This is a genomic window from Allokutzneria multivorans (assembly GCF_039537405.1).
Taxonomy (GTDB): Bacteria; Actinomycetota; Actinomycetes; order Mycobacteriales; family Pseudonocardiaceae; genus Allokutzneria; species Allokutzneria multivorans.
Window position 1 is genome coordinate 226,367 of sequence record NZ_BAABAL010000006.1, and the last position, 113,288, is coordinate 339,654.

Genomic DNA, 113,288 nt, shown 5'->3' on the forward strand with positions numbered 1-113,288 from the left:
AGCCCTCCGGCAGGACGCCGCGCGGCGGCACCTGGTCGGTGAGGCGGACCTTGATCTGCGCCTGCAGGTCGATCACACCGCGGTCGAAGGCCATGATGGCCTCGGCCGGGGAGGTGAACGCGCGACCCTCGCCCTTGGCGGTCTCCACACCCTTGGTCAGGTGGTAGAGGCCGGTGACCATGTCCAGACGCGGCATCGCCAGCGGCCGCCCGGAGGCGGGCGAGAGGATGTTGTTGCTGGACAGCATCAGGATGCGGGCCTCGGCCTGCGCCTCGGCGGACAGCGGCAGGTGGACCGCCATCTGGTCACCGTCGAAGTCGGCGTTGAACGCCTCGCAGACCAGCGGGTGCAGCTGGATCGCCTTGCCCTCGACCAGCTGGGGCTCGAAGGCCTGGATGCCCAGGCGGTGCAGCGTCGGCGCGCGGTTGAGCAGCACCGGGTGCTCGGTGATGACCTCTTCGAGCACGTCCCACACGGCGGGGCGCGAGCGCTCCACCATCCGCTTGGCGGACTTGATGTTCTGCGCGTGGTTGAGGTCGACGAGCCGCTTCATCACGAAGGGCTTGAACAGCTCCAGCGCCATCTGCTTGGGCAGACCGCACTGGTGCAGCTTCAGCTGCGGGCCGACGACGATGACCGAACGGCCGGAGTAGTCGACGCGCTTGCCGAGCAGGTTCTGGCGGAACCGGCCCTGCTTGCCCTTGAGGAGGTCGGAGAGCGACTTCAGCGGGCGGTTGCCCGGCCCGGTGACCGGGCGACCGCGGCGGCCGTTGTCGAACAGCGCGTCGACGGCCTCCTGCAGCATCCGCTTCTCGTTGTTGACGATGATCTCGGGCGCGCCGAGGTCGATCAGTCGCTTGAGGCGGTTGTTGCGGTTGATCACGCGGCGGTACAGGTCGTTCAGGTCGGAGGTGGCGAAGCGGCCACCGTCGAGCTGGACCATCGGGCGCAGGTCCGGCGGGATGACCGGAACGCAGTCCAGCACCATGCCCTGCGGGTTGTTGCGGGTGGCCTGGAACGCCGCGACGACCTTGAGGCGCTTGAGCGCGCGGAGCTTCTTCTGCCCCTTGCCCGAGCGGATGGTCTCGCGGAGGTTCTCGCCCTCGGCGTCGACGTCGAAGTTGGCGAGCAGCTTCTGGATCGACTCCGCGCCCATGGCGCCGGTGAAGTACTCGCCGTAGCGGTCGATCAGCTCGCGGTAGAGCATCTCGTCGGCGATCAGCTGCTGCGGAGCCAGCTTGACGAAGGTGTCCCAGATCTCGTCGAGGCGGTCGATCTCCCGCTGCGCGCGGTCGCGCAGCTGGCGCATCTCGCGCTCGCCGCCCTCCTTGACCTTGCGGCGGACGTCGCTCTTGGCGCCCTCGGCCTCGAGTTCGGCCAGGTCGGTCTCGAGCTTCTGGGCGCGGGCCTCGATGTCGGCGTCGCGCTTGTCCTCGACCCGCTTGCGCTCGACCTGCATCTCGTTCTCGAGCGTGGCCTGGTCGTTGTGGCGCATCTCCGTGTTCACCGTGGTGATCACGTAGGCGGCGAAGTAAATGATCTTCTCGAGGTCCTTCGGCGCCAGGTCGAGCAGGTAGCCCAACCGGCTCGGGACGCCCTTGAAGTACCAGATGTGCGTGACCGGCGCGGCCAGCTCGATGTGGCCCATCCGCTCACGGCGCACCTTGGCGCGGGTCACCTCGACGCCGCAGCGCTCACAGATGATGCCCTTGAAGCGGACACGCTTGTACTTGCCGCAGTAGCACTCCCAGTCCCGGGTCGGACCGAAGATCTTCTCGCAGAAGAGTCCGTCCTTCTCGGGCTTGAGGGTGCGGTAGTTGATGGTCTCGGGCTTCTTGACCTCGCCGAAGGACCACTGACGGATGTCGTCGGCCGTTGCGAGACCGATGCGGAGCTCGTCGAAGAAGTTGACGTCAAGCACGTCGGCTCTTCTCCCCTTTTACATTCGGGATTAGGGGCGGGTGGCTAAGCCGGGAGCGGGTGGGCGGGGTGCCCTTCCCGCTCCCGGGCAGCGAGGTCAATTCATGACGTCGTCGACGGACGGCGACTCGACCCTGGACAGGTTGATTCCGAGGTTCGCGGCTGCGCGCTCCAGGTCCTCGTCGTCGGTGTCGCGCATCTCGATGGCGGCACCGTCGCTGGAGAGCACCTCGACGTTCAGGCACAGCGACTGGAGCTCCTTGAGGAGCACCTTGAACGACTCGGGGATACCCGGCTCGGGGATGTTGTCGCCCTTGACGATGGCCTCGTAGACCTTCACGCGGCCGATCACGTCGTCGGACTTGATCGTCAGCAGCTCCTGGAGCGTGTAGGCGGCTCCGTAGGCCTGCATCGCCCAGCACTCCATCTCACCGAAGCGCTGGCCACCGAACTGGGCCTTACCGCCGAGCGGCTGCTGGGTGATCATGGAGTACGGACCGGTCGAACGGGCGTGGATCTTGTCGTCGACCAGGTGCAGCAGCTTGAGGATGTACATGTAGCCGACCGAGGTCGGGTACGGGTACGGCTCGCCGCTGCGGCCGTCGAACAGCTGCGCCTTGCCGTCGCCGCCGACCATCCGCTCGCCGTCCCGGTTGGGCTGGGTCGAGGACAGCAGGCCGGTGATCTCCTCCTCGCGAGCACCGTCGAACACCGGGGTGGCGGTGTTCGTGCCGGGGTCGACCTGGAGCAGCTCCTCGGGCATGCGCTTGGCCCAGTCCGGGTCCCCGTTGATGCTCCAGCCCTGCTGGGCGATCCACCCGAGGTGGATCTCCAGGATCTGGCCGATGTTCATACGACGGGGCACACCGTGAGTGTTCAGCACGACGTCGACGGGGGTGCCGTCGGCGAGGAACGGCATGTCCTCGACGGGGAGGATCTTGCCGATGACGCCCTTGTTGCCGTGGCGGCCTGCGAGCTTGTCGCCGTCCTGGATCTTGCGCTTCTGCGCGACGTAGACCCGGACCAGCTCGTTCACGCCGGGGGGCAGCTCGTCGTCGTCCTCGCGGCTGAAGACCCGGATGCCGATGACCTTGCCGGTCTCGCCGTGCGGGACCTTCAGCGAGGTGTCGCGCACCTCGCGGGCCTTCTCACCGAAGATGGCGCGCAGCAGGCGCTCCTCCGGGGTCAGCTCGGTCTCGCCCTTGGGCGTGACCTTGCCGACGAGGATGTCGCCGTCGCGGACCTCGGCACCGATGCGGATGATGCCGCGCTCGTCGAGGTCGGCCAGCACGTCCTCGGAGACGTTCGGGATGTCCCGGGTGATCTCCTCGGCGCCCAGCTTGGTGTCGCGGGCGTCGATCTCGTGCTCCTCGATGTGGATCGACGTGAGCACGTCGTCCTGCACCAGGCGCTGCGAGAGGACGATCGCGTCCTCGTAGTTGTGGCCTTCCCACGGCATGATCGCGACGAGCAGGTTCTTGCCCAGCGCCATCTCGCCGTCCTGCGTGCACGGGCCGTCCGCGATGACCTGGCCGACCTCGACCCGGTCACCCTCGTTCACGATGGGCTTCTGGTTGATGCAGGTGCCCTGGTTGGAACGGCGGAACTTGTGCAGCCGGTAGGTCTGGCGGGTGCCGTCGTCGGCCATCACCGTGGCGTAGTCGGCGCACAGCTCCTCGACGACACCGGCCTTCTCGGCCACCACGACGTCGCCCGCGTCGATCGCGGCGCGCAGCTCCATGCCGGTGCCGACCAGCGGGGACTCGCTGCGCAGCAGCGGGACCGCCTGGCGCTGCATGTTCGCGCCCATCAGGGCGCGGTTGGCGTCGTCGTGCTCGAGGAACGGGATCATCGCGGTCGCGACGGAGACCATCTGCCGGGGCGAGACGTCGATGTAGTCGACGCCCTGCGGCGTGACCAGGTCGACCTCGCCGCCCTTGCGGCGGATGAGGACGCGCTCCTCGGTGAAGTTGCCCGCGTCGTCGAGCACGGCGTTGGCCTGCGCGATGACGTGGCGGTCCTCCTCGTCCGCGGTCAGGTAGTCGATCTGGTCGGTGACCTGACCGTCGACGACCTTGCGGTACGGCGTCTCGATGAAGCCGAACGGGTTGACCCGCCCGAAGCACGCGAGCGAGCCGATCAGGCCGATGTTCGGGCCTTCCGGGGTCTCGATCGGGCACATGCGGCCGTAGTGCGAGGAGTGGACGTCGCGGACCTCGAAGCCCGCGCGCTCACGGGAGAGACCACCCGGGCCGAGCGCCGAGAGGCGGCGCTTGTGGGTCAGACCGTCGAGCGGGTTGGTCTGCTGCATGAACTGCGACAGCTGCGAGGTGCCGAAGAACTCCTTGATCGCCGCCACGACGGGGCGGATGTTGATCAGGGTCTGCGGCGTGATCGCCTCGACGTCCTGGGTGGTCATCCGCTCGCGGACGACGCGCTCCATCCGGGACAGACCCACGCGGATCTGGTTCTGGATGAGCTCACCGACGGTGCGCAGGCGGCGGTTGCCGAAGTGGTCGATGTCGTCGACCTCGACCGGCACCTCGACGGTGTCCTCGCCCTGGCCGACCGTCATCTTCACCTCGCCCGCGTGCAGGCGCACGAGGTACTCGATGGTGGTGACGATGTCTTCCTCGGTCAGCACGCCGGTGACGAACGGCGCGTAGGTGCCGATCTTCTTGTTCACCTTGTAGCGGCCGACCTTGGCCAGGTCGTAGCGCTTCTCCTTGAAGAACAGGTTCTCCAGGAGGGTCTGCGCGCTCTCCTTGGTCGGCGGCTCGCCGGGACGGAGCTTGCGGTAGATGTCGAGCAGGGCCTCGTCCTGGCCCGCGGTGTGGTCCTTCTCCAGCGTCTGCATGAGCGTCTCGCTGAAGCCGAACCGCTCGCGGATCGCCTCGGTCGTCCAGCCGAGCGCCTTCAGCAGCACGGTGACCGGCTGGCGGCGCTTGCGGTCGATGCGCACACCGACGGTGTCGCGCTTGTCGACGTCGAACTCGAGCCACGCGCCGCGGCTCGGGATGATCTTGACGCTGTAGACGTCCTTCTCCGTCGTCTTGTCGATCGCGTGATCGAAGTAGACGCCCGGGGACCGCACGAGCTGGGAGACCACGACCCGCTCGGTGCCGTTGATGACGAAGGTGCCCTTGTCGGTCATCCGGGGGAAGTCACCCATGAAGACCGTCTGGCTCTTGATCTCGCCAGTGGTGTGGTTGGTGAACTCCGCGGTGACGAACAACGGCGCCGCGTAGGTCATGTCCTTGTCCTTGCACTCCTCGACGGAGGCCTTGACCTCGTCGAAGCGCGGGTCGGAGAAGGACAGCGACATGGTGCCGGAGAAGTCCTCGATCGGGGAGATCTCGTTGAGGACCTCCTCGAGACCACCGGAGGGGTTCTCGTCGCCTGCGTCGATGCGGCGCTGGAACCAGGCATCGGCGCCGATGAGCCACTCGAAGGACTCGTTCTGCAGTGCGAGGAGGTCGGGAATCTCCAGGGGCTCACGAATCTTCGCGAACGAGACCCTCTTGGGCGCTCCAGGGATCCCCGCCGTGGAGTTGGTCGCAGTGGCCTTGGTCGCGCGGGAGACTGCCAAGATGCGTCCTTCCAGGGACTGTTGCCAGCTTGAGCCGGGGACGACCCATCTAGCACAGTTGTCAAGAGGTGCGGTAGTGCCCTGAGATCCTATAGCCCCGGGGTAGGGCACGGAGAAAGAGGGCAGCGCAAAGGGGCAGTCTAGCCACGCGAACGGCGACTGTCGAGTGGGACCGGCCAGAAGAACCGCCCACTGCTCAGGGACAGAGTGACCTCAACGCGACCATCCGTCAAGGTGCCACGCGTTGATCACTCCCCTGGCGCAAAGCGCTCTCACCAGCCGTAACCGGGGGAAGGGGCGATCACCGGCGAAAACGCGGGAAGAGCGAGCCCTCGCCCCCTGGCCAGGAGCGCCGGAGAAGAGTATGGCGAACGCCACACCGGCATCGCCAACCAGGGGTCTTTACAAATGGCCCAAGTCACGTCCACGTGCGCCGAACGGTCGGTCATGACCGCTCGGCGCACGGTGCGCGCACCGCTCAGCGCAGCACGATGTCGCTGATCCGCCACCGTCCGTCGACGCGCTCGGTGCTGAGCGTGACCTGGACCGGCACGTCCTCGCGGCGGCCGTCGGCGGTGCGCTCGACGTGCTGGTCGGCGAACACGAGCACCAGGGCGCGGTCGCCCTCCACCGACTTCACGCCGACCTGGCGCGTCGTCGTGGTGAGCACGATCTTCTGCTCCGGCGCGAGCTTGCGGACCTCGGCGAAGAGCGCGTCGTACTGCTCGACCGCCTTGCCGGTGAGCACGTCGCGCGCGACCCGCTCCGCCTTGCCCATGTCGGCGTAGTCCAGCGAGAACACCGACTGCACGGCCGTGGTGATCTGGCCTGCGACCTCGGTGGTGACGCCCGTGTCGACGAGGGCGCGGTTGTCCACGCCGCTCTCCGCGCGCTGGGTGGCGGCCTGCGCGGCGAACCAGACGGCGAGTGCCGCGAACACGACCGCGACCGCCGTCAGGAGCGCGGGCAGCTGCCACCAAGGGCGTTCCTGGACGGCTACTTCCAGCTCCACGTCGAGGTCCGCTTCCGGCTCGGCGTCGGCCTCCGGCTCCGGTTCGGGCGTGGGTTCGGGCTCGACGCGCTTGGCGCGCGGCTTGGGCTTCGGCGGCGATTCGATCACCGGGGGCGCGACGACCTCGACGTCCTCGATCTCGTCCTCGATCTCTTCGACGACGGGCTCGGCGGCTGGCTCGGGACGCGGGTCGGGGCGGTTCCGGCTGCCCGCGACGTGCCGCTTGCGCGGGGCCGGGGTGGGGCGGGAGCGGCGGGGCGGGGTCACGAGGCACCTCCGGCCTGCACCTTGATCGGGGCGAGCGCGTTGAGCTTCCAGCCGGTGTCGGTCCTGGTCAGCTCGGCGAGGAAGCGGAACCGAAGCGGAACGGCGGGCTGGTCGGCGAGGCTCACCATGCGCTCGACGACGCTCATCACCGTCGCCTTGCCCGCGCGGACGTCGAGCGAGGTCACGGCCGCGTCGAGCACCTTGGCGGTGGTGACCTGCTTGAGCTGCTCCAACTCCTTGCGGGCCTTGTCCTTGTCCGCGACGACGCCCTCCTGAAGCGCCCCGGTGGACGCCTCCTGCCAGCGCGCGATCATCGCGTCGAAGTTGCGGTAGTCGAGGGTGTTGAAGTTGACGATCGCCTGCTGGCCGACGGTGGAGACCTGCTCGCGCTGCTGGGCGAACTCCACCGACTCGTCACCGGAGAGCCTCAGCCACCCCACGCCGAACCAGGCCGCTGCCAGCACCGCGGCGGCGGCGAGGCCCGCGGTGATCCACAGCGCCACGCGTCGCGGCTGCTTGTCGTCCATGTCGCTCCAGGGTAGGCGGGTGGTGCGTGCTCAGCCGGGCAGGCCGAACAGCTGGCCGAGGCTGGTGGGGCCGGTGAGCCCGGTCGGTCTGAGCAGGTCGAGGAGGCTGCCGGGCTGCTGGAAGACCTGCGTCGACGGCACGCCTCCGGTACCGGTGCCCGGCACGGGCGGCGGTGTCACGGGCTTGCCCCCGTAGGGCGCGTTCTGCGCGCCGCGCACGGTGACGGGGCTGCCGGGTCCCTCCGCGCAGTACGCCTGCGTGTTGAGCGGAGCGGCACCGGTATCGCCACCGGTGCGGCGCTTGGTCTTCTCGTAGCCCTTCACGCACGCGGGCGGGTCGAAGAAGTTCAGCGCCAGACCGAAGTGCGCGGTGCCGTCGTTGGGCACGACGGTGAACGTGCCGCCGACAACCATCGGGTAGGTCACGAGCAGCTGCTCGATGCCGTCCTTGCGCGGCAGCGCCACGTTGGCCGTGGTGAGCAGGTTCGCGATCGTCTCCGACAGGCTCTGGCCGGACTCCCTGATCAGGCCGCTCGCCTGCTGCGCGGCCCCGGGCGCCGCGGTGATCAGGTTGCGCAGGTCGGGGTCGGAGGTCTTGAGCTGGTCGGCGATCAGGCGCAGGTCGCGGCTGAAGTCGGTGATCGCGGAGCCCTTGGCGACCTGCGTGTCCAGCACCGTGCGGCCGTCGCGCAGCAGCTGCAACGTCTGCGGAAGGTGGCGGACGGCGTCGCTGGTGAACGAGCGCGCGGTGTCGATGAGGCGCTGGAGGTCGGGGCCGCGCCCGTCGAAGGCGGTGCCGAGCTGGTCGACGACCGTGCGCAGCGACTCGGTCGGCACCGACGACGCGAGGCTGTCGAGGTTGCCCAGCAACGACTGCACGGGCAGCGGGGTCTTGCTCTGCTCGCGGCGGATCACCGAGCCCTCAGCGAGGAACGGGCCCTGGTCGGACTTCGGGCGCAGGTCCACGTACTGCTCGCCGACCGCCGACCGGTTGGTCACGACGGCCTCGACGTCGGTGGGGATCGGTGCGGCGGACGTGTCGATGTCCAGCTGCACCTCGACCCCGTCGGCGGTCAGGCGCAGCGGCCCGACGCGGCCGACGGCGACGCCCCGGTAGGTGACCTCGGCGTTGGTGAAGATGCCCCCTGCGTCGGCGAGCTCCATCGTCACGACGTAGCCGCGCGGCCCGAAGAGGCGGTCCAGCCCGGCGTAGCGGGCGCCCGCGTAGCTCACGCCGACCAGCGCGATCAGCACGAAGCCGATGAGCTGGAGTCTTGCCCTGCGGGTCAACATCTAGCGCCCACCCCCGAGAAGTCCACCGAGCAGGCCGCCGAGGATGCCGCCGTTGCCGGGCTGCGGCTGCTGCGACTGCGACGGGGTCGGCAGCTGCAACGGGAGCCTGGGCAGCGGGTTCGGGTCGGCCGGGCGCCCGCCGTCGAGGCCCGGGATCGGCAGCTGGATCAGCGGCTGCCGCGACCGGCCGAGGTTGTCCAGGATGTTGCCGAGGTCGAGATCGAGCTTGGCGTAGAGGTTGGTGTAGTCGCCCTTCACACCCGCGACGGCCGCGTCCGGGAACGGGAAGGTCAGCAGCAGCTCGAAGGACTTCGGCAGGTTCGAGCCCGCCTCCGCCAGCTTCTTCAGCGTGGGCGTGAGCGCCTTCAGGTCGGCGATCAGGTCGTCCTTGCTGCGCTTGACCACATCGGTGGCGACCCCGGAAAGCTTGTCGAGCCCCTTGAGCATCCCGACCAGCTGTTCGCGCTGCTCGGCTAGGACCTTCACGCCGGGCGTCAGGTCCTTCAGCGCGGTCTCGATGTTGCCGCGCTGACCGGCCAGCGTCGCGGCCAGCCGGTTCACGCCGTCCAGCGCCCTGGTGATCTCACCGCGATGCCCGTCGAGGTCCTTCACGAGCGTGTTCACGTTGCCCAGCAAGGAACGCAGCTGCGGCTCGTTGCCGGACATCGCGGCGTTGAGCTCCTTGGTGATGTCCTGGAGCTTGGCGACACCGCCGCCGTTGAGCAGCATCGACAGCGCGCCGAAGACCTCCTCGACCTCGGGGTTGCGGTTGGTGCGCTCGATCGGGATCTGCGCGCCGTTGACCAGCCTGCCGGTCTCGCGGCCCTTGGGCGGCGCGGCCAGCTCGACGAACTTCTCCCCCAGCAGGCTCGACTGGCGCAGGCGCGCGTCGGCGTTGGCCGGGAGCACGACGTCGCCGTTGACCGACACCGTGACCAGCGCGGTCCAGCCGTCCGGGGCGAGCTCGACGCCCTCCACCCGGCCGACCGGCACGTCGTTGACCTTCACGGATGCCTGCGGGACCAGGTCGAGCACGTCCCGGAACTGCACCTTCACCTGGTACGGGCGGTCGCCGAGGTCCGCGCCGCCGGGCAGCGGAACGTTGTAGAGCCCGCCGAAACCACAGCCGCTGAGGCTCAGCAACGCGGCGGCGACGAGGGCGATCCTGCGCTTCACCGGCCACCTCCCGCAGGCGGTTGGGCGGGCGTCGCCGGCGTGCCGCCGCCGGAAGACGGGGACAGCAGCGGTACCGGCAGCGACGGCGCGCGGCCCTGTTGGAGGGCCTGGATGACCTCGGCGATGCTCGGCAGCTTCGCGACGCCGTTGACCACCGGGGCGAGCTTGTCGCAGGTGTCGGCGAGCAGCTGCGGGAGCTGCTTGGGCGTGGTCTGCCTGACCAGCTTGCAGATCATCACGATCGGCGGCTCGGTCAGCTCGTTGAGGTGCGCGCGCACGTCCAACGTTCCGGACGAGCCGTTGTAGGAGTTCTGGAGATTGCCGAGCGCGAGCGGGCCGACGTCGAGCACCTCGGCGAGCGCGGCGCGCTGGTCGACGAGGACCTTGGTGATCCCGCTCAGTTTGTCCACATTGGACTTGAGCTTGTCCCTGTTGTCCTTGATGAAACCGTCGACGGCGGTGAGCGCGGAGGCCAGCTCGCGCAGCGACGCGCCCAGGTTCTGCCGTTCCTCCGCGAGGAGCTTGCTGACGTCGGCGAGCTGGTCGGTGAACCGCCGCACCTGGCCGTCGTTCGCGGACAACATCGAGGTGAACTTCTGCAGCCCGTCAACGGTGCCGAAGAGGTCCTGGCGCGAGCCGGAGAGCGTTTCCGTTGCGGCGCCGAGGTTTCTGATCGTGTCGCCGAGCTTCTGCCCGTTGCCGTCGAGGTTCCTGGCCGCGGTGTCCAGCAGGTCCGACAGGGCTCCGTTCGCGTTGGCGCCCTTGGGTCCCAACGCGGTGGTGAGCTTGTCCAGGCTGGCGTAGACCTCGTCGAGCTCGACGGGCGTCGCGGTGCGCTCGCGCGGGATCACCGCCCCGTCGCCCAGCTTGTCGCCACCGGTGTAGGCGGGCGCGAGCTGGACGTAGCGGTCGCTCACCACGGCCGGGTTGACCACGAGCGCCTGCGCGGTCGCCGGGACGTCCACGTCGTCGTCCACGAGGAAGTCGACCTTCACCACGCGGCCCTGCGGCTCGACCTTCACGATCTCGCCGACGCGGACACCGAGCACGCGGACGTCGCCGCCCGCGTAGATCCCGACTCCGGCGGAGAAGTACGCGGTGACGCGTTTCCCAGGCGCACGAAGGAAAACGAACCAGACGCCGGCGGTGATGACCAGCGCGACGACGCAGAAGAAGGCGACGAGGCGGGCAAGGTTGTCGCTGAGCTTGGCGGCGGAAGTGCTCATGGGCGGCACCCCTCCGGGTTGATCGGGCCGATCGACGGTGGGAGCAGACCGCAGATGTAGGTGTCGAACCAGCGGCCGTTGCCGAGGGTGTTGGCGAAGACGCGGACGAACGGCGCCATCAGCTGGATGCTCTTGCTCAGGCTCTCCTGGTTGCGGTCGAGCATCGTGGTGACGCGCTCCAGCTGCTCCAGCGCGGGCCGCAGCTGCGCCTTGTTGTCCGCCACCAAGCCCTTCAGCTCACCGGCGAGCTTCTGCGTTCCGGTCAACAGGTTCTTGATCGCATCACGCCGCTTTCGGATCTCCTCCAGCAGCTTGTTGCCGTCGCCGAGCAGCTTCTCGAACTCCGCGTTGCGGTCGGAGACGGTCTTGCTGATCTGGTTGGTGTTGCGCAGCAACGTGGCCAGCTGCTGGTCCCGCGTGGAGATCGTGCGCGACAGCGCGGACAGCCCGTCGAGCGCTCCCCTGACCTCACCGGGGGTGTCGCGGAAGGTGTCGGAGACGACGCGGAAGCTCTTCGCCAGCTGCTCGGTGTCGATCTCGGTGATCGTGGTGGCCAGCCCGGTGAACGCCTCGGTGACGTCGTAGGGGGCGATGGTGCGCTCGCGCGGGATCGCCTGGCCCGGCCGCTGCTCCTGCTCGCCCTGCGGGTCCAGCGAGAGGAACTTCTGCCCCAGCAAGGTCTTGATCTTGATCGCGGCGGAGGTGCGGTCGCCGACCCAGGTGTCGCTGACGCGGAAGGACACCAGCACGTGGTCGCCCTCCAGCTCGACGCCGGTGACCTTGCCGACCTTCACCCCGGCCACGCGCACCTCGTCGCCGTCGCGCAGTCCCCCGGCCTCGGAGAAGTGCGCGCGGTAGGAGGTTCCGCCGCCGATGATCGGCAGGTCGTCGGCGAAGAACGCTGCCAGCAGGCCGAGCACGATCACCAGCAGCCCGGAGGCTCCGAGGGTGACGGGGTTGCGCTCGCGGAAGGGCTTCACGGGCGGCACCTCGGCTGCGTCGGCGGCAGGACCGGCACGGCGAGCTTGCCGACCACGGGCAACGCGACCTCGCCGGAGGCCCCGCAGAGGAAGAAGTTGAACCACGAGCCGTAGGTGGCGGTGCGCGAGATCGTCTCCAGCTTGTTCGGCATGCGCTGGAGCACGCCCTCGACGACGTCGTTGCTGTCGGCCAGGTTCTTGGACACCTTGCCCAGCTCGGCGATGTCGTTGCGCAGCGGCGCCCGCGCGTCGGTCAGCAGCCCGGCGGTGGTTCCGGTGAGCTCGGCGAGCGCGCTCACCGCGGCACCGATCGGCTCACGGTCCTTGGCGAGCCCGGAAACCAACTGCTGCAAGGAGATCACGAGTCCGGACAGCTGCGTGTCACGCTGGTTCACGGTGCCGAGCACGGTGTTGAGGTTGCCGATGACGTCGCCGATCACCTTGTCCTTGCTGGCGATCGTCGACGTCAGCGAGGCCGTGTGCGCGAGCAGGCTCTGCACCGTGCCGCCCTCGCCTTGAAGCACCTGGACGATCTCGTAGGACAGCTTGTTCACGTCGGCCGGGTTGAGCGCTTGGAACAGCGGCTTGAAGCCGTTGAACAACGTGGTCAGGTCGAGTGCCGGACGCGTGCGCTCCACCGGGATGGTCGCGCCCTCGGCCAGCTCCCCCGTGCCACCGACGCCGCGCTCCAACGCGATGTAGCGCTGGCCGACGAGATTGCGGTACTTGATGGTCGCGGTGACCGACTCGGGCAGCTTCTTGCCCGTGGTGACGGTGAAGCGCACCTCGGCGAGCCTGCGGTCCACCACGCTGACCTCGCGCACCTCGCCGACCCTGACCCCCGCGACGCGCACGTCATCGCCCTCGTTGACCGAGGTGACGTCGGTGAACCTGGCGCTGTACTCCGTGGCTCCGCGCAGGTCCACGTTGGCAATCGTGATGGCCAGCAACGCCGTGGCGAGCACGGTGACGGTGGCGAAGATGACCAGCTTCGTCAGCGGTCCGGCGAGTCCCTTCACTTCAGCGTCACCTCCGCCCCCCGGAACATCGGTCCGAGCAGGATGCTGCCCCACCCCGGCACCTGCTGCGGCGACCGGCCCATCGACGGGGCCAGCAGCGCGGAGAGGTAGCGCTGCTCCGCAGGGGAGTTCGCCAGCCCAAGCTCCTGGCCGCGCGGCACCGACGACGTCGCTGACGCCGGGATGACGTTGCCGTTCTCGTCGATCTCGCCGGTGGGAAGCAGTCCGTCGCTGGCGTTGCGCGGCGGCGCGGGCGGCTTCGACCCGTCCTTCACCGGTCCCTCCGGCGGGTACTGCGGGAACGGCTCCGGCCGGGGCTGGATGTCGTAGCAGCGCGGCCCGCGCTTGTCCGCGTACTCCGGCTCGTCCTGGTTCGGCACGTACTTCCCGCGATTGGCGGTGATCTCCAGCGTGATGTGCAGGCCGGGCTCGTTGGTGCCCTGGCCGAACGCCTTGCTCAGCCTCGGTTGCAGCTCAGCGAGGCTCTTGAGCAGGCAGGGGTACTCCGGCGCGTACTTGCCCAGCAGCTCCAGCAGCGGCCTGCTCGACTTCGCGACACCGATGATGTTGTTGCGGTTGGCGGAGAGGAAGCCGCCGAGGTCCGCCGTCGCCCCGTCGACCGTGCTGTAGAGCGTCTGGAGGTTCTCGCGCTGCTCCACCACGGTCCTGCTGGTGACCGTGAGGTCCGCGAGCGCTTGGAGCAGGTCGGGTGCCGCCTTGTCGTAGACCGCGCTGACGTCGGCGAGCTTGCTGATGTCCGCCTTGAGATCCGGCAGTGCGGGGTTGAGCTGCCGCACGAGGTCGTTGAGCTCCACAAGGGACTCGCCGAGCGGCTTTCCCCTGCCCTGCAAGGCAGTCGCGAGCGATCCGAGCGTGCTCGCGAGCTTCTGCGGCTGCACCGCTTGGAGCACCGGCATGAGATTGGCCAGCACGCGCTCCAGCTCCACCGCTGAGCTGGAAGTGTCCTGCGCGATCACGTCACCGGGCGCGAGGTGATCACCACCCGCCCGCTCCGGGGGCACCAGTGCGACGTAGCGCTCACCGAAGAGCGTCTTCGGCAGCAGGCGCGCGGTGACGCCGCGCGGGATGATGCCGATCTTGTCGCGGTGCAGGGCCAGCTCCAGCTCGGCGCCGTCGCCCCGGCTGCTGACCCGCCTGACCTCGCCGACGAGGACCCCGTGCACCTTCACGTCGGACTCGGTGAGCAGCTGGTTCCCCGCGCGGTCGGTGCGCAGCGACACGACCACGTCCGAGCTGAACGCGTTGCGGTAGATCGCGACGGTCAACGTCAGGAACAGCGCGATGATCGCCAGCAGGGCCACTCCGAGCAGCCGCTGGCGGACCTTCGTGAGCGAGCCCCTCATCCGACGATCCTCACCGTCGTCGTGGTGCCCCAGATCGCCAGGCTGAGGAAGAAGTCCAGCAGCGCCGTGGTGACGATCGCCGTGCGCACGGCCCGGCCGACCGCGACGCCGACGCCCGCCGGGCCGCCGGAGGCGCGGTAGCCGTAGTAGCAGTGGGTCATGATGATCACCACGCTGAAGACCAGGACCTTCAGGAACGACCACAGCACGTCTTCCGGTGGCAGGAAGAGGTTGAAGTAGTGGTCGTAGGTGCCCGCTGACTGCCCGTAGAAGTTCACCGTGACCGTGCGCGCGGCGACGTAGGAGGTGAGCAGGCCGATCACGTACAGCGGGATCACCGCGGCGAAGCCGGCGATGATCCGCGTGGTCACCAGGTACGGCAGGCTCGGGATGCCCATGACCTCCAGCGCGTCGATCTCCTCGGAGATCCGCATCGCGCCGAGCTGCGCGGTGAACCCGGAGCCGACCGTCGCCGACAACGCCAGTCCCGCGACCAGCGGGGCGATCTCGCGGGTGTTGAAGTACGCCGAGATGAACCCGGCGAAGGCCGACGTGCCGATCTGGTTCAGCGCCGCGTAGCCCTGGAGCCCGACCACGGTGCCGGTGAACAGGGTCAGGCCGATCATCACGCCGATGGTGCCGCCGATGACCGCGAGCGCCCCGCTGCCGAAGCTCACCTCAGCCAGCAGCCGCAACGTCTCCCTGGTGTAGCGGCGCAGCGCCCTCGGCACCCACGCCAGCGCGCGCAGGTAGAACCACATCTGGTCGCCGAGCTGGTCCAGCATGGCCAGCGGCCGGTTCGCCACCCGCTTCGCGCGGTCGGAGATGGTCACGTCACATCCCCTTCGCCGGGACGAGCTGGAGGTACAGCGTCGTCAGCACGAAGTTCACGAAGAACAGCAGCAGGAACGTGATCACCACGGCCTGGTTCACCGCGTCGCCGACGCCCTTGGGGCCGCCCTTCGGGTTGAGCCCGCGATAGGCCGCGACGATGCCCGCGATGAAGCCGAAGATCACCGCCTTGAGCTCGCTGATCCACAGGTCCGGCAGCTGCGCCAAGGCCGAAAAGCTCGCCAGGTACGCGCCCGGCGTCCCATCCTGCAGGATCACGTTGAAGAAGTAGCCGCCGAGCACGCCCACCACGCTGACCATGCCGTTGAGCAGCAACGCGACCAGCATCGCGGCGAGCACCCTCGGCACGACGAGGCGCTGGATCGGCGAGACGCCGAGCACCTCCATCGCGTCGATCTCGTCGCGGATCTTGCGCGAGCCCAGGTCCGCGCAGATCGCCGAGCCGCCCGCGCCCGCGATGAGCAGCGCGGTGACGATCGGGCTGGCCTGTTGGATCACCGCGAGCACGCTCGCCGCGCCGGTGAACGACTGCGCGCCGAGCTGCCTGGTCAACGACCCCAGCTGGAGCGCGATCACCGCGCCGAACGGGATCGCGACCAGTGCCGTCGGCAGGATCGTGACGCTGGCGATGAACCAGCACTGCTGGATGAACTCGCGCACCTGGAACGGCCGCTTGAACACGGCCCTGGTGGTGTCCAGGCCCAGCGCGAACATCCGGCCGGTTTCCCGCAGCGCCCCGGCTCCGGGGAAGGACGGGCCCGCCTGGGTCATGTCCGTTCACCCCGCTCCCAGCCGATGTCCTGCGGAGCGTTGCGCGGGTACGGGGTCGGCCGCGAGTCGAACGAGGTCGGCAGCGGGATCGGCTGAGTCCGCTCCGGGGACTGCTGCGCCGGCGCGGTCGCGGCGTAGAACCCGTACCGCGCGCGCTCCTCGTCGCTGAGGCTGTCGATGATCGCCTCACGCGCGACGGGCGGCAGCGTGTGCAGGATGCTCATCACCCGCTGCTTCCTGCGCTCGGCCGCGAGCCGCACGGGCAGTCCTGGCGAGGGCTGGATCTGCGGCACGATGCCCGTTCCCCCACCGCCCTTCGGCCCGCCGAGCACGTCCACCCCGCCGTTGGCCCGCAGCTCCGCGAGCTCGGCCGCGGCCTGTGCGGCGTCCTTCTCCTCGCTCATCCCGATCGGGCCCTGCCTGCGACCGTTGAGGAACTGCTCCACGACGGGCTCCGTCGAGGTCAGCAGCACCTCGCGCGGGCCGAACATGACCAGCTCGCGGCGGAACAGCATGCCGATGTTGTCCGGGACCGTGCGCGCGGTGCCGATGTCGTGGGTGACGATCAGGAAGGTCGCGTCGATCTGCGCGTTCAGGTCGACGATCAGCTGGTTGAGGTAGGCGACGCGGACCGGGTCCAGGCCGGAGTCCGGCTCGTCGAACAGGATGATCTCCGGGTCGAGGACCAGCGCACGGGCCAGGCCGGCGCGCTTGCGCATGCCGCCGGAGATCTCACCGGGCAGCTTCTTCTCGGCCCCGATGAGGCCGACCATCTCCATCTTCTCCAGCACGATCCGCCTGACCTCGGCCTCGGTCTTGCGGGTGTGCTCGCGCAGCGGGAAGGCGATGTTGTCGAAGAGGTTCATCGACCCGAACAGCGCGCCGTCCTGGAACAGCACGCCGAAGAGCTTGCGGGTCTCGTAGAGCTTGTGCTCGGAGCAGCGGCAGATGTCGATGCCGTTGATCACGACCTTGCCGCGCTCGGGGCGCAGCAGGCCGACCAAGGACTTCAGGAACACCGACTTCCCGGTGCCTGACGGCCCCAGCAGAACGCTGATCTCCCCTGGCGGGAGGTTCAGCGTGACGTCCTGCCAGATGGTCTGTTTCCCGAAGGACTTGGACAAGCCCTCGACGACCACCTCGACGCCCATCGCACCTCCTGCTCGTCACCGCTTCCCCGGGGTGAGGGGAAACATGAAAGCAGACGCCGCGGCGATCGGCGTCACACCCGGACAACGAGCGTGTCCGCCGGAAGTTACTGCCGAGTTCGACTGGTGGTCACGGCTGAATAACGGGCGGGGAACGACAGTGGGGCAGGTCCTGCGAACAGGACCTGCCCCACTGCGGCAGTTCTCACACGCGGCTCAGGCCGCGATGATCACTTGATGGAGACGGCGGCGCCGGCGGCGACCAGCTTCTCCTTGGCGGCCTCGGCGGCCTCCTTGTTGACGCCCTCGAGGATGGGCTTCGGCGCACCCTCGACGAGCTCCTTGGCCTCCTTGAGGCCCAGGCCGGTGACGACCTCGCGGACGACCTTGATGACCTGGATCTTCTTGTCACCCGCGGAGTCGAGGATGACGTTGAACTCGGTCTGCTCCTCGGCGGCCTCGGCGCCGGCAGCGGCACCCGGGGCGGCGGCGATCGCGACCGGCGCGGCGGCGGTGACCTCGAACTTGTCCTCGAACGCCTTCACGAACTCGGAGAGCTCGAGCAGGGTCATCTCACCGAAAACGTCCAACAGCTCGTCGGTGCTGAGCTTCGCCATGGTGGCGGTTTCCTTTCCTTACGTGCGCCGTTGGTGTTGCTACGCGCGGGCGCGGAATGTGGGGGTTGGTCAGCTCTCGTCCGCAGGAGCGGCGTCGCCGGCGGCGGCGCGCTTGTCCTGCAGAGCGGCTGCCAGGCGGGCCACCTGCGAGGCCGGGGCGGCGAACAGCCCGGCGGCCTTGGTGAGGTTGCCCTTCATCGCGCCCGCCAGCTTGGCGAGCAGGACCTCACGGGAGTCGAGGTCCGCGATCTGGTTGACCTCGTCGACGGACAAGGGACGGCCATCCATGTAGCCGCCCTTGATGACAAGGGCCTTGTTGTCCTTCGCGAAGGTCCGGATCGCCTTCGCGGCGTCCACCGGCTCACCCTTGACAAAGGCGATCGCGGTGGGGCCGACGAGCAGGTCGTCCAGGCCCTCGAAGCCCGCCTCCGAGGCGGCGCGCTTGACGAGGGTGTTCTTCGCGACGGTGTACGCCACGCCGTCGCCGAGGGCGCGCCGCAGCTCGGTGAGCTGCGCCATGGAAAGCCCTCGGTACTCGGTGACGACCGCAGCCGAGCTGCCACGGAACCTGTCCGCGATCTCGGCGACGGCCTCAACCTTTCCAGGCTTTGCCATGGTCGCCTCCTCTCTGCTTCTTCGTCTCAATCCACAGCGAAGAGCGCGGACCGGGGGGTCCACGCCGGATTCAGGCTGGGAGAAACAAAGAAGCCCCGGCGCAAGGGCACGGGGCTAGCAGATCCGGCACGCGCGAGCGCACCGCGAAATCGCCTCGTCCTCCTGCGCGGGCGCCCTCCCGGGCCTTAGTCCTCACCCGCCCGAGAGCGGGAGAGACAACCAGCGGTCTTCGGTGGAACGACGATGAGCCTACGTCAAGCCCCCGCACGCACCCAAATCGGGGTCTCCAGGCCCGTCGGCTACCGGCCCTGCCCCCGCGACGGGCACGATGGACGGCAACAGGAGGTGACCGTGTCACAACCGAGCCAGCTTCCCCCGTCGTGGGAGAACCCGAGCCCGCCGAAGGGTCCCAGCGGCAAGTCAGTTCTCGCCTGGTTCACCCAGCGCCGACTGATCGGATTGAGCCTGGCGATCACATCGCTGGTGCTCTGGCCGTTCACCGAGTGGTCGTGGTGGCCCCTCGCCGGGGCACTCGCCTTCGGCTTCCTCGTCCGCATCCTGCGACTGGACCAGTTGCTCCCGGGCTGGTCGGGCATTGCGACGCTCGCCGTCGCGGCCGTGTGGCTGGTGAACATCACAACCGGCTGGAGCTGGGCCATCCTCATCGGCCTGCTCGTACTGGCCCTAGGGGTCCCCAGGCTGCCGAGGTTCGAGCTGCTGATCATCGGCGTGGTCCTCGTGGTCGTGGGAACCATCGGCGCGGTCTGGTGGCGCATAGGCGACGAGCAGGTGCGGGCAGAACAACGCGCCCAGGACTCGGCTTTCCTGCGGGTCAGCGGTCTGCCTCCGACACCCGTACGGGCACTGCGAGCACTGCTCGCCTACATCGGGAAGAACGACCCGGGCAACGGGCACCCCGAGGCACCGGGAGGTGCGTGCGGCCTGCTCTCCCCCGTCGCTCGCGCGGAGTTCGCGGCGGCGAACAACGCGCCCGACTGCACATCAGCCGTGCGCCTGCTCGCGGACAAGGTGACCGACCCACTGCGCTATCCCAAGATCATCGAGACCCAGGTGAAGACCAGGGAAACCGGGATCGCGGCCAGCCTGGACGCGTGCCAGATCTTCTGGGAGCCCCCGATGAACGGCGCGCCCGCCGGTGATCCAGGCCCACCTCTCGGCCGCCTGGAACTCCAGAAGCAGATGAACGCCGGCTGGTTGATCATGTCCTACAAGCCGACCTGCTAGCACCCTTCCTGCTCAGAACAGCGAAAAGGCGGTCGTCCCCGAGGGGGCGACCGCCTTTTCGGCGTCAGTGCGCGGGGGTCAGGCGGACACCTCGTCCGTCAGCAGCGCGCGGGTGCGGTTCGGGTCGACCGGGATGCCGGGGCCCGTGGTGGTGCTGAAGGTGACCTTCTTGATGTAGCGGCCCTTGGCGGCGGACGGCTTGGCCCGCAGGATCTCGTCGAGGGCGGCGGCGTAGTTCTCCACCAGCTTCTCGGTGTCGAAGGAGGACTTGCCGATCACCAGGTGCAGGTTGGCCTGCTTGTCGACGCGGAAGTTGATCTTTCCGCCCTTGATCTCGTTGACGGCCTTGGTCACGTCCGGGGTGACGGTGCCGGTCTTGGGGTTCGGCATCAGGCCACGCGGGCCGAGCACGCGCGCGATGCGACCGACCTTGGCCATCTGGTCCGGGGTGGCGATGGCGGCGTCGAAGTCCAGCCAGCCGCCCTGGATGCGGGCGATCAGCTCGTCCGAGCCAACGGCGTCGGCGCCGGCGGCCTCGGCCTCTGCGGCCTTGTCACCGACGGCGAAGACGATGACGCGGGCGGTCTTGCCGGTGCCGTGCGGCAGGTTCACGGTGCCGCGGACCATCTGGTCGGCCTTGCGCGGGTCGACACCGAGGCGCATGGCGACCTCGACGGTGGCGTCCATCTTGGTGGAGGTGGTCTCCTTGGCCAGGCCGACGGCCTGCAGCGGCGAGTACAGCCGCTCCTTGTCGATCTTGGTCGACGCCTCGCGGTAAGCCTTGCTGCGCTTCATGTTCTGTCCTCGGTTCTGGATCAGTTGTGGTGCGAGCCGCGCTGGCTCTCCCACGCTTTCTTGTGTGGAACGACCGGTCGAGCCGGTCAGATCTTGGAGACCTGGGTGAAGGAGAGCTCGACCGGGGTCTCCCGGCCGAAGATCGACACCAGCACCTTGAGCTTCTGCGCGTCCGGGCTGACCTCGCTGATGGTGGCGGGCAGCGTGGCGAACGGGCCGTCCATGACGGTGACGGACTCGCCGACCTCGAAGTCCACCTCGATGGTGGTCTTGGCGACGCTGGCGGCGGCCTTCTTGCCGGGCTCCGCGGCGGCCTTGTCCTTCTCCACCTGCGGGGCGAGGAACTTGAAGACCTCGTCCAGGGTCAGCGGCGAGGGCTTGGAGGTCGCGCCGACGAAGCCGGTGACGCCGGGGGTGTTGCGCACCGCGCTCCACGAGCCGTCGTTGAGCTCCATCCGGACCAGGATGTAGCCGGGCAGCACCTTGCGCTGCACCTGCTTGCGCTGGCCGTTCTTGATCTCGGTGACCTCCTCGGTCGGCACCTCGACCTGGAAGATGAAGTCCTCCATGTCGAGGGTCCCGATCCGGGTCTCGAGGTTCGCCTTGACCTTGTTCTCGTAGCCGGCGTAGGAGTGCACGACGTACCAGTCACCGGGCGCGTGGCGCAGGGCCTCGCGCAGCTCGGCGACGGGGTCCTCGACGGGCTCGTCGATGTCCGCCTCGTCCGCCGTCGACTCATCGGTGTCCGCGGTGTCCACGTCGCCGACGGGGTCGCCAGCGGAGTCCTCGCCAACCGGTTCGACGTGCTCGGAGTCACCATCGCTGGTCGCGGCGGCGTGCACCTGCTCGTCGGACAGGTCGGCCAGCTCCTGGCCGCCGTCGGTGGAGGTCACAGTCGGTCTCGCTTCCTCTCGTACGTCGCGGGCCCGACCGAAGGAGGTCCGACCGACCGGCCCGGGTTCCGGGCCGGGGCGACGACATGGTCTGTACACGCCTCGCCCGCACTGGGTTCCCTGTGCAGGTTCCCCGCAGTCCCCGCGGTGCGCCACCCGAGCGCGCCGCGCGTCCGGCGACCGGTGGGAACCGGTCCTAGCCGAACAGCCAGAGGACGCCCTGCGCGAAGGCGACGTCCAGGCCCGCGACCAGCCCCACCATGAAGGCGACGAAGACCAGCACCACGGCGGTGTAGGTCACCAGCTGCTTGCGCGTGGGCCAGATGACCTTGCGGAGTTCTGCGACGACCTCGCGGAGGAACCGGCCGAAGCGCTTGAAGGGGTTGCCCTTCTTCTGCTGCTCCTGGCGGTCGCGGGAGGGCGTCGGCTTGCCCTTGGAGTCCCCGCTCGCGGAGGCACCCTCGGACCGCTTGGCCGCACGGCGCGAAGCCGGACGCGCGGAGCCGCGGCGCTCACGCCGCGCCGCAGCGGTAACCGGACGGGAGGTGTCGTCAGACCCTTCCGACCGTTCCTGCTCGCTGCGCTCACTCACGCGAACTCCTCGCTTTGCTGACCGACTGCGTCGACGCAGGGGCGACAGGACTTGAACCTGCAACCTGCGGTTTTGGAGACCGCTGCTCTGCCAATTGAGCTACGCCCCTTCGTGATCGCCTTGGCACACCGCGACCACGTCCGAGAAGCGTACTGCACCGTCCCGCGCAGCTCGCGAGCAGGTGTCAACAACGCTTCGGCACGCCGAGTCTAGGGCACACCGGCCCCCGGACTCCAACCGGTTGCCCGTCCACGGGGTGGGCGGCGTGAAAACCGCTGACCGCCGCGTGCCACGATTCCCCCATGGCTGCCTCCGACGCACCTACCGTCACCAGCGACTCCGTCTCCCCCGCCGTCCGAAGCCGCGTGTCCGCCCGAGTGGGCGGGATCGCGGAGTCGGCCACCCTCGCCGTGGACGCCAAGGCCAAGGCACTCAAGGCCGCAGGCCGCCCCGTGATCGGCTTCGGCGCCGGTGAGCCCGACTTCCCGACGCCCGCCCCGATCGTCGAGGCCGCGGCCGCCGCGTGCGCCGAGGCGCGCAACCACCGCTACACCCCGGCCGCCGGCCTTCCCGAGCTGCGCGAGGCCGTCGCGGCGAAGACCGCGCGCGACACCGGCTACCAGGTCGCGCCCGGCCAGGTGCTGATCACCAACGGCGGCAAGCAGGCCGTCTACCAGGCCTTCGCAACGATCGTCGACCCGGGCGACGAGGTGCTGCTGCCCGCTCCGTACTGGACCACCTACCCGGAGGCGATCGGCCTCGCGGGCGGTGTCCCGGTCGAGGTCCAGTCCGACGAGACCACCGGCTACATGGTGACCGTCGAGCAGCTGGAGGCGGCGCGCACGCCGAGGACCAAGGTGCTGCTGTTCTGCTCGCCGTCCAACCCGACCGGCGCGGTCTACCCGCGCGAGCAGGTCGAGGCGATCGGCCGCTGGGCCGTCGAGCACGGGATCTGGGTCATCACCGACGAGATCTACGAGCACCTGACCTACGACGGCGTCGAGGCCGTGTCCATGCCGGTCGTGGTGCCCGAGCTGGCCGACACCTGCATCGTGGTGAACGGCGTCGCCAAGACCTACGCGATGACCGGCTGGCGGGTCGGCTGGCTGATCGGGCCTGCCGACGTGATCAAGGCCGCGTCGAACTACCAGTCGCACCTGACCTCCAACGTCTGCAACGTGGCGCAGCGCGCGGCGCTCGCGGCGGTCTCCGGTTCGCTGGACGCGGTCGCGGACATGCGCGCGGCCTTCGACCGGCGCAGGCAGACCATCGTGAAGATGCTCTCGGAGATCCCGGGTGTGAACTGCCCCACCCCCGAGGGCGCGTTCTACGTGTACCCGTCGGTGAAGGGCTTGCTGGGCAAGGAGATCCGGGGCGTGCGCGCGACCACCAGCGTCGAGCTGGCCGCGCTCGTGCTGGAGCACGCCGAGGTCGCGGTCGTGCCCGGTGAGGCCTTCGGCACGCCCGGTTACTTCCGCCTGTCCTACGCGCTCGGCGACGAGGACCTGGTGACCGGTGTGACGCGGATGGCGGAGCTGCTCCGCGAGGCCCGCTGACACCGCGGAAGCCGCTCAGAACGCCGAAAGGCCGTTCCGCTCCCCCAAGGAGCCGGAACGGCCTTTCGCTTGTCTGCGGCCGAATCAGGCCAGGCGCACGATGGCGTAGCAGCGGCCGAAGATCAGCTGCCCCTCGCACTTGGCGTAGACGTCCACCCGCGCGGTGCCGTCGTCGTTGACGAGGCCGACCTTGGCGGTGACGTCGATGGTGGTGCCGGCCTCGTCGTCGGGAACGACGACCGGGCGGCCGAAGCGGGCCTGGTAGTCGATGACCGCGGCCGGGTCGCCGACCCAGTCGGTGACGATCCTGGCGACCATGCCCATCGTCAGCAGGCCGTGCGCGATGACGCCGGGCAGCCCGGCCTCCTTGGCGCGCTTGTCGCTGTAGTGGATGAAGTTGCAGTCGCTGGAGATGCCCGAGTACCTGATCAGGTCCCTGCGGGTGACCTTGAGGGTGAGCGGCGGCAGCTGGTCGCCCTTGGCGACGTCGGCGGCGCGGCGCAGGCCGGTCGTGGTGGTGCTCACGCGTCTTTCCCTTCTGCCAGGCCGATGCCGTCGCCCCGGACGATCAGGGTGGCGACGACGGTGCCGACCTTCTCGCCCTCCTCGGTCGCGAACTCCGACCGCAGGATCAGGTAGTCGTTGCCCGCCCTGCTGGTGATGTCGTCGACGTGGGCGGTGGTGGTGAGCCGGTCCCCTGGCCGCACGGGCCGGTGCAGGACGAAGCGCTGGGCCCCGTGCACCATCCGGCTGTAGTCCAGTCCGAGGTCGGGGTCGTCGGTCACGACGTGGTGCGAGCGGGTCGCCAGCACGCTCAGGAACGTCGGCGACGCGACGGAGTCGGGGTGCCCGATCGCCTTGGCGGCCTCGGGGTCCCGGTACACGGGGTTCACGTCGCTGACGGCGTAGGCGAACTCGATGATGTTCTGCCTGCCGACCTCATAGATCCACGGCAGCCGGTACGAACGACCGACGAAAGACATGTTTAGCGCCACGGAGGTGCAGATTACCCGGTGAACGACAACTGCCCCGCACACCGGCGGGGCAGTTGGCCAAGGCTGTGAGGCAGACCGCAGTGACGCGGTCGACGGGTCAGCGGGTCTCCTTGTGAGCCCGGTGCGTCCCGCAGTTGGGGCAGAACTTCTTGACCTCGAGGCGGTCGGGGTCGTTCCGCCGGTTCTTGCGGGTGATGTAGTTGCGGTGCTTGCACTCCTCGCACGCCAACGTGATCTTGGGGCGAACGTCAGTCGCGGCCACGGCGCGCCTCTCTCTCCATCAGTACATCCCCACAAGCAGCAGGGTCTTCTCAAGTCCCAACACGAGGAGGTGACCACCGCGATGGGGGTGCAGGGGGCAAGCCCCCTGCCTGGGGTCTGGGGGCTGGGCCCCCAGTGTGATGGCGAATCAGGCCAAGTTCGCGCTTTCCGCGAACAAGGCTCAACCACCTGAGTAGCGGTGGCCGGACTTGAACCGGCGACACAGCGATTATGAGCCGCTTGCTCTACCACCTGAGCTACACCGCTTCGTACGACTCGCGCCGTACTTATTACGTGAGTAAGCCGCGCTGCCAGCTGAACTGAGCATCGCGGCTATCCTCATCGAGCCCCAAAACGGAATCGAACCGTTGACCTTCTCCTTACCATGGAGACACTCTACCGACTGAGCTATTGGGGCGAGCTGTTCTCGGTGAAGCAAGATGAACCTTACACAACCCCGGCGCAGCAACAAAATCGGGGGGGTCCCTCAGCGCACCAGGGTGAGCACCATCTCATCGTGGCGGCCCCGCGCGCGGATGGTGCGGGCCCGCAACCAGGCCTCGAAGCGGTCCTCGGCCAGCGGCCGGGAGATCAGGTAGCCCTGGGCGATGTCGCAGCCCATGCTCACGAGCTGCTCCCGCGCGGCGTCGTCCTCGACGCCCTCGGCGACCACGGTGAGGCCGAGCGAGTGCCCCAGTTCGACGATGGAGCGCACCACGGCCATGTCGCCGAGGTCGGTGCCCATGCCGAGCACGAAGCTCTTGTCGATCTTCACCTCGTCCACCGGGAGCTGACGGAGGTAGGCGAGCGAGGAGTAGCCGGTGCCGAAGTCGTCGACGGCGAGCACGACGCCGAGCGCGTGCAGCCTGCGCAGCACCGGTAGCGAGCGCTCCGGGTCGGCCATCACGCCGGACTCGGTGAGCTCGAAGGTGAGCAGCCTCGGTGGCACGTCGTGGCGGCGCAACGCGTCCGCGACGCGGTCGGGGAAGGACTCATCGGCGAGGTTGCGCACGGACAGGTTCACCGCGGCGGACAGCCGCAGTCCCCTGTCCAGCCACTGCCGCACGCGGACCAGCGAGCACTCCATGACGAAGCCGGTGAGCGCGTCCACGAGGCCGGTGGCCTCGACGGCGGGCACGAACTCGTCGGGGTCCAGCGGGCCGTACTCCGGGTGCCGCCAGCGGACCAGGGCCTCGACGCCGACGACCTCGCGGCTCGGCAGCGCGACCTTGGGCTGGTAGTGCACGGTGACCTGGCCGCTGTCCAGCGCGTGCCGGAACTGGGTGACGAGTTCGAAGCGGCGCTTGAACATCTGGCCCATCGCGGGCACGTACGCGCGGACCGAGTCATCGCCCGCCTTGGCCAGGCGCACGGCGACGTCGGCGCGCTGGATGAGGGTGTCGACGTCGAGTTCGGGCTCGCCGTCCTCGTCCGTGGTCAGCACGTAGCCGACGACGGCGCTGGCTTCGACGGTCAGCCGGTCCACCGGGTAGGGCGCCGCGACCTGGGCGCGGAGCTTGGCGGAGAGCCGGTGCGCCTCGTCGGCGTCGCAGTCGATCAGCAGGGCCGCGAACGCCCCGCCTTCGAGCCGGGCGAGCGGGACGTCGGGCCCGAACGCCTCGCGCAACCGCCTGCCCGCGGCGACGACCATGCGGTCGCCCCACGCGTGCCCGAGCGCGTCGCTGACGGTGGAGAGCACGTCGAGGTCGATGCGCAGCACGACGGAGTTCGGGTGGGTCCGCAGCCGTTCGGCGGCCGCCTCGCGGAAGCCGGGCCGGTTGAGCAGCCCGGTCAGCGGGTCGTGGTAGGCGTCGTGGCGGAGCTTGGCCAGGAGCCTGCGGTTGTCCATAGCCGTGGCGAGGTGGCTCGCGAGCGTCCTGAGCAGCCGCACGTCGGCCCGGCCGAAGCCGCGCCAGCGGCTGAGCCGGTCGTGCGCCTCCACCGCGCCGAGCAGCTGGTTGGCGCCGCGCAGCGGTACGACGAGCGCTTCGTGCGCGCCACGGCGGGCCAGCGCCTCGCGGACGTCGTCGGGGGCGTCGACCGTGCGGAAGTAGCGGACGTGCGCGCCGGGCAGTTGCAGCATCGGGTCGTCGCGCAGGCCGAGGGAGTCGTTCCGCGGGGCGTCCTCCGGCAGCGGCTCCCCCGCGACGAGGGAGCGGACTCCGGCGGGTGCGTCCGGTCGCAGGTGGAGCACCACGCGCGCGGCGTTGAGCTGCTCGCGGATGCGCTCGGCGATCTGCTGCCACTCCTCGTTGGCGCTGTCCGCGTGGACGTCGTCCGGCTCGCCGGTCGGCCTGTTCCCGGCCTGCTGGCCGGAGCGCGCGACGGTGAGGCTGACGTCGCTGAGGGCTTCGAGGTCGCGCTGTTCGCGCAGGAGGCCGGAGTAGGCGCGGTAGAGCAGGACGAGCGCGACCGAGACGAGCACCAGGAGCACCCAGCCCCAGGGGCCGCGCGTGCTGACCTCGTAGCCGACGAGCCCGACCGAGGTGTTGAGCAGGCCGACGACCAGGGTGCGCAGGCCGAGCCGCACCGCGCCGCCGATGCGCAGCTCACCACCGAGGACGTGCACCGCCGCGAGCGCGAAGGCCACGCTCACCATGGGAGATGCCACGGTGCCCGCGACCGCGCCCAGCCAGTTCGGGCCGCTGGTCACGGCCGTGGTGACCAGGTGGGCGATGCTGAAGGGGACCGCGATCTCCAGGCACATCACGCCGGCGTTGTAGACGACGTGGTCGCCGCCCCTGCGGCTGAGCTGGGCACCGAGCCCGGCGAGCAGGTGCGCTCCGAGCACGACCTCGAACGGCGCGGTGAGCAGGCCGAGCACGAGGGGGATCTCGGTGAAGGAGATGGTCCAGCCGACGGTGCGGACGTCGACGTCGATGGTCAGCTGCTCGGCGAGCAGGAACCCGAGCACCAGCAGCGGGCCGATCCAGAGCAGCTCGGGGCCGAAGTCCGCGCGCAGCCAGCTGCCGACCCCCGCCGTCGCGAGGACGCCGACGAGCAGGACGAGCCAGGAAAACCGGGCGAAGGTCCGCCCACGTGCCGCCGGATCGCCGGAGAGCCCCAGTGGTCGCGGCGCGTCCGGGGAGGACTCCGGGTCCAACGGGCGGCGACGATCGGACATCCACCCTCCTCAACGCGTTGCCGCAAACGGGCAACCCACGGTGCCTGCCGATCGTGACCGACCAGGGGCGTCTTGACTAGAGCGTCCGGAGGTCGACTTCACTCCAACAGGGGAAAGCCGCCGGGTGAATATGGACGCGGAAAGGGACCCCCACCAACCATCAGGGCCCCTTTCACCTGCGACTATACCCCTGCCGGGGTAACGATTACTCGGTCGAGTTGCCTACTCCGCCGACACAGAGTGATCACGGGATGATGTCGGCCACAGCACGTGGCGGTCACCGGCGCGGGTGTTACCCACCGGTCCGCCCGGCCGGGCGCGCGCGGCGGAGGTACACCGGGACCAACCGGACAGCTCGATCCGGAGGTCCCAGGAGGAGTCATGAGAACCGCTCGCGCGTTGTTCACCGCCGCCGTGGCGGCCGTCGCGGCGGCCACCGCCCTGTCCGCGCCCGCCTCGGCGTCCGAGGGGCAGGACAGCACCCTGGAGCTGATGCTCGTGCACGGCGACCAGGTCCGCAGGACGACGCTGACCTGCCAGCCGCACGGCGGCACCCACCCCAACGCCACCGCCGCCTGCGCGGACCTGCAGCAGGCGCACGGCAACTTCGCGAACCTCCCCGGCGCGAAGGACAAGAGCTGCACCATGGAGTACAACCCCGTGGACGTGAAGGCCCTGGGCACCTGGCGAGGCGCTCCGGTGGAGTTCAACCGGCACTTCGGCAACCCGTGCACCGTCAACGCGGCAATGGGCCCCGTCTTCCGCTTCTAGCGCCGGGATCGCTGCGCGGCGGGAGCGCCTTTCATATCCCGGGCTGCACCTTGGCGGCCGGGCCGACGTCGACCGAGTGGGTGTCGTGCCCGAAACCGGTAGCGCGCCGCTCACCGAACTGCACGTTCATCAAGCGCATGGCCTTCACGCGTTGTAGTGCCATGCGCCGGCAGTGCTCGCCAAGGTTGCGCGTTCTCGCCGCCCGCGTGATCTGCTGCGGATGCTGCCTGTAGAGCCAGGTCACGCCATCGAAGTTGTACCCGTCCGACATTTCGGAGAGCGCCGCGAACATGGCGATGTCCTCGTCGGACGGGAGGCCGATCCAGCCGCCAAGGGCCCGCAACGAGGTTGTTCGCATTGCCAGGCCAGCGCAATGAACGGGCCAGTTCCCTCCGTGCGCTTCCGCCCAGGAATTCACCTGACCTGCCGGAATCATTCCGTAAGGAAGAGCTGACTCGAAGCTCTTCCTTTCACCACTGGGCAGCAAGTCATCAGCCTGGCCCACTGCCCAGTGAATTCGATCGTCGTCGAACAGAGGGATGAGTGCGGAGAGAGCGCCCGGCAGCAGAACGTCGTCGGAATCCAGTACCTGCACCAGATCTCCGCGTGCTCGCGTGAGCGCCAGGTTGCGCGTCTCCGCGATGCTCAGTTGAGCGCCGTTCGGCTCGTACGCCGCGAACGGCACGTCGGCGAAGTGGCTTTCGAGGCAGGGGTCGGCCCCGTCCTCCTGCACCAGCCACTCGAGATCCCATCCTCCCGGGAGCTCCTGCCGGCGCACGCTGGTGATCGTCTCGCTCAGGAACGCGGCACCCGGCGCGTGGACCGCGGTGATGATCGAGATCAGTGGCACTGCCCGTTCTCCCAACGCTTCCCCGCCGTGCGGCACAGCAAAGGCCCCGTGACCAGTTTTAGCTGATCACGGGGCCTCTGTGCTGCGAGTGGCGGGTAGAGGATTCGAACCTCTGAAGCTTTCGCGACGGATTTACAGTCCGCTCCCATTGGCCGCTCGGGCAACCCGCCCCGCTCGCAGGGGAGAGCTTACATAGTGGGCGCCGGACGATCAGGAGGGGGGCCACCCGGTAGCGTCTTGGGGCGCGGGCACGTGCTCGCACGGGCGCGCACAACCCTCTGAACAGGAAGGACTTCGACGTGGCAGACCCCTCGTTCGACGTGGTGAGCAAGGTCGAGCACCAGGAGGTGGACAACGCGCTGAACCAGGCGGCCAAGGAGCTGTCCACCCGGTTCGACTTCCGGGGCACCGGCTCGGAGATCACCTGGCAGGGAGAGGAGGCCATCGCCATCCAGTCCGAGACCGAGGAGCGCTGCCTCGCCGCGATCGACGTGTTCAAGGAGAAGCTGATCAAGCGCAACATCTCGCTGAAGGCGTTCGAGGTCGGCGAGCCCGCGATCTCCGGAAAGATCTTCAAGGTCACCGGCAAGATCATCCAGGGGATCGAGGCGGACAAGGCGAAGAAGATCGCCAAGACCATCCGCGACGAGGGCCCCAAGGGCGTTCAGGCGCAGATCCAGGGCGAGCAGCTGCGGGTCACCGGCAAGAAGCGGGACCACCTGCAGGAGGTCATCGCCCTGCTGAAGAACAAGGACTTCGGCATCGCCCTTCAGTTCACGAACTACCGCTGATGAAGGGGATCGTCCTGGCCGGGGGCAGCGGCACCCGCCTGCACCCGATCACGCAGGCGGTGTCCAAGCAGCTGCTCCCGGTCTACGACAAGCCGATGATCTACTACCCGCTGTCCACGCTGATGCTGGCGGGGATCCGGGAGATCCTGATCATCTCCACGCCGACCGATCTGCCGATGTTCCAGCGGCTGCTCGGGGACGGCTCGCAGTTCGGGCTTGACCTGCGCTACGCGGAGCAGGCAGCGCCGAACGGGCTCGCCGAGGCGTTCGTGATCGGCGCGGACTTCGTCGGCGACGATCCGGTCGCGCTGGTGCTCGGTGACAACATCTTCTACGGCCAGGGCTTCTCCTCCCAGCTCCAGCAGCTGGTGGCCGACCTGGACGGCTGCGTGCTCTTCGGCTACCGGGTCAAGGACCCGCAGCGCTACGGCGTCGGCGAGGTGGACGCCGAGGGCAGGCTCGTCTCGATCGAGGAGAAGCCGGAGATCCCGAAGTCCAACAAGGCGATCACTGGCCTGTACTTCTACGACAACCAGGTCGTGGAGATCGCCAGGGGGCTCAAGCCGTCCAAGCGCGGCGAGCTGGAGATCACCGACGTCAACCAGACCTACGTCCGGCAGGGCAACGCGCGCCTGGTCGACCTGAGCCGCGGTTTCGCGTGGCTGGACACGGGCACGCACGACTCGCTGCTGCAGGCGGGGCAGTTCGTCCAGGTGCTGGAGACGCGGCAGGGCGTGCGCATCGCGTGCCTTGAGGAGATCGCGTTGCGCATGGGTTTCATCGACGCCCAGCAGTGCTTCGCGCTCGGAGAGAAGCTGGCGAAGTCCGGCTACGGCGAGTACGTCATGGAGGTCGCGCGGGCGGCGGGCGCTTCCGGCTGAGAAGTCACCAGCCGGGCGGCTGCTGCCTGCCCGCCATCTCCTCCAGCCTGCGCACCCGGTCGGCGATCGGCGGGTGGGTGGAGAACAGCCTGGACATGCCGTCGCCTGGCCGGAACGGGTTGGCGATCATCAGGTGCGACTGGGAGACCAGCCGCGGTTCCGGCGCGAGCGGGGCCAGCTGCGTGCCGATCTCCAGCTTGCGCAGCGCCGAGGCGAGCGCGAGCGGGTCGCCGGTGAGGTGCGCGCCGGTCTCGTCGGCCTGGTACTCCCTGGACCTGCTGACCGCGAGCTGCACGATGCTGGCCGCGATCGGCCCGAGCACCGCGATCAGCAGCAGCGCGATCGGGTTGGGCCGGTCCTCGTCGTCCCCGCCGCCGAAGAGGCCCGCGAACATCGCGATGTTGGCGAGGAAGGTCACGACGGTGGCCAGCGCTCCGGCGACGCAGGAGATCAGGATGTCGCGGTTGTAGACGTGGGCGAGCTCGTGCCCGAGCACCGCGCGCAGCTCGCGTTCGTCCAGCAGCTCCAGGATCCCGGTCGTGCAGCACACGGCGGCGTGCCTGGGGTTGCGGCCGGTCGCGAACGCGTTGGGCGCCTCGGTCGGGCTGATGTAGAGCCGGGGCATCGGCTGGCGCGCGGATGTGGCCAGCTCGCGGACTATGCGGTACATCGCGGGCTGTTCGGCCTGGGACACCGGGCGCGCGTGCATGGCGCGCAGCGCCAGCCGGTCGGAGCTGAAGTAGGCGTAGGCGTTCACGCCCAGCGCCACGACGAGCGCGAGCACCAGCCACCCGCCGCCGAAGAGCGCGCCGATCAGGATGATCAGCGCGCTGAGCCCGCCGAGCAGCAGCGCGGTCCTCAGCCCGTTGTAGTGCCTGTGCACGTCGCTCAACCTCCGGATGATGCGCGGTTCCGAGGGTCTGCCCGGTTGGTCGCTTTCCAGTAGAACAACGCCCGCTCCGGGACGGAAGTTCCGTCAGCGACCCGGGCGACCGCCGCGCTGGGCTGCTTCCGGGGCCGGTTCGGCGGCGGGGTCCAGCGGAGGCGGCGGAGGCACGGCGGCCACCCACTCGCCCAGCGCGGGGCGCTCGTGCACGAGTTCGGCGACCGCGCCGGAGCCGTCCAGCGCGCCGGTTCCGGGGTAGTCGAAGTCCGGCGCCCAGTGCAGTGCGTCGAAGGGGCAGACCTCCACGCAGATGCCGCAGTACAGGCACTGGCCGTAGTCGATGGCGAAGCGGTCGAGCACGTTGCGCTGCCGCGGCCTCGCGGAACCCGGCTCCTGCACCGTCTCCGTGTGCGAAGTGATGTGCAGGCACCAGTCGGGGCATTCGCGCGCGCAGATCATGCAGACGGTGCAGTTCTGTTCCAGCAGCGCGATCACGCCGCGCGTGCGGGGTGGCAGGTCGGTCACTGCTGGGGCTCCTCTCGGCGCGGTCCCCACTCGGGGCCGGGCACTCCGGGCGGGGCGAGTCGGCGGCGGCTCGGCGCGCTGGTGTCGGCTTCCCCCGGCTCCAGGCCGCCCGGCCACGGCCGCACCACCCTGGCCGCGAGCACGAAGTCCTTGCGCAGCGGGTGCCCGGCGAAGGAGTCCGGCAGCAGCAACCGCCTCGGGTCGGGGTGGCCCGCCAGCGCGATGCCGAACATCTCGGCGGCCTCGCGCTCGTGCCACGCGGCACCGGCCCACACGGACGCGACGCTGGGCAGCTCCTCGCCCGAGGGCAGCTCGGTCCGCATGAGCAGTCCCGCGCGCTCACCGGGGTGGACGACGTGCAGCGTGACCGCGTGCCGCTCCCCCACCGCTCCGGGCCTGCCCGCGTCCTCGACACCCAGCCAGTCGAACATCCGGCAGCCCAACGCGTCCTTCGCCGCGAGCGCCGCGCGGTGCCAGCTCTCCAGGGGCACGAGCGCGCGCGGGCGCCCGAACTCGACCTTGGTGGTCACACCGTCCACGGCGGAGGCGAGCGCCTCGGCGAGGCTCACGCGGGCACCTGCTCGGTGATCAGGCGGTGCAGCGCTGCCAGTCCTTCGAGCAGGGCCTCCGGCCGGGGCGGGCAGCCGGGTACCGCCACGTGGACGGGCAGCAGCTGGTCGATGCCCTTGGTGACCGCGTAGGAGTCCCAGTACGGCCCACCGGTGTTGGAGCAGGCGCCGACGGAGAGCACGTACTTCGGCTCCGGCATGGCCCGGTAGGTCTCCAGCACGGCGGGCAGCATCACGTCGGTGACCGTGCCGGAGACGACGAGCACGTGGGCGCTCTCGTCGCTGTCCACAGGGGTGACGCCGAGCCGCTCCAGCGCCGCGTCGTCCAGGCCGCGCAACGCCGCCATCACCTCGACGCCGCAGCAGGCGAGCCCGAGGTCGAGCACGGTCAGCTCGTAGCTGACGCCCCAGTCGAGGCTCAGGGGAGTTCTCACAGCGACCGAGGGTAGGACGAGCACCTTTTAGGCACCTGCTCAGGGCCAGCCTGCCGGAACCTCGGACAGTAGTCGATTGACTACTTATAGAGAGTACTCTCGGCCGGTGGGGCGATGGGTTCATTACTGAGCGGGCAATTCGACAGGAAGGCAGTCCCAGTGGCCGATCCGGGCTCTGCGTACCGGGTGAAGTTCCGAGGAATAGCAGACGAGCTGCGCGCAGCCATCCTGGCTGGCAAGTACCCCCCTGGCTCCAGGTTGCCGGGGGAGAACGACCTGATGGAGCGCTACGGCGCCGCACGGATGACCGTGCGCGCTGCGTTGGACGTGCTCAAGAACGAGGGCCTGGCGTGGTCCCGGCGCGGTTCCGGGGTCTACGTGCGGGACGACCGGCTGATCCGCAGGCTGCCGCCGCAGCGGGTCCGCAGCGACGCGCAGGACGTGTGCGCGCCGAGGTGGAAGACGGATCCGAGTTCGCTGAGCCTGACCATCGACAGCGTGGACGTGACCGAGCAGGAGACCCCCGAGCACGTCGCCAGGGTGCTCGGCGTCCCCTCACAGAGCCGGGTGTGGGTGCGCAAGCGCCGCAACCTGGTCGACGGGCGCCCGGTGATGCTCTGCGTGTCGTACTTCCCGGCCAGGCTCGCGGTGGGCACCCCGCTCACCAAGATCAACCCGGGTCCTGGCGGCGTGTACGCGCGGCTGCGGGAGCTGGGCAAGCCCGCGATGGTCTTCCGCGAGGAGATCAGGGCGCGCATGCCGCAGGGCGACGAGGTCACCGCGTTGCAGCTGGAGCCGGGCACTCCGCTGATGGTGGTGGCAAGGACCGCGCTCACCGGTAACGGCGAGCCGGTCGAACTGACGGAGATGACCATGGACGCGGGCAGCTACGTCCTGGAGTACGAGTTCCCCGCGCAGCCCTGAGCTCCCGCGCGACCGGCGGGCGGCCGGGAGGAGCGCACGGCTGCGAGTGAAACGATATCCGCCCTGATCATGGATCGGGGCCTTGGCGGCTCGCGTTGGGGCGGGCCGGGTTGGGATAATGAGGTCTTAGGGGGTCCCCGGTAGCTGGGGGACCCCCGTTCGACGTTTCGGGTGCGTGCGGGCACCGGAAGATCGGCTTTGCCGGGGCGAATGAGAAAGAACGGCCCCGAAGAATCGAGGCCGTTCCCCTCTCCCCCGGTCCGCGGCGCGAGTTCCCCCCTGCGCCGCGGACCCCGTCAGCGCAGCCGCAGCGCGTACACCTCGATCGGCGGGAGCGCGCGCACGGCCCTTGCTCGCTGGAAGAACTCGTTGCTGGTGGGCAGCCACAGCGCGACCACGACGCCGACCTGGAGGACCTGTGCGGTCATCACCGCGAAGGTGATCATCGACGGGTAGCGCGCGTCGCCGCCGGCGAACGCCGCGAGCACGGTGAACACGGCGATGGCGGTGAGCAGCACCCGCGCCCAGTTGACGCCCTTCGTCGCGAGCACGCCGAACAGCATCAGCGCCGCGCAGCAGAGCCCGTGGAACAGCGACGAGGAGTGCAGGCTGCCGTCCACGTCGGCCGCGGTGGACCTGACGAGGCGGACCAGCTCGTCCCGGTGCGCGAAGGTGAGCACCAGCGCGACGACGGTGGCCACCACCGACGCCGCGACCAGCACGAACGACACCCGTGTCGCGGTGGGCGCCGACAGCTCCGGCACGTGCGAGGACACAGAAAACTCCCAGCTTGTATATGGCTTTTCGCGGGCCGGGCGAGTAGTGAGGAATGGGATTTGCCCGGCAACCACTTGACGGGCAGTATTCAAACCATCATGAGTGAGTATTGTCCAGTCAGATAGAATAGACTTAGCGATCAGTTCGGAACGAAATGGAATCAAGTTCAGTTCAACTGGACTTCCCGCCAGTTGGCCTCACGGAAAAGGACTCGACTTGACCGCCGCCCCCGGACCGGCTCCGTTGGAGGACCGGGCACTGGACCGGCTGCTGGACTGCCCAGTGGCTCTGCTGGACGTCACCTTCGACCAGCTGCGCACCCTGCTGGTGGTGCACGAGAAGGGCTCGGCGCTGCGCGCGGCCCGGACGCTGGGGCGCGACCAGTCGAGCGTGCAGAAGCAGCTCGACACGCTCAACCGGAACTTCCAGGCGCTGTGCGGGACGGCGCTGGTGGAGAAGCGCGGGCGCGGGCAGGACTTCCTGTTCACCCCCGTCGGCAGGAGCGCGGTGGAGCTGACCAGGAAGGCGTTGGAGGGCGGCCTTGACGCGTTCCAGCAGTGGCGGCACCAGCTCGGCAGGACGCTGACGGTCGGGACGACCCGGTTCACGCTGGAGTACCTGGGGCAGGCGTGGCGGCACGTCGCCGAGGAGTTCCGGGCGAGGGAGGTCGAGCTGCGCATCGTGCACGTCCGCTCGAAGGACCTGTGGGGCAAGCTCGACACCGGCGAGCTGGACCTGGTGTGCGGCACCACGATCGTCGACCCGGCGGACAGCGGGGAGCTGGACCGCTTCGAGGTGCTGCCGTGGTGGCGGCAGAGCAGGCCGGTGGTGCTGACCAACCTCTCCGAGGAGGAGCTGCCCGGCCAGGTCGTTGACGCGAACCGGCTGCGGCGGGTGCCGATGATCCTGCCGTCGGCGGGCATGGTGAACGACTTCCTGCGCCGGTGGTACGGGCCGGAGTACCGGGCCCAGCTGACCGTGGCCGCCGAGATCGAGGAGATCCACTACGGCACGACGCTGCTGCGCTCGCGGTTGGCGCGGGGCTGCATGGTGGTCACCCAGGGCGTCGGCCACGCCGCCGTGGAGGGTCAGTTCGGCGAGTCCGTCCCGCTGCGGGTGCTCGAACTCGACGATGAGGCGCGGCCGAGGCTGCAGCAGTTCACCGGCGTGTTCGCGCGCAAGGGCGAGCGGGCGAAGCACACCGCGGACCACCCGCTGAACCTGCTGTGGGCGGCCTTCGAGAGGGAGGCTCCGTCCACCCTGGCCGACGACCCGCTCTGAGCTGGCGGACGCAGCGGTCAGCCAGCCGGTTGAAGTCGTCAGCCTCGTAGCTGACAACGTTCGCGACGCGGGTACAAGGCCTCGGACGGATTCGCACGTAGATTTTTCCGCGGACGTGTCGATTCCGGTCGACGCCGATCGACGCAGGAGTAGAAGAGCACGTCAGAGCACCCGAGGAGCATTCCATGCGCACCCTGATCTCCACCGCTTTCGTCTCCCTCGACGGCGTCATGGAGGGCCCCGGCGGCGAGCCCGGCTACCGCAACACCGGCTGGACCTTCAAGGACATCGACTTCGACCCGGCCGCCTACGCGCTCAAGGCCCAGGAGCAGGAGGAGGCCGCCGCAATGCTGCTCGGCCGCGCCAGCTACGAGGCGTTCTCCGCCGTGTGGCCCGGCATGACCACGGAGTTCCCGCGCTACAACGCGATGCCCAAGTACGTCGTGTCCAGCACCCTGCGCGAGCAGGACCTCGTCTCCAACTGGGGCGAGATCACCGTTCTCCGTTCGCTCGACGACGTCGCCGCGCTCAAGGAGACCGAGGGCGGGCCGATCATCGTCCAGGGCAGCGCCGAGCTGAACCGCAACCTCGCCGACGCCGGCCTCATCGACCGCTACCACCTGCTTGTCTTCCCCGTTCTGCTCGGCGCGGGCAAGCGGCTGTTCAGCGGCACCGACAAGGACAAGCAGAACCTCGCGCTCGTGGACAGCGAGTCCTACGGCAACGGCGTCCAGAAACTGATCTACAACGTCACCCGCTGATCACACGCGGTCGATCACGACAGAGACGTCGGGGTTGGGGTGTCTTCAAGACCACCCAACCCCCTTCTCGATCATCGTCAACTGCCTTCAACCCCAGCGGCCAAGGGTTTGTCGTCGTTGAAGACCCGCGAGAAGGGGGTTTGCGGGTCTTGAAGACCCGCGAACCCGTCCCGGCTTCCCAGACGATTCCTGAGGACTTCGTGCATCCCGTCGCGTGACTCAGCAGTGGAACTCGTGCCCGTTCGCTGGATCTCATCGACCGTGGACATCATCCGCCGGTAGGCAGCAACGCCCATGCCCTGAGTCACCGCGGCCGTCCGCTGCCACGCGCGCAACAGATCGAGCACCGGGGCCAGGTCCAGTGTGGTTGCCGCAAGTGCCATCGCTGCCTGGTACTGGCCGACGAAATCCGTGCGATCTTCGTCGATCAACGCGTCACGGATTGCGAACGGAGCCGCCTCGGGCGGCAGATCAGGCACCGGTGAACCGGGGAACGAGTCGTTCGCAGCGGTCATGTCCGCACGGTAACGACGTCCGAACGGCTCAACGCAACCCCGATTGAGTGACCTGGCGATGCGTTCGCCAAGAACCGGATGCCTAAGCAAGGAGACCCCGGCGGTGATGTCACCGGGGTCTCCTCGAGGTGGATCAGACGCGGATTTCCATGGTGCAGCACTTCGGGCCGCCGCCGGACTTGCGGAGCTCGGAGATGTCGACGTAGTGCGCGCGGAAACCACGGGCTTCGAGCGCGGTGCCGAGCGCGGTGGCCTCGACGGGCAGGACGACGTTGTAGCCGTCGGAGACGCCGTTGAGGCCGAGGCACGCGGCGTCGGCCTCGGTGGCGAGGACGGCGTCGGGGAACAGCAGCTCCAGGACGCGCTGCGAGCCGGGCGAGAACGCGGCCGGGTAGTAGGTGACGAGCGGGTTGTCGCGCGAGTCGTCGAGGACGGTGAGCGCGGTGTCGAGGTGGTAGTAGCGCGGGTCGACGAGCTTCAGCGAGACCACGGGGACGCCGAGGATCTCCTGCGCCTCGGCGTGGGCGCCGGGGTCGGTGCGGAAGCCGGTGCCGGCGAGCAGGACGCGGCCGCTCCAGGTGAAGTCGCCCTCGGCCTCGTTGATGTTGGTGGGCATGACGACGTCGCGGAAGCCGTGCTCCAGGAACCAGCGGCGGTAGAACTCGGCCTCACCGGCGCGCTCGGGGGCGCGGAAGCGGGCGCCGAGGACGCGGCCGTGCACGACGGTGCCGGAGTTGGCGGCGAAGACCATGTCGGGCAGGCCGGGCTGCGGCTCGATCTCCTCGACGACGTGGCCGAGGCTCTCGTAGGTCCGCTTCAGCTCGGCCCACTGCTCCAGGGCACGCTCGGTGCTCACCGGTTCGCTGGGGTCCATCCACGGGTTGATCGCGTACTCGACGGTGAAGAACTTCGGGGCGCACATGAGGTAGCGCCGGGTGGTGGGGGTGCGGGCGGCGGCGAGCGCGCTGGCCCCGGAGACGGGGCGGACCTCAACGGCGGACGACATGATTCGAAATCTAAGTGTCCGACAGACCATCGATCAACGCCGCATCATGCCGCGTAAACGGCAGAATGTTGCGTATGGACTCGATTGACCATCGAATCATTTCGTGCCTCGTTGCGGACGCTCGATCGAGCTACGCGGAGATCGGTTCGACCGTCGGTTTGTCGGCGCCCGCAGTGAAGCGGCGGGTGGACAAACTGCTGGACGCGGGGGTGCTGCGGGGCTTCACCGCGGTGGTGGACCCGGAGGCCCTCGGCTGGGGAACGGAGGCCTTCGTGGAGGTGCACTGCCACGGCAACATCAGGCCGGGCAGGCTCCGCGCGGGGCTGGAGCCGCTGGCCGAGGTGAAGGCCGCCTACACGGTGTCGGGCTCGGCGGACGCGATCGTGCACCTGCGGGCCGCGAGCATCCACCACATGGAAACCGCGCTGGAGCGCCTGCGGGCAGTGGACTTCATAGACCGGACCGTCTCGACCGTGGTGCTGTCCACGCTGCTGGAGCGCCCCGCCACACCGAAGGCTGGAGGCTGAGCCGTGGTGAACGTCCACATCGACGCCGCGTCGTCCGTACCGCCGTTCGAGCAGCTCCGCGCGCAGCTCGCCAGGCAGATCACCGAGCGCGCGCTGGCGGCGGGCACGCGGCTGCCGACGGTGCGCAAGCTCGCCGAGGAGCTGGGGCTCGCCGCGAACACCGTCGCGCGCGCCTACCGCGAGCTCGAAGAAGCGGAGCTGATCGAGACGCGCGGGCGCAACGGCAGCTTCGTGAGCGCGACGGGCGGGCACGGCCAGGCCGCCGTCCAGCGCGCGGCCCAGGAGTTCGCGGCCAAGGTCAGGGCGCTCGGGGTCGATCCGGAGGAAGCCGTCCGCGTCGTGCGAGCGGCCTTGGAGCGATAATCGCGCCCATGGGTGCCGAGGTGATCTTGGAGCGGCGGGGTGCCGTCGCGGTGGTGACCGTCAGCGATCCGGAGCGGCGCAACGCGCTCACACTGGACCTCTCGCAGGCGCTGGCGGACACCGTGGCCGCGTGCGAGGCGGACTCCGGCGTTGGCGCGCTCGTGGTGACCGGGGCGCCGCCCGCGTTCTGCGCGGGCGCGGACCTGACACAGCTCGGCGACTCCCGCGAGGAGGGGCTGCGGCGGATCTACCGCGGCTTCCTCGCGGTGGCGAACTGCTCGCTGCCCACGGTCGCCGCGGTGAACGGGGCCGCGGTCGGCGCCGGGCTCAACCTGGCGCTCGCCTGCGACGTCCGGGTCGCCGGGCCGAAGGCGCGCTTCGACGCGCGCTTCCTCAACCTCGGCATCCACCCGGGCGGCGGGATGACCTGGATGCTCCAGCGCCTCGCCGGACCGCAGACGGCGAAGGCGATGGTGCTCTTCGGCGAGTTCTTGGACGCCGACGCGGCGGTGCGGCACGGGCTCGCGTGGAGCAGCGCGGAGGACGTCGTCAGCGCGGCCGTCGAGCTGGCGGACAAAGCCGCCGCAGCGCCTCGCGAGCTGGCTGTGACCACGAAATCGTCGATGCGGGTCACGGCGAGCCTCGGCGCACACGCCGAAGCCGTCGAGCACGAGCTGGTGCCGCAGATCGCGTCCATGGACAGCCCGGCCTTCGCCGAGCGGCTGGCCGCGCTCAAGGGGCGGATCTCGCGGAGCTGAGGCTTCCTAGCCCTCGGGAACCTCTAGTGTGATCTGGGTTTCCTCAATCGATTCAGGAAAGTGCCGGAACTTACCGTTGACCGCAGTGTCACCGGGCGGTAACCGGGCTTACAGCGTCTAAGTAAGGCAGGACTACCCTCGGGGGCAGCAGGGTCCGTTGCCCGTGCCCACCAGCCGAGACGACGTCCCTGAATCCAGTGCGGGCCGCAGGCCCCGCGACCCCTGTGAGAGAGGGACCGCCACTCCATGAGCGTCAGCACCCCGGGACGCGAAACCGAGATCCGCAAGCTCGACCGCGTCGTCATCCGGTTCGCAGGTGACTCCGGTGACGGCATGCAGCTGACCGGTGACCGGTTCACCTCGGAGGCGGCCGCGTTCGGCAACGACCTCGCGACGCTGCCCAACTTCCCGGCGGAGATCCGCGCGCCAGCAGGGACCCTGCCCGGCGTGTCCAGCTTCCAGCTGCACTTCGCCGACTACGACATCCTCACCCCCGGTGACCGGCCCGACGTGCTGGTGGCGATGAACCCGGCGGCGCTCAAGGCGAACATCGCCGACCTGCCGCCCGGCGGGATCCTGATCGTCAACACCGACGAGTTCTCCAAGCGCGCCCTGACCAAGGTCGGCTACGGCTCCGACCCGTTGGAGGACGGCTCGCTGGAGGAGTTCCAGGTGCACAAGGTCGCGATGGCGACCCTGACCCGAGGCGCGCTGGAGCCGACCGGCCTGTCCAAGAAGGACGCCGAGCGCTCGAAGAACATGTTCGCGCTCGGGCTGCTGTCCTGGATGTACCACCGGCCGACCGAGGGCACCGAGCGCTTCCTGCGGGAGAAGTTCGCCAAGAAGCCCGACATCGCCGAGGCCAACGTGCTGGCCTTCCGCACCGGGTGGAACTACGGCGAGACCACCGAGGCCTTCGCGGTCACCTACGAGATCTCCCCCGCCAAGCTGAACCCGGGCACCTACCGCCAGATCACCGGCAACACCGCGCTGGCGTACGGGATCGTGGCGGCCGGGCAGCGCTCCGAGCTGCCGGTGTTCCTGGGCACCTACCCGATCACCCCGGCCTCGGACATCCTGCACGAGCTGTCCAAGCACAAGAACTTCGGCGTGACGACCTTCCAGGCGGAGGACGAGATCGCCGCGGTCGGCGCCGCGCTCGGGGCCTCCTACGGCGGGGCGCTCGGCGTCACCACCACCTCCGGCCCCGGTGTCGCGCTCAAGTCGGAGACCATCGGCCTCGCGGTGATGACCGAGCTGCCGCTGCTGGTCGTGGCCGTGCAGCGCGGTGGCCCGTCCACCGGCCTGCCGACCAAGACCGAGCAGGCCGACCTGCTCCAGGCGATGTTCGGCCGCAACGGCGAGGCACCGCTTCCGGTGGTCGCGCCGTCCACCCCGGCGGACTGCTTCGCGGCGGCGCTGGAGGCGGCCAGGATCGCGCTGACCTACCGCACGCCGGTGATGCTGCTCTCCGACGGCTACATCGCCAACGGCTCGGAGCCGTGGCGGATCCCGACCACCTCGGACCTGCCCGACCTGCGGGTGGAGTTCGCCTCCGAGCCCAACGCTCCCGACGGCTCCGGTGAGTTCTGGCCGTACGTGCGCGACGAGGAGACGCTGGCCCGCCCGTGGGCGGTGCCGGGGACCAAGGGGCTGGAGCACCGGATCGGCGGCCTGGAGAAGGCCGACGGAAAGGGCAACATCTCCTACGACCCGGACAACCACGAGAAGATGGTCCGGCTCCGCCAGGCCAAGATCGACGGCGTCACCGTGCCGGACATCGAGGTCGAGGACCCCAGCGGATCCGCCGACGTGCTGGTGCTCGGCTGGGGCTCCACCTACGGGCCGATCGGCGCCGCGTGCCGCCGGGTCCGCAGGCAGGGCATGAAGATCGCGCACGCGCACCTGCGGCACCTCAACCCGTTCCCCGGCAACCTCGGCGAGCTGCTGCGCGGCTACCGCAAGGTGATCGTGCCGGAGATGAACCTCGGCCAGCTCGCGCTGCTGCTGCGCGGCAAGTACCTGGTGGACGTCATCAGCCACACCAAGGTCTCCGGGCTGCCGTACAAGGCCGAGGAGCTGCAGGACGTGTTCATCGAGATCGTGCAGGGGGTTCAGGCATGACGATCGAGCTGGGTCTTCCCACGATCGGTGGCCTGGAGGGCGTTCCGACCACCGACGAGAAGCAGACCGCCAAGGACTACAAGTCCGACCAGGAGGTCCGCTGGTGCCCCGGCTGCGGGGACTACATCATCCTCAACGCGGTGCAGAGCTTCATGCCCGAACTGGGGCTGAAGCGGGAGAACGTCGTCTTCGTCTCCGGCATCGGGTGCTCATCGCGGTTCCCGTACTACATGAACACCTACGGCGTGCACTCCATCCACGGGCGCGCCCCGGCCATCGCCACCGGCCTCTCGGTGTCCCGGCCGGACCTGTCGGTGTGGGTGGTCACCGGTGACGGCGACGCGCTGTCCATCGGCGGCAACCACCTGATCCACATGCTGCGCCGCAACGTGAACCTCAAGGTCCTGCTGTTCAACAACAGGATCTACGGGCTCACCAAGGGCCAGTACTCGCCGACCTCCGAGGTCGGCAAGGTCACCAAGTCCACCCCGATGGGCTCGCTCGACCACCCGTTCAACCCGATCTCGCTGGCCATCGGCGCCGAGGCCACGTTCGTGGCGCGGGCGATGGACTCCGACCGCAAGGGCGTCACCGAGGTGCTGCGCGCCGCCGCCCAGCACCGGGGCACCGCGTTGGTGGAGATCTACCAGAACTGCCCGATCTTCAACGACGGCGCGTTCGACGTGCTCAAGGAGCCTGGCGAGCGGGAGCGGCGGATCATCCCGCTGTCCCACGGCGAGCCGATCCGCTTCGGCGCCGAGGGCGAGTACGGCGTGGTCCGCGACCCGAGGACCGGCACGTTCTCGGTCCGCAAGGTCGCCGAGGTCGGTGAGGACGCGCTCGTGGTGCACGACGCCACGCTGGAGGACCCTTCCTACGCGTTCGCGCTGTCCCGCCTCGGTGGTCAGGACCTCGACCACACCGTCACCGGCGTGTTCCGCCAGGTCCAGCGGCCCACCTACGACGACCTGGCCCGGTCCCAGGTCGACCAGGCGAAGACCGCCAAGCCCGCCGACCTCGACGCGCTGCTGCGCGGCAAGGACACGTGGACGGTCATCACCGACTGACGGTTCGATTCGACGAACAGGGGCCCCGCTCGATGTGAGCGGGGCCCCTGTTCGTCGTTCCGGGTCAGTGCGCCGGGCGGTTGCCGTTCGGCGAGCCCGAGGTGGCGTCCGGGTCCACGACCGGCTCGAACAGCGAGCGGGTGCGGTCGGGCTGGTGCTGCTCCTGGAGCCTGCGGAGTTCGGCCTCGCGCCTGGCCGCTTCCGCGAGGAGGGCCTCGGTCTTGGGGTCCGGCGTCCGCTGGGGCTGCTCGGAGGGCTGCTGGGCGCCGGTCGGGATGGCGGTGGTGGCCTGTGCTTCGGGGTGGCCGGAGGCGTGGGCCGTCGGCTGCGCTGACTGGGCGGCGGTCGGCTGCGCTGCCGACGCTGGCTGGGTGGTGGTCGGTTGGCCTGCCGACGATTGGGCTGCCGACGATTGGGCTGGGGTCGGCTGGCCTGGCGTTGGCTGAGCGACGGTTGGCTGCGCTGCCGACGATTGGGCCGACGCTGGCTGCGCTGCTGACGATTGGGCTGCCGTGGGCTGGGACGTCGTGGGCTGGGACGTCGTGGGCTGCGCGGTGGGTCGCTGGGCGCCGGGCGACTGGACCGCTGTCGGCTCGTCGGGAGTCGGCTGGACCGGCGTGCTGGTCGCTTGGGTGTCGGCTCGCTGGACCGACTCGGGCGACGTGGGCCGGGACGTCGGCTGGGCGGTCGTGGGCTGCGCGTCCGGTCCGGAGAACGCCGTCGGCTGCGAGTCGGCCTGAGCGGACGTGGACCACGCGGTAGTCGGCTCAGCAGGGGCTGCCGACTGAGCGGACATGGGCTGGTCAGCGGAGGGCGCCTGGCGGTCGGGCGCGGGGCGAGCGGCGGTCGGCTGAGACGTCGGCTGGGAGGCAGTGGGCTGGGAGGCGGGGTCGGCGGCGGCGTTGCGGGCGGCGGCGGAGCCTCGGCTGAGGGCGACCTGGCGCGACGGGATCTCGGGCTCGGCGAGGTCCTGCTGGGGGCGCGGTGCCTGGGGGCGCTCACGACGGGCGGACCCGCCGAAGGCGTCGAAGGCACCGAAGTCGTCGGCGTCGGCGCGCTCGGGCTCGCAGTCGGCGGCCGGGCGCGGGGAGGCTCCGGCGGCGGGGTCGTCCACGTCGACGTCGTCCACGTCGCCGGGGGTCTTCCCGGAGGGCTTGGCGGTGTCGGGGTAGCCGCCGCGCCACTCGACCCTGGGGATGAGCGCGGTTGGCGTGTGGTCGGCCAGCTCCATCTCCATGGGGTCGACCTCGGGCGGAGCGGTGGGCTGGGCGGAGCGCGGCGCGGCGCTGGGCCGGGGGCGATCGGAGCGCTCGTCGGCGGCACCGGCCGCGCGCAGCTCCTGCTGGATGGCGGCCTGGCTGATGCCCATGGGAGGCGTGGTGGCCTCGAAGAACAGCGGTTCCTCGTCGGCGCGGGCAGCGGCGGCGGCCTGTTCGGCGTCGCGCTGGCGCTGGAGCTGCTCCAGGTACTCGGTGGGCGCGGGCGGGATGTCGGACAGCGTGGGGGTCGGCCTGCGCAGGTCCATCCTCGCCGTGGCCACCTCGATGTGCGCCGTCTCCTCGGCGGGCGAGGGCTGCGGGACATCGGCGGGCGAAGGCTCGGCGAGCGAGGGCTCGTCGTCGGCGTCGCTGGCCTCGGCGCGGACCACCTCGGTCGGCACGGGCGGAGCGGGCTCGACGACCTGGGTGGGCACGGGGTCGGAGAAGACCGGGTCGACCAGCTGCGGCTGAACGGCCTCGGGCAGCTTCGGCGGCTCAGGACGCTCCGGGGCGGAGAGGACGGCGGGCGCGGCGTTGAACACCGGCGGGCGCGAGGGCTTCGGCTCGGCGGCGGAGCTGGGCAGGTCGACGCGGGCGAGCTCGTCCTCCAGCTCGGCGATCCTGCGGCGGGCGGGCCGGACGAAGATCAGCCAGGTGGCTCCGGCCCCGACCAGGACCGCGAGCAGGGAGTACAGCCAGACCTCTCCGAACAGGGACGACACCGCCTTGGACCTCCTCTTCGTGTGATGAACGCGTCTGTCCCGTTCATCACGCTCAGCGTAAACTCATTCGGGTGCCATCGATGACCACCTCAGCGGACTCGATGGCCCTTCCACCCTCCCCCAGGCAGCCGGGCACCGCCTCCGGACTCCTGTGCGGGGTGGGCGCCTACACACTGTGGGGCCTGTTCCCCCTCTTCTGGCCACTGCTCGGACCTGCGGATTCGGTCGAGATCCTGGCCCACCGGATCGCGTGGACCATGGTCTTCATGCTCGGCGGGCTGCTGCTGTTCGGCCGCTGGGCGCGGCTGCGAGGCCTGTCGGCGCGGTCGTGGCTGCTGGTCGCGGCGGCCGCGGTGCTGATCGCGGTCAACTGGGGCACCTACATCTACGGGGTGACCTCCGGCCAGGTGACCGAAACAGCGCTCGGTTACTTCATCAATCCGCTGGTCAGCGTGGTGCTCGGCGTCGCGGTGCTCAACGAGCAGCTGCGCCGGACGCAGTGGGTCGCCATCGGCATCGCCGCCGTCGCGGTGATCGTGATGACCATGAGCTCGGCGTCGGTCCCGGTGATCGCGCTGGTGCTGGCGACCTCGTTCGGCTTCTACGGCCTGATCAAGAAGACCGTGCCGATGGACTCGGTGACCAGCCTGGCCGCCGAGAGCGTGGTGCTGGGCCCGATCGCCGCGGGCTACCTCATCTGGCTCGGCGCCTCGGGGGCGGGGACCTTCGGCGAGCACGGCGTCTGGCACGCGTTGCTGCTGGTCTCGGCGGGGCCGGTGACGATCGTGCCGCTGCTGCTGTTCGGCACCTCCGCGCGCAGGCTGCGGCTGGTCACGCTCGGCGCCTTGCAGTACCTGGCGCCGATCATCCAGTTCGCCTGGGGCCTGTTCGTCATGCACGAGCCGATGACGCCTGAGCGCTGGCTCGGCTTCGGGCTGGTCTGGGCGGCCCTGGTGCTGTTCACGGTGGACGGCGCGCTGGCGGCACACCGGAGCAGGCGCAAGCTGGCCAGGTACGAGACCACCGTCGTGCCGGAAGCGATCGTCGTCGAGGTTCCGGAAGAGCCGGCTCAGTCCACCAAGTAGTCGCTACTTGCTGCGGTCAACCACGTAGTCGGCCAGGGCTTCCAGAGCCGTCCTCGCCGGGCACTCCGGCAGGTAGGCCAGCTCGCCCCGGGCGTCGTCGGCGTAGCCGTAGAGGGTCTTCCTGGCGCGTTCGAGCCCCTCGGACTCGCGCAGCAGGTCCAGGGCCTCGGTCACCAGGTGGTCCTCGGTGATCGGAGCGGCCAGCAGCTCGCGCAGGCGCTCACCGCGCTCGCCCTGCTCCTCCAGCGCGTAGAGCATCGGCAGCGTCTTCACGCCCTCGCGCAGATCGGTGCCGGGCGTCTTGCCGGAGGCCGAGGAGGGCGAGGCGATGTCGATGACGTCGTCGGAGATCTGGAACGCGGTGCCGATGATCTCGCCGTAGCGCTGCAACGCCACGATCGTCTTCTCGTCCGCGCCGGAGAACATCGCGCCGTAGCGCCCGGCGGTGGCGATCAGCGAGCCGGTCTTCTCGGCGATGACCTTCAGGTAGTGCTCGACGAGGTCCTGGCCGGGCTTGGGCCCGACGGTCTCGCGCATCTGGCCGGTCACGAGCTCACCGAACGTCACCGCGATGATCTCCGCGGCCTCCGTCCCGAGCCCCGCGACGAGCTTGGAGGCGTGCGCGAAGAGGAAGTCACCGGTGAGGATCGCGACCGCGTTGTCCCAGCGGGCGTTGGCGCTGACGGCGCCGCGGCGCATCGTCGCCTCGTCCATCACGTCGTCGTGGTACAGCGTCGCCAGGTGGATCAGCTCCACCACGGCGGCGGCGGTCACCACGTCGTCCTCGTCCGCGTCGCCGAAGTTGGCCGCGAGCAGGGTGAACAGCGGGCGGATGCGCTTGCCGCCCGCCTCGACGAGGTGCAGCGAGGCCTCGGTGACGAACTCGAAGTCGCTCTGCACGACGGTCTTGAGCAGCCGCTCGACTCGCTCAAGGCCTGCCTGTACTGACGCGGCGAGCCCGGGGTCGGTCAGCACCGAACTGGCGTCCCGGTCCCGGCCAAGGCGGGCGTGCTCACTCGTGGTCACATCCGAAGCCTACGTAGGGCTGCCGGGTGCGTGGCACCCACCGGCCCATAACGCGCTATGACTTCCCCAACACGGGCGAAACAACTCGGGAAACGGCATGAAAAAGCCCGCGAACGGCAAGCGTCCGCGGGCTTCTCCAGCGACGTGATCTGTCTAGGAAATGAAAGCTCCCACCAGCGACCAGTCCAGCACCGCCGACGGGAAGACGCCGAGCAGAACCGTCACCGCGACGCCGAGCGCGATGGTGATCGTCGTCGGCACGCCGGGCAGGCTCACCGTCGGGCCGTTCTCCTCCGGCTCGCGCATGAACATCAGCACGATGATCCGCAGGTAGAAGAACGCGGCGACGGCGCTCGCCAGCAGCGCGACCACCACGAGCGGGGCCATCCCGTCGGCGAGCGCGGCCGAGAACACCACGAACTTGCCGACGAAACCGCTGGTGAAGGGGATGCCGGCGAGGGCGAGCAGCAGCACCGTGAAGATCAGCGCCACCACCGGGGACCGCTTGCCGAGACCCGCCCAGGAGCTGATCTGCGTCGCCTCCCCGTTGGCGTCGCGGACCAGGCTGATCACCGCGAACACCGCCAGCGTGGTGAAGCCGTAGGTGAGCAGGTAGAACAGCGTGGCCGCGCGGCCCTCGTCGGTCAGCGCGATCGAACCGATCAGCAGGAAGCCCGCGTGCGCCACCGAGGAGTAGGCGACCATCCGCTTGATGTCGGTCTGGGTCAGGCCGAGGATCGCGCCGATCAGCATCGAGACGATCGCGACGCCCCACAGGACCCCGCGCCACTCCCAGCTGGTCGACTCGAAGGCCACCGAGAACACCCGCAGGATGCCGCCGAAGGCCGCGACCTTGGTGCACGCGCCCATGAACGCGGTGACCGGGGTCGGAGCGCCCTGGTAGACGTCCGGGGACCAGGAGTGGAACGGGCCGACCGCCGCCTTGAACAGCAGACCCACCACGAGCAGGCCGATACCGGCGAACAGCAGCGTGTCGGAGCGGTCGGAGCCGCCCGCGGCCTGGGCGATCGCGGAGAGCTTGATCGAGCCCGCGTAGCCGTAGAGCAGCGCCAGCCCGTACAGGAAGAACGCCGAGGCGAAGGCGCCGAGCAGGAAGTACTTGACCGCCGCCTCCTGCGAGATGAGGCGGCGACGGCGGGCCAGGCCGCACATCAGGTACAGCGGGAGGCTCAGCACCTCGAGGGCGATGAACATGGTCAGCAGGTCGTTGGACGCCGTGAAGACCATCATGCCGCCGAGCGAGAACAGCGCCAGCGGGAAGACCTCGGTCTGCATGACCGTGGTGGCCTGCTCGCGGTCCTGGATGGTGCCGGGCCGGACGGCGGCGTCGGCGGCGAAGGCGCCACCGGGCTCGACCCTGCGGTCGGCGATCAGCAGCACCGAGCCGAGGCCGAGGATCAGCAGCGTCGCCCAGAGGAACAGGGCGGGCTTGTCCACGGCGACGGCGCCGGCCAGCGTGGTGACCCCGGTCGCCGGGGCGTCACCGAGGTAGCTCAGCAGCGCGGCACCCGCACCGGCGAGCGCGAGCACGCTGAGGCCGAACTGGGCGCCCCAGCGGGCCGAACGCGGCAGGAACGCCTCGAACAGCACGGAGACGCAGGCGGCGCCGAGCACGATCAGGATCGGCGCGATCGCCGGGAAGTCCAGGTCGGGCACCTGGACCTGCTCGACCTGGGCGAGGAGCATCGGGACGTTCACGTCACTTGTTGCCTTCCTGCGAGACAACCGGGTCGGTCACGCCGGCCTCGGTCATCGTCGCCGTGACGGACGGGGTGATGACGTCCAGGACGGGCTTCGGGTAGACGCCGAGGCCGATGACCAGTGCCACCAGCGGAGCCAGCACGATCAGCTCGCGGCGGGAGAGGTCGGCGATCTTGGACTTGAAGGTTTCCGACTCCGGGTCGGTCGCCGAACCGGGGCCGCCCGCGAGGCCGACGAGCGCGGTGCCGCGCACCGGGCCCTGCATGACCTGCTGGTAGGCCCGCAGCACGTACAGCGCGGCGAGCACCATGCCGACCGAGGCGATGATCGTGAACACCGGCTCGTTCGGGAAGGAGCCGACCAGCACCAGGAACTCGCTCACGAAGGAGTTGGTTCCCGGCAGCGCCAGCGAGGACAGACCGGCGACCAGGAACAGACCGCCGAGCACCGGGGTCAGCTTGGCCATGCCGCCGTAGTCGCTGAACTTCCTGGAGCCGCCGCGCGCCATCACCATGCCGACGACCAGGAAGAGCATGCCGGTGGAGATGCCGTGGTTGACCATGTACAGCACCGAGCCGGAGATCGACTGGCTGCTGAAGGCGAAGATGCCCAGCGCGATGAAACCGAAGTGGGCGATCGAGGTGAAGGCCACGAACCGCTTCATGTCGCTCTGCCCGAAGGCCAGGAACGCGCCGTAGAGGATGCCGATCACGGCGAGCACGAGCACCAGCGGTGCGAGCTGCTTGCTGGCCTCGGGGAACAGCGAGAGGCCGTAGCGCAGGAAGCCGAAGGTGCCGACCTTGTCCAGCACGCCGACGAGCAGCACACCGACACCGACCGGGGCCTCGGCGGCCGAGTCCGGCAGCCAGGTGTGCAGCGGGACCAGCGGCGCCTTGATGGCGAAGGCCACGAAGAAGCCGAGGAACAGCCAGAACTGCGCGGTCGGCGAGAGGTCCTTGGAGATCTCCACCAGCTTCGCCCACTCGAACGTGCCCTTGCCGAGCACGTCCGCGCTGGTCACGTACACACCGATGACCGATGCGAGCATGATCAGGCCGCCGAGCAGCGAGTACAGGAAGAACTTCATCGCCGCGTAGGTCCTGCGCGGACCGCCGAAGCGGCCGATCAGGAAGTACGCCGGGATGAGCATCGCCTCGAAGAAGACGTAGAACAGGAAGACGTCCGTGGCGGCGAAGACGCCGACCATGAAGGTCTCCATCACCAGGATCAGCGACAGGAAGCCGCCGAGGGTGCGCCCCTCGGGCAGCTTCTCCTCCCAGGACGCGCCGATGACGACGGGCACCAGGAAGGCGATCAGGGCGATCATCACCAGGGCGATGCCGTCGACGCCGAGCGCGAAGTTGACCCCGAACTGCGGGATCCACTCCACCGAGGTGGTCAGCTGCAACCGGGCGCCGCCCGCGTCGAAGGCGATCCAGGCGAAGACCGCCAGGACCAGCTCCGCGAGGGAGAACCCGAGCGCGGACAGCCGGGCCAGCCGGTCGTTGTTGCGCAGCAAGGCGACAACAACAGCACCGACCAGCGGCAGCAGAAGGAGAGCTGGAAGCAAGATGGCGCTGCTCACGCGAACCTCACCACCAGCATGGCCGCGATCACGAGGACCGAACCTCCAAGCATGCTCAGGGCGTAGGAGCGGACGAACCCGGTCTGGGTCCGGCGCAGCACGCCGGAGCCGCCGCCGAGCACCGACGCGGTGCCCATGACGATCCCGTCGACGCCCTTGTTGTCCACCACCAGGAAGGCCCTGGTGAGCAGCAGGCTCGGCTTGACGACGAGCCAGTCGTTCAACGCGTTGGTGTACAGGTCGGCGCGGGCCGCCCGCACCGGCCAGGACGCAGCGGGCCGCTCGACCGGGACGCGGACCGACTTGCGACCGAAGATCACCCAGGCGACAAGCGCGCCGAGCGCGGACAGCGCCACGGTCAGCAGCGGCACCAGGGCGTGCGGGATGACGCCGTGCTCAGCGGTCTCCAGCGTGCCCAGCGAGGGGGTCAGCCAGTTGGAGAGCAGACCGCCGTTGCTGAGCAGGAAGCCCGCGAACACCGAACCGAAGGCCAGCACGATCATCGGGACGGTCATCGACTTCGGCGACTCGTGCGGGGAGTAGTCCCTGCCGTCGGCCGACTTCAGCTTCTCCCAGCGCTTCTCACCGAAGAACACCAGCAGCATCAGGCGGGTCATGTAGAAGGCCGTCAGCGCAGCGCCGAAGAGAGCCGCACCGCCGAAGACCCAGCCGCGCCAGCCCTCCTGGCCGAAGGCCGCCTCGATGATGGCGTCCTTGGAGTAGTAGCCGGACAGGAACGGGAAGCCGATCAGCGCCAGGTAGCCGAGGCCCCAGGTGACGAAGGTGATCGGCATCTTCCTGGCCAGGCCACCCATCCGCCGGATGTTGCCCTCGTCGTTCATGCCGTGCATCACCGAACCGGCGCCGAGGAACAGCCCGGCCTTGAAGAAGCCGTGGGTGAGCAGGTGCATGATGCCCAGCGCGTAGCCGAACGGGCCGAGGCCGACCGCGAGGATCATGTAGCCGATCTGGCTGACCGTCGAGTACGCCAGGACCTTCTTGAAGTCGTCGTAGGCGCAGCCGATCACGCACCCGATCAGCAGCGTCAGCGCGCCGATGATCGTGACGACCAGGCGGCCGTCCGGGGTGAGGTCGTAGATCGGGTTGGACCGCGCGATCAGGTACACGCCGGCGGTGACCATGGTCGCGGCGTGGATGAGGGCGGAGACCGGGGTCGGACCCTCCATCGCGTCCGGGAGCCACGCCTGGAGCGGGAACTGACCGGACTTGCCACAGGCGCCGAGCAGCAGCATCAGCGCGATCGCCAGGACCACGCCGCCGGAGAGCTCACCGGCGCGCTCGAAGACCTCGGTGTACTGGGTGGTGCCGAGGTTGGCGAACATCAGGAAGATCGCCACGGCCAGGCCGATGTCGCCGACCCGGTTCATCAGGAACGCCTTCTTGGCCGCCTCCGCCGCGGACGGCTTGTGCTGCCAGAAGGAGATCAGCAGGTAGGACGCGAGACCGACGCCCTCCCAGCCCAGGTACAGCGTCACGAAGCTGTTGCCCAGCACCAGGATCAGCATGGCGCCGACGAACAGGTTCAGGTAGGCGAAGAACTTGCGCCGGTTCTCGTCGTGGCTCATGTAGCCGATCGAGTAGATGTGGATCAGCGAACCCACACCGGTGATCAGCAGCACGAACGTGATCGACAGCGGGTCGAGCCGGAGGCCGAAGTCGACCTTCAGCGCCTCGACCGGGATCCACGAGAACAGGCTGACCTCGCGGACCCGCTGCTCGGGGTCGAGCCCGATGACGGAGAAGAACAGCGCGAGGCCGTAGCCGAACGCGGCGATCACCATGGCGCTGCCGAGCAGGTGGCCCCAGCGGTCGGAGCGGCGCCCGCTGATCAGCAGGATCGCCGCGCCGAGCAGGGGCAGGACGATCAGGAGCCACGCGTACTGCGCGATGCCCTGGGCGGCCAGCACCTTCGCGGGCTCGGCGAGATACGTACTCGTCACCTCTGGCCCCTCAGTACTTCAGCAGGTTCGCGTCGTCGACCGAGGCCGAGCGGCGCGTCCGGAAGATGGACATGATGATCGCGAGCCCGACGACGACCTCGGCGGCCGCGACGACCATCACGAAGAACGCCATCACCTGGCCGTCCAGCCCGCCGTTGATCCTGGCGAAGGTGACCAGCGTCAGGTTCACCGCGTTGAGCATCAGCTCCACGCACATGAACACGACGATGGCGTTGCGCCGGACCAGCACGCCGACCGCGCCGATGGTGAACAGCAGCGCCGAGAGCAGCAGGTAGTGGGTGGGACTCACCTGTCCCCCTCCTTACCGGTGAGTGCGTGCGCGTCGGGGCCGGGCTTGGTGCCCGCGACCTCGGCGACGTCGGCCTCCAGCGTCTTGCGGGAGGTGGCCTCGATCAGCTCGGAGACCGACTCCGGGGCGACCGAGCCGTCGGGCAGCAGCGCGGGCGTCGCGACCGAGTTGGCGGTGGCGAAGACACCGGGGCCGGGCAGCGGCGACGGGCGGTCGTGCTCGCCGCGCAGGCGCATCTCGACCATCTCGCGCTGGGTCTTGCGCTCGGTGTGCTTGCGGTCGACGAAGGCCAGCACCATCGCGCCGAGCGCTGCGGTGATCAGCAGCGCCGAGGTCAGCTCGAACGGGAACACGTAGTCGGTGAAGACCGCGCGCCCGATGTTGCCGACGTTGCCGCCGTTGGTGGTGTTCGCCTCGGCGAGGCCGCGGGCGGGCACGTCGGTGAGCGCCCGCGCCAGCGCGGTGACCATCAGGACACCGAAGCCGATGCCGAACAGCGCGGCGGCGAAGCGCTGACCGCGCAGCACCTCGACCACCGAGTCCGACGCGTCCCTGCCGACCATCATCAGCACGAACAGGAACAGCATCATGATCGCGCCGGTGTAGACGATGATCTGCACGAACCCGAGGAACGGGGCCTGCTGGACCATGTACATGACACCGAGGCCGAGCATGGTCAGCACCAGCCACAGCGCCGAGTGCACGGCGTTGCGGGAGAACAGCATGCCGAGCGCACCGGCGAGGGCGAGCGGGCCGAGGACCCAGAACGCCACGGCCTCGCCGGTGGTGACCTCGGCGCCCGCCTGGGCGAGCAGAAGCGCGGTGTTCACGCCTTGGCCCCCTCGCCGCCGTCGGCGGCCGGCTGCTGGCGGGCCAGTGCCGGGCCGTTGACGTAGTAGTCGGTCTCGTTGTCACCGAGGCGCATCGGGTGCGGCGGCTGCTCCATGCCGGGCAGCAGCGGCGCGAGCAGCTGCTCCTTGGTGTAGATCAGGTTCTGCCTGCTGTCGTCGGCCAGCTCGTACTCGTTGGTCATGGTGAGCGAGCGGGTCGGGCAGGCCTCGATGCACAGGCCGCAGCCGATGCACCGGAGGTAGTTGATCTGGTAGTCGAGGCCGAAGCGCTCACCGGGCGAGTAGCGCTCGTCCTCGGTGTTGTCGCCGCCCTCGACGAAGATCGCGTCGGCGGGGCAGGCCCACGCGCACAGCTCGCAGCCGACGCACTTCTCCAGCCCGTCCGGGTGCCGGTTGAGCTGGTGCCGACCGTGGTAGCGAGGCGCGGTGACCTTCTTGACCTCGGGGTACTCCTCGGTGACGACCTTCTTGAACATGGTTCCGAAGGTCACGCCGAAGCCCTTGACGGGATCAAAGAACCCCATCGTTGGCCTCCTTGTCCTTACCCTTGGCCGACTCGGAGTCGCTGCCCGCGGGGGTCGCGTCGGGAACGTTCGGGGAGTGCTGCTTGCCGGTGATCTCGCCGCTGGAGCCCGCTCCGACCTTGGCCTCCACGGGGACGGCGGCCTTGCGCTTGGGCGGCTTCGGCACGCTCAGGTCCAACGGCGGAACCGGGAACCCGCTGTGCGCCATGGGGATCTGCGGTCCCTCCTCGACCTGCCGGTCGGGGATGAGGAACGCCACGATCAGCAGCACCACCAGCACGCCGCCGCCGATCATCAGCACCTGCTGCGGGGTGACGCCCTGGTTGCGGATGGTCTTGATGGTGGCCACCGCGACGATCCAGACCAGGCTCGCCGGGACCAGGAACTTCCAGCCCAGCTTCATGAACTGGTCGTAGCGGTAGCGGGGCAGCGTGCCGCGCAGCCAGATGAAGCCGAACAGGAAGGTCAGCGTCTTCAGCAGGAACCAGACCAGGCCCAGCCAGCCGTCGTCGATCCACGGCACCAGCGTCGCCAGCCCGAAGGGCGCGTGCCAGCCGCCGAGGAACAACGTCGTGGCCAGCGCCGAGACGGTGACCATGTTGATGTACTCGGCGAGGAAGAACAGCGCGAACTTCAGCGAGGAGTACTCGGTGTGGAAGCCACCGACCAGCTCGGACTCGGCCTCGGGGAGGTCGAAGGGCGCGCGGTTGGTCTCACCGACCATGGAGATCACGTAGATCACGAAGCTGACCGGGAGCAGCAGGGCGAACCAGCCGTTGGTGTGCTGCGCGTCCACGATGCCCGCGGTGGACATCGTGCCGGAGTACATGATCACCGCGACGATGGACAGGCCCATCGCGATCTCGTAGGAGATCACCTGGGCCGCCGAGCGCAGCGAGCCCAGCAGCGGGTACGGCGAACCGGAGGCCCAGCCACCGAGCACGATGCCGTAGACGCCGAGCGAGGAGCAGGCCAGCACGACCAGCACGCCGACCGGCAGGTCGACCAGCTGGAGCGCGGTCTGGTGGCCGAAGAAGCTGACCTCGCCGGCCAGCGGGATCACCGAGAACGCCAGGAAGGCGGGAACGCAGGAGATCACCGGGGCCAGGAAGAACACCCACTTGTCGGCCAGCACGGGCCGGATGTCTTCCTTGAAGGCCAGCTTGAGGCCGTCCGCGAGGGACTGGAGCCAGCCGCCGGGGCCGACCCGGTTCGGACCGGGGCGCTGCTGCATCCGGCCGACGGCCTTGCGCTCCCAGTTGATCATGAACAGGGTCAGGACGACGAGCAGCGCGAAGATGCCGACGACCTTGATGATGGTGATCCAGAACGGGTCGTTGGCAAGGAGTTCTGGAGTGCTCACGCGTTCCCTCCGTCAGCAACCGTCACGGTCACGACAGCGCCGTGGCCCGCGCCGAGGGTGCGGCGCACGGTGGAGGTCCCGGAGTTGCCGGGCAGCCACACCACGCCGTCGGGCAGGTCGGCGACCGCGAGCGGCAGCGTGATCGCGCCGCGCTCGGTGCGCACCGTGACCTCCGTGCCGTCGGTGGCGCCGAGCTTGGCGGCGGTCTCCGGCGAGAGCCGCGCGACCGCGGGACGCGCGGTACCGGCCAGGTTCGGCTCGCCGTCCTGACCGCGACCGTTGTCCAGCATGCGGGTCCAGCTCGCCAGCACGGCCTGTCCGGCGTCGGCCTTGGCGGCACCGGCGCTGGCCACGCTGGGCGCGGCGGGACGGGCACCGGTGTACTCGCCGAGCCGGGCCAGATCGCCCGCGGCGGCGGCCGGGGTCTGCGTGAACAGGTCCGCGTCCATCTCCATGGCGAGGCTGTCCAGGATCCGGCAGTCCGGGATCACGTTCGGCACCGACAGACCCGGCTCGAAGGACCGGCGACGGCCCTCCCAGTTCAGGTAGCTGCCGCCGCGCTCGACGGCCGCGGCCACCGGCAGCACCACGTCGGCGCGGGCGGTCACGGCGGACTCGCGCAGTTCGAGCGAGACCAGGAAGCCGACCCGGTCCAGCACCTTCTCCGCGAGCGCGGGGTCGGGCAGGTCCTCGGGGTCGACACCGCCGACGACCAGCGCCGTCAGGTCACCGGTCAGGGCGGCGTCGAGGATGCCGTCCAGATCGCGACCGGGCGCGGCGGGCAGCGCACCGGACTCCATGCCCCAGGCCAGCTCGACCTCGGCGCGGGCGGCGGCGTCGGTCACCGGGCGACCGCCCGGCAGCAGCGTCGGCAGCGCGCCGACCTCGACCGAACCCCGCTCACCGGCGCGGCGCGGGACCCACGCGAGCTTGGCGCCCGTGGTCTCGGCGAGCCGGGTGACGGCGGAGAACAGGCCGGGGACCTCGGCGGCGCGGACGCCGACCAGGATCACCGCGTTGCCCGAGCCGAGCGCCTCGCGGACGTCGGCACCGTCGTTGTGCGTGCCGAGCGCGTCGACCGCGGCGGCCTCGGCACCGGGGGTGCAGGCGAGCAGCTGACCGAAGCTCTTGCGCACGCTGGAGGTCGTGTACTGACCCAGGTGGAAGACCTTGGTCTTGTTGTTCCTGGCGGCCTTGCGCAGGCGCAGGAACAGGATTCCGGCTTCCTCCTCGGGCTCCAGCGCCACGCACAGCACGGCTGGCGCGGACTCGATGCCCTTGTAGGTCACGCCGTTCTCCGGCGTGGTGCCCACGACGCGGGCCGCGAGGAAGTCCAGCTCCTCGGCGGAGTGCGGGCGCGAGCGGAAGTCGATGTCGTTGGTGCGCAAGGCGACGCGGGCGAACTTCGAGTACGCGTAGGCGTCCTCGACGGTCAGCCTGCCGCCCGGCAGCACACCGACGCCGCCGTTCTCGCGGGCCTTGGCCAGGCCCTCGCCCGCGATGCGCAGCGCGTCGGTCCAGGAGGCCGGCTTCAGCTCACCGGTCTCCGCGTCGCGCACGAGCGGGGTGGTGAGGCGGTCCGGCTGCGTCGCGTAGGTGAAGGCGAAGCGGCCCTTGTCGCACAACCACTCCTCGTTCACCTCCGGGTCCTCACCGGCGAGGCGGCGCTGCACCTTGCCGCGGCGGGTGTCCACGCGGGTCGCGCAGCCGCCGGCGCAGTGCTCGCACACACCCGGCTTGGAGACCAGGTCGAACGGGCGCGAGCGGAAGCGGTACGCGGCGCTGGTGAGCGCGCCGACCGGGCAGATCTGGATGGTGTTGCCGGAGAAGTAGCTCTGGAACGGCTTGTCGTCGGCGACACCGATCTGCTGCATCGCGCCGCGCTCGAGCAGGTCGATGAACGGGTCACCGGCGATCTGCTCGGAGAAGCGGGTGCAGCGCTGGCAGAGCACGCAGCGCTCGCGGTCCAGCAGGACCTGGGTGGAGATCGCGACCGGCTTGGCGAAGGTCCGCTTCTTCTCCTCGAAGCGGGACTCCGCGCGACCGTGCTTGAGCGCCTGGTTCTGCAGGGGGCACTCGCCGCCCTTGTCGCAGATCGGGCAGTCCAGCGGGTGGTTGATCAGCAGCAGCTCCATCACGCCCTGCTGCGCCTTGTCGGCGACCGGCGAGGTGAGCTGCGTCTTGACCACCATGCCATCGGCGACGGTCATCGTGCAGGAGGCCTGCGGCTTCGGCATGGGCCTGCCGCCCATCTCCACCTCGACCAGGCACTGGCGACAGGCACCGGCCGGTTCGAGGAGGGGGTGGTCGCAGAACCGCGGGATCACGGTGCCCAGGCGCTCGGCGGTGCGGATGAGCAGTTCGCCCTTGGGCGCCACCACATCCACGCCGTCGATGGTCAGGCGCACGTGGCCTTCCGGCACAGGTGGCTGGTCCTGGTTCTTCTCAGGAGCCACGGTCATGAGCTTGCTCCCGCCAGCTCGGGCTGCGCCGCCGCGTTCTGCTGGCACAGCTCAAGGAACTCGTGCTTGAAGTACTTGATGGCACTGGTGATCGGGCTCGTCGCACCGTCGCCGAGCGCGCAGAAGGACCGGCCGAGGATGTTGTCGCAGATGTCGAGCAACGTCTCGATGTCCGAGGGCGAACCCTCACCGCGCACCATGCGCTGCAGGATCTGCGTCAGCCAGAACGTGCCCTCGCGGCAGGGGGTGCACTTGCCGCAGGACTCGTGCTTGTAGAACTCGGTCCACTTCATGACCGCCCACGGCACGGACACGGTCTCGTTGAAGATCTGCAGTGCCGTGGTGCCCAGCATCGAGCCCGCCTGCGCGCAGCCCTCGAAGTCCAGCGGGACGTCGAGGTGCTCGGCGGTGAACATCGGCGTGGAGGAACCACCCGGCGTCCAGAACTTCAGCGGGATGCCGTCCTTCATGCCGCCCGCCATGTCGAGCAGCTCGCGCAGCGTGATGCCCATCGGGGCCTCGTACTGGCCGGGCTTCTCCACGTGGCCGGAGAGCGAGAAGATCTTCGGGCCCGGGGACTTCTCCCGCCCCATCGCGCGGAACCAGTCGGAACCGCCGTTGACGATGTAGGGAACCGAGGCGATGGTCTCGACGTTGTTCACCACGGTGGGCGAGGCGTAGAGACCCGCGGTCGCGGGGAAGGGGGGCTTCAACCGGGGCTGGCCGCGACGCCCTTCGAGGGAGTCCAGCAGCGCGGTCTCCTCGCCGCAGATGTACGCGCCCGCACCGGCGTGGATGACCAGGTCGAGGTCGAAGCCCGTGCCGAGGATGTTCTTGCCGAGGTACCCGGCGGCGTAGGCCTCCTGGACCGCGGCGTTGAGGCGGCGGATGCAGTGCAGGACCTCACCGCGCACGTAGATCGCGCAGAAGTTCGCGCGGATCGCGTACGAGGTGATGATGCAGCCCTCGATCAGCGAGTGCGGGTCCGCCATCATCAGCGGGATGTCCTTGCAGGTGCCCGGCTCGCCCTCGTCGGCGTTGATCACCAGGTAGTGCGGCTTGCCGTCGCCCTGCGGGATGAAGCTCCACTTGAGGCCGGTCGGGAAGCCCGCGCCGCCGCGCCCGCGCAGGCCGGAGGCCTTCACGAGCTCGATCAGCTGGTCCGGGTGCGCCTTCAGAGCCTTCGGCAGGGCGGTGTAGCCCTCCAGCTGCTCGTAGGTGTGCCGGGTCCAGGAGTTCGGCGACAGCCAGCGCTTGGTCAGAACCGGTGTCAGGACGTGGTTGTCGTCAGTCATCGCGCCCTCACTTCTTTTCCGGCAGCGCGGGCAGCGGCGCGTCGTCGGGCATGGACGGCGCGGTCCAGCCGCGCTCCTGGGCGAGCTTGGCGCCGCGCACGGTCTCGATGGACGCGGACGGTCCGGCGTTGTCCGCCGGGTCGCGGCCGTCGAAGAACCCGGCCAGCTGGAGTTCGGCCTGCTTGAAGTCGGTCAGCGCCGCGCCACGGGTGGGCGCGGGCTTCTCGCCGTTGCGCAGCTTCTCGACCAGCTCGGAGGCGGACTCCGGGGTCTGGTTGTCGAAGAACTCGTAGTTGACCTGGAGCACCGGGCCGAGGTCGCACGCCGCCAGGCACTCGGCGTGCTCCAGCGTGATCGAGCCGGGGGTGCCGGGCTCGCCCGCGGTCTCCTCGTGGCCGAGCGGCTTGCCGTCGGTGCCGAGCTGCTCGCGCAGCTTGGCGTAGATGGCGTCCCCGCCCAGCGCGGCGCAGAGGGTGTTGGTGCAGACGCTCACCAGGTGCTCACCGCACGGGCGGCGCTTGTACATGGTGTAGAACGTCGCGACCGCGCTGACCTCGGCGGTGGTCAGCTCCAGCTGGGCCGCGCAGAACGCGATGCCCGCCTGGCTGACGTGGCCCTCCACCGACTGCACGAGGTGCAGCATGGGCAGCAGCGCCGACCGCGAGACGGGGTAGCGCGCGATGATCTGCTGCGCCCTCTCGACGATGTCGTCGCCGAAGATGCTGATGTCCACAGTGGACTGCTCAGGCTGAGTAGTTGTCATCGGTCCACACCACCCATCACCGGGTCGATCGAGGCAACGGCGGCGATGACGTCGGCGACCTGGCCGCCTTCGCTCATCGCGGGCATCGACTGGAGGTTCACGAAGCTGGGTTCGCGCACGTGCACGCGCATCGGCCTGGTGCCGCCGTCGGAGACGAGGTGGTAGCCCAGCTCGCCGCGCGGGGACTCGATCGGCACGTAGACCTGGCCCGCAGGCACGTCGAAGCCCTCGGTCACCAGCTTGAAGTGGTGAATCAGCGACTCCATCGACTGACCCATGATCTTGCGGACGTGCTCCAGCGAGTTGCCCATGCCGTCGGCGCCGATGGTCAGCTGCGCGGGCCAGGCGATCTTGGCGTCCTCCACCATGACCGGGCCCGGCTCCAGCTTGCCGAGGCACTGCTCGACGATCTTGAGCGACTCGTGGATCTCGGCGAGGCGGACCTTGTACCGCGCGAAGCAGTCGCCCGCGGTCTCGACCGGGACCTCGAAGTCGTACTCCTCGTAGCCGCAGTACGGCTCGACCTTGCGCAGGTCCCACGGCAGACCCGCGGAGCGCAGGATCGGGCCGGTGAGGCCGAGCTGGAGGCAGCCGTCCAGCGGCAGGTAGCCGACGCCGGAGAGGCGGTTCTTCCAGATCGGCTGGCCGGTGAGCAGCTTGTCGTACTGGGGAAGGCGCGAGTCCATGACCTTGATGAAGTCGCGGATCTTCTGCTCGTAGCCCTCGGGCAGGTCCTGCGAGAGGCCGCCGGGCCGGATGAACGCGTGGTTCATCCGCAGACCGGTCAGGAACTCCAGCAGGTGCAGGACCTCCTCGCGCTCGCGGAAACCGGCGGTCATACCGGTCAGCGCGCCCAGCTCCATACCGCCGGTTGCCAGGCAGACCAGGTGCGAGCTGATGCGGTTGAGCTCCATCAGCAGCACGCGGATCACCTGGGCGCGGCGCGGGGCCTCGACGCCCAGCAGCTTCTCGACCGCCATGCAGTACGCGGCCTCGTTGTGCAGCGGCGCCAGGTAGTCCATGCGCGTCACGAAGGTGACGCCCTGGGTCCAGGTGCGGTACTCGGCGTTCTTCTCGATGCCGGTGTGCAGGTAGCCGATGACCGCGCGGCCCTGGGTGACGATCTCACCCTCGAGCTCCAGCACGAGGCGGAGCACGCCGTGCGTCGACGGGTGCTGCGGCCCCATGTTGATGACCACGCGCTCGTCGTGCGTCGCGTCGGCGAGGACGTCGTCCCAGTCACCACCGCTGACGGTGTAGACCCGGCCCTCGGTGGTCTCGCGGGAGTCCGCGTAGGCGTCGGTGCCGGCAGTGTTCTCAGTACCGGTGCTCATGAGTAGGACCTCCGCTGGTCCGGCGGAGGGATCTCCGCGCCCTTGTACTCGACCGGGATGCCGCCGAGCGGGTAATCCTTGCGCTGCGGGTGCCCGTCCCAGTCGTCCGGCATGAGGATGCGGGTCAGCGCGGGGTGGCCGTCGTAGACGATGCCGTACATGTCCCACGCCTCCCGCTCCTGCCAGTCGGCGGTCGGGTAGACGCCGACGACGCTCGGGACGTGCGCGTCGTCGATGTCGACCGCGACCTCCAGGCGGATGCGGCGCCGGTAGGTCATCGAGGTCAGGTGGTAGACCGAGTGCAGCCGCTGCGGCACGTCCACGCCGTAGTCGACGCCCGACACCGAGCTGCACAGCTCGAAGCGCAGGGCGGCGTCGTCGCGGAGCAGGGTGCACAGCGCGACCAGGTCCTCGCGGCGCACGTAGAACGTGATCTCGCCGCGGTCCACGGTCACCTGCTGCACGGCCTCGGCCGGAACGCCGCGCTCGGCCATGGCGGCGGCCAGCTCGTCGGCGAACTCGTCGAACCAGCCGCCGTAGGGGCGCTCGGCGGGGGCGGGCACGTGGGCGGGCAGCCGCAGGCCGCCGAAGCCGGAGGTGTCGCCGGAGCCGCTGATGCCGAACATGCCCTTGCGGGCGCGACCGGCGACGACCCCGCCGCGGTCTTCGTGCTCGCCGAACACGGCGGGCTGAGCGGCAGCCACGTCGGCGTCGTAGCCGCCGACCGGCTTGTCGTCCGCGCTACTCATCTCGCTCACTTCTTCTTCGCGTAGCGGACCGAGGACGGGATCAGCTCGGTGCGGTGGCCCGACTCGGCCAGCAGCGCGGCCCGCTTGGGCCCGAGCGGCTCGTCCATGATCTTGGCGTGGATCTTGAGGATCGCGTCGATCAGCATCTCCGGGCGCGGCGGGCAGCCCGGGAGGTACATGTCGACGGGGACCACGTGGTCGACGCCCTGCACGACGGCGTAGTTGTTGAACATGCCGCCGGAGGAGGCGCAGACGCCCATCGCGAGCACCCAGCGGGGCTCGGGCATCTGGTCGTAGATCTGGCGCAGCACCGGCGCCATCTTGTTGCTGACCCGCCCGGCGACGATCATCAGGTCCGCCTGCCTCGGCGAGGCGCGGAAGACCTCCATGCCGAAGCGCGCCAGGTCGTAGCGGGGCGCGCCGGTGGTCATCATCTCGATCGCGCAGCACGCCAGGCCGAAGGTGGCGGGCCACAGCGAGGACTTGCGGGTCCAGTTGACCAGCTTCTCGACGCTGGCCAGCAGGACGCCGTTGGGGAGCTTCTCTTCAAGACCCATTGCTCAGCTCCAGTCCAGGCCGCCGCGGCGCCACACGTATGCGTAGGCGAACCCGACGGTCGCGATGAACAGGGCGATCTCCACCAGGCCGAACATGCCCAGGGCGTCCGCGGAGACCGCGAACGGGTAGAGGAACACCATTTCGATGTCGAACAGAATGAACAACATCGCCGTCAGGTAGTACGCGACGGGCATTCGACCGCCGCCGACGACCGGCTGGGGCGAGGGCTCGATCCCGCACTCGTAGGCGTCCAGCTTGGCCCGGTTGTAGCGGCGGGGACCGATGTACGGCGCCGCCGTGACCGAGAAGACCGCGAAGCCCGCGGCCAGGACGAACATGAGTACGAGGGGGATGTAAGGCTGGAGCACTCTCTCCGCCGTCCTTTCCTCATCCGCGCTCGTCAACAGCCCTGTCGGGCCGCTGCCAGGGGGCAGCCTAAGGGTGTCTCTGAACCGCTTCTGTAGTTAGGCGCACCTAACCTGCAACGCGCTTGTGAACTGCTTCACAAGAGCCTCGCGCAGGAGTGTAAGACGTCACATCCAGGCCTGCTGGACGGGGGCGGGAGCGCTGCGCCGAGCGGCCGAGGGCACGCTAGGCGAACAGGGCGCGGAGCTGGCAGAGCAACGCGGCGGGCGCGGCCGGGGTGAGTGCGAGCTGACCGTCGGCCGTGGTGATCGAGTACCGCCCGGCAGGCGTGTCGAGCCAGGTCACGGGCACTTCGGAGACGCGGGTGCCGGTGCGGTCCGGGGTGCGGGAGACCGTCGTGGCCCTGCCGAAGGCGGTCGCGGTGGAGTACACCGCGAAGAACTCCGCGTTGCCCACGGCGTCTTCGGCCACGGCGGTGTCGTCCGCGGCGTTCCTCGGGCCGGGCACGAGCGCGGCGGCGCGGGGCGGGATCGCGGCCATGGCGCTCTCAGCGGCGTGCGCGGGATCGATCCAGCACAGTTCCACGGACTCGCCGCGCAGGACCGCTCGCAGCCCCTCAGCGCCGCGCGTGAAGCAGCCGACGCGGGTCTGGCCCGGCTCGTCGGCGTAGACCACGGCCAGTTCGTCGTCGAAGTCGGAGATCACCCTCAGGGCCGAGGCCAGCTCGGTGCCGACCCGGTCGGCGCCGCAGCCGGAACCGCCGAGGCCGTGCTCGCCGAGCCAGTCCGAGGTGAGGCCCCGTTCTTCACCCGCGTGACCGAGCACCACCAGCGGGAACGGCATCGCGCCGAGCCCGAGCAGGTTCCAGCACGTCTCGTAGACCTGGGCGGGGATCGGCGGCAGGCTCACACGGCGACGGACTGCGGAGATGGACACGATGGGCACCCCAGCCTCTGGCTCGGACTCCCGGTGGCTCGGCTCGTGGCGCACCACCGGACACGGGAACACGGGAATCGTTCCCGTTACGACTCACCGTGGGGAATGCAACCGTGGGCGGGCGCACCGCACAAGCACCGAGAACCGATCGGGCGAATCCGCCCGCCGCTACTCAGGTAAGTGCCGCAATTAGTGCTCAGCGGCTAGGAGAAAGGGCCGCTGAGCAGGCCGGAGAGGTGCTGGGAAACGGTTCCCGAACAAGCGGCGGCCAGCGACATCCACCCGCCCGAGTGCGTGATGGAGTACCGGCCCTCCGGCGTGTCCAGCCAGGTCACGGGCGACTGGGCGACGAGTTTGCAGCTGCGCGGGTTCGACGGGCGCAATGCGCTGGCCTGACCGACAGCGGTTGCGGAGGCATAAATGTCCAGGAAGCGTTCCGTGTCCGCGCGACCGGTGTCGGCGATCACGCCGAAACGCTCCCAGTGCCGTCCGGCGCGGGCGAGGTCGTCGGTGGCGACGCGCACGGGCGATGCCGTTCCGGGGCCGTACTCCGGGACCACCGCGAGCGCGCTGGAGGCCAGCAGCTCGTTCTCGATCCACTCCAGTTCGACGGTGTCGGCGCGCAGCACCGCGCGCAGCGAGCGACCGCCGCGCGCGAACCCGCCGATGCGTGTCTGCACGTCGTGCTCGGTGTAGACGACGGCCAGCTCCATGTCGAAGTCGGCGATCGTGCGCAGCGCCTCGGTCAGCTCGGGGCCGATCCGGTGCTCGTCACCGAGGCCGTGCTCGCGCAGCCAGTGCGCCGCGCGCGCCTCGACGGCGCCGTGGTCGTCCGGGTCGGTCGAGGTGCGCAGCACCACGAGCGGGAACGGCATCACACCCAGTCCGAGCCGCGCCCAGCACACCTCGTAGACCGGTGCGGGGATCGCGGGCAGCGCGGTCCTGACCGGCGACGTCCAAGAAGTGCTCGTCGTGGCACTCAGCACAGTGACCTTCTCCAGGCTCGGCTTGCGGCGCGTGGGAATTAACTACCACGGCAATCGCCGAGCACCCTCATATCGTTTCAGGACCTGATTCGCGCGAATGAACCCCGGTTACGCGGCGACAACGCCACGACCAGGGAAAATCCGCGCGCGATACATTCTTCACGGCACAACGGCGTGCGGATGCCTGAACCCCGGACATCCTGGTTTAAGGAAGACTTGAGACAAGCCGCCAAAAAACCAAAAGTGGTCTCAGGCGCTCGGTGCCAGCCGAACAGCGGTCGCCACGAGCTTGTCGAGCGCGTCGCCGTCCTTGGGGTCGTAAAGACCCGCGAGCAGCTTGAGCACGAGCTTCATCAGCCCGTCCATCGGCAGGCCGTACTTGGTGGCCGTCTTCATGACGTGTGGGTTGCCGATGAGCTTGCTGAAGATGTTGCCGAGCCGGTAGTAGCCGCCCAGCGCCTGCTTGATGGCGACCGGGTAGCGGCCGAGCGCCCGCTCGCGGCTGGGGCCCTCGGCACGGGCGAGGGCGTGCACGACGCACTCGGCCGCGATGCGCGCGGACTCCATGGCGTAGGCGATGCCCTCGCCGTTGAACGGGTTGACCATGCCGCCCGCGTCGCCGACCAGCAGCAGGCCGTTGCGGTAGTGCGGGGTGCGGTTGAAGCCCATCGGCAGCGCGGCGCCGCCGACCTTGCCGAGCGCGTTGGCGTCGCGGAAGCCCCACTCCTCCGGCGTTCCGTCCAGCCAGGACTTCAGCAGCGCCCGGTAGTCGGTCTTGCCGTAGGCCTTGGACGTGGACAGGATGCCCAGCCCGACGTTCACGGTGCCGTCGCCCATGCCGAAGATCCAGCCGTAGCCGGGGAGCAGCTTGGGCTCGGCGGGGTTGCTGCGGTCCCACAGCTCCAGGTGCGACTCCAGGTAGTCGTCCTTGGTGCGCGGGCTCTCGTAGTAGCGGCGCACGGCGACGCCCATCGGGCGGTCCTCGCGCTTGTCGAGGCCGACCGACAGCGCGAGCCGGGCGGAGACGCCGTCGCAGGCCACGATCAGCGGCGCGCGGTAGCTCACCGGCTTCTTGTCCGGACCCGTCACGGCCTTCACGCCGATGACGCGGCCGGTGCGCTCGTCGGTGATGGCCGACTGCACGGTGGTCTGCTCCAGCAGCCGCGCGCCCGCGTGCTGGGCGGTGCGGGCGAGCATCTCGTCGAAGTCCTGGCGGGGGCGCACCACGCCGTAGGGCGGGAAGGTGGCCAGGTCCGGCCAGTCCAGCTCGATGGTCCGGCCGCCGCCGACCACGCGCAGGCCGCGGTTGTGCAGCCAGCCCGCCTTCTCGGTGGTGTCGATGCCCAGGTCGATGAGCTGCTTGACGCCGCGCGGGGTGAGCCCGTCGCCGCAGACCTTCTCCCTGGGGAAGGAGCTCTTCTCCAGCAGCAGGACGTCCAGTCCGGCCCGCGCCAGGTAGGTGGCCGCGGTGGACCCGGCAGGGCCTGCGCCGACCACGATGACCTCGGCGTCCTCGCCCGGACGACGACGGCTTGACGTGATCATGGGACTCCTTGTGAAAGCGTTCACGAACCAGGTCCGAGTCTAGGCGAACAGAGCGCGGGCCACGGTGTGCTCCGCGAAACGCGGCTCGCGGAGGCGCGTCAGGGTTTGACAGCGCGGTGCAGCGCGACCACCCCGAGGTTCAGCGGTCGCCACGCCACCTCCGACCACCCGGCGCGGGAGATGATCTCCGCGAGTTCCCGCTGGCCAGGCCAGGCGCCCATGGACTCGGCGAGGTAGCGGTAGGCCTCGGGGTTGGACGAGACGGGACGGGCCAGCAGCGGCAGCACCGGCAGCCCGAGTCGCCGGTAAAGGAACCGGAACGGGCGAAACTGGGGTTGAGAGACCTCACAGATCACCATGCGCCCGCCGCTGCGCACGACCCTGGCCATCTCGCGCAGCGAGGCCTCGGTGTCGACGAAGTTGCGCAGCCCGAAGGTGACCGTGACCACGTCGAAGGAGTTGTCGGCGAAGGGCAGCCGCATCGCGTCGGCGGCGACCATCGGCACGTCCCGCCCGATCTCCTTGCCGCGCTCCAGCATCCCGAGCGAGAAGTCCGCGGCCACGCACCACGCGCCGGAGCCGGTGTACTCGACGGTGGAGATCGCCGTGCCCGCGGCCAGGTCGAGCACCCGCTCCCCCGGCTTGAGGTCCAGCGCCCGCGCCGTCTTGCCCCGCCAGCGCCGGTCGAACCCGACTGTCATCACGGAGTTCGCGCGGTCGTAGCCATGGGCCACGCCGTCGAACATCTCGGCGACCTCGCGTGGCTTCTTGTCCAAACCGGCCCTGACCATGCGAGGAGCCTAGAGCCTCAGCGGAGCGCGTCGAGCATGCCGTCGACCGCCGCCGCCCACGGGAAGCACTCCGCGCGGGCCCTCGCGGCGGCGCGGCGCTCCGGCTCGGGCAGGGCCAGCACCGAGGCGACCGCGTCGGCGAACGCGGCCGGGGTGTCGTCGGCGGCCACCGCCCCGCTGCCCGGCCGCACGATCTCCGGCAGCGCGGAGGAAGCCGAGACCACGACCGGCGTGCCGGACGCGAGGGCTTCGAGCGCTGCGAGGCCGAACGTCTCATGTGGACCCGGCGCGAGCGAGATGTCCGCCGTGGCAAGCAGATCGGCCACCTCCTCGCGCGAGTCCACGAAGCCGAGGAAGGTCACCGGCAGCCCGTCGGCCAGCTCCTCCAGCGCTCGTTTGCGCGGCCCGTCACCCGCGATCACCAGGCGCACGTTGTGTCCGCGCCGGTGCAGCTCCCGGACGGTCTCCACGCTGCGGTCGACGTGCTTCTCCGGCGACAACCGTCCACAGTGGACAAGCAGCGAGTCCGCGTCGCCGAGCAGCCGCGCGTGCAACGAGTCGTCGTAGTTGCCCGGGTCGAAGGTGTCCAGGTCCACCCCGAGCGGCACCTGGCGCAGGTTGGCCGCGCCGATGCGGTCGAACTCCTGCCTGGCGAAAGCCGTGGTGCACACCACGTTCGCGAAACTCCGCGCCATCCAGCCGTTCGCGACGTCCGCCGCCCAGCGCGCGGCTCGGGGCGGCAGCAGGAACTGCTCCAGGATGCGGTCCAGGCGCTCGTGCGAGATCACCACGCTCGACACCGCGTTGCGGCTCGCCCAGCGCCCCAGTCCGCGCAGCGTCGCCCTGTCCGACACCTCGATCGCGTCCGGCTTGAGGCGGTCCAGCCACGCCCGCACCCGGAACGGGTCCAGCACCCGGTAGCCGCCCATGCCCGGAACCGTCGGCCCGAACAGCGTGATGCGCCGAACCCCGCCCGGCAGATCCTCGACGGAGTGCTCCGGCCCCGGAACGATCAGCACCACCTGGTGCCCCCGCTCCACGTAGCCCGGCCCCAGGTGGTTCAACGCCGTGCGCAGCCCGCCGGAACGGGGCCCGTAGAAGTTCGCCAGCTGGACGATCCGCATGCCCCCGAGCCTCCCACCACCGCACACCCCACCCCCGCACCCCCTCCCCCGCCCGCTGACCCCGCCGCTCAGCCCAACGCCCAAGCCCCGAACGACCCCTTCAGTGCGCTCAACGCACCAAACGACCCGTTCAGGGCTCCTGGTGCACCAAACGACCCGTTCAGCGCGCTCAACGCACCAAACGGGTCGTTCAGGGCTTCCCAACGCGCGCCAATGACTCGTTCATGTGGTTGAGCGTGCTGAATGAGTCATTGAGGGAGTTGAGGTACCTGAATGAGTCATTGGGGGCGCTCAAGTACCTCAATGAGTCATTCAGCTACTAAGCGGGCCGGGGGTCAGGCGGCGGTGGTGGTGGACTGGGGGATGTTGGCGATCTCGACGTAGTGGTCGAGGAGCTGGTCGCAGATGACGGGCCAGGTGCGGGCGAGGACAGAGCGGCGCGCGGCCTCGGCGAAGCGGGCGCGGGTGCCGGGGTCGGCCAGGGCGGTGACGCCCTCGCGCAGGCCCTGCTCGAACTCGGCGGCGTCCCACGCGGGCAGCAGGTAGCCGGTGCGCCCGGGCTGGACGAGGTCGCGGGGGCCACCGGCGTCGGGGGCGAGCACGGGGACGCCGGAGGCGAGCGCCTCCTGGACGGTCTGGCAGAAGGTCTCGAACGGGCCGGTGTGCACGAAGAGGTCGAGGCTGGCGTAGGCGGTGGCCAGCTCCTCGCCCTCGCGCATGCCGAGGAAGGCCGCGCGGGGCATGGACTTGCGCATCGCGTCGAGCTCGGGGCCGTCGCCGACGACGACGAGCTGCACGCCGGGCATGTCGTGCGCGGCCTGGAGGCGGTCAACGCACTTCTCCAGCGCGAGCCTGCCGACGTAGCCGACGAGCAGTTCGCCGTTGGGGGCAAGCCGGGCGCGCAGCGCGTCGTCGCGGCGGGACGGGTGGAAGCGGTTCACGTCGACGCCGCGCGCCCAGTGGTGCACGCGCGGGATGCCGTGCTCGCCGAGCGCGTTGACGGCCCAACTGGACGGAGCCAGCGTGCGGTCGGCCATGCCGTGCAGCCAGCGGGTCCAGCGCCACGCGGCGCGCTCAGCGAGGCCGAGGCCGTAGGTCCCGGCGAAGCCGGCCACGTCGGTCTGGTAGATCGCGATCGTGGGCAGGCCGAGCTTGCGGGCGGCGACCATGCCGCGCATGCCCACGATGAACGGCGAGGCCAGGTGCACCACGTCGGGGTTGAACTCGCGCAGCGCGCGGACGACCTTGCGGCTGGGCACGCCGATCGGCTGGGCCTTCAGCACCGGCAGCTGCACCTCGGGCAGGCGCACGACCGGGAAGCCCGCGTACTCGTCGGGGCCGTTGCCCGCGGCGATCACCATCGCCTCGTGACCGTTGCGGCGGAGGTGCTCCAGCACCCGCAGCACGGAGTTGGTGACTCCGTTGACGTGCGGGAGGAAGCTCTCGGTCACGATCGCTACGCGCACGGGTCTCACAGTGCCCACCCTTCCAGCCCGGCTCGCACCGCTTGCACGAAGGGTCGGCGAACGGTGGGCGAAGTCCTGGTTCGGGGTACCCCCGGCGCGCTCGGGCAACGCCTGGACACCCACGTATGCACAGACGTCTGACCCGCACTTTTGGCCTGGTGATCCTCACCACGTCACCTCGGTTTCGCGCTGCGGACACCGATCACGGTCACGCTCGGACGGCATGACGGCCTTGTCCTCCCAGCCGGTGCCCTCGCTCGAACCGGCACTGCTCTCCCGCGCTCTGGAGGTGGCGGGGCGGCTGGCCAACGACGCCGCGGACGTGATCACCGCCACGGCCGGGCGCGACGTGCGCCCCGAGACCGACGAGTCGCCCTTCGACTGGGTCACCGATACCGGACGCACCCTGGAACGGCACACCCGGCGCGTGCTCGCGACGGAGTTCCCCGGAGTTCCGGTGATCGGCGAGGAGTCGGGTGCGGGCAAGCTGCCGGTCGCGGCCTCCACCGAGTACCGCTGGGTGGTGGACCCGGTGGACGGCACGATCAACTACGTCGCGGGCATCCCGTGGTGCTCGTTCAGCCTGGCGCTCATCGACCGGTTCGGCCCCGTCGTCGGCGTGGTCGCCGATCCCTACCGAGCCCAGATCTACGCGGCGGCGCGCGGAAGGGGCACCAGGGCCAACGGCACGCCAGTGCGCCTGGCTCCCCGCGCAGCGCTCGCGGGCGGAGTGGTCTGCACCGAGCTGAGCAGGGGTGGGATCTGGCCGGGCATGGCCGAGTTCACCGAGCGCGCCGGGCAGGCCAGGGTCGCTGTGCGCGTGCTCGGCTCGACGGCGCTGGCGATCGCGCAGGTGGCGCTGGGCCACGCGGTCGGCGCGGTGCTGCACGACTACGAGGAGTGGGACGTGGCCGGGGCGCTCGCACTGGCGACGGAGGCCGGAGCGGTGGTGCTGGACCGCGACGGACACCCCCGGGCGCTCCCGGAGGGCGGGCTGCTCGTCGCGGCCCCGGAGTTCGCCGCCGACCTCCTGTCCTGGTGGCGCGCGGAGCCCCTGCCGCAGCGTTGAGTGATCGTTTAGCCCTCCTCTCTACGGTGCGCTCACACCGGGTCCCCACCCTCATCGCACCAGTACGAGAGGAAATTTCGGTGTTCTTCAAGAACGCGGTCCGCCGCGTCGCGGTCAGCGCGGCCGTCGTCGCGGCGACCATGTCGACACTGGTCGTCCCGGCCCAGGCAACGGTGTCGGGCTGCAACGTCGACACGTGCATCCTGATCAAGGGTGAAGGTCTGCACGTCGACCACATCAGGGTCGGCATGGACGCTTGGACTCTCGAGCGCGACGCCCACTTCCGCATCTGGGGCGGCGGCATCGACATGAACACCCCCAGGAAGACCTACAGCTGGAACCGCCACATCCATTTCACGCTGGAGCTCAGCCGCAGCGTGCCCCGCGGCACGAAGTTCTGCACGGAGGGTTGGGAGCACATGCCCGACGGCAGCTTGAAGTCGATGGGCCTCCCCTGCGCAACGGTCACGGGCTGAACCGGAGCGGCAGCGGGTCGCTCGTTCAGCGCGGCCCGCTGCCGCGACTTACGCTCTCGCCGAATCCCGGTCCCCACCGTCGTCGCACGACAGTGAGAGAGGGATTCCGGTGCTCTTCAAGAATGTGTTCCGCCGCGCCGCGGTCAGCGCGGTCGCCGTCACGGCCGCCATGTCGACGCTCGTCGTCCCTGCCCAGGCGGGAATGTCGGGCTGCAACGACATCACGTGCATCACCATCAACGGCAGCGGCCTGTCGGTGCACTCGATCAGGGCCTCACTGACCTGGCGGAGCAAGATCTACGGCCACTTCCACATCTGGGGCGGCGGCATCGACATGAACACCCACACCGCGACCTGGACGCATCCGGAGGGCTACACGCTGCGCGTCGGGCGCGACCTGCCCAACCGCTCCGTGGTGTGCGTCCAGGGGTGGGAGCACCAGAGCGGCGGTGGCACGCGGTCGATCGGCCGAGCCTGCGGAGAGATCAAGTTCTGAGCGGTCGCGGCGGGGGCGCGTGCCCCCGCCGCACCCCTGTCAGCCCAGGTTCCCCACGACGGTGGCGGCCATCTTGTCGACGACCTCGCACGGCTTCAGCGACTGCGGCGGGGCCTTCTGACCGAGCTGGGGGTTCAGCTGCGTCGGGCTCAGATCGACGCTGATCAGGTGGCCGGTGATGCTGCCCTTCGGATCAGACGGCTTGTAGGTCAGGTTCACCGAGCAACTCTCCGGCAGATCCATGAAGGGCTTGTTCAACCGGATACCGCTGAGTCCCGCGATGGTCACCGCGGGCGTGTCCGCGGTGACCTCCTGCTCGACGTTGTACTGGTAGAGCACGTTGACGGTGTAGCTGTACGGATCGCCCGGCTTCGTCAACGCGATCCGGCAGCCGTGCGGGTGGTAGCGGCCGGGCAAGCCCTGGGACGACCAGCCGGGGAACTCGCCGAGGAGCTGCTGCCGTGTGGCGCACGGATCCTTGTCGATCAACGTCTTGCCGGTGAGCGGTGTGGTGCGGGCGGGCATGGCGAGCAGCTTCTTCGCGATCGCGCCGGCGTACGCCCTGGCATCCGCGCACGCCTCCGGCCAGGCGCCCTTGGACTTGTAGCCGCTGACCACGAAGGCGTAGCCGGTGTCCTCGATCGGCAGGTAGGCGGAGCAGGAGCCCTCCGACCCGGCTCCCTTCGCCTGGTAGACCTTGTGGCCCGCGACGTCGAACTCATCGTCCTTCGCCCGGTCGATGTCGGTGTAGACCTTGGGCGAGATCTCGAAGCGGTGCGTCGGCACCTCCGTGCCGGAGTTACCGGAGCGGATCTTGCAGCCGGACAGGCCCGGCCCCATGAACACGGTCTGCGGGTCGCCGAACTTCTTCATCGGCTCCGGGTCGAGCGACTGGCACACGTCGGAAGCGCGCAGCTTCGCCATCAGCGCGGCCCCGGCCTCGGAGGTGATCACCCTGTTGGTCTCCTCCGCGGCGGACTTCGCCGAGACGGAGGTCGGGACCACGCGCTTGGTGGTCGGGGGCGGTGGCCCCGCTTCCGCGCTGCCCACGACGGAGGACGTGCAACCGGCGAGGAAAGCCGTGACGAGCCCGGCCGCGGCGATCGCGGTGGTTCGACGGGAGATCGTGTCCATTCGTAGCCCCCAGGAAGTCTTTGCCGGGCCGGAACCTACCGGAAGATCGTGGCCCGAACGGTCTAGCGACGCAGCAGGTCGGACGAGTCGACGACCATCACGGGTTCCCTGCGCGGGCGGGTCTTCGCCCGATGCAGCAGCCAGAGCACGCCACCCGCGACGGCCCACACCACCAGGACGATGGTGAGCGCGGGCACCAGCGTCAGCCACGCGCCCCGGCCCGCGACGCGCACGAGGTCCGGGTTGGCCTGGTCGTACTCGACCCTGACCACCTGGCCGACCTGGAGCCCGCCCGGGTAGAGCACGCCGTCGCGCGGCACCCGCACGGCGCTGTCCGGGGTGCTGAAGCGCACCACGGTGCGGTTGTAGGAGGCCGACATCACCTCGGCGGCGGCCACGCCGGGACGCGCGGTGATCTTGAAGTCGTTCGTGTAGGCGCCGACGACCAGGATCACGCAGGACGCGGTCACCAGGCAGGCGAGGCCGAGCGTGATCAGCGTGGCCCTGCGGAGGTCGCGGGCCTGGGTGCGGATGGCCCCCCAGACGGCGCGGGCCTGGGCGAAGCGGGGGCCGCGCAGCTCGTCGGCCTCGGCCTGCGCGCTCGCGCGCACCGCGGCGTCGAGCGTCCCGTCCCCCGCAGCGTCCGTGGCCCCCGCCGATCCGGTGATCTTGTCGCCCGCGCCGGTGGAGGGGTCGGCCGCGTCCGCCGCGCGCGCGTCGACAGCGGTGCCGCCCGGCGTGCCGCCCGGCGTGTCGCCCGGCGTGCTCACGACTGCGTCCTCCGCCACATCGGGTCACTTTATGCCAGACCGGCGACGCGTCCCGCGCACGTGGCTCATACGCTCGAAGGGTGACCAGCGCTCCGGAGAAGGGCATCGCAGCCAGGCTGCGCGTGCACAGCCGCCCGATGGGCGCGGACACCGAACTGCTGGACCTGCTGCCCACTCCCGAGGGCGTGCTGACGTGGGTGCGCGACGGGGAAGGCCTGGTCGGCTGGGGCGAGGCCGCCCGGTACGCGCCGAGCGGGCCGAACCGCTTCGTCGACGCGGAGCTGTGGTGGCGCTCGGTGTGCGAGCGCGCCGAGGTGCTCGACGAGGTCGGACTGCCGGGTTCGGGAGCGGTCGCGTTCGCGAGCATGGCCTTCGCCGACCACCCCGGTGACTCGGTGCTCGTGGTGCCGAGGGTGCTCGTGGGCAGGCGCGGCGGGACGACGTGGGTCACCGAGATCGGCCCGGTCGACGGCGGCTCTCCGGTGAACCGCTCGGTGCAGCCGGTGCGGCGGACCGGGACCGTGCGCTACTCCGAGGGCGAGCTGCCGGTGACCGGCTACCGGCACGCGGTGCGCGCGGCGGTGGACCGGATGCGCGCGGGCGAACTGGGCAAGGTGGTGCTCGCGCACGACCTGCTCGCGACGGCGGACGAGCCGTTCGACCCCCGGTTCCTGCTGCACGGGCTGGCCGGGCGCTACCCGAGCTGCTGGGTCTACGCGGTGGAGGGCCTGCTCGGCGCCACCCCGGAGATGCTGCTCAGCAAGCTCGACGACGAGGTCACCTCGCGGGTGCTCGCCGGGACCAGCTGGCCGCACGAGGGCGTGACCGCCGACGAGCTGGCCGCGCAGCTGCTGAGCTCGGCGAAGAACCGCGAGGAGCACGCCTACGCCGTGGAGTCCCTCGTGGACACCCTGCGGCCGCACTGCGCGACGCTGGAGGCCCCGGACGCGCCCGAGGTGCTGCGCCTGCCGAACGTGCTGCACCTGTCCAGCGATGTGACCGGGCGGCTGCGCTCGACCGCGAACGCGCCCTCCCTGCTGCGGCTGGCCGCCGCCGTGCACCCGACCGCGGCCGTCGGCGGGACGCCGCAGAAGGCCGCCGTGGAGATGATCACCGAGCTGGAGCGGATGGACCGGGGCCGCTACGCCGGGCCGGTCGGCTGGATCGACGCGAACGGGGACGGCGAGCTGGGCATCGCGCTGCGCTGCGCCCAGGTCAGCGGGGCGACCGCGCGGTTGTTCGCCGGGTGCGGGCTCGTCGCGGACTCCGATCCGGATTCCGAGGTCACAGAGGCAGCGGCCAAACTCGTGCCCATTCGCGACGCTTTGGAAGGCAACTGACCAGCAGGAACTGAGCTGCATTCATTTTCGGGCTGCGCCGAAAAGTGAGTCACTGCTTCCAAAAGAAGAATTCGAACAAGACAGGCACTTGGGGCTTGCTTAGCCTTTCGCGGCATGAAGCGAACCAGCAGCATCGCACTCGCGGCACTCTTCTCGGCGATCACGGTGATCGTTCCGACGTCCGCTGAGGCCGCGACGGAATATCCTTACGCGAACAGTGCGGTCGGCAAGACCGACAAGTGGGGGTTCCTCACGCGGTACTGCACGTCCTACGTTGCGTACCGGCTGGACAAGCGCGGGATCACGTTCAAGAACGCGAAGTACAAAGGCGTCTTCTTCGGCGACGCGGGCACGTGGGACGACAAGGCCAGAAACGCGGGACTCACCGTGAACAGGACGCCCAAGGTCGGCGCGGTCGCCGTCTGGGGCAGCAACATGGGCGGCGGAGCGGGTCACGTCGCCATCGTTTCCGCCGTCAGCGGCAGCAAGGTCACGGTCCAGGAGTACAACGTCCGCGTCTCGCACGGTTACGGCAAGCGCGACATCGGCTCGATCAAGCCCGCGAGCTACATCCACTTCTGACACGTCCGGCCCCGCGACTTCGAGCCACGGGGCCGGACGGGAGGAACCGAAGAACTACTTGGTGTTCATGCTGTGCATGATGCGGTGCCCGGCCTCGATCTTCGCGATCGACTTCGGAACGACGTTCGCCCGCACGCCGGGAGCCTTGGACTGAACCGACTGGTCGGCGCTCAGCTGCGGCTTGCCCTTGGTGAACAACCACTTCTGGAACAGGTCGTAGAGCGGCTTTCCGGAGATCTTCTCCGACAGCGCGATGAACTGCTCGATGGTGGCGTTGCCGTACTTCTTGTCGGTGTTCCAGGTCTTCAGGATCTTCTTGAAGGTGTCCAGACCCACCGCGTTGCGCAGCTGGTGCAGCGCCATCGGACCACGGGTGTAGACGCCGAAGCCGTCGAAGAGCTTGGCCGGGGTCGGGTCGCCGGTGACGACCTGCCAGGCCGGGTCCTCGGCGGGGCGCTGGTAGTAGTGGTCGAAGATCTCCTGCGCGGTGCCCTCGCCCTTGGCCTCCGACCAGAGCCACTCCGCGTAGCTCGCGAAGCCCTCGTTCAGCCAGATGTTGCGCCACTTGGCCACCGAGACCGAGTCGCCCGCCCACTGGTGCGCCAGCTCGTGCACGACGACCGACACGTGCGAGCCTGCCGAGAAGAACGCCGGGCTGTACACCGGGCGGGTCTGGTTCTCCAGTGCGAAGCCGAGGCCGGAGCTGGGCACGACGCCGCCCTGGGCCTCGAAGGGGTAGTCGCCGAAGTAGTCCTCGAGGAAGGCGATGACCTCGGGGGTGCGCTCGATGCTCGCCTTGGCAGCGTCCGCGGCCTCGCCGAGGTTGGTGCCGTAAGCGTTCACCAGCGGCTGGCCCTTGTGCCCGGTACCCGTCACGACCTCGTACTTGCCGACCGCGAGGAAGGTCAGGTAGGTGGCCTGCGGCTTGGTGCTGCGCCAGTTCCACCTGGTCCACCCGGCGCGGCTGGACTTGCCCGCGAGCTTGCCGTTGGACAGCGCGGCCGTACCGTCGGGCACGGAGACGGAGACGTCGAAGGTGGCCTTGTCCGTCGGGTGGTCGTTGCTCGGGTACCACCACGCGGAGACGTGCGGCTCGTCGACCGCGAGCGCGCCGTCCGGCGTGCGCTTCCAGTTGTTCTGGCCGTCGATGGTGATCGTCGACGGGGTGGCCTCGTACTCCACGACGATCGTGGTGAGCAGTCCCTGGTGGACCTGCTGCGCCGGGGTGACCTTGAGCTCGGTCCCGGTGCGGCTGAACTTCGCAGGCAGGTTGTTGACCAGGACCGACTTCGGGTCGATGGCGAAGTCGAGGTTGAACTCCGTCAGCCGCTGGGTGGGCTTGGCCGTGATGACCGTGGTGCCCCAGAGCTTGTCGTCGGCGGGCTGGTAGCGCAGCCGGATGTCGTAGTGCGAGACGTCGTAGCCGCCGTTGCCGTCACCCGGGTAGTACTCGTCACCGATTCCGGGGGCGCCGACGTCGTTCGGCCCTGCGGCGGCGGGCCAGGCGAGCAGCGCGATCGCGGCAGCCGCGGCCGCCCCCACGCGCAGGCTGTGTTTACGCAGCACGGAAATCGAACCTCTCCGTCATGGCCGACTCCCCACGCAGCCGACTCGGCTTGCAACCTAGACCCGGGAAATCGCGGGACACCAGGACGTTTTCTTCACATCCACCTGGTGGGACTGAAATGCTCAGCCCTTGCGCCGCACCGCCGCACGCAGACGTTCGTGCAGGTCACGCAGGCCGGAGCGCTCCGTTCGCACCTCGACCACGCGCAGTCCTGACCCCGGCGCCAGTGCGTGAAGAAATTCTTCACGGGTGTCCACCCGAACATGCGGAACCCGGTACGCCGCGCACAAAGAGGCAAGATCCGCGCCGTGCGGAGTGGCGAAAACCCGCTCGAAGGAATCAGCGTGCTCGGCCGATCCCTGCTCCAACAAGGAGAAGATCCCGCCGCCGTCGTCGTTGAGCACCACGATCGTCAGGTCCGGCCGCTGCTCCGCCGGACCGATCAGCAGGCCGTTGGCGTCGTGCAGGAAGGTCAGGTCGCCGAGCAGCGCCGCGCCCCACGGTCCGATCCGCTCATCGCCGTCGTGCGCGCCGAGAACGGCTCCCACGGCAGAGGAAACGCTGCCGTCGATCCCGGCGAGGCCTCGGTTGGCCAGCACGTCCGGCCGCGCGGTCGCCGCGACGAGGTCGACATCGCGCACGGGGTTGGAGGAGCCGAGGAACAGCACGGCGTCGCGCGGCATCGCGGCGAGGAGGTCCCGGGCGACGTGCAGTCCGGTCGGCCACGGCTCCGCCGCGAGGAAGTCCTCGACCGCGCGCGCGGCAGCTTCGTCCGCGTTCTGCCAGCTGTTCAGCCATTCCAGCTCGGCCTCGCGGTCGACCAGGGCGAGCGGGCCGACGGAGGTGGCTTGGTGTTGCGGGTCGATCCAGTCCGCGCTGTGGTCGACCACGTGCACCAGCGGGGTCGTTCGCAGCAACCGCTGCACTGCGCGCGTGAGCGTCGGGCGCCCGACGACCACGAGGGCTTCAGGGCGAAGTTCTTCCAGTCCCAGCAACAAGGTTCCGTGTCGCAGCAGCGTTGCCTTGGTCGAGCTGACACCACCCGCGCCGCCCGGCTCGGCGAGCACCGGCCAGCCGCGCTCCGCCGCGATCTCACCGATCTCGTTGCCGGCGCCCCACTTCGCCGCGCCCACGACGACGAGCGTGCGCGCGGGGAGGTCGATCGACTCGACCGCGACGATCTCGCCGCTGGTCCGCCTCAAGGTCCAGGGCGCGTCGTTTTCTCTACCCACCAACGGTTCCGGCCAGTCGTCGGTCGAGTCCGGCACGAGCGGCTCGCGGAACGGGATGTTCACGTGCACCGGGCCATCGCTCTCGGCACGGGCGACCGCGCGGCAGATCATGCTGCGCCACACCGCGTTCTGACCCTGCCGAGCCTCAGCCACCGGAAAGTCCACTGTGGACACGTGCGGCGCGAAGACCCCGTGCTGCCACGTGGTCTGGTTCGCCCCGGTCCCCATCAGCTCCGGTGGCCGGTCAGCGGTGAGCAGGATCAGCGGCTCCGCCGAGTGAAAGGCCTCCAGCACGGCGGGGTGCAGGTTCGCCACGGCGGTGCCGGAGGTGCACGCCAGCGCCACGAGCCCCCTGCGCTGTGCAGGCAGACCGAGCCCCTTGGACAGGCCGAGCGCGAGGAAGCCCGCGCTGCGCTCGTCGATCCGCACGTGCAGGGTGAGCCGCCCGGCCTTCGCGGCGTCGTGCAGCGCGAAGGACAGCGGGGCGTTGCGGGAGCCGGGGCAGAGCACGACGTGCCGGACGCCGTTGCGGACGAGTTCGTCGACCACGACGCGCGCCTGCGCTGTAGACGGGTTCACCGGTTCAACACCCTTCCCTGGACCCGCCTATTCTCGCAGGCGTGCCGTCCAACCAGGTCTCAGAGCTGTTCGATCCGGCCGCGTGGCGGGTCGTCGAGGGCTTCGACTTCACCGACATCACCTACCACCGTGCCGTGGACCAGGGCACGGTGCGGATCGCCTTCAACCGCCCGGAGGTGCGCAACGCCTTCCGCCCGCACACCGTCGACGAGCTCTACCGCGCGCTCGACCACGCGCGGATGAGCTCCGACATCGGCTGCGTGCTGCTGACCGGCAACGGTCCGTCCGCCAAGGACGGCGGCTGGGCCTTCTGCTCCGGCGGTGACCAGCGCATTCGTGGCCGCGACGGCTACCGCTACGCCGAGGGCGAGACCTCCGACACCATCGACCCGGCGCGCGCGGGGCGGCTGCACATCCTGGAGTGCCAGCGGCTGATCCGCTTCATGCCGAAGGTGGTCATCGCCGTGGTCCCTGGCTGGGCGGCCGGTGGCGGGCACAGCCTGCACGTGGTGTGCGACCTCACCCTGGCCAGCGCCGAGCACGCGAAGTTCAAGCAGACCGACGCCGACGTGGGCAGCTTCGACGCGGGCTACGGCTCGGCGTACCTGGCTCGGCAGACCGGCCAGAAGTTCGCGCGGGAGATCTTCTTCCTCGGCCGCACCTACGACGCCGAGAAGATGCACCGGATGGGCGCGGTCAACGAGGTCGTGCCGCACGCGGAGCTGGAGTCCACGGCCCTGGAGTGGGCGAAGGAGATCAACGGCAAGTCGCCGACCGCGCAGCGCATGCTCAAGTACGCGTTCAACATGATCGACGACGGCCTGGTCGGCCAGCAGCTGTTCGCGGGCGAGACCACGCGCCTGGCCTACATGACCGACGAGGCCGTCGAGGGCCGCGACTCCTTCCTGGAGAAGCGCGCGCCCGACTGGTCCCGCTTCCCCTACTACTACTGATGCGCGAGCTGGTCGCGGTCTCGTCCCCCGACGTCCTCGGGGCGTTGGGGGCCGCGCTCGACGGCACGGGCCCGGCCCTGCTGCCGATCGGGCCGGGCGAGACCGCGATCTCCTCCTTGACGGGTCCCGTCGAGGACGAGATCGCGCTGGTCGTGGCCACTTCGGGCTCGACCGGTCAGCCCAAGGGCGTGCTGCTGTCCGCGGCGGCTCTGCGCGCGTCGGCCGAGGCCACGCACGCACGGCTCGGCGGACCGGGCACGTGGCTGCTCGCGCTCAGCGCGCACCACATCGCCGGAGTGCAGGTGCTGATCCGGTCGCTGCTGGCCGGGTCGGAGCCTGGAGTGCTCACCGGCCAAGGGTTCCGGCCGTCCGCCTTCGCCGACGCCGCGCGTGCCGTCCTCGACCGTGCTGGCAGGCACTACACGTCGTTGGTGCCGACGCAGCTGGTGCGGCTGCTCGCCGACGGAGGCGCTGGCCTGGAGGCTCTGGCGGCCTTCGACGGCGTGCTGCTCGGCGGGGCCGCGACTCCGGCTGAGCTGCTCTCCCAGGCTCGTGCGGCGGGCGTCTCCGCGGTCACCACCTACGGCATGAGCGAGACCTGCGGCGGCTGCGTCTACGACGGCATTCCGTTGGACGGAGTGCGGGTGCGGCTTGACGAGGACGGCCGGATCTCGTTGTCCGGCCCGGTGTTGGCCAGCGGCTATCGCGGAGCCTCCCCGACTTCGGCCTTCGCCGAAGGCTGGTTCCACACCAACGACCTCGGCCAGGTCGAGCCCGACGGTCGGCTCACCGTGCTCGGCCGAGCCGACGACATGATCATTTCTGGTGGCGTGAACGTGGCCCCCGCACTGGTGGAGCGGGTCCTCTGCGCGGAGCCTGACGTGCTGGAGGCCTGCGTGTTCGGCCTACCCGACCCCGAGTGGGGGCAGCTCGTCGCCGCCGTCGTCGTACCCGCTGACCAGGCAGCTCCGCCCAGCTCCGCGCGGCTGCGCGCACTCGTCAGCGACCGCCTCGGCGGGCCGTTCGCACCCAAGCGGATCGCCGTCGTCCCCGAGCTGCCCCTGCGCGGGCCGGGCAAGGTCGACCGCCGTGCCCTCGCCGCGACGATGATCAATATGAAGAATAGCGGCATTATTTCACGTTAGGCAGAACGGTTACTCGCTGCCTCAATTGCTTCGCAGGTTGTTGACAATCCACCAAGCGCGAAGTTTCCCTTGCGCCGTGCGGGACGCGTGCCCCCCTGCTGCGAGTTCGCTCGCTACGCGCGTCCCGGGAACGGAGAGCAGTCGTGGCTTCGACCAGACTGCGGCGAGCTGTGGCGTCCGCCGCCCTGTGCGCCGCTATGGGAACGACCTTCCTGTCGATCGGCCCGGTCTCCCTGGCCGCCCCCGCGGAGACCGCGTGGAACCCCGACCTCAGCCAAATCACCGACGACGACGCCAACGTCCGCTTCACCGGCGGAGCGCTGCGCCTCGCCGGTGAGCCCGTCCGCTCGGCCAGCGCCATGCACGACCGCGACGAGGGCAGCCTCGTGCTCGCCGCGCACGAGCTGGCCGCGCCCGCCAACCGCATCGGCGCCACCGTGGACGCCACGGTCCCCGGCGACGCCCAGGTCTCCGTCGACGTGCGCGGCGAGCTGGCCGGGGGCGAGTGGAGCGAGTGGACCACCGCCCCCGCCGAACTCCCCGAGGCGACCAAGCGCGTCGAGGTCCGCATCGCCATGGTCAACTCCGGTGACGGCCGCAGCCCCGAGGTGCGCGGCGTCCGGCTCTCCGCCGAGTCCGGCCCCCAGGCCGCCGCCGAGCCGCGTGCCGCCGCGCGCAGCTACCGCGTCTACGCCACCCGCGAAGGCCTCGTCGGCGGCACCACCGCGAACGGCCACGTGATCAAGTCGCGCGACCACTTCGTGGCGCTGCCGTCCGGGAAGTCGTTGGCGCCCAAGAACACCGGCACCTACAGCGTGAAGGTCTGCACCGCAACGCGCTGCGCTTGGGCCGCCGTGTGGGACAAGGGCCCGTGGAACATCAAGGACGACTACTGGAACCCCTCCGCCCAGCGCGAGATGTGGAAGAACCTCCCGCAGGGCAAGCCCGAGGCCCAGGCGGCGTACCAGGACAAGTACAACGGCGGTAAGGACGGCTTCGGCCGCGTCGTGCAGAACCCCGCAGGCATCGACCTCGCCGACGGCACGTTCTGGGACGGCCTGAAGCTCAACGACAACGCGTGGGTCACCGCGACGTACCTGTGGACCGGCACCGGCACCTTCGGCACCGTCCGCAGCACCAGCGGCGGCCCCGTCAACGTCCGCAACGCCGCCAAGGCCACCGCCACCCAGGTCGGCATGGCGGGCAACCACGCCCGCGCACAGGTCACGTGCCAGGTCACCGGTGACAGCGTCGCCGGATCGCAGGGCACCTCCAACGTCTGGTTCCGCATCCACACCAACATGTACATCCCCAAGGCCTACGTCGCCGGCGTGGCCTCCGCCCCCGCCTGCTAACCCCCCGTTTTAAGCCCTGAACGACCCGTTCAGTGCGCTCAACGCACCAAACGGGTCGTTCAGGTCCTCCCCCACCACCTCAATGACTCATTCAGCTACTCCGACGCACCAAACGACCCGTTGAGGGCTCCCAACGCACTGAACGGGTCGTTCAGTGCGTTGAGCGCACCAAACGGGTCGTTCGGGGCTTCGGGGTGCGGTGTGGACCCTCGGAGTGCGTGGGGTGGGGTGTCGGCGAAGATGTGCTCATGGCCTCACTCGCCCAGTGGATCGAGGGCGCTCGCCCGCGCACGCTGCCCAACGCCGTCGCCCCAGTGCTGGTCGGCTCCGGCGCGGCGTACGGCGTCGGTGGCTTCTCGTGGCTGCACACCGCGCTCATCCTGCTGATGTCGCTCGCGCTGATCGTGGGCGTGAACTACGCCAACGACTACTCCGACGGCATCAGGGGCACCGACGAGGACCGCGTCGGCCCGCTCCGGCTGGTCGGGTCGGGGGCGGCGAAGCCGAAGACCGTGCTGATCGCGGCATGGGCCAGCCTGGGGCTCGCGGCGGTGCTCGGTGTGACCGTGGTGGTGCTGACGGGCCAGTGGCTCATGCTCGCGGTCGGGGCGCTCTGCATCGTCGCGGCGTGGTTCTACACGGGCGGGAAGCGGCCCTACGGCTACTCGGGCTTCGGCGAGCTGGCCGTGTTCGTGTTCTTCGGCTTGGTCGCGGTGCTGGGCACGCTCTTCGTGCAGGCGGACATGGTCAGCGGCGTCTCGATCGGCGCGGCGGTGGCGGTGGGCGCGTTCTCCAGCGCGGTGCTGATCGCCAACAACCTGCGCGACATCCCCACCGACTCCGAGACCGGCAAGCTCACGCTGGCCGTGCGCCTCGGCGACCGCGACACCCGCAGCCTCTACACCGCCGTGCTCGCGGTGCCGTTCCTGATGACCGTGCTGCTCGGACTCCGCCAACCGTTGACACTGCTGGGTTTCCTGGCGCTGCCGATCGCGATCCCCGCGCTGCGCCGAGTGCTCGGCGGCCGAACCGGCATGGAGCTGATCCCCGTCCTGCGCGACACCGGCATGGCGATGCTGGTGTGGTCGATCGGCACCAGCATCGGCCTCGCACTGGGCTAGTCAGCCGGTCCACTCGCCGGAGGCGTGGAACTTCTCCAACACCTGCGTCGCCGAGCTGATGTCGATGTTCTCGCGCTCCAGCCAGGCGTCGTCGTAGTAGGTGTTGGCGTAGCGCTCCCCACCGTCGCAGAGCAGGGTCACGACGCTGCCCTGCCTGCCGTCGGCGCGCATCTTCGCGATCAGCTGGAAGGCGCCCCACAGGTTGGTCCCGGTCGAGCCGCCGACGCGCCTGCCGAGCAGCTCCTCGGCGTGGCGGATCGTCGCGATGGACGCCGCGTCGGGGACCTTGATCATGCGGTCGATGACCTGGCCGACGAAGGAGGGCTCGACGCGGGGACGGCCGATGCCCTCGATGCGGGAGCCGCGTTCGCCGACGAGGCCGGGCACGGTGTCGCGCCACGCGTCGAAGAACACGGAGAACTCGGGGTCGACCACGGCGAGGCGGCTGCGCAGCCTGCGGTAGCGGACGAAGCGGCCGATGGTCGCGCCGGTGCCGCCGGTGCCCGCGCCGACGACGACCCACTCCGGGACGGGGAAGCGCTCCAGCGCCATCTGCTCGAAGATCGACTCGGCGATGTTGTTGTTGCCGCGCCAGTCGGTCGCGCGCTCGGCGTGGGTGAACTGGTCCATGAAGTGCCCGCCCAGCTCGGCGGCGAGGCGGTGGGACTCCTCGTAGAGCGCGCCGGCCTCGTCGACGAAGTGGCAGCGGCCGCCCTGGCGCTCGATCAGCGCGATCTTCTCGCGGCTGGTGGAGCGGGGCATCACGGCGATGAACGGCAGCCCGAGCAGCCGCGCGAAGTACGCCTCGGACACGGCGGTCGAGCCGGAGGAGGCCTCGATCACCGGCGTGCCCTCGGTCACCCAGCCGTTGCAGATCGCGTACAGGAACAGCGAGCGCGCGAGCCGGTGCTTCAGCGAGCCGGTCGGGTGGGTGGACTCGTCCTTGAGGTAGAGGTCGATCCCCCACTCCAACGGCAGCGGGTACGGCAGCAGGTGCGTGTCGGCACTGCGGTTGGCGTCGGCGTCGATGATCCGGACCGCCTCGTTGACCCAGTCCCTGGTCTGCTCACAACACCGGTCGACATGCATACCCGGACTTTACGTCCCGGCTTCGCCCCGCAGCTCGGCGCGGAACGCCGCACGCTCGGCCCTGCGGCGCTCGCCGGCCTCGGCGAGGCCGGTCGCCACGCGCACGCGCAGTCCCTTGAAGATCACCAAGGAGGCGGGCAGCGCCACCACGAGCGCGACGAGCAGCGCGACCAGCAGCGGCACGTTCACCAGGACCAGCAGCGCGGCGACGGCCGCGACGGTGCCGAACCGCGCCACGGTGTACAGCGCGATGTCGCGCGTCAACTCCGCCTTTGAGGTCGTCGCCTTCGAGCTCGAGGTATCGGACACGCCCACAGGTTACGCGCCGGGCCCGACGATGGTCGGCACCGGCGGTGCGCTGACCGAGCCGGGGGTGTTCGGACGGCCCTCGAAGCGCGTGGAGAGCACGACGGTGGTCCTGGTGCGGGCCACCCCGGCGATCCGCCGCAGTCGCCCCAGCGTGCGCTCCAGCTCGTCCACGGTGGCCACGCGGACCTTCACCACGAACGCCTCGTCGCCCGCGACCGCGTAGCAGCTCTCGACCTCGGGCAGCTCGGCGAGCGCCGCGGCCACCTCGTCGTCGTCACCGGTGTCGGTCGGCTGGATGCCGACGAGCGCGGTGACCCCGAGCCCGACCGCGCTCGGATCGACCATCGCGTGGTAGCCGGTGATCACCCCGGCGGTCTCCAGCTTGCCAACGCGCTCGTGCACCGCGGAAGCGGAGAGCCCGACCTGTCTTCCCAGGTCGGCGTAGGTGGCCCTGCCGTTGTCCCGCAGCGCCGCGATGATCTTTCGGTCGACAGCGTCCATGGTCGCAAGAGCGTAGAGCCTCCCCGCGCGCTCCGGTCGACCTGCCCGAAGCGCACGTTTCGTCCCTTACCTACCCATTACCTCTAGACAAACGTTCGAGTACCTGGGGCCTCGGGTGCCACGATGCCCGAGTACGACTCACGATCAAGGGGAGGACACCGTGACGACGATGCGAGCGGCGGTTCGGCCGTCCAGCGAGCGCCTGCTGACCCCGGGCGAGGTCGCGACGCTGTTCCGGGTCGACCCGAAGACGGTGACCAGGTGGGCCACCGCGGGCCGGATCGGATCGATCAGGACGCCCGGAGGGCACCGCAGGTTCCGGGAGTCCGAGGTGAACTCCCTGCTCGCCGAGCTGACCACCGAGGCAGGCTGAGCCGGGCACACCTCAACGAGCTTTCCCACGAGTCGCCAACCACTCCAAACCCGCCGGGGTTTGTGGTGGTTGGCGACTCGTGCGAGCGGGGTCAGGCGATCGCCGGGTGGGCTTCGGGGTGGGTGTCCCACCAGCGCGCGAAGCTGTCGTTGTACTCGACCAGCCCCAGGTAGGCGTCGGCGGCTGCCAGCCGGACCAGCTCGCCGTTCTCCGCGAAGCGCTCGCTCGACCACGCCACGTCCAGCCGCCGCACGATCGGATCGCCGACCAGCGGCCGCACCACGATCCCCAGGCCCTCCCGCGAGGTCGCCTGGGCAAGGCTCACGCACTGCCCGCTCGCGACGAAGCTGCGCGCGGCGGTGGTCTCCGTCGCGTGGTGCCTGATCCTGGGCTCGAAGCCCGCGCGCTGGCACGCCCTGCGCAGGTGCGCCGACTCCCCCGAGTCGAGCAGCGGATCGATGATCCACGACTCCTCGGCGAGGTCTGCCAGGTCGATCTCGGCCTTGCCCGACAACGGGTGCTGGTCGCCGAGCGCCACGAACACCGGCTCCACCGCGACCAGCTCCATGCGCCGCACCGACGGCAGCACCGGCAGCTCGTGCCCGGCGAACTGCTCGACCACGACCACGTCGAGGCGGTCGGAGTCGATCATCCGCAGCAGCGCGAGCGAGGACTGCTCCGCGTGGCTGTAGACCTCGGTCTCGTTCTCCGGGCGCAGCGAGCTGAAGGCCCTCCGCAGGCTCAGCGCGAGCTTGGCCGCGATCGGCCCCGGCACCGCGCCGATGCGCAGCAGCATCGGTTGTTCGCAGACCTCCAACTGCGCGGTCCAGGACCGCAGCTCCTCCAGTTCGGCCAGGACGGTGCGCGCTTTGGCCAGCGCGTAGCGGCCGTAGGCGGTCGGTTCGACGCCGCTGGGCGAGCGCTCGAAGAGCGGGATGCCCATGGTGCGCTCGATGCGTTGCAGCTGGGCGGACAAGGACGGTTGGGACAGCCCCAGGGTGGCCGCCGCCCTGGACACGCTTCCGGTGTCCGCGACGGTCAGCAGAACTCGGAGGTGCCGCACCTCAAGCTCCATAACCCGGATGCTATGGCGACTTGGGATGTGTGCTCCTCCGCTCAACGGGTCATATTTGGGTTCAGTAATTCACACATCCGCTCCGAGAGGAGATGGCGCGAGGACCAAGTGGAGCAGTGCACGCCGGTGGCCGCGGCGCCCGCGGCCGGTCGGTGTGCGCTGACGGAGCGGCGGCGAGCAGCAGCTCGGGACCGTGGCGCCTTTCCGAGGTCGTGAGCCCCTTGCGAGGGCAGGGGGACCGAGGGAGGACGTCGCGAGGTGGCCGAAGTCCCGGCGCGCCACGTCGCTCACGGGGCGGGGCAACGGACCCGGTTCCGCCCCTCCTCACCCGGTGAACCTGCGGCGGCGGACGTTCACCGGGTAGGGACCTCACCCCCGGTTCGCTCCCCGATCACTACAGTGGTCGGTGAGCGAACCGGGGTTTTTGCCGTTGGTCGCGAACAACCCCGGTAAGACGTCGGAACGGCGGGCTACCCTCAGCCGTGTCGGACGTGGGAGGAGGCAGCGGTGTTGTACCTGTACATGCTGGCGGCGATCGGTGCGGTGACCATCTCCGCACTGCTCTGGAGGGCCTTCGGCCCCGAGCAGACGAGCAAGCCGCGCTCCGCGAGCCTCGCACCGGACGACGACCCCGAGTTCCTGCGCCGCCTCGACGAGCGCAAGCGTCGCGAGCGCCGCGATCCTGAAGAGGGTCAGTAGCAGCAGAGGGCTGAGCCAGAACGGAAAGAAGGGGCGTCCCGAGCGGGGCGCCCCTTCTTCGTGCCACAGGTTCAGTTCGAGCGGGCGCGCGCCACCGCGTGCGGGAAGTCGTCGGCGACGACGGCGCCGAGCTCCAGCATGGCGAGGCGGGTCTCCGGGGCGAGCTGGTCCAGCTCGATCTCCGCGCCCTCCTCCAGGTGCGGGTCGAACGGGATCATGCAGACCGCGCGGCAGCGCGAGGCGAAGTGCTCGGCCAGCTTGTTCAGGTCGACCTTGCCGGAGCCCGGCCGCACCGAGTTGATCACCGCGACGGAGCGGGTGACCAGGTCGCGGTAGCCGTGCGCGTCCAGCCAGTCCAGCGTCGCCGACGCGCTGCGGGCGCCGTCGATGGAGCCGGAGGAGACGATCACCAGCGAGTCGGCGAGGTCGAGCACGCCCTTCATCGCCGAGTGCATCAGTCCGGTGCCGCAGTCGGTCAGCACGATGTTGTAGAAGAGCTCCAGCAGGTCGACCGTGCGGCGGTAGTCGTCCTCGCTGAAGGCCTCCGACACCGCGGGGTCCTGCTCGCTGGCCAGCACTTCGAGCCTGCTCGGGCCCTGCGAGGTGTAGGCGCGCACATCGCTGTAGCGGCGGATGCGCCCGGCGTCGCGCAGCAGGTGCCGCACGGTGGCCGTGGTCTCCAGCGGGATCTTCTGCGCCAGCGTGCCCCGGTCGGGGTTGGCGTCGACCGCGATCACCCGGTCCCCGCGCAGCGACGAGAACGTCGAGCCGAGGCTGGCCGTGGTGGTGGTCTTGCCGACGCCGCCCTTCAGGCTGAGCATCGCGATCTTGTAGCAGCCCTGGACCGGCTGGTTTATCCGCGCGATGAGCTCGCGGCGGTGCAGGTCCGTGGTGCTCTCACCCAGGTTGAGCAGGTGGCCGCTGGCCACGTAGACCGCGCGGCGCCAGCCGGACTGCGGCGGGCGCTTGGTCTGCTTGAGCAGCTGCGCCGAGGACAGGTCCTGCACCTGGTGCCGGGGCTGTTGCTGCTGCTGGCCCTGCTGCTGCGGGTGGGGGTAGCCGTGCTGCTGGAGGTAGCCCGGCGGCGGCTGCTGCGGGTAGCCGGGCGGCGGCTGCTGGGCGTAAGGGCTGTTCTGCTGCTGGCCCTGCTGCACCTGGTACGGCCCGGACGGACCGCCGGTGACGGGGTACGGACCCGACTGACCACCGGCGACCTGGTACGGACCGGACTGGCTGCCCTGCACCGGGTACGGCCCCGACGGGGTGCCCTGGGTCGGGTAGCCGGAGACCTGGTGCGGCCCGGACGGACCGGACGGGTTCTGCGCGGGCAGGGACCCGGACGGTGTCGGGTCGACCACCGGCGCGGCCTCGGTGGGCGCGTCGGCGGGCGGCGTCCACGCGGGCTGCTGGCCGCCGTTCTGCGGCGGGGTCCACGCCGCGTCCTGACGCGTCTCGGGGTCCTCGTGGCGTCCGGTCACCGCTGGAGTCCCTCCTTGGGCAACGTCGAGAAGCTCGGGGGGCAAGAATTCCTCATCCCGCGGCCGACGTTAGTCGTTTATGCCGAATCGTGTTGATCCGGGGTCACACGCCCGCGTACGAGTGAAGGCCCGTCGTCACCAGGTTCACGAAGAACAGGTTGAAGATCATCGTGAGGAACGCCAGCACGTTGACCCAGGCCGAACGTGAACCGCGCCAGCCCGCCGTCGCCCGCGCGTGCAGGTACCCGGCGTAGATCACCCAGGCGATGAAGGAGACGGTTTCCTTGGGGTCCCAACCCCAGTAGCGGCCCCACGCCGACTCCGCCCAGATCGCGCCCGCGATGATCCCGAACGTGAAGATCGGGAAGGCGAAGACGGTGAGCCGGTAGGCCAGCCGGTCCAGCGATGCGGCGGCGGGCAGCTTCGGCCCCATCACCGCGAAGCGCTCCGGGTCGGCCTCGTGGGGCAACCGGATCAGGTAGAGCACCGACGCGACGCCGGAGACGAGGAAGACCCCGCTGGCGAGGATCGCGGCCGAGACGTGGATGGTGATCCAGTACGAGCGCAGCGCGGGCATCAGCGGCGCGGCCTCGACGTAGAGCAGCTTGCCCGCGACGAACAGCAGCAGCAGCATCGGCAGCATGACGAAGGCGCCGATGTGCCTGACGTCGTGCTTGCGCAGCACCACCAGCCACGCGACGACCGCGACCAGGCAGATCGCCGAGCCGAACTCGTACATGTTGCCCCACGGCACGCGCTGCGTGGCGAGCCCGCGCAGCAGCAGCGACACCCCGTGCAGGACGGCGGCGAGCACGGTCAGCGAGACGGCGGTGCGGCCGAGGCGCTCCGGCAGCGTGCGGCCCTGCGTGATCGTCGTGCCCAGGTCGGGCGCGACCTCCGCTCCACCCGCCGCGACCAGCTCGCGCTTGCGGTCGGGGTTTCGGGTGAAGCCGTACTCCGCGGCGTGCAGGACGAGCACGACCAGGTAGATGGCCAGCGCGCTGTTGAACGACCAGTCGCTGAACGTCGAGAGGTTCGAGTTGACCATCAGCGTTCCTTCCCGGGCCGCAGGAGATCCGCGGCGAGCGTGGTGAACTCCTCGCCGTAACCGGCCTGGTCGGTGCGGGCCAGCCCACCGACCTCGACCACGGTACGTGCGCTTTCGGCGCCCTCCGGCGCGGGGGTGGCGCGCAGCCAGACGCGGCGCCGCTTGATGCTCAGCGAGGCCCCGAGGCCCAGCAGCACGAGCACTCCGGCGATCAGCACGCCGAGCCTGCCCGGGTCGTAGCCGACCTGGACGCCGACCCAGCGGCCAACGCCGTCGAAGCGGATCTTGGTGCCGTCGTCGAGCGCGATCTCCTCGCCGATCCGCAGGTTCTGCCGCGCGACCTTCTTCAGCCGCCCGCCGTCCACCATGGACTTGTCGATCTCGAAGATCGACTGCCCCTTGCCGGACTCGTTGCCTAGGTCGCCGCGCATGACGTCGACGGCGACGGCGGGATCGCGCAGGTCGGGGAAGACGGAGGTCATCAGCGTGCCCTCGAAGGCCGCCGTCGGCGCGAACAGGCCGGTGACCGCGAGCTGGCCGGTGCGCCGCTTCTCCGGGTCGGTGACGCCGGGCGGGTCGAACTTCGTCGCGCCCTGGGAGAGCAGCGTGACGGTGTTCATCGTCTGCCACTGCGTCGCCTCGGTGCGCTTCTGGCCGTCCGGGAAGGTCACCGTGAAGCGCGGCGAGTACCCGTGGCCGAGCAGGTAGACCGTGCCGCCCGCGAGGCGCAGCGGGCTGTTGACCTGGAGCCCCGCCTGCTGCCACGTCCCGGCTTCCAGATCGGCGGCCTCCTGGTAGGAGACGTTGGCGTGGAAGCTGTCCGCCTGGCCGTTGCGCAGGAAGGTGGCCTCGAAGTCGTTGACGCGCACGCAGAACGGCTGCAGCTCGGTGCCGTCGACGCGCAGGCCGGGGCGGAAGCTGTCGTAGGCGTAGATGCCGGAGTTGCAGAAGCCCTGCGCGTCCCCGGCGTGGATGATCACCTGGCCCTCGAAGCCGAACATCTTGCCGAAGGCGATCGCGACCAGCATGGCCATGAGCGCGAAGTGGAAGACGAGGTTGCCCGCCTCGCGCAGGAAACCCTTCTCCGCGCTGATCGTGTGCGAGCCGTCGTCCTCAACGCGGACGTCGGTGCGCCAGCCGCGCAGCCGCTCGCGGGCCGCGGCGACGACGTCCTCCGGCGAGCTGTCCACTGTGGACTTCGCGTGGTGCGGGAGCCGCGCGAGGTTGCGCGGGGTCAGCACCGGCTTGGCCCGCATCTGCTTGGCGTACTCGGCGGTGCGCGGGATCAGGCAGCCCACCAGCGAGATGAACAGCAGCACGTAGATCGCGGAGAACCAGATGCTGCCGAAGACGTTGAACAGGCCGAGGCGGTCGAGCACCGGGGCCAGGTTCGGGCTCTCCTCGAAGTACTTCCCGACCTTGTCGCCCGCGGTGAGCCGCTGCGGCAGCAGTGCTCCGGGCATGGCCGCGAGCGCCAGCAGGAAGAGCAGGACGAGCGCCGTCCGCATGCTCGTCAGGCCGCGCCAGGTGTTGCGCAGGAACGCGAAGGTCGCCATCAGATCGGTAGCTCCGTAGTGCTGATGAGCGTGGTCTGCAACCACTGCACGAGATAGGCCCAGGTCCCGGTGACCAGCATCAGGCCGACGACGACGAGCATCACGCCGCCCGTGAGCTGAACACCCCTGGTGTGCTTGCGCAGCCAGCCCGCGCTCCGCAACGCCCAGCGCGCTCCGAGCGCCAGCAGGACGAACGGCAGCCCCAGGCCGATGCAGTACGCCAGCACGAGCACCACGCCGCGCAGCGTCGTCGGCCCGACGGAGGTGCCCGTGGCAACCGCGATCACGCCGATCAGCGTCGGGCTCAGGCACGGCGTCCACCCCAGGCCGAACACCGCGCCCAGCAGCGGAGCGCCCCACAGACCGCGCTTGCGGCCCGGCTGGCTGTGAATGCGCACATCGCGCTGGAGTCCTGGAACCAGGCCGAGGAACACCAGCCCCATTGCGATCGTCACCACTCCGCCGATGCGTTGCAGCAGTTCGACGTTGTTGTTGACCGCGTCCGAAAGGCCGAGCACGACGACCGTGGTGAGCCCGAAGACGACCGTGAACCCCGCGACGAACAGCAGCGCCGCCAGCACCACTCGCCAGCGCCCCGCCTTCGGAGCCTCATCGGCCGTGACCGCGGGAGCTTCCGAACCGGTGAGTCCGGCCAGGTAGGCGAGGTATCCCGGCACCAGGGGAATGCAGCACGGCGAAGCGAAGGAGACCGCCCCCGCGAGCAGTGCGACCGCGATCGCCAGCACCAGGGGGCCGGACATCGCGATCTCGGTGGGGCTCACGACAGTTCAGCGTAGGTACCCCGATCGTGGCCCCTCCGCCCGGGTACTCCCACCAGCCACGACATGTGTCCCACCCCACGCACCCCCTTCACCCCCGCCCCACACGCGCCCTCAATGACTCATTCAGGTACTCCAACGCGCTGAATGACTCATTGAGGTACTTGAGCGCACTGAATGAGTCATTGAGGGAGTTGAGCGTCCTCAATGACTCATTCAGCTCCTTCAACACGCACCAAACGACCCGTTGAGGGCCGTCCAAGTGCACCAAACGACCCGTTCAGGGCTCCCAACGCACCAAACGACCCTTTCAGCGCGCTCAACGCACCAAACGGGTCGTTCAGCGCGCTCAACGCACTGAAGGGGTCGTTCAGCGCGCTCAACGCACCAAACGGGTCGTTCAGGTGGAAGGCCGAGCGCGGGGTCAGCGGGGTTCGGCGGCGATGCGCTGGACGACGGGGAGGAGGTCGGTGTCGAGGAGGTCGGTGAGCAGGATGGCCGCGACGCGGTGCTGGCGGTCGAGGACGATGGTCGACGGCACGATGTTGCGCGGGTAGTTGCGCAGCGCCAGCAGGGACCGCCCGGCCGGGTCGTAGATCGACGGGTAGGTGATCTTGCGGTCGCGGAGGAAGTCGGCGGGGGCGGTGCGCGACGGGTCCTTCACGTCGATGCCGAGGAACCGCACTCCGGAGTCCTTGGTCTGCTGGTGCACGCGTTCCAGGTCGTCGGCCTCGGTGCGGCAGGCCACGCACCACGCGCCCCAGATGTTGAGCACGACGACCTCGTCCCGGTAGTCCGAGACCTTGATCGTCCTGCCCTCCTCCAGCAGGCTCTCGCCCTCGATCGCGGGGAGCTTCTTGCGCTCGGCGGCGTCGTAGAAGATCTTGGTCTGCCCGCCGGGGGCGACGAAGGTGAACTCATCGCCCGGCGCCGCGTCGCACCCGGCGACCAGCAGCAGCGCCAGAGCGACGAAGAAGAGCCTCCTCATGCCCCGGTCACCCTCGGGTCGGTCTTGCCGACCGGCTCGGTGTAGGCGATCTTCACCAGCCGCTCGTCCTCGAAGATCAACGACGTCAGCGAGGCCAGCGAGCACTGACGGCGGCGCGGGTCGTGCCAGAGCCGCTTGCCCTCCAGGAACCGCCGCAGCGTCCAGATCGGCAGCTGGTGGGAGACCACGACGGCCTCGTGCCCTGCGGCGACGGCCCGCGCGCGGTGCACGGCGCCGAGCATCCGGTGCGCGATCTTGAAGTACGGCTCGCCCCAGGACGGCCGGAAGGGGTTGTAGAGCTTCGGCCAGTGCGCGGGCGAGCGCAGCGCCCCGTCGCCGACCGCGACCCGAAGGCCCTCGAACTTGTTCGCCGACTCGATCAGCCGGTCGTCGGTGGCGAGCTCCAGGTGGTGCGACTCCACCAGCGGCCGCGCGGTCTGCTGCGCGCGCTCCAGGGGCGAAGCGACCACGTGCACGATGTCGTGGTCGGTGAGGAACTCGGCGACGAGCTTGGCCTGCTGCTGGCCCGCTCCGGAGAGTCGGAACCCGGGGAGGCGGCCGTAGAGGATGCCCTGCGGGTTGTAGACCTCGCCGTGCCGCATCACGTGGACAACGGTCTTGGTCATGCCTTGTCCTCCTCGCGCGCGGCGGCAGCCGCGGCGGCGGCGTGCGGCAGGGCTTCGGTGATCACGGTGAACGCGTCGTCGTCGAGCGCGGCGGAGACGAACCACGCCTCGAAAGCGCTCGGCGGCGCGTAGACCCCGCGCTCCAGCAACGCGTGGAAGAACGGCGGGAAGCGCCAGGTCTGCGCGGCCTTCGCGCCCTCGTAGTCGCGCACCGGGTCCTCGGTGAAGAACACGCTGACCAGGTTGCCCGCGTACTGCACGCGGTGCGCGACGCCCTCGGCGTTGAGCGCGTCGGTGAACAGCTGCCCGAGCTTGCGGGCGTTGCGGTCCAGCGCCCGGTAGACCTCGGCGTCGGCAGCGCGCAGCGTTGCGAGTCCGGCGGCCACCGCGACGGGGTTCCCGGAGAGCGTGCCCGCCTGGTAGACGGGGCCGGCGGGGGCGAGCTTGGCCATCACGTCGGCCCGGCCTCCGAACGCAGCAGCGGGCAGGCCACCGGACATGACCTTCCCGAAGGTGTAGAGGTCGCCCGCGACGCCCTCGACGCCGAACCACCCGGCGGAGGAGACGCGGAAGCCGGTCATCACCTCGTCCATGACCAGCAGCGCGCCGTTCGCGTGGCACAGCTCGCGCAGCCCGGCGTTGAAGCCCGGCTCCGGCGCGACGGCGCCCATGTTGCCGGGGGCGGCCTCGGTGATCACGCAGGCGATGTCGGAGCCGTGCGCCGCGAAGGCGGCCCGCACCGCGTCGAGATCGTTGTAGGCCAGCACGAGCGTGTCCTCGGCCTGCGCGCCGGTCACGCCGGGCGTGGTCGGAAGGCCGAGCGTGGCGACGCCGGAGCCCGCCTGGGCCAGCAGCGCGTCGACGTGCCCGTGGTAGCACCCGGCGAACTTGATCACCTTGCGGCGCCCGGTGAACCCGCGCGCGAGGCGGATCGCGCTCATCGTCGCCTCGGTGCCCGAGTTGACCAGGCGCACCTGCTCGACGGGCTCGACGCGGGCGATCAGCTCCTCGGCCAGCTCGATCTCGCCCTCGGTCGGGGTGCCGAAGGACAGACCGGCGGAGGCGGCGCGCTGGACGGCCTCGACGACGGCGGGGTGCGCGTGCCCCAAGATCATCGGACCCCACGACGCGACCAGGTCGACGTAGCGGTTGCCGTCGGCGTCGAAGAGGTGCGGGCCCTCGCCGCGCACCATGAACCTCGGCGTCCCACCGACCGACTGGAAGGCGCGGACCGGCGAGTTCACCCCGCCCGGCGTCGCGGCGGACGCGCGCTTGAACAGGGCTGCGGATGTCTCGGAACCGGAGTGTGCGGTCACCCCTCCAGTGTGGCAACCGACGCGCGGCGCCCCGTCACGAGCCCCCGTGACGTGCCCCACGCAACCGGACCTCGAAGCTCGCGCCCTCGCCGGGAGCCGTCCGCACAGCGACTTCTCCGCCGTGCGAAGCCACGATCGCCGCGACGATGGCCAGTCCGAGCCCGGTGCCGCCGCCAGTGCTCCTGCTGCGCCCCGCATCCGCGCGGTAGAAGCGCTCGAAGATCCGCTCAGCGTCCTCCGCCGCGAGCCCGGGGCCGTGGTCGGTCACGCTCAGCACGACTTCGTCGGCCTCGGACCGCACGCCGACCTCGACCTCCTCCGAGGTGTGCCGGAGCGCGTTGCCGACGAGGTTCGCGAGCACCTGGCGCAGCTGGTCCTCGTCCCCGCGCACGGTCAGTCCGCTCGGCTCCCCCAGCTTCAGCCGCACCCGCCGCCCCGGCTCCACGGCGTGCGCGTCGGCGACCGCGTCCACCGCGAGCACGGCCAGGTCGACGAGCTCGTCACGCCGCGAACGCTCCTGGTCGAGGCGCGCGAGCAGGAGGAGGTCGTCGACGAGCAGACCCATCCGCGCGGCCTCGTCCTCGATGCGGCGCAACGGTTGTTCCGGATCGGTCGCCGCGCCTTGGCGGTACAGCTCGGCGTAGCCCCTGATCGAGGTCAACGGAGTGCGCAGCTCGTGGCTCGCGTCAGCGACGAACCGCCGCATCCGTTCCTCCGAGCGCCGCGCGGCCTCCTCGGAACGCCGTTGCGCGCTGAAGGAATCCTCGATCCGCACGAGCATCGTGTTGAGCGCCGCCGCCAAGCCGCCGACCTCGGTGCTCTCCGGCCGCGCGGGCACGCGGCTGGCCAGGTCTCCGTCGGCGATGCGCCGGGCCGTCTCCCGCACCTCGTCCAGCGGGCGCAGGCTGATCCGGACGAGCGCGTGGCCGAGCGCGCCGAGCAGCGTGAGCACGATGCCACCGATCGCCAGCAGCGTGATCGCCAGCGCCTCGACCACGTCCTCCACGTCGTCCAAAGTGGACGCTGTCACGAAGAACCTGCCGCCCGCGTCCCGCACCATGATCCGCCACGACCTACCGTCCACTGTGGACGGAACCGTGACGAGCCTGCTCGCCGCGGGCAGCACTCCTGCGAGGACCGGGCTGCCCTGGAACTGGACGTCGACCATCCGCTGCTCGGCGAGCACGCGCCCGGTGGCGTCGGTGGCCTGGACGAGGAACGTGCCCGGCAGGTGCGCGCGGCTGATCGTCGGCGACCCGCGCCCCGGTGGCCGCAGGTCGAGCTGGCTCACGTCGATCTCCGAGAGCCGCTGGTCGACCTGGGCGAGCAGGTTGTTGCGCACGGCCGCGACCGCCAGCAGCCCCACCACCACCATCCCGCCCGCCACCAGCACGGACAGGCCGACGACGAGCTGCGAGCGCAGGGGGACGCGGTCGAGCCTGGACCGGAACCAGGCGCGCATCACCGAGAACCCGGCGGCTCGCGCAGCACGTAGCCGATACCGCGCACGGTGTGGATCAGCCGCGGCTGCGTCGAGTCGACCTTCCTGCGCAGGTAGGAGATGTAGGACTCGACCACCCCGGCCTCGCCGCCGAAGTCGTAGCGCCACACGGCGTCCAGGATCGACGCCCTCGACAACACCTTGCCCGCGTTGCTGAGCAGGTGGTGCAGCAGCTTGAACTCCGTCGGCGACAACCGCACCGGCGCTCCGGCGCGCCGCACCACGTACGCGTCCTCGTCGAGCTCCAAGTCCGCGCAGCGCAACACTTTCCGCTGTTCCTGGCTCGGCACGCGACTGCGCCGGAGCACCGCCTCCACCCTGGCGATCACCTCTTCGAGGCTGAACGGCTTGGTGACGTAGTCGTCGCCGCCGAGGGTGAGGCCGGTGACCTTGTCCTCCGCGGCGTCGCGCGCGGTCAGGAACAGCACGGGGACGTGGCCACCCGTGGCGCGCAGCGCGCTGATGACCTCGAAGCCGCTCATGTCCGGCAGCATCACGTCCAGCACCACGAGATCGGGCCGGTCCAGCTCGGCGACGGCGAGCGCGTCGGTCCCGTCGGCGGCGGTGCGGACCTTGTAGCCCGCGTAGCCGAGGCTCGCCGCGAGGAGGTCCCGGATGGCCGGCTCGTCATCGACGACGAGCACGCGCACCCTGTCGTCAGCCACTGTCAGTCAGTCGCTGTCAGTCGGTGAGCTCGACCGGCTTGAACTTGCCGCGCTTGGCCAGCAGCGCTTGGCGGACGGCGTCCAGCGCCAGCAGCCCGGCCGCCGTGCACAGGCCCACCGCCAGCAGCCACCACTGCCCCTGGTGGCGCTCCAACTGGAAGGGCGCGCCGTTCTGCCTGGGGTACTCCATGGGCACGATCCCGCGCTGCCACGCCCAGATCGCGATGAGGACGAACACGACCGCGAGCACGACCTCCGCGCCGACGACCAACCAGCGCTTGGGCTGGTGCAGGCGCGGTTCCCGGTGTTCGACCATGGCGCCTAGCCTCTCACGACGGCCGTTCCAGGAGCCGGATCAGGGCGTCTCGCAGGGCTTGCGCGTCGCGGGCCCACGCCAGCACCACGGCCCCGTTGTCGAGCCGGACCGGCAGCGCGGTCGTGCCCTTCGGGACGCTCCACCCGCCGCCGAGCACCTTCGCGCCGACCGGCGCGCCCACGTCGGTGACCGCCTCGATCCGCTCGACCGGAAGGTCCTCACGGCCTTGGCGCAGCACGAAGGGCGTCAGCAGCACCGCGCCGATCGCCCGCCGCGCGCGCACCCACACCGCGGCCCCTACGGTGAACGCGAGCGCGACCAGCACCCACGTGCCGAGCCCCATCCCGCCCGGCCGCAGCAGTTCGACGACCACGCCGACCAGGCAGAACGCCGGACCCCAGAGCACCGGCCACCAGCTCGCCCCGCGCTCGGCGTAGAGCTCGGGGGCGGGCTCGTCGAAGCCCGGCCGCATCAGCGCGCTTCGCGGGCCGTGGCCAGCCAGTCCGTGGTCGACTGCCGCCAGGTCATCATCAGCGCGCCGGTGACCAGCGCCAGGATCAGGATGAGCACGGCGTTGAACGAGCCGCCGGAGAGCAGCAGGAACACGTGGAACACCGATGCCGCGATCAGCGCGACCCGGCTCCACGCGAATCCCTTGCGCAGCAACACCGCCAGCACGATGTAGACCACCGCGAAGCCCAGCTGGAAGATCGTCTTCTGCCAGAGCACGTTGTTCAGGAAGGCATCGACGCTCTCCGGCGGGACGATCCCGGCGTCGACGACGGCCTTGCGGATGTTGGTCTGCTCCAACCACGTGAGCAGCACGTCCAGCGTGCAGAAGGTCGCGAGCGCCAGCCACACGGCGACTGCGGTGCGCACGGACTTGGCCGACACTGCCGGTTCTTTGCTCATGCTCGGGGCCTCGCGAAGTAGCGGTTGGAGGCGGGCGCGTACAGCAGCACGGGCACCGCGGCGATGGTGGCGATCACGATCAGCGAGAACGCGCTGGGCGAGCCGAGGTCGACGCCGTGCCGGCTGGTGGTCAGCCAGCCGAGTCCGACGACGCTCAGGACCGCGACGACAGCACGGGCCCAGTTCCTCCCGGACCGCATCATGCCGACGACCGTCAACGCCAGGGCACCGACGAGCGCGGACACGAGGGTGGCCAGCAGGATCGAGCCGCCGAAAGCGTCCTCGAACGCCTCGCGGAACCCGCCGGGCGGAGCCTCGTTGGCCGCGCCGATCAGCGAGTTGACGATGTGGATCGCCGAGAGGGCCACCCCCAGCGTCGCGAGTGCGATGACCACGGCGACCACGCTGAGCCAGAAGGCGACCTCAACGGTCTTCGGTCGTGGCTGGGGCGTGGTCACGCGTGCACGGTAGCCGACCCCCGCCGGATCACCCCTGCGGCTTCGGTTTCGCGAAGTACCGGTTGGACGCGGGCACGTACAGCAGCACGATCACCGCGATGTTCACGGCGAGCGTCAGCAGCGGCAGCATGCCCGCCGGGCTGATCGCCTGGCCGTTGATGCTGGTCCGCACCCCGGCGAGCCCGACGACAGCGACCACCGTGAGCACGATCCGGGCCCAGTTCCGCCTCCGTCGCACCAGGATCGCGAGGGCCACGGTGAGGCACGCGACGCTCAGGTAGAAGGCTGCGACCGTGGTCAACGAACTGTCGACCACGCTGCTGGCCATCTCCTCCTTCTGCTCCTGCGAAAGCATGCTCGCGGGCAGCAGGGGCTTGATGCCCAGCGCGATCATGTCGTCGCGTCCGACGAAGTAGAGGATGACGGTCACGAACGCGCTGAGCGCGCTGACGACGCATCCCATGAAGGCGAACTCGATCGTCTTCGGTCGCGGGGGCCGCAGCGGCGCAGTCATTCGTGAAAATTATTGGCCAACCCTCAGCGCTGTCCCTGCTTTCGAGATTCGGCGAAGTAAGCGTTCGCTGTCGGCATCACCATCAGCAGCGTCGCGAAGACCGACAGTCCGACGATGCTCATACCGTGCCAGTCGGTCTCGACCCAGAACGACGACACGGCGGTGATCACCGTCAGCCCGATCAGCACCGCGCGCGCCCACCCGCGCCCCGCCAGCATCCGCAGGGCGAACCACACATAAGCGGCGGCCAGCGCTAGCACGGCAACGCACACCACGCCGATCACGACCCCGGCGCCGAAGCGGACCACGCCCGAGTCGAGTTGCACGGTGTCACCGCGCAGCACCGCCCCCGCGCGCTCCTCGTCGAGGGCCTCATCGGTCAGCAGGTGCCCATCGGCGAGCACCAGTGGAATGAGCACGACCTCCAGCGCGGCGGCCGCGATCCACGCCCAGAACGAGATCAGCACCTCGCGGGGCCGCACCGGAGCGCGCTGGCTGTCATCGATCTCGGGAGCCGAAGGCAGCGACGAGTCAGGAGCAGTGGTCACACCCTCGACATCCGCCACGAGCAACGGACCGTTACCGAAATCGCCCGACCGGGTAACTCAGAGCGACGGGCGTCGCGGCATGCGCAGCGGAGCCATCTTCGCGAAGTAGGCCAGGGACTCCCGCCGGAACATCAGCACGAGCGCGGTGGCGTCCAGCGCGAGGACGGTCGTCCCGAAGACCACGTCCAGCGTCGTCACCTGGAGCCCGGCCGTCGCGGTCACCCCACCGGCCAGTCCCACGAGCCCGAGCACGTTGAGGGACACACCGATCACGCCGAAGGCGACCAGCACCATGCGCGCCCACGGGAAGCCCGCGAGCATTCGGGAGGACAACCACGCGTAGATCGCGACGAAGCCCAGCGACATCGCCAACCCCATGAACACCGAGGCCGATGCCGCCGAGTCCACCTGGTCGAAGGGCAGGTCCGGGCGCATGGCCTGGAGCTGGTTCATGATCGCTTCGCGGTCGGAGAGCTTGGTGAGGGCACGAGCCATGCTGACCACCGTGCTGGCGATCCAGAGCACCCGAGCCAACTGCAACGGCTGCGGGGCCGGAGCGGCCTCGGGGGTCACCTCTGGTTCAGCCACTGCGCCGCTTCCACTGCCCAGTACGTGAGGATGACGTCCGCGCCCGCGCGCCGGATCGAGGTCAGCGTCTCCAGCACGGCGGGCTTGCGGTCGATCCAGCCGTTGGCCGCGGCCGCCTCGATCATCGCGTACTCGCCGGAGATCTGGTACGCCGCAACGGGAACGTCGGAGATCTCGGTGATCGCGCGGATCACGTCGAGGTAGGCCCCTGCAGGCTTGACCATGACAACGTCGGCACCTTCGGCGAGGTCGAGCTGCACCTCGCGCAGCGCCTCACGGACGTTGGCGCCGTCCTGCTGGTAGGTCTTGCGGTCGCCGGCGAGCTGCGACTCCACCGCCTCGCGGAACGGGCCGTAGAACGCCGAGGAGTACTTGGCGGAGTAGGCGAGGATGCCGGTGTCCAGCAGTCCAGCGCGGTCCAGCGACTCGCGGATGACGCCGACCTGGCCGTCCATCATGCCGCTGGGGCCGATGAGGTGGGCGCCGGATTCGGCCTGCGCCACAGCCATCTCGCCGTAGATGCTGAGCGTCGCGTCGTTGTCCACCGAGCCGTCCGGGGCCAGCACGCCGCAGTGCCCGTGGTCGGTGAACTCGTCCAGGCAGCAGTCCGACATCAGCACGGTGGCGTCGCCGACCTCGGCGCGGACGTCGCGCAGCGCCACGTTGAGGATGCCGTTGGGGTCGATGCCGCCGGAACCCGCCGCGTCGCGGGTCTCGGGGACGCCGAAGAGCATCAGCCCGCCGACCCCCGCCTCCACGGCCTCCGCGGCGGCCTTGCGCAGCGAGTCACGGGTGTGCTGGAAGACGCCGGGCATCGAGCGGATCGCGACCGGCTCGCGGGCGCCTTCCTTGACGAACATCGGCAGCACGAGCTGACGCGGCTCGACGGTGGTCTCGGCGACGAGCCTGCGGATCGCCGGGTTGCGGCGCAGTCGGCGCGGGCGGTGTGTCGGGAACACGGGCACTACTTCCCTTCTCGGGAAACCTTGCGGTGAAGCCAGAACGGCCCCAGGCGAACACACGCCTGGGGCCGCGGTGGCACTACGGGGAACCGGTCAGCGGCGGGCGCGCTTGGTCTTGCGCGGGGGCGGGAGAGCACCCTCCGCGCGCAGCCGGTTGGCGTGCTCGGCGAGCGCGTCGACCAGCGCGGGCACCTGGGCGAGGTCCGGCTGCACGTCCACGCGCAGGCCGAACTCCTTGGCGGTCTCGGCCGTCTGCGGGCCGATGCACGCCACCAGGGTGCGGGCGTGCGGCTTGCCCGCGATGCCCACCAGGTTGCGGACGGTGGAGGACGAGGTGAAGCACACCGCGTCGAAGCCACCGGTCTTGATCATCTCGCGGGTGTCGGCGGGCGGCGGGGCCGCGCGCACGGTGCGGTAGGCGGTGACGTCGTCGATCTCCCAGCCGCGCTCGCGCATCCCGGCGGCCAGCGTCTCCGTGGCGATGTCCGCCCGGGGCAGCAGCACCCGGTCGACCGGGTCCAGGATGTCGTCGTGCGGCGGGAACTCGGCGAGCAGGCCCTCGCTGGACTGCTCCCCGGAGGGCACCAGCTCGGGGATGATGCCGAAGGAGCGCACCTTCGCCGCCGTGGCCTCGCCGATGCAGGCGATCTTCACGCCGGAGAACGCCCGGGCGTCCAGGCCGAACTCGGCGAACTTCTCCCACACCGCGCGGACCGCGTTGGTCGAGGTGAACACGACCCACTGGTAGCGGCCGTCCACCAGGCCCTTGACCGCGCGCTCCATCTGCGCGGGGCTGCGCGGCGGCTCCACCGAGATCGTCGGCACCTCGACCGGGATGGCGCCGTGCGACCGGAGGCGCTCGCTCATCGCGCCGGCCTGCTCCTTGGTGCGGGGCACCAGGACGCGCCAGCCGTAGAGCGCCCGCGACTCCCACCAGGACAGCTTCGCCCGGTTCGCGACGGCTCCGCCGACGGTCACCACGAGCGGGCCGCTGAGGTCACCGGCGTCGCTGGCCAGCGAGGCCAGCGCGGTGTCGATGGTCTTCTGCGCGCAGGAGGTGCCCTCGGTGGTCACCGAGACCGGGGTCTGCGGCGCGAGGCCCTGCTCCACCAGCGAGGACGCCGCCTCGGCGAGGTGGCTGGCCGAAGCGTGCAGCACCAGCGTGCCGGGAGCACTGGCCAGTGCGGCCCAGTCCACGCTGCCGCGCACGTCGGCCTCGGTGTGCACCGCGCCGAGCGCGACACCGGCGTAGGCCGGAACCGCGGTGCCCGCGGCAACGCCGGGGACCACGTCGAAGGCGATGGTGGACTTGGCGACGGCGGCGGCCTCCTCGACCACCGCGTCGGCTGTCAGCGGGTCACCGGCGACGAGCCGGACCACGGATCGGCCGTTCTTGGCCTCGTTCACCAGGTCCTTGGCCACGTCGGCGGGCTCGCCCACCGCGGGCCGGACCTCGGCCGTCTCCGGAACCAGGGCGGCGACCTCCACCGGAACGTCCGGGTCGGTGACCACGAGTTCGGCCCTGGTCAACAGCTCCTGGGCCCGGACGGTCAGCAGACCGAGATCACCAGGTCCGGAACCGACGAAGGCAACCCGTCCTGGGGTCTTGCGAGCGCGGGTCATCAGGCAATCCCCATTCCCATTCACTCCCCTGGGCCGCTGAGCACCGCGGCCCCGAGGTCGAGCAGTTCCTCGGCCACCGCGCGGCCGAGCTGCTCAGCAGCTGTCGTGTTTCCGATGGCCGAGGCGCGCAGCATGTCCCCGTGGGGAGTCGCGGCGACCCCTCGCAACGACAGGCGCAACACCGTGCGCCCCTCGTCGTCGAGGTCCTCGACCACATCGGCCAGCGCCCCGACAGGAGCGCTGCAGCCCGCCTCCAACCTTGCGAGCATCGCGCGCTCCGCGGTAACCGCGGCGCGGCTGGCCTCATCGTCCAGCGTGGAGCGGATCAGGTGCTCCACGTCGACGTCGTCGATCCGGCACTCCACCGCCAGCGCGCCCTGTGCGGGCGCCGGCAGCATCTGCAACGGGTCCAGCGTCTCGCTGATCTCGTCGAGCCTGCCGAGGCGGGCGAGTCCGGCCCTCGCGAGCACCACGGCGTCCAGTTCACCGGAGGTGACCTTGCCGAGCCGGGTGTCCACGTTGCCGCGCAACGGAACCACGCTCAGCCCGAGCCCGAGGGCCTCCAGCTGGGCGGCCCGCCGCGGCGATCCCGTTCCCACGGTGGAGCCGACGGGCAGCTCCCCGAGGGTCAGGTTGTCCCTTGCGCACAGCGCGTCCCTCGGGTCCTCGCGAGGGGGCACCGCCGCCAGCACGAGCCGGGGGTCCGGCGCGGTCGGCAGGTCCTTGTAGGAGTGCACGGCCACGTCGATCTCGTTCGCCGCCAGCGCGTCGCGCAGTGCCGAGGTGAACACCCCGACGCCGATCTCGGCGATCGGAGCGCTCGACCGGTCTCCCGGGGTGCTCACGACGACCGTCTCGATCTCTGCTCCCGCGCGCTCCAGCGCCGCGGCGATCAGGCCGGTCTGCGCCAGAGCGAGCGCGCTGCCGCGCGTCCCGATCCGCAGTCTCGGCTTCACCGGATATCACCGTCCGTTTCGGACTGTCCACTGTGGATTCCGTGGACGTTGTGGAGGAAGGGGTCCATGGCGCCGACCGCCGCAGGGGCCTGCGGGTCGAGCGCGAACAGCTCGCGGAGCGCGTCCGCGTAGTCGGAGCCGCCCGGCGCGGAGGCGAGCTGCTTCACCCGCACGGTCGGGGTGTGCAGCAGCTTGTCCACCACGCGGCGCACCGTCTGCGACAGCTCGTCGCGCACGTCGGGCGCCAGCTCCGGCAACCGCGTGGACAACCGCAGCAGCTCGGCGTCGACCACCTCGGCCGCGCGCCTGCGCAGCGCGGTCACGGTCGGGGTCACCGCGGCGGAGCGCTGCGCGGCCAGGTAGGCGCGCACCTCCTCCGCGACGAGTTCGGTGGCGAGCCGGGTGTCCGCGCCCGCCTCGGCGTCGCTGAGCCTGGCCTGGAGGCTCTCCAGGTCCACCACGCGCACACCGGGGACCTCGGCGGCGGCGGGGTCGATGTCGCGGGGCAGGCCGAGGTCGCAGAGCACGATGTCGCGGCTGGCCCCGGCGAGCACGCCCGCGTCGATGACCACCTCGGTGGCACCGGTGCAGGCGAAGACCACGTCCGCCGTCGCCAGCTCCACGGCCAGCTCCGACAGCCCCGTGGCGCGCGCGGGAACACCCTCGGCCGCGATGTTCTCCGCCAGCCGCTGCCCGTTCTCCGGGGTGCGGTTGGCGACGACGATCTCCGCGACGCCCGCGCGGCGCAGGTGCGCGGCGGCCAGCCCGCCCATCGCGCCGGAGCCGACGATCAGCGCGCGGCGGCCGGACAGCGTGCCCAGCACGGCGGCGGCGTCGGCGAGGGCTTCGGTGACCAGCGAGGCTCCGGCGTGATCGATGCCGGTCTCGCTGTGCACCCGCTTGCCGACCCGCAGTGCCTGCTGGACCAGCTCGTGCAGGACCTTGCCGACGGTCCCGGCCTTGTCGGCCTCGCCGTAGGCGGTGCGCAGCTGCCCGAGGATCTGGGCCTCGCCGACCACCATGGAGTCCAGCCCGGAGGCGACCCGGAACAGGTGCTCGACGGCGCGCGCCGCGTAGTGCACGTACAGGTGCGCCGACAGCTGGCCGACGTCGGTCCCCGCCTGGCGCGCGAGCACGCCGGAGACGTCGGCGAGGCCGCCGTGGAAGGCGTCGACGACCGCGTAGACCTCGACCCGGTTGCAGGTCGCGACCAGCACGGCCTCGGAGACGTTGGGGCAGCGCAGCAGCTCGTCCAGCAGCTTCCCGGCCTCGTCACCGGAGACCGCGGCGCGCTCCAGGACGCGGACCGGCGCGGTGCGGTGCGACAGGCCGACGGCGAGCAGGGTCATCGCCCGACCACCGCCTCACCGACGCCGGGCCGGGTGCCGTCCACGGTCACCTCGGCCTGCGCCTCGTCGGCGCGGCGGGCGACGTGGAAGGAGAGGATCTGCATCTCCACCGCCAGGTCAACCTTGCGCACCTCGACGTGGTCGGGGACCCCGAGAACCACTGGTGCGAAGTTCAGGATGCATTGCACGCCGCCTGAGACCAAACGATCACAAACTTCCTGAGCCACCGAGGGCGGCGTGGCGATCACGCCGATGGTGACCTCGCGCTCGCGGCAGATCGACTCGATGTCCTCGATGTGCTCGACCGGAATACCGCCGACGGGAACGCCCATCAGGTCGGGGTCGACGTCGAAGAGCGCCGCGACCGGGAAGCCCCTGCTCGGGAATCCACCGTAGTTCGCCAGCGCGTGGCCCAGGTTTCCGATACCGACCACCGCGACGCTGTGCTTGCGGGTCAGGCCGAGGATGCGCTCGATCTCGCTGATCAGCACGTCCACGTCGTAGCCGACGCCGCGGGTGCCGTAGGAGCCGATGTAGGAGAGGTCCTTGCGCAGCTTCGCCGAGTTCACCCCGGCGGCGGCGGCCAGTTCCTCGCTGGAGATCGTGGTGACCCCGTCCTCGCCCATCGCGGAGAGGACTCGCAGGTAGACGGCGAGCCTGGCGACCGCGGCCTCGGGGATGGCCCGTGCCCGCTCGCGGGCGGCCGGGACATCGCGGACGGTCACGTCGGTGACAGTGGCGGGCGGCTGGTCCCCGTTGTGCCCCTGGTCCCGCTGCGCCGCCACGCTGCTCTCCCTCGCCTGCATCTGGAAATGGGTCGCCCGGCAGCTGACGTCCGCGAAGGTGGGGTCTTCCGCTCTCCAGCCGCAACGGCGACGTTCACACGGTAGCCGCTTGTGAACGCAGGCACAAAGTCGTGGCCAGCCGACGTAACCAGCCGCACAATACCCGGTCACACGCAGGTCGCGGACCACTCGCGACGGCGGAGGGGCAGTCGGGCGGGCTCATCGGGCAATCACCCGAACAGGTACTTCCCAGACAAAAACGCGGGCATTCCGCCCGGGATCAGGTTAGCGCGGCCCGCAGCCGCGCCTCCTCCACCCTCCAGTAACCGTGCTCGCGGCCGTCGACCAGGAACACCGGGACCCGGTCGCCGTACTCCGCGCGCAGCTCGCGGTCGGAGTCCACGTCCACCTCCGACCACGGCACGCCCAGCTCGCCGCAGATCCGGGCCAGTTCCACCTTGGCGACCTCGCAGGGGTGGCAGCCGACCCGGCTCATCAGCGTGACTTCGTGGGGCATGCGCACATCATCCCTGGAGCAGCCTGCGGCCGATCACCATGCGCTGGATCTGGTTGGTGCCCTCCACGATCTGGAGCACCTTGGCCTCGCGCATGTAGCGCTCCACCGGGTAGTCCTCGACGTAGCCCGCGCCGCCGAGCACCTGGACCATGTCCGTGGTGACCTTCATGCACATGTCGGTGGAGATCAGCTTCGCCATCGCGGCCTGCGTGGAGTACGACTGCCCCGCGTCCTTGCGCCGGGCGGCCGAGAGGTAGAGCTGCCGCGCCGCCTCGATGCCCGCGGCCGCGTCGGCGAGCATGAACGAGACGCCCTGGAACTCCCCGATGGCCCTGCCGAAGGCCGTGCGCTCCCTCGCGTAGGCGACCGCCACGTCCAGCGCGGCCTGCGCCACACCCACCGCGCACGCGGAGATCCCGAGCCGCCCCGCGTCCAGCGCCTCCAACGCGATCTTGAGGCCCTGCCCCTCGGTCCCGATGCGCCGGTCCGCCGGGAGCTGAGCGCCCTCGAAGACCACCTGAGCGGTCAGCGAGGCCTTCATGCCCATCTTGCGCTCGGGCCGCGCCACCGAGATCCCCGGAGTGTCCGCGTCCACCAGGAACGCCGAGATCCCCTTCGGGCCGTCGTCCCCCGTGCGCGCCAGCAACGTGTAGAAGTCCGCCGCGCCCGCGTGCGTGATCCACGCCTTGGTGCCCTGCACCGTGTAGACGCCGTGCTGGTCCGCCTTCGCGCTCGTGCGCAACGCCGCCGCGTCCGACCCGCTGTGCGGCTCCGAGAGGCAGTAGGCGCCCAGCTTCTCCCCGCCCAGCAACGACGGCAGCCAGCGCTCGCGCTGCTCGTCCGTGCCGAAGCTCGCCAGCGCGTGGCAGGACAGCGTGTGCACGCTGACCCCGAGGCCCACCGCCAGCCACGCCCGCGACAGCTCCTCGACGACCTGGAGGTACACCTCGTACGGCTGCTCGCCGCCGTCGTAGCGCTCCGGGTACGGCAGCCCCAGCAGGCCCGAGCGCCCCAGCGTGCGGAAGACCTCGCGCGGGAACTCCCCTGTCGCCTCGGCCTCAGCCGCCTTCGGCGCCAGTTCGCGCTGGGCCAGCTCGCGGGTCAGTGCGAGCAGCTCTGCGGCTTCCTCGGTCGGCAGCTGGCGTTCGATCACGGGCGCGCTCATCGCGGCGGTCCTCCACGCGGGTGCTCAGAACTCGGACCGTCCGATTGTGGGGCCACCGATACTAGGAAGTCCAACTATCCGCGCACACCCCACACCCGCTCACTCCAACGCCACGTCCCCCGAGCGGCCCCCCGGAGCGCTCCGCGAGGACAACCCGGAGTTCAGGCGTCTTCAAGACCCACAAACCCCCCTGTTGATCATCGCTAACCGCCTCAATCCCTCTGGCCGCCCCGGTTGCCCTTGGCGCTTGCCTGACGATGGTCGGGACTGTCGGCCGTCTGACCTAGCTTGCGTCCGCGCGGTTGATCTACATCGACGACTCCGGTGCGCAGGCGTCCGGCCTGGCCGTCTACGGCTGGGTGGAGGTGCTCGCATCCGACTGGCGCCGTGCGCTGCGGACATGGCTCGACTGTCGCCGCGACCTGTACGCCGACACCGGCGTTCCAGCCAGCTACGAACTGCACGCCACGAGATTCGCCAACGGCAGGGGGCGCCCCACGGGCGGCACCCCCTGGGATCACAGCAAGGCCACCCGAACAGCCGTGATGAACGCGGCCTTCCAGACGATCGCCGAGCTGCCTGGCGCACGCGTCGGCGCGGTCTACCGCGAAACCACCGGGACGAACTTCGTCACGGCCAAGGCGAACCTCTACAGCGACCTGGTCGCCCTGCTCGACGAACGCCTGCACGCCGCCGGAGAACTGGGCATGGTGTTCATGGACGGCGCCGGCACCGATCCGGCCTACCGGCTCGCCCACCGGAGCTTGAAGCTGGAGACGCGCTGCCTTCTCGAAGACCCGTCGTTCCAGGGATCACACACGAGCCAGTGGGTTCAGCAGGCAGACCTCATCGCGTACGCCGCGTTCATGGCAGTCCTGCGAGCTGACTCGAAAAGCGTGATGTGGCAGTGGTACCCGAAGATCCTGGGCGAGGTGTGCGCGGTGGGTGGTACGCCCTTGCGGTTGTGAACAGCCAGACGAGGAAGCCCCGGAAAAGAAGCAAGACCCGTTGATCCACTGGAGTGGGACGGGTCCGCCCCTCAACCGTAGCGAACCGCGAGCGAAACGGGACTACGAGTCGCGGAGTTTGCGGCGGGCGAGCTTGCCGGTGGCGGTGTGCGGCAGGGAGTCGACGAACTCGACCCTGGTCGGCACCTTGAACTTGGCGAGCCGCTCGGCGCAGTGGGCGAGGACCTTCTCCTCGCTGAGGTCGCTGTCCTCGGCCTTGATGATGACGATCTTGACGGCCTCGCCGGTGGTGTCGTCGGGGACGCCGACGGCAGCGGCCTCGCGCACGCCGTCAAGCTCGGCGAGCACGGACTCGACCTCGTGCGGGTACACGTTGAAGCCGTTCACGATGATCAGGTCGCCCGCGCGGTCCACCAGGTGCAGGTCGCCGTCGGAGTCGAAGTAGCCGACGTCGCCGGTGCGGAACCACCCGTCGACGTCGGGGCCGTCGGCGGCGTCGGGCCAGTAGCCGCTGAGCAGGTTGGCCCCGCGCGCGGCGACCAGGCCGGTGCTCTCGGCGTCCTCGCCCATCTCGAAGCCGTCGGGCAGCGCCTCGCCGTCGGAGTCGACCAGGCGGACCTCGACGCCGGGCAGCGCCTGGCCGACCGAGCCGGGCTTGATCCGCCCGGTGCCCAGGGTCGTGGTGAGCACGGGCCCCGTCTCGGTCAGGCCGTAGCCCTCGTAGATGTCGAGCCCGGTGATCTCGCGCATGCCGCGCAGAGCCTCGAAATCGAGCGGCGCGGCGCCAGAGGTGAACACGCGCACGGTGGCGAGCCGCTCGCGCAGCACCTCGGCGGGCTGGCGCAGCAGCACGGTGTACATCGGCGGGACGCCGACGAGCGTGGTGACGCGGTGGTTCTCGATCGCCTCCAGCGCCGCGTCCGCGTCGAAGCGGGCGAGCAGCACGCCGGTGCCCCCGCTCGCGCAGACCTGGAACAGGCCGGGGCCGAGGCCGTAGACGTGGAACAGCGGCAGCGCCAGCAGCACCCGGTCGGCGGCGGTCACCGGACAGGGGCGCAGCTCGGAGCACTGCTTGGTGTTGGCCAGCAACGCGCGGTGGGACAGCATCACGCCGCGCGGCGAGCCGGAGGTGCCCGAGGTGTAGGCGAGCACGGCGAGGTCCTCGCCGCCGCGCACCGAGTCGCCCGGGGTGAACGTGGTGTCCAGCGCGGGAACGTCCTCGGAGTCGATCACCACGCGGGCGCCGCTGTCGGAGAGCACGCGCTCCAGCTCGCGCTGCGAGACGCCGGGGCCGATCGGGACGACGGCGCAGCCCGCGCGCAGCGCGCCCAGCACGGCGACGCAGAACGGCAGGCCGGTCGGCAGCTTCACGGCGATCCGGTCACCGGGCTCGGCACCGTCGGCGCGCAGCCTCGCAGCCTCGGAGCTCACCGCGGAGTCCAGCTCGGCCCAGGTCAGCGTGCGCCCGTCGGCCGCGTCGATCAGCGCGGGGTGAGCCGCGCCCCGTTGGGCGGCCGCGCGCACCAGATCGGCGACGTTGACGACGGACATGCGCGACCTCCTACTGCTGGGCGATTCCGGGTGACCCGAAAGCGGATTACCCAGGACGCGAAGTCTGTCATGGGTGTGCTACGTCACGCATCCGCCCGGCGTGCGTCACCCCCCCGGTGGCACCAGCCACTACCTACCGACGAGTAGGAAGACGTATGCTTCGGCGAACCGCCCCGGGCGGCGTGGCCGTCCTCACGCAGCGGAGCAAGGGAGCGGCGGATGACCCAACCACTGGGCAAGGCCTGCTCAGGGCTTGCCCCGACGACCAGAACGACCCTGCGTCCGGTTCCGGATGAGGCGGCGATGACCGATGTGTGGCGGCTGGTCGCCGCGGCGCAGGACGGCGACGTCGCGGCCTTCGGCGAGCTCTACGACCGCTACGTCGACGTGGTCTACCGCTACGTGCTGTTCCGGCTCGGAGACCGCGCGCTCGCCGAGGACGTGACCAGCGAGACGTTCCTGCGCGCGCTGCGCCGCATCGGCTCGGTCAGCTACCAGGGCCGCGACGTGGGCGCGTGGTTCATCACCATCGCCCGCAACCTGGTGCTCGACCACGTGAAGTCCAGCCGGTACCGCTTCGAGGTGCCGACGGCGGAGCTGGGCGAGACCCGCGAGGAGCACGCCGGCCCCGAGCAGTCGGTGGTGCGCGACGCCACCAACGCCGAGGTGCTGCGCTGCGTCGACAAGCTCAACACCGACCAGCGCGAGTGCATCGTGCTGCGGTTCCTGCACGGCCTCTCGGTCGCCGAGACCGCCGAAGCGATGGGCCGCAACGAGGGCGCGGTCAAGGCACTCCAGCACCGCGCCGTGCGCAAGCTCGCGGAGCTGCTGCCCCGAAGCCTCCGCTGACGTCGCTCGACAGTGGCGTAACCGATCCGGTATCACCTCGTTTGTCCAGTCTGGAAGGGACGGGCGACGGTGGGTGAGGAACGCGAGGACGAGGTGGTGGCGCTGCTGCGCCGCGCCGCTCCGCGCGATACCCCCGACCGGCAGACCCGGGACCGGATCAGGGCCAGGCTGCTCGCCGAGCTGAGCGCCGCCCCGCAGGCCGCCGCCGTGCCCGTGGCGCGCGCCGACAGCTGAGCCTCTGGGCACATCCCCACAGTTGCGCCACCGGTCGATCGCTACCCTGGAACGGGTCATCAGCAGGCCAGACGATCAAGGACCGGAGGCGCCGAGGTGCCACTGTGGCGCAGGGATGTCGACAGCTCGGAGCGGGAGTCCCGGGCGATCGCGGCGGGCGAGGCCTCCGCCGAGGCCGCGGCCGCGGAGCTGGAAGCCGCCCTCGCCGTGCCGCCGGACCTGACCGCGGCGGCCTTCTTCGACGTGGACAACACGATGATGATGGGCGCGTCGATCTTCCACTTCGCCAGGGGCCTCGCGGCGCGGAAGTACTTCACCACCTCCGACCTCGCCGGGTTCGCCTGGCAGCAGCTGAAGTTCCGGATCGGCGGCAAGGAGGACGCGGAGGGCATCCGCAGCAGCCGTGAGCAGGCGCTGTCCTTCGTGGCGGGCCGCTCGGTGGAGGAGCTGGTCACCCTCGGCGAGGAGATCTACGACGAGCTGATGGCCGACCGGATCTGGTCCGGCACCAGGGCTCTCGCGCAGATGCACCTGGACGCGGGCCAGCGGGTCTGGCTGGTCACCGCGACCCCCGTGGAGCTGGCGCGGATCATCGCCCGCAGGCTCGGCCTGACCGGCGCGCTCGGCACGGTCGCGGAGAGCGTCGACGGCGTCTACACCGGGCGCTTGGTCGGCGATCTGCTGCACGGACCGGGCAAGGCGCACGCGGTCCGCGCGCTCTCCGCCCGCGAGGGCCTGAAC

The 113,288-nt window shown here is 70.0% G+C and carries 113 protein-coding genes and 4 tRNA genes (2 of these 117 running past the window's edge); 29 read left to right on the forward strand and 88 right to left on the reverse strand.

Features of this window, described 5'->3' with window-relative positions:
* The 15 genes from ABD798_RS10820 to rplJ form a co-directional block, all read right to left on the reverse strand.
* A protein-coding gene (locus tag ABD798_RS10820) for a DNA-directed RNA polymerase subunit beta' (RefSeq protein ID WP_344873364.1) crosses the window boundary here: on the reverse strand, window positions 1-1,921 show its 5' portion. Its footprint begins 1,991 nt before the window's first position; only the first 1,921 of its 3,912 coding nucleotides appear in the window; the start codon lies at window positions 1,919-1,921; the stop codon falls past the left edge of the window.
* 96 nt (window positions 1,922-2,017) lie between these two features.
* Complete coding sequence (gene rpoB / locus ABD798_RS10825; RefSeq protein ID WP_344873366.1) at window positions 2,018-5,509, reverse strand: DNA-directed RNA polymerase subunit beta; 3,492 nt, start codon at window positions 5,507-5,509, stop codon at window positions 2,018-2,020.
* Window positions 5,510-5,987: 478 nt separating this feature from the next.
* Window positions 5,988-6,788 carry a hypothetical protein gene (locus tag ABD798_RS10830; protein WP_344873368.1) on the reverse strand — a complete coding sequence of 267 codons (801 nt, stop codon included), beginning with the start codon at window positions 6,786-6,788 and terminating at the stop codon, window positions 5,988-5,990.
* The gene (locus tag ABD798_RS10835) at window positions 6,785-7,315 is read right to left on the reverse strand and encodes a hypothetical protein (protein WP_344873370.1); all 531 of its coding nucleotides are present in this window, start codon (window positions 7,313-7,315) and stop codon (window positions 6,785-6,787) included. Before ABD798_RS10835 ends, ABD798_RS10830 begins: the two co-directional genes overlap by 4 nt.
* Window positions 7,316-7,345: 30 nt before the next feature.
* Window positions 7,346-8,608 carry an MCE family protein gene (locus tag ABD798_RS10840; RefSeq protein ID WP_344873373.1) on the reverse strand — a complete coding sequence of 421 codons (1,263 nt, stop codon included), beginning with the start codon at window positions 8,606-8,608 and terminating at the stop codon, window positions 7,346-7,348.
* Window positions 8,609-9,784 (reverse strand): MCE family protein, encoded by a 1,176-nt coding sequence (locus tag ABD798_RS10845; RefSeq protein WP_344873375.1) that lies wholly within the window; start codon window positions 9,782-9,784, stop codon window positions 8,609-8,611.
* Window positions 9,781-11,010 carry an MCE family protein gene (locus ABD798_RS10850; RefSeq protein ID WP_344873377.1) on the reverse strand — a complete coding sequence of 410 codons (1,230 nt, stop codon included), beginning with the start codon at window positions 11,008-11,010 and terminating at the stop codon, window positions 9,781-9,783. Before ABD798_RS10850 ends, ABD798_RS10845 begins: the two co-directional genes overlap by 4 nt.
* Window positions 11,007-11,990 carry an MCE family protein gene (locus ABD798_RS10855; RefSeq protein ID WP_344873380.1) on the reverse strand — a complete coding sequence of 328 codons (984 nt, stop codon included), beginning with the start codon at window positions 11,988-11,990 and terminating at the stop codon, window positions 11,007-11,009. The genes ABD798_RS10850 and ABD798_RS10855 overlap by 4 nt, the downstream gene beginning before the upstream one ends.
* On the reverse strand, window positions 11,987-13,009 hold the full coding sequence (locus ABD798_RS10860) for an MCE family protein (protein ID WP_344873382.1): 1,023 nt from the start codon (window positions 13,007-13,009) through the stop codon (window positions 11,987-11,989). Before ABD798_RS10860 ends, ABD798_RS10855 begins: the two co-directional genes overlap by 4 nt.
* The gene (locus tag ABD798_RS10865) at window positions 13,006-14,373 is read right to left on the reverse strand and encodes an MCE family protein (protein WP_344873384.1); all 1,368 of its coding nucleotides are present in this window, start codon (window positions 14,371-14,373) and stop codon (window positions 13,006-13,008) included. Before ABD798_RS10865 ends, ABD798_RS10860 begins: the two co-directional genes overlap by 4 nt.
* A complete protein-coding gene (locus tag ABD798_RS10870; protein ID WP_344873984.1) occupies window positions 14,370-15,158 on the reverse strand; it encodes an MlaE family ABC transporter permease in 789 nt (262 codons plus the stop codon). The genes ABD798_RS10865 and ABD798_RS10870 overlap by 4 nt, the downstream gene beginning before the upstream one ends.
* A gap of 49 nt (window positions 15,159-15,207) precedes the next feature.
* On the reverse strand, window positions 15,208-15,996 hold the full coding sequence (locus ABD798_RS10875; RefSeq protein ID WP_344873386.1) for an MlaE family ABC transporter permease: 789 nt from the start codon (window positions 15,994-15,996) through the stop codon (window positions 15,208-15,210).
* Window positions 15,993-17,147 carry an ABC transporter ATP-binding protein gene (locus tag ABD798_RS10880; RefSeq protein ID WP_344873388.1) on the reverse strand — a complete coding sequence of 385 codons (1,155 nt, stop codon included), beginning with the start codon at window positions 17,145-17,147 and terminating at the stop codon, window positions 15,993-15,995. Before ABD798_RS10880 ends, ABD798_RS10875 begins: the two co-directional genes overlap by 4 nt.
* 227 nt (window positions 17,148-17,374) lie before the next feature.
* Window positions 17,375-17,761: a 50S ribosomal protein L7/L12 gene (gene rplL / locus ABD798_RS10885; protein ID WP_086818836.1), complete on the reverse strand. Its 387-nt coding sequence runs from the start codon at window positions 17,759-17,761 to the stop codon at window positions 17,375-17,377.
* 69 nt (window positions 17,762-17,830) lie between these two features.
* A complete protein-coding gene (gene rplJ / locus ABD798_RS10890; RefSeq protein ID WP_344873393.1) occupies window positions 17,831-18,376 on the reverse strand; it encodes a 50S ribosomal protein L10 in 546 nt (181 codons plus the stop codon).
* Window positions 18,377-18,727: 351 nt separating this feature from the next.
* On the opposite strand from rplJ, the gene ABD798_RS10895 reads away from it, so the two are divergent.
* Entirely contained in the window at window positions 18,728-19,621 is an 894-nt protein-coding gene (locus ABD798_RS10895; protein WP_344873395.1) for a hypothetical protein, read from the forward strand.
* Window positions 19,622-19,699: 78 nt separating this feature from the next.
* Here the strand turns inward: ABD798_RS10895 and rplA are convergent, their stop codons facing one another.
* From rplA to ABD798_RS10915, 4 genes are all read right to left on the reverse strand, one after another.
* A complete protein-coding gene (gene rplA / locus ABD798_RS10900; protein WP_344873397.1) occupies window positions 19,700-20,416 on the reverse strand; it encodes a 50S ribosomal protein L1 in 717 nt (238 codons plus the stop codon).
* A gap of 86 nt (window positions 20,417-20,502) precedes the next feature.
* Window positions 20,503-21,309, reverse strand: a complete 807-nt coding sequence (nusG, locus tag ABD798_RS10905) for a transcription termination/antitermination protein NusG (protein WP_344873399.1) — start codon at window positions 21,307-21,309, stop codon at window positions 20,503-20,505.
* A 196-nt stretch (window positions 21,310-21,505) separates the two neighbouring features.
* Complete coding sequence (gene secE, locus ABD798_RS10910) at window positions 21,506-21,901, reverse strand: preprotein translocase subunit SecE (protein ID WP_344873401.1); 396 nt, start codon at window positions 21,899-21,901, stop codon at window positions 21,506-21,508.
* 36 nt (window positions 21,902-21,937) lie between these two features.
* Window positions 21,938-22,010 (reverse strand) — tRNA-Trp (locus ABD798_RS10915).
* Between the two features lie 193 nt (window positions 22,011-22,203).
* Here ABD798_RS10915 and ABD798_RS10920 point away from each other — a divergent pair.
* Window positions 22,204-23,457, forward strand: coding sequence for a pyridoxal phosphate-dependent aminotransferase (locus tag ABD798_RS10920; protein ID WP_344873403.1), 1,254 nt, complete (start codon window positions 22,204-22,206; stop codon window positions 23,455-23,457).
* An 84-nt stretch (window positions 23,458-23,541) separates the two neighbouring features.
* Here ABD798_RS10920 and ABD798_RS10925 read toward each other — a convergent pair whose 3' ends face one another.
* The 6 genes from ABD798_RS10925 to ABD798_RS10950 form a co-directional block, all read right to left on the reverse strand.
* Entirely contained in the window at window positions 23,542-23,982 is a 441-nt protein-coding gene (locus ABD798_RS10925) for a MaoC/PaaZ C-terminal domain-containing protein (RefSeq protein WP_344873404.1), read from the reverse strand.
* Window positions 23,979-24,440: an FAS1-like dehydratase domain-containing protein gene (locus ABD798_RS10930; protein WP_344873406.1), complete on the reverse strand. Its 462-nt coding sequence runs from the start codon at window positions 24,438-24,440 to the stop codon at window positions 23,979-23,981. The genes ABD798_RS10925 and ABD798_RS10930 overlap by 4 nt, the downstream gene beginning before the upstream one ends.
* A 109-nt stretch (window positions 24,441-24,549) precedes the next feature.
* Complete coding sequence (gene rpmG / locus ABD798_RS10935; RefSeq protein WP_086818845.1) at window positions 24,550-24,714, reverse strand: 50S ribosomal protein L33; 165 nt, start codon at window positions 24,712-24,714, stop codon at window positions 24,550-24,552.
* Between the two features lie 193 nt (window positions 24,715-24,907).
* A tRNA-Met gene (locus tag ABD798_RS10940) sits at window positions 24,908-24,980 on the reverse strand.
* Between the two features lie 78 nt (window positions 24,981-25,058).
* Window positions 25,059-25,131 (reverse strand) — tRNA-Thr (locus ABD798_RS10945).
* 69 nt (window positions 25,132-25,200) lie between these two features.
* Window positions 25,201-27,837, reverse strand: coding sequence for a putative bifunctional diguanylate cyclase/phosphodiesterase (locus tag ABD798_RS10950; protein WP_344873408.1), 2,637 nt, complete (start codon window positions 27,835-27,837; stop codon window positions 25,201-25,203).
* Between the two features lie 381 nt (window positions 27,838-28,218).
* Between ABD798_RS10950 and ABD798_RS10955 the strand changes: the two genes are divergently transcribed.
* A complete protein-coding gene (locus ABD798_RS10955; RefSeq protein WP_344873410.1) occupies window positions 28,219-28,608 on the forward strand; it encodes an SSI family serine proteinase inhibitor in 390 nt (129 codons plus the stop codon).
* A 31-nt stretch (window positions 28,609-28,639) separates the two neighbouring features.
* On the opposite strand, the gene ABD798_RS10960 is transcribed toward ABD798_RS10955, so the two are convergent.
* On the reverse strand, window positions 28,640-29,458 hold the full coding sequence (locus ABD798_RS10960) for a glycosyltransferase family 2 protein (protein WP_344873412.1): 819 nt from the start codon (window positions 29,456-29,458) through the stop codon (window positions 28,640-28,642).
* Window positions 29,459-29,547: 89 nt separating this feature from the next.
* Window positions 29,548-29,628: transfer RNA gene (locus tag ABD798_RS10965), tRNA-Tyr, on the reverse strand.
* Between the two features lie 129 nt (window positions 29,629-29,757).
* Here ABD798_RS10965 and ABD798_RS10970 point away from each other — a divergent pair.
* Window positions 29,758-30,249: a YajQ family cyclic di-GMP-binding protein gene (locus tag ABD798_RS10970; RefSeq protein WP_344873414.1), complete on the forward strand. Its 492-nt coding sequence runs from the start codon at window positions 29,758-29,760 to the stop codon at window positions 30,247-30,249.
* On the forward strand, window positions 30,249-31,130 hold the full coding sequence (gene rfbA / locus ABD798_RS10975) for a glucose-1-phosphate thymidylyltransferase RfbA (RefSeq protein WP_344873416.1): 882 nt from the start codon (window positions 30,249-30,251) through the stop codon (window positions 31,128-31,130). The genes ABD798_RS10970 and rfbA overlap by 1 nt, the downstream gene beginning before the upstream one ends.
* A 4-nt stretch (window positions 31,131-31,134) precedes the next feature.
* Here the strand turns inward: rfbA and htpX are convergent, their stop codons facing one another.
* From htpX to ABD798_RS10995, 4 genes are all read right to left on the reverse strand, one after another.
* Complete coding sequence (htpX, locus tag ABD798_RS10980) at window positions 31,135-32,013, reverse strand: zinc metalloprotease HtpX (RefSeq protein WP_344873986.1); 879 nt, start codon at window positions 32,011-32,013, stop codon at window positions 31,135-31,137.
* Window positions 32,014-32,106: 93 nt separating this feature from the next.
* Window positions 32,107-32,541, reverse strand: a complete 435-nt coding sequence (locus tag ABD798_RS10985) for a 4Fe-4S binding protein (protein ID WP_344873418.1) — start codon at window positions 32,539-32,541, stop codon at window positions 32,107-32,109.
* Complete coding sequence (locus ABD798_RS10990) at window positions 32,538-33,110, reverse strand: NADH-quinone oxidoreductase subunit C (protein WP_344873420.1); 573 nt, start codon at window positions 33,108-33,110, stop codon at window positions 32,538-32,540. Before ABD798_RS10990 ends, ABD798_RS10985 begins: the two co-directional genes overlap by 4 nt.
* Window positions 33,107-33,544, reverse strand: coding sequence for an NADH-quinone oxidoreductase subunit B (locus ABD798_RS10995; RefSeq protein ID WP_246842759.1), 438 nt, complete (start codon window positions 33,542-33,544; stop codon window positions 33,107-33,109). Before ABD798_RS10995 ends, ABD798_RS10990 begins: the two co-directional genes overlap by 4 nt.
* A 114-nt stretch (window positions 33,545-33,658) precedes the next feature.
* Here ABD798_RS10995 and ABD798_RS11000 point away from each other — a divergent pair, with 114 nt between their 5' ends.
* Complete coding sequence (locus ABD798_RS11000; RefSeq protein WP_246842760.1) at window positions 33,659-34,468, forward strand: GntR family transcriptional regulator; 810 nt, start codon at window positions 33,659-33,661, stop codon at window positions 34,466-34,468.
* A gap of 296 nt (window positions 34,469-34,764) precedes the next feature.
* Here ABD798_RS11000 and ABD798_RS11005 read toward each other — a convergent pair whose 3' ends face one another.
* Window positions 34,765-35,244, reverse strand: coding sequence for a hypothetical protein (locus ABD798_RS11005; protein ID WP_344873427.1), 480 nt, complete (start codon window positions 35,242-35,244; stop codon window positions 34,765-34,767).
* Between the two features lie 217 nt (window positions 35,245-35,461).
* On the opposite strand from ABD798_RS11005, the gene ABD798_RS11010 reads away from it, so the two are divergent.
* Together ABD798_RS11010 and ABD798_RS11015 are read left to right on the forward strand one after the other, a co-directional pair.
* A complete protein-coding gene (locus ABD798_RS11010) occupies window positions 35,462-36,526 on the forward strand; it encodes a LysR family transcriptional regulator (protein WP_344873429.1) in 1,065 nt (354 codons plus the stop codon).
* Window positions 36,527-36,711: 185 nt separating this feature from the next.
* The gene (locus ABD798_RS11015) at window positions 36,712-37,287 is read left to right on the forward strand and encodes a dihydrofolate reductase family protein (protein WP_344873431.1); all 576 of its coding nucleotides are present in this window, start codon (window positions 36,712-36,714) and stop codon (window positions 37,285-37,287) included.
* A 77-nt stretch (window positions 37,288-37,364) separates the two neighbouring features.
* On the opposite strand, the gene ABD798_RS11020 is transcribed toward ABD798_RS11015, so the two are convergent.
* Complete coding sequence (locus ABD798_RS11020) at window positions 37,365-37,802, reverse strand: DUF6247 family protein (protein WP_344873433.1); 438 nt, start codon at window positions 37,800-37,802, stop codon at window positions 37,365-37,367.
* 133 nt (window positions 37,803-37,935) lie between these two features.
* Window positions 37,936-38,808, reverse strand: coding sequence for a dimethylargininase (gene ddaH, locus ABD798_RS11025; RefSeq protein WP_344873435.1), 873 nt, complete (start codon window positions 38,806-38,808; stop codon window positions 37,936-37,938).
* Window positions 38,809-38,882: 74 nt separating this feature from the next.
* Between ddaH and ABD798_RS11030 the strand changes: the two genes are divergently transcribed.
* The 5 genes from ABD798_RS11030 (at window position 38,883) to ABD798_RS11050 (ending at window position 43,647) form a co-directional block, all read left to right on the forward strand.
* Window positions 38,883-39,335 (forward strand): Lrp/AsnC family transcriptional regulator, encoded by a 453-nt coding sequence (locus ABD798_RS11030; RefSeq protein WP_344873437.1) that lies wholly within the window; start codon window positions 38,883-38,885, stop codon window positions 39,333-39,335.
* A 6-nt stretch (window positions 39,336-39,341) separates the two neighbouring features.
* Window positions 39,342-39,698, forward strand: a complete 357-nt coding sequence (locus tag ABD798_RS11035) for a GntR family transcriptional regulator (protein WP_344873439.1) — start codon at window positions 39,342-39,344, stop codon at window positions 39,696-39,698.
* An 8-nt stretch (window positions 39,699-39,706) separates the two neighbouring features.
* Complete coding sequence (locus tag ABD798_RS11040; protein WP_344873441.1) at window positions 39,707-40,456, forward strand: enoyl-CoA hydratase; 750 nt, start codon at window positions 39,707-39,709, stop codon at window positions 40,454-40,456.
* Window positions 40,457-40,702: 246 nt separating this feature from the next.
* Window positions 40,703-42,580: a 2-oxoacid:acceptor oxidoreductase subunit alpha gene (locus ABD798_RS11045; RefSeq protein WP_344873444.1), complete on the forward strand. Its 1,878-nt coding sequence runs from the start codon at window positions 40,703-40,705 to the stop codon at window positions 42,578-42,580.
* Window positions 42,577-43,647: a 2-oxoacid:ferredoxin oxidoreductase subunit beta gene (locus ABD798_RS11050; RefSeq protein WP_344873446.1), complete on the forward strand. Its 1,071-nt coding sequence runs from the start codon at window positions 42,577-42,579 to the stop codon at window positions 43,645-43,647. Before ABD798_RS11045 ends, ABD798_RS11050 begins: the two co-directional genes overlap by 4 nt.
* A 64-nt stretch (window positions 43,648-43,711) precedes the next feature.
* On the opposite strand, the gene ABD798_RS11055 is transcribed toward ABD798_RS11050, so the two are convergent.
* Window positions 43,712-45,628, reverse strand: coding sequence for a hypothetical protein (locus tag ABD798_RS11055; protein ID WP_344873448.1), 1,917 nt, complete (start codon window positions 45,626-45,628; stop codon window positions 43,712-43,714).
* An 80-nt stretch (window positions 45,629-45,708) separates the two neighbouring features.
* On the opposite strand from ABD798_RS11055, the gene rarD reads away from it, so the two are divergent.
* Window positions 45,709-46,713, forward strand: coding sequence for an EamA family transporter RarD (rarD, locus tag ABD798_RS11060; protein WP_344873450.1), 1,005 nt, complete (start codon window positions 45,709-45,711; stop codon window positions 46,711-46,713).
* Between the two features lie 3 nt (window positions 46,714-46,716).
* Here rarD and ABD798_RS11065 read toward each other — a convergent pair whose 3' ends face one another.
* The 21 genes from ABD798_RS11065 to ABD798_RS11165 form a co-directional block, all read right to left on the reverse strand.
* Window positions 46,717-47,688: a polyprenyl synthetase family protein gene (locus tag ABD798_RS11065; RefSeq protein ID WP_344873987.1), complete on the reverse strand. Its 972-nt coding sequence runs from the start codon at window positions 47,686-47,688 to the stop codon at window positions 46,717-46,719.
* A 204-nt stretch (window positions 47,689-47,892) separates the two neighbouring features.
* Window positions 47,893-49,446, reverse strand: coding sequence for an NADH-quinone oxidoreductase subunit NuoN (gene nuoN, locus ABD798_RS11070; RefSeq protein ID WP_344873989.1), 1,554 nt, complete (start codon window positions 49,444-49,446; stop codon window positions 47,893-47,895).
* A gap of 13 nt (window positions 49,447-49,459) precedes the next feature.
* Window positions 49,460-51,046 (reverse strand): NADH-quinone oxidoreductase subunit M, encoded by a 1,587-nt coding sequence (locus ABD798_RS11075; RefSeq protein WP_344873452.1) that lies wholly within the window; start codon window positions 51,044-51,046, stop codon window positions 49,460-49,462.
* Entirely contained in the window at window positions 51,043-52,956 is a 1,914-nt protein-coding gene (nuoL, locus tag ABD798_RS11080; protein WP_344873991.1) for an NADH-quinone oxidoreductase subunit L, read from the reverse strand. The genes ABD798_RS11075 and nuoL overlap by 4 nt, the downstream gene beginning before the upstream one ends.
* A 61-nt stretch (window positions 52,957-53,017) precedes the next feature.
* A complete protein-coding gene (nuoK, locus tag ABD798_RS11085; RefSeq protein WP_086826397.1) occupies window positions 53,018-53,317 on the reverse strand; it encodes an NADH-quinone oxidoreductase subunit NuoK in 300 nt (99 codons plus the stop codon).
* A complete protein-coding gene (locus tag ABD798_RS11090) occupies window positions 53,314-54,147 on the reverse strand; it encodes an NADH-quinone oxidoreductase subunit J (protein WP_344873456.1) in 834 nt (277 codons plus the stop codon). The genes nuoK and ABD798_RS11090 overlap by 4 nt, the downstream gene beginning before the upstream one ends.
* Window positions 54,144-54,692, reverse strand: coding sequence for an NADH-quinone oxidoreductase subunit NuoI (gene nuoI, locus ABD798_RS11095; RefSeq protein ID WP_344873458.1), 549 nt, complete (start codon window positions 54,690-54,692; stop codon window positions 54,144-54,146). The genes ABD798_RS11090 and nuoI overlap by 4 nt, the downstream gene beginning before the upstream one ends.
* Complete coding sequence (gene nuoH, locus ABD798_RS11100; RefSeq protein ID WP_344873460.1) at window positions 54,679-56,055, reverse strand: NADH-quinone oxidoreductase subunit NuoH; 1,377 nt, start codon at window positions 56,053-56,055, stop codon at window positions 54,679-54,681. The genes nuoI and nuoH overlap by 14 nt, the downstream gene beginning before the upstream one ends.
* Window positions 56,052-58,517: an NADH-quinone oxidoreductase subunit G gene (locus ABD798_RS11105; protein WP_344873462.1), complete on the reverse strand. Its 2,466-nt coding sequence runs from the start codon at window positions 58,515-58,517 to the stop codon at window positions 56,052-56,054. The genes nuoH and ABD798_RS11105 overlap by 4 nt, the downstream gene beginning before the upstream one ends.
* On the reverse strand, window positions 58,514-59,812 hold the full coding sequence (nuoF, locus tag ABD798_RS11110) for an NADH-quinone oxidoreductase subunit NuoF (protein WP_344873464.1): 1,299 nt from the start codon (window positions 59,810-59,812) through the stop codon (window positions 58,514-58,516). The genes ABD798_RS11105 and nuoF overlap by 4 nt, the downstream gene beginning before the upstream one ends.
* Window positions 59,813-59,819: 7 nt before the next feature.
* A complete protein-coding gene (nuoE, locus tag ABD798_RS11115) occupies window positions 59,820-60,575 on the reverse strand; it encodes an NADH-quinone oxidoreductase subunit NuoE (protein WP_344873466.1) in 756 nt (251 codons plus the stop codon).
* The gene (locus ABD798_RS11120) at window positions 60,572-61,909 is read right to left on the reverse strand and encodes an NADH-quinone oxidoreductase subunit D (RefSeq protein WP_344873468.1); all 1,338 of its coding nucleotides are present in this window, start codon (window positions 61,907-61,909) and stop codon (window positions 60,572-60,574) included. Before ABD798_RS11120 ends, nuoE begins: the two co-directional genes overlap by 4 nt.
* On the reverse strand, window positions 61,906-62,658 hold the full coding sequence (locus ABD798_RS11125) for an NADH-quinone oxidoreductase subunit C (protein WP_344873470.1): 753 nt from the start codon (window positions 62,656-62,658) through the stop codon (window positions 61,906-61,908). The genes ABD798_RS11120 and ABD798_RS11125 overlap by 4 nt, the downstream gene beginning before the upstream one ends.
* Window positions 62,659-62,663: 5 nt before the next feature.
* A complete protein-coding gene (locus ABD798_RS11130) occupies window positions 62,664-63,215 on the reverse strand; it encodes a NuoB/complex I 20 kDa subunit family protein (protein WP_086826380.1) in 552 nt (183 codons plus the stop codon).
* Window positions 63,216-63,218: 3 nt separating this feature from the next.
* The gene (locus tag ABD798_RS11135; RefSeq protein ID WP_086826378.1) at window positions 63,219-63,584 is read right to left on the reverse strand and encodes an NADH-quinone oxidoreductase subunit A; all 366 of its coding nucleotides are present in this window, start codon (window positions 63,582-63,584) and stop codon (window positions 63,219-63,221) included.
* Between the two features lie 223 nt (window positions 63,585-63,807).
* A complete protein-coding gene (locus ABD798_RS11140) occupies window positions 63,808-64,518 on the reverse strand; it encodes an ESX secretion-associated protein EspG (protein WP_344873473.1) in 711 nt (236 codons plus the stop codon).
* A gap of 203 nt (window positions 64,519-64,721) precedes the next feature.
* Window positions 64,722-65,504, reverse strand: a complete 783-nt coding sequence (locus ABD798_RS11145) for an ESX secretion-associated protein EspG (RefSeq protein WP_344873475.1) — start codon at window positions 65,502-65,504, stop codon at window positions 64,722-64,724.
* A gap of 249 nt (window positions 65,505-65,753) precedes the next feature.
* Window positions 65,754-67,049 carry a geranylgeranyl reductase family protein gene (locus ABD798_RS11150; protein WP_086826371.1) on the reverse strand — a complete coding sequence of 432 codons (1,296 nt, stop codon included), beginning with the start codon at window positions 67,047-67,049 and terminating at the stop codon, window positions 65,754-65,756.
* Between the two features lie 98 nt (window positions 67,050-67,147).
* Complete coding sequence (locus ABD798_RS11155; RefSeq protein ID WP_344873477.1) at window positions 67,148-67,840, reverse strand: demethylmenaquinone methyltransferase; 693 nt, start codon at window positions 67,838-67,840, stop codon at window positions 67,148-67,150.
* A 17-nt stretch (window positions 67,841-67,857) separates the two neighbouring features.
* Complete coding sequence (locus ABD798_RS11160) at window positions 67,858-68,964, reverse strand: glycosyltransferase (RefSeq protein WP_344873479.1); 1,107 nt, start codon at window positions 68,962-68,964, stop codon at window positions 67,858-67,860.
* 335 nt (window positions 68,965-69,299) lie between these two features.
* Entirely contained in the window at window positions 69,300-70,430 is a 1,131-nt protein-coding gene (locus tag ABD798_RS11165; protein WP_344873481.1) for a glycosyltransferase family 4 protein, read from the reverse strand.
* A gap of 223 nt (window positions 70,431-70,653) precedes the next feature.
* On the opposite strand from ABD798_RS11165, the gene ABD798_RS11170 reads away from it, so the two are divergent.
* From ABD798_RS11170 to ABD798_RS11180, 3 genes are all read left to right on the forward strand, one after another.
* Entirely contained in the window at window positions 70,654-71,499 is an 846-nt protein-coding gene (locus ABD798_RS11170) for an inositol monophosphatase family protein (protein ID WP_344873483.1), read from the forward strand.
* A gap of 80 nt (window positions 71,500-71,579) precedes the next feature.
* On the forward strand, window positions 71,580-71,975 hold the full coding sequence (locus ABD798_RS11175; protein ID WP_344873485.1) for a hypothetical protein: 396 nt from the start codon (window positions 71,580-71,582) through the stop codon (window positions 71,973-71,975).
* A gap of 109 nt (window positions 71,976-72,084) precedes the next feature.
* Entirely contained in the window at window positions 72,085-72,471 is a 387-nt protein-coding gene (locus tag ABD798_RS11180) for a hypothetical protein (RefSeq protein WP_344873487.1), read from the forward strand.
* Between the two features lie 39 nt (window positions 72,472-72,510).
* Here ABD798_RS11180 and ABD798_RS11185 read toward each other — a convergent pair whose 3' ends face one another.
* Both ABD798_RS11185 and ABD798_RS11190 read right to left on the reverse strand, forming a co-directional pair.
* Entirely contained in the window at window positions 72,511-73,605 is a 1,095-nt protein-coding gene (locus tag ABD798_RS11185) for a DUF3558 family protein (RefSeq protein ID WP_344873489.1), read from the reverse strand.
* Between the two features lie 62 nt (window positions 73,606-73,667).
* On the reverse strand, window positions 73,668-74,393 hold the full coding sequence (locus ABD798_RS11190; RefSeq protein ID WP_344873491.1) for a DUF3592 domain-containing protein: 726 nt from the start codon (window positions 74,391-74,393) through the stop codon (window positions 73,668-73,670).
* A 62-nt stretch (window positions 74,394-74,455) separates the two neighbouring features.
* Here ABD798_RS11190 and ABD798_RS11195 point away from each other — a divergent pair, with 62 nt between their 5' ends.
* Both ABD798_RS11195 and ABD798_RS11200 read left to right on the forward strand, forming a co-directional pair.
* Window positions 74,456-75,715, forward strand: coding sequence for an isochorismate synthase (locus tag ABD798_RS11195; protein ID WP_344873493.1), 1,260 nt, complete (start codon window positions 74,456-74,458; stop codon window positions 75,713-75,715).
* Between the two features lie 114 nt (window positions 75,716-75,829).
* The gene (locus tag ABD798_RS11200; RefSeq protein ID WP_344873495.1) at window positions 75,830-76,297 is read left to right on the forward strand and encodes a CHAP domain-containing protein; all 468 of its coding nucleotides are present in this window, start codon (window positions 75,830-75,832) and stop codon (window positions 76,295-76,297) included.
* 54 nt (window positions 76,298-76,351) lie between these two features.
* On the opposite strand, the gene ABD798_RS11205 is transcribed toward ABD798_RS11200, so the two are convergent.
* Entirely contained in the window at window positions 76,352-77,863 is a 1,512-nt protein-coding gene (locus ABD798_RS11205) for a M1 family metallopeptidase (RefSeq protein ID WP_344873497.1), read from the reverse strand.
* Between the two features lie 123 nt (window positions 77,864-77,986).
* On the reverse strand, window positions 77,987-79,675 hold the full coding sequence (gene menD / locus ABD798_RS11210; RefSeq protein WP_344873499.1) for a 2-succinyl-5-enolpyruvyl-6-hydroxy-3-cyclohexene-1-carboxylic-acid synthase: 1,689 nt from the start codon (window positions 79,673-79,675) through the stop codon (window positions 77,987-77,989).
* A 41-nt stretch (window positions 79,676-79,716) separates the two neighbouring features.
* Between menD and ABD798_RS11215 the strand changes: the two genes are divergently transcribed.
* The 4 genes from ABD798_RS11215 (at window position 79,717) to ABD798_RS11230 (ending at window position 84,249) form a co-directional block, all read left to right on the forward strand.
* Window positions 79,717-80,628, forward strand: a complete 912-nt coding sequence (locus tag ABD798_RS11215) for a 1,4-dihydroxy-2-naphthoyl-CoA synthase (RefSeq protein WP_344873501.1) — start codon at window positions 79,717-79,719, stop codon at window positions 80,626-80,628.
* Window positions 80,628-81,773 carry an o-succinylbenzoate--CoA ligase gene (menE, locus tag ABD798_RS11220; RefSeq protein ID WP_344873503.1) on the forward strand — a complete coding sequence of 382 codons (1,146 nt, stop codon included), beginning with the start codon at window positions 80,628-80,630 and terminating at the stop codon, window positions 81,771-81,773. Before ABD798_RS11215 ends, menE begins: the two co-directional genes overlap by 1 nt.
* Window positions 81,774-81,916: 143 nt before the next feature.
* Window positions 81,917-83,128 (forward strand): hypothetical protein, encoded by a 1,212-nt coding sequence (locus ABD798_RS11225; RefSeq protein WP_344873505.1) that lies wholly within the window; start codon window positions 81,917-81,919, stop codon window positions 83,126-83,128.
* 248 nt (window positions 83,129-83,376) lie between these two features.
* On the forward strand, window positions 83,377-84,249 hold the full coding sequence (locus tag ABD798_RS11230) for a 1,4-dihydroxy-2-naphthoate polyprenyltransferase (RefSeq protein ID WP_344873507.1): 873 nt from the start codon (window positions 83,377-83,379) through the stop codon (window positions 84,247-84,249).
* On the opposite strand, the gene cds1 is transcribed toward ABD798_RS11230, so the two are convergent.
* From cds1 to ABD798_RS11245, 3 genes are read right to left on the reverse strand one after another with little or no spacing between them, the layout of a single operon-like run.
* A complete protein-coding gene (gene cds1 / locus ABD798_RS11235; protein ID WP_344873509.1) occupies window positions 84,250-85,338 on the reverse strand; it encodes an L-cysteine desulfhydrase Cds1 in 1,089 nt (362 codons plus the stop codon). It abuts the gene before it with no gap.
* A gap of 9 nt (window positions 85,339-85,347) precedes the next feature.
* Window positions 85,348-85,647, reverse strand: a complete 300-nt coding sequence (locus ABD798_RS11240; protein ID WP_344873511.1) for a DUF4229 domain-containing protein — start codon at window positions 85,645-85,647, stop codon at window positions 85,348-85,350.
* A gap of 9 nt (window positions 85,648-85,656) precedes the next feature.
* A complete protein-coding gene (locus tag ABD798_RS11245) occupies window positions 85,657-86,148 on the reverse strand; it encodes an Lrp/AsnC family transcriptional regulator (protein WP_344873513.1) in 492 nt (163 codons plus the stop codon).
* 169 nt (window positions 86,149-86,317) lie between these two features.
* On the opposite strand from ABD798_RS11245, the gene ABD798_RS11250 reads away from it, so the two are divergent.
* Window positions 86,318-86,521, forward strand: coding sequence for a BldC family transcriptional regulator (locus ABD798_RS11250; protein ID WP_086828932.1), 204 nt, complete (start codon window positions 86,318-86,320; stop codon window positions 86,519-86,521).
* A 91-nt stretch (window positions 86,522-86,612) separates the two neighbouring features.
* Here the strand turns inward: ABD798_RS11250 and ABD798_RS11255 are convergent, their stop codons facing one another.
* Window positions 86,613-87,596 (reverse strand): LysR family transcriptional regulator, encoded by a 984-nt coding sequence (locus ABD798_RS11255; RefSeq protein WP_344873515.1) that lies wholly within the window; start codon window positions 87,594-87,596, stop codon window positions 86,613-86,615.
* 507 nt (window positions 87,597-88,103) lie between these two features.
* Here ABD798_RS11255 and ABD798_RS11260 point away from each other — a divergent pair.
* Window positions 88,104-88,295 (forward strand): hypothetical protein, encoded by a 192-nt coding sequence (locus ABD798_RS11260; RefSeq protein WP_344874029.1) that lies wholly within the window; start codon window positions 88,104-88,106, stop codon window positions 88,293-88,295.
* A 71-nt stretch (window positions 88,296-88,366) separates the two neighbouring features.
* Here ABD798_RS11260 and ABD798_RS11265 read toward each other — a convergent pair whose 3' ends face one another.
* The 23 genes from ABD798_RS11265 to ABD798_RS11375 all read right to left on the reverse strand — a co-directional run bounded on the left by ABD798_RS11265 (window position 88,367) and on the right by ABD798_RS11375 (window position 108,945).
* The gene (locus ABD798_RS11265) at window positions 88,367-89,773 is read right to left on the reverse strand and encodes a nucleotide-binding protein (protein ID WP_344873517.1); all 1,407 of its coding nucleotides are present in this window, start codon (window positions 89,771-89,773) and stop codon (window positions 88,367-88,369) included.
* 103 nt (window positions 89,774-89,876) lie between these two features.
* Window positions 89,877-90,824, reverse strand: a complete 948-nt coding sequence (gene ccsB / locus ABD798_RS11270; RefSeq protein ID WP_344873995.1) for a c-type cytochrome biogenesis protein CcsB — start codon at window positions 90,822-90,824, stop codon at window positions 89,877-89,879.
* Window positions 90,821-92,377 carry a cytochrome c biogenesis protein ResB gene (gene resB / locus ABD798_RS11275; RefSeq protein WP_344873519.1) on the reverse strand — a complete coding sequence of 519 codons (1,557 nt, stop codon included), beginning with the start codon at window positions 92,375-92,377 and terminating at the stop codon, window positions 90,821-90,823. The genes ccsB and resB overlap by 4 nt, the downstream gene beginning before the upstream one ends.
* Complete coding sequence (locus tag ABD798_RS11280) at window positions 92,377-93,159, reverse strand: cytochrome c biogenesis CcdA family protein (RefSeq protein ID WP_344873521.1); 783 nt, start codon at window positions 93,157-93,159, stop codon at window positions 92,377-92,379. Before ABD798_RS11280 ends, resB begins: the two co-directional genes overlap by 1 nt.
* A 421-nt stretch (window positions 93,160-93,580) precedes the next feature.
* Complete coding sequence (locus ABD798_RS11285) at window positions 93,581-94,144, reverse strand: TlpA disulfide reductase family protein (protein WP_344873523.1); 564 nt, start codon at window positions 94,142-94,144, stop codon at window positions 93,581-93,583.
* Complete coding sequence (locus ABD798_RS11290; RefSeq protein WP_344873525.1) at window positions 94,141-94,770, reverse strand: histidine phosphatase family protein; 630 nt, start codon at window positions 94,768-94,770, stop codon at window positions 94,141-94,143. Before ABD798_RS11290 ends, ABD798_RS11285 begins: the two co-directional genes overlap by 4 nt.
* Entirely contained in the window at window positions 94,767-96,086 is a 1,320-nt protein-coding gene (gene hemL, locus ABD798_RS11295) for a glutamate-1-semialdehyde 2,1-aminomutase (RefSeq protein WP_344873527.1), read from the reverse strand. The genes ABD798_RS11290 and hemL overlap by 4 nt, the downstream gene beginning before the upstream one ends.
* A gap of 34 nt (window positions 96,087-96,120) precedes the next feature.
* Window positions 96,121-97,548 (reverse strand): sensor histidine kinase, encoded by a 1,428-nt coding sequence (locus ABD798_RS11300; RefSeq protein ID WP_344873529.1) that lies wholly within the window; start codon window positions 97,546-97,548, stop codon window positions 96,121-96,123.
* Entirely contained in the window at window positions 97,548-98,252 is a 705-nt protein-coding gene (locus ABD798_RS11305; protein ID WP_344873531.1) for a response regulator transcription factor, read from the reverse strand. Before ABD798_RS11305 ends, ABD798_RS11300 begins: the two co-directional genes overlap by 1 nt.
* Before the next feature lie 16 nt (window positions 98,253-98,268).
* Window positions 98,269-98,568: a hypothetical protein gene (locus tag ABD798_RS11310; RefSeq protein ID WP_344873533.1), complete on the reverse strand. Its 300-nt coding sequence runs from the start codon at window positions 98,566-98,568 to the stop codon at window positions 98,269-98,271.
* A 13-nt stretch (window positions 98,569-98,581) separates the two neighbouring features.
* Entirely contained in the window at window positions 98,582-99,040 is a 459-nt protein-coding gene (locus tag ABD798_RS11315) for a hypothetical protein (RefSeq protein ID WP_344873536.1), read from the reverse strand.
* Window positions 99,040-99,480, reverse strand: coding sequence for a hypothetical protein (locus tag ABD798_RS11320; protein WP_344873538.1), 441 nt, complete (start codon window positions 99,478-99,480; stop codon window positions 99,040-99,042). The genes ABD798_RS11315 and ABD798_RS11320 overlap by 1 nt, the downstream gene beginning before the upstream one ends.
* Complete coding sequence (locus ABD798_RS11325) at window positions 99,477-99,938, reverse strand: hypothetical protein (protein ID WP_344873540.1); 462 nt, start codon at window positions 99,936-99,938, stop codon at window positions 99,477-99,479. Before ABD798_RS11325 ends, ABD798_RS11320 begins: the two co-directional genes overlap by 4 nt.
* 28 nt (window positions 99,939-99,966) lie before the next feature.
* Complete coding sequence (locus ABD798_RS11330) at window positions 99,967-100,452, reverse strand: hypothetical protein (protein ID WP_344873542.1); 486 nt, start codon at window positions 100,450-100,452, stop codon at window positions 99,967-99,969.
* 23 nt (window positions 100,453-100,475) lie between these two features.
* A complete protein-coding gene (locus ABD798_RS11335; protein WP_344873544.1) occupies window positions 100,476-101,000 on the reverse strand; it encodes a hypothetical protein in 525 nt (174 codons plus the stop codon).
* Window positions 101,001-101,057: 57 nt separating this feature from the next.
* Window positions 101,058-101,588, reverse strand: coding sequence for a hypothetical protein (locus ABD798_RS11340; RefSeq protein ID WP_344873546.1), 531 nt, complete (start codon window positions 101,586-101,588; stop codon window positions 101,058-101,060).
* Window positions 101,570-102,547 (reverse strand): porphobilinogen synthase, encoded by a 978-nt coding sequence (hemB, locus tag ABD798_RS11345; protein ID WP_344873548.1) that lies wholly within the window; start codon window positions 102,545-102,547, stop codon window positions 101,570-101,572. The genes ABD798_RS11340 and hemB overlap by 19 nt, the downstream gene beginning before the upstream one ends.
* Before the next feature lie 96 nt (window positions 102,548-102,643).
* On the reverse strand, window positions 102,644-104,173 hold the full coding sequence (locus ABD798_RS11350) for a bifunctional uroporphyrinogen-III C-methyltransferase/uroporphyrinogen-III synthase (protein WP_344873550.1): 1,530 nt from the start codon (window positions 104,171-104,173) through the stop codon (window positions 102,644-102,646).
* A 20-nt stretch (window positions 104,174-104,193) separates the two neighbouring features.
* Window positions 104,194-105,129, reverse strand: coding sequence for a hydroxymethylbilane synthase (gene hemC, locus ABD798_RS11355; protein WP_344873552.1), 936 nt, complete (start codon window positions 105,127-105,129; stop codon window positions 104,194-104,196).
* Window positions 105,126-106,478 carry a glutamyl-tRNA reductase gene (locus ABD798_RS11360; RefSeq protein ID WP_344873554.1) on the reverse strand — a complete coding sequence of 451 codons (1,353 nt, stop codon included), beginning with the start codon at window positions 106,476-106,478 and terminating at the stop codon, window positions 105,126-105,128. The genes hemC and ABD798_RS11360 overlap by 4 nt, the downstream gene beginning before the upstream one ends.
* Window positions 106,475-107,203, reverse strand: a complete 729-nt coding sequence (locus ABD798_RS11365) for a redox-sensing transcriptional repressor Rex (RefSeq protein WP_344873998.1) — start codon at window positions 107,201-107,203, stop codon at window positions 106,475-106,477. Before ABD798_RS11365 ends, ABD798_RS11360 begins: the two co-directional genes overlap by 4 nt.
* A gap of 340 nt (window positions 107,204-107,543) precedes the next feature.
* Entirely contained in the window at window positions 107,544-107,780 is a 237-nt protein-coding gene (locus tag ABD798_RS11370) for a glutaredoxin family protein (protein WP_344873556.1), read from the reverse strand.
* A gap of 7 nt (window positions 107,781-107,787) precedes the next feature.
* Complete coding sequence (locus ABD798_RS11375) at window positions 107,788-108,945, reverse strand: acyl-CoA dehydrogenase family protein (protein ID WP_344873558.1); 1,158 nt, start codon at window positions 108,943-108,945, stop codon at window positions 107,788-107,790.
* A 302-nt stretch (window positions 108,946-109,247) separates the two neighbouring features.
* On the opposite strand from ABD798_RS11375, the gene ABD798_RS11380 reads away from it, so the two are divergent.
* Window positions 109,248-109,913: a DUF3800 domain-containing protein gene (locus tag ABD798_RS11380; protein WP_344873559.1), complete on the forward strand. Its 666-nt coding sequence runs from the start codon at window positions 109,248-109,250 to the stop codon at window positions 109,911-109,913.
* Window positions 109,914-110,015: 102 nt separating this feature from the next.
* Here ABD798_RS11380 and ABD798_RS11385 read toward each other — a convergent pair whose 3' ends face one another.
* Window positions 110,016-111,464: an AMP-binding protein gene (locus ABD798_RS11385; protein WP_344873560.1), complete on the reverse strand. Its 1,449-nt coding sequence runs from the start codon at window positions 111,462-111,464 to the stop codon at window positions 110,016-110,018.
* A 219-nt stretch (window positions 111,465-111,683) separates the two neighbouring features.
* On the opposite strand from ABD798_RS11385, the gene ABD798_RS11390 reads away from it, so the two are divergent.
* From ABD798_RS11390 to ABD798_RS11400, 3 genes are all read left to right on the forward strand, one after another.
* Window positions 111,684-112,313: a sigma-70 family RNA polymerase sigma factor gene (locus ABD798_RS11390; protein ID WP_344873562.1), complete on the forward strand. Its 630-nt coding sequence runs from the start codon at window positions 111,684-111,686 to the stop codon at window positions 112,311-112,313.
* Between the two features lie 69 nt (window positions 112,314-112,382).
* The gene (locus ABD798_RS11395; RefSeq protein ID WP_344873564.1) at window positions 112,383-112,547 is read left to right on the forward strand and encodes a hypothetical protein; all 165 of its coding nucleotides are present in this window, start codon (window positions 112,383-112,385) and stop codon (window positions 112,545-112,547) included.
* A 96-nt stretch (window positions 112,548-112,643) separates the two neighbouring features.
* Window positions 112,644-113,288: the 5' portion of an HAD family hydrolase gene (locus ABD798_RS11400; protein ID WP_344873566.1), read on the forward strand. Its footprint extends 249 nt past the window's final position; the window shows 645 of its 894 coding nt (coding positions 1-645); the start codon lies at window positions 112,644-112,646; the stop codon falls past the right edge of the window.

Coding starts and splice junctions, on each gene's coding strand:
- ABD798_RS10835 (WP_344873370.1), bottom strand. CDS start 7,315: ATGGACGACAAGCAGCCGCGACGCGTGGCGCTGTGGATCACCGCGGGC.
- ABD798_RS10840 (WP_344873373.1), bottom strand. CDS start 8,608: ATGTTGACCCGCAGGGCAAGACTCCAGCTCATCGGCTTCGTGCTGATC.
- ABD798_RS10850 (WP_344873377.1), bottom strand. CDS start 11,010: ATGAGCACTTCCGCCGCCAAGCTCAGCGACAACCTTGCCCGCCTCGTC.
- ABD798_RS10865 (WP_344873384.1), bottom strand. CDS start 14,373: ATGAGGGGCTCGCTCACGAAGGTCCGCCAGCGGCTGCTCGGAGTGGCC.
- ABD798_RS10870 (WP_344873984.1), bottom strand. CDS start 15,158: ATGCTGGACCAGCTCGGCGACCAGATGTGGTTCTACCTGCGCGCGCTG.
- ABD798_RS10875 (WP_344873386.1), bottom strand. CDS start 15,996: ATGACCCAGGCGGGCCCGTCCTTCCCCGGAGCCGGGGCGCTGCGGGAA.
- ABD798_RS10880 (WP_344873388.1), bottom strand. CDS start 17,147: ATGGGCGTCGAGGTGGTCGTCGAGGGCTTGTCCAAGTCCTTCGGGAAA.
- rplL (WP_086818836.1), bottom strand. CDS start 17,761: ATGGCGAAGCTCAGCACCGACGAGCTGTTGGACGTTTTCGGTGAGATG.
- rplJ (WP_344873393.1), bottom strand. CDS start 18,376: ATGGCAAAGCCTGGAAAGGTTGAGGCCGTCGCCGAGATCGCGGACAGG.
- rplA (WP_344873397.1), bottom strand. CDS start 20,416: ATGAAGCGCAGCAAGGCTTACCGCGAGGCGTCGACCAAGATCGACAAG.
- ABD798_RS10920 (WP_344873403.1), top strand. CDS start 22,204: ATGGCTGCCTCCGACGCACCTACCGTCACCAGCGACTCCGTCTCCCCC.
- ABD798_RS10930 (WP_344873406.1), bottom strand. CDS start 24,440: ATGTCTTTCGTCGGTCGTTCGTACCGGCTGCCGTGGATCTATGAGGTC.
- ABD798_RS10950 (WP_344873408.1), bottom strand. CDS start 27,837: ATGTCCGATCGTCGCCGCCCGTTGGACCCGGAGTCCTCCCCGGACGCG.
- ABD798_RS10955 (WP_344873410.1), top strand. CDS start 28,219: ATGAGAACCGCTCGCGCGTTGTTCACCGCCGCCGTGGCGGCCGTCGCG.
- rfbA (WP_344873416.1), top strand. CDS start 30,249: ATGAAGGGGATCGTCCTGGCCGGGGGCAGCGGCACCCGCCTGCACCCG.
- ABD798_RS11000 (WP_246842760.1), top strand. CDS start 33,659: ATGGGTTCATTACTGAGCGGGCAATTCGACAGGAAGGCAGTCCCAGTG.
- ABD798_RS11015 (WP_344873431.1), top strand. CDS start 36,712: ATGCGCACCCTGATCTCCACCGCTTTCGTCTCCCTCGACGGCGTCATG.
- ABD798_RS11020 (WP_344873433.1), bottom strand. CDS start 37,802: ATGACCGCTGCGAACGACTCGTTCCCCGGTTCACCGGTGCCTGATCTG.
- ddaH (WP_344873435.1), bottom strand. CDS start 38,808: ATGTCGTCCGCCGTTGAGGTCCGCCCCGTCTCCGGGGCCAGCGCGCTC.
- ABD798_RS11030 (WP_344873437.1), top strand. CDS start 38,883: ATGGACTCGATTGACCATCGAATCATTTCGTGCCTCGTTGCGGACGCT.
- ABD798_RS11040 (WP_344873441.1), top strand. CDS start 39,707: ATGGGTGCCGAGGTGATCTTGGAGCGGCGGGGTGCCGTCGCGGTGGTG.
- ABD798_RS11045 (WP_344873444.1), top strand. CDS start 40,703: ATGAGCGTCAGCACCCCGGGACGCGAAACCGAGATCCGCAAGCTCGAC.
- ABD798_RS11050 (WP_344873446.1), top strand. CDS start 42,577: ATGACGATCGAGCTGGGTCTTCCCACGATCGGTGGCCTGGAGGGCGTT.
- rarD (WP_344873450.1), top strand. CDS start 45,709: ATGACCACCTCAGCGGACTCGATGGCCCTTCCACCCTCCCCCAGGCAG.
- nuoN (WP_344873989.1), bottom strand. CDS start 49,446: ATGCTCCTCGCCCAGGTCGAGCAGGTCCAGGTGCCCGACCTGGACTTC.
- nuoI (WP_344873458.1), bottom strand. CDS start 54,692: ATGGGGTTCTTTGATCCCGTCAAGGGCTTCGGCGTGACCTTCGGAACC.
- ABD798_RS11105 (WP_344873462.1), bottom strand. CDS start 58,517: ATGACCGTGGCTCCTGAGAAGAACCAGGACCAGCCACCTGTGCCGGAA.
- nuoF (WP_344873464.1), bottom strand. CDS start 59,812: ATGACTGACGACAACCACGTCCTGACACCGGTTCTGACCAAGCGCTGG.
- nuoE (WP_344873466.1), bottom strand. CDS start 60,575: ATGACAACTACTCAGCCTGAGCAGTCCACTGTGGACATCAGCATCTTC.
- ABD798_RS11120 (WP_344873468.1), bottom strand. CDS start 61,909: ATGAGCACCGGTACTGAGAACACTGCCGGCACCGACGCCTACGCGGAC.
- ABD798_RS11125 (WP_344873470.1), bottom strand. CDS start 62,658: ATGAGTAGCGCGGACGACAAGCCGGTCGGCGGCTACGACGCCGACGTG.
- ABD798_RS11130 (WP_086826380.1), bottom strand. CDS start 63,215: ATGGGTCTTGAAGAGAAGCTCCCCAACGGCGTCCTGCTGGCCAGCGTC.
- ABD798_RS11150 (WP_086826371.1), bottom strand. CDS start 67,049: ATGATCACGTCAAGCCGTCGTCGTCCGGGCGAGGACGCCGAGGTCATC.
- ABD798_RS11155 (WP_344873477.1), bottom strand. CDS start 67,840: ATGGTCAGGGCCGGTTTGGACAAGAAGCCACGCGAGGTCGCCGAGATG.
- ABD798_RS11160 (WP_344873479.1), bottom strand. CDS start 68,964: ATGCGGATCGTCCAGCTGGCGAACTTCTACGGGCCCCGTTCCGGCGGG.
- ABD798_RS11170 (WP_344873483.1), top strand. CDS start 70,654: ATGACGGCCTTGTCCTCCCAGCCGGTGCCCTCGCTCGAACCGGCACTG.
- ABD798_RS11185 (WP_344873489.1), bottom strand. CDS start 73,605: ATGGACACGATCTCCCGTCGAACCACCGCGATCGCCGCGGCCGGGCTC.
- ABD798_RS11200 (WP_344873495.1), top strand. CDS start 75,830: ATGAAGCGAACCAGCAGCATCGCACTCGCGGCACTCTTCTCGGCGATC.
- menE (WP_344873503.1), top strand. CDS start 80,628: ATGCGCGAGCTGGTCGCGGTCTCGTCCCCCGACGTCCTCGGGGCGTTG.
- ABD798_RS11230 (WP_344873507.1), top strand. CDS start 83,377: ATGGCCTCACTCGCCCAGTGGATCGAGGGCGCTCGCCCGCGCACGCTG.
- cds1 (WP_344873509.1), bottom strand. CDS start 85,338: ATGCATGTCGACCGGTGTTGTGAGCAGACCAGGGACTGGGTCAACGAG.
- ABD798_RS11245 (WP_344873513.1), bottom strand. CDS start 86,148: ATGGACGCTGTCGACCGAAAGATCATCGCGGCGCTGCGGGACAACGGC.
- ABD798_RS11250 (WP_086828932.1), top strand. CDS start 86,318: ATGCGAGCGGCGGTTCGGCCGTCCAGCGAGCGCCTGCTGACCCCGGGC.
- ABD798_RS11255 (WP_344873515.1), bottom strand. CDS start 87,596: ATGGAGCTTGAGGTGCGGCACCTCCGAGTTCTGCTGACCGTCGCGGAC.
- resB (WP_344873519.1), bottom strand. CDS start 92,377: ATGGCGACCTTCGCGTTCCTGCGCAACACCTGGCGCGGCCTGACGAGC.
- ABD798_RS11285 (WP_344873523.1), bottom strand. CDS start 94,144: ATGAGGAGGCTCTTCTTCGTCGCTCTGGCGCTGCTGCTGGTCGCCGGG.
- ABD798_RS11290 (WP_344873525.1), bottom strand. CDS start 94,770: ATGACCAAGACCGTTGTCCACGTGATGCGGCACGGCGAGGTCTACAAC.
- ABD798_RS11300 (WP_344873529.1), bottom strand. CDS start 97,548: ATGCGCGCCTGGTTCCGGTCCAGGCTCGACCGCGTCCCCCTGCGCTCG.
- ABD798_RS11310 (WP_344873533.1), bottom strand. CDS start 98,568: ATGGTCGAACACCGGGAACCGCGCCTGCACCAGCCCAAGCGCTGGTTG.
- ABD798_RS11315 (WP_344873536.1), bottom strand. CDS start 99,040: ATGCGGCCGGGCTTCGACGAGCCCGCCCCCGAGCTCTACGCCGAGCGC.
- ABD798_RS11320 (WP_344873538.1), bottom strand. CDS start 99,480: ATGAGCAAAGAACCGGCAGTGTCGGCCAAGTCCGTGCGCACCGCAGTC.
- ABD798_RS11330 (WP_344873542.1), bottom strand. CDS start 100,452: ATGACTGCGCCGCTGCGGCCCCCGCGACCGAAGACGATCGAGTTCGCC.
- ABD798_RS11350 (WP_344873550.1), bottom strand. CDS start 104,173: ATGACCCGCGCTCGCAAGACCCCAGGACGGGTTGCCTTCGTCGGTTCC.
- ABD798_RS11360 (WP_344873554.1), bottom strand. CDS start 106,478: ATGACCCTGCTCGCCGTCGGCCTGTCGCACCGCACCGCGCCGGTCCGC.
- ABD798_RS11370 (WP_344873556.1), bottom strand. CDS start 107,780: ATGCCCCACGAAGTCACGCTGATGAGCCGGGTCGGCTGCCACCCCTGC.
- ABD798_RS11375 (WP_344873558.1), bottom strand. CDS start 108,945: ATGAGCGCGCCCGTGATCGAACGCCAGCTGCCGACCGAGGAAGCCGCA.
- ABD798_RS11385 (WP_344873560.1), bottom strand. CDS start 111,464: ATGTCCGTCGTCAACGTCGCCGATCTGGTGCGCGCGGCCGCCCAACGG.
- ABD798_RS11390 (WP_344873562.1), top strand. CDS start 111,684: ATGACCCAACCACTGGGCAAGGCCTGCTCAGGGCTTGCCCCGACGACC.